General features: G+C 65.5%; 110 protein-coding genes and 5 tRNA genes. 29 read left to right on the top strand and 86 right to left on the bottom strand.

The features are described 5' to 3' along the window. The 14 genes from QF777_08660 to QF777_08725 all read right to left on the bottom strand — a co-directional run. The coding region (locus QF777_08660) for a 30S ribosomal protein S7 (GenBank protein ID MDP6911620.1) at window positions 1-251 on the bottom strand (251 nt) is incomplete at its 3' end. Between the two features lie 2 nt (window positions 252-253). Beyond that, window positions 254-625 (bottom strand): 30S ribosomal protein S12, encoded by a 372-nt coding sequence (rpsL, locus tag QF777_08665; GenBank protein ID MDP6911621.1) that lies wholly within the window; start codon window positions 623-625, stop codon window positions 254-256. Between the two features lie 226 nt (window positions 626-851). Continuing rightward, a complete protein-coding gene (locus QF777_08670; GenBank protein ID MDP6911622.1) occupies window positions 852-4,892 on the bottom strand; it encodes a DNA-directed RNA polymerase subunit beta' in 4,041 nt (1,346 codons plus the stop codon). A gap of 68 nt (window positions 4,893-4,960) precedes the next feature. Next, entirely contained in the window at window positions 4,961-8,584 is a 3,624-nt protein-coding gene (locus QF777_08675; protein MDP6911623.1) for a DNA-directed RNA polymerase subunit beta, read from the bottom strand. Between the two features lie 361 nt (window positions 8,585-8,945). Then, complete coding sequence (rplL, locus tag QF777_08680; GenBank protein MDP6911624.1) at window positions 8,946-9,326, bottom strand: 50S ribosomal protein L7/L12; 381 nt, start codon at window positions 9,324-9,326, stop codon at window positions 8,946-8,948. Between the two features lie 2 nt (window positions 9,327-9,328). After that, on the bottom strand, window positions 9,329-10,021 hold the full coding sequence (gene rplJ / locus QF777_08685; protein MDP6911625.1) for a 50S ribosomal protein L10: 693 nt from the start codon (window positions 10,019-10,021) through the stop codon (window positions 9,329-9,331). 336 nt (window positions 10,022-10,357) lie between these two features. Next, the gene (rplA, locus tag QF777_08690) at window positions 10,358-11,053 is read right to left on the bottom strand and encodes a 50S ribosomal protein L1 (GenBank protein ID MDP6911626.1); all 696 of its coding nucleotides are present in this window, start codon (window positions 11,051-11,053) and stop codon (window positions 10,358-10,360) included. Window positions 11,054-11,192: 139 nt separating this feature from the next. After that, the gene (gene rplK / locus QF777_08695) at window positions 11,193-11,618 is read right to left on the bottom strand and encodes a 50S ribosomal protein L11 (GenBank protein ID MDP6911627.1); all 426 of its coding nucleotides are present in this window, start codon (window positions 11,616-11,618) and stop codon (window positions 11,193-11,195) included. 199 nt (window positions 11,619-11,817) lie between these two features. Beyond that, window positions 11,818-12,657 carry a transcription termination/antitermination protein NusG gene (gene nusG / locus QF777_08700; GenBank protein MDP6911628.1) on the bottom strand — a complete coding sequence of 280 codons (840 nt, stop codon included), beginning with the start codon at window positions 12,655-12,657 and terminating at the stop codon, window positions 11,818-11,820. 23 nt (window positions 12,658-12,680) lie between these two features. Then, the gene (secE, locus tag QF777_08705; protein MDP6911629.1) at window positions 12,681-12,977 is read right to left on the bottom strand and encodes a preprotein translocase subunit SecE; all 297 of its coding nucleotides are present in this window, start codon (window positions 12,975-12,977) and stop codon (window positions 12,681-12,683) included. 64 nt (window positions 12,978-13,041) lie between these two features. Beyond that, window positions 13,042-13,114, bottom strand: a tRNA-Trp gene (locus QF777_08710). Between the two features lie 156 nt (window positions 13,115-13,270). After that, window positions 13,271-13,432: a 50S ribosomal protein L33 gene (gene rpmG, locus QF777_08715; GenBank protein MDP6911630.1), complete on the bottom strand. Its 162-nt coding sequence runs from the start codon at window positions 13,430-13,432 to the stop codon at window positions 13,271-13,273. Between the two features lie 75 nt (window positions 13,433-13,507). Beyond that, window positions 13,508-13,581: transfer RNA gene (locus QF777_08720), tRNA-Met, on the bottom strand. Window positions 13,582-13,585: 4 nt separating this feature from the next. Continuing rightward, window positions 13,586-13,658, bottom strand: a tRNA-Thr gene (locus QF777_08725). A gap of 88 nt (window positions 13,659-13,746) precedes the next feature. Between QF777_08725 and QF777_08730 the strand changes: the two genes are divergently transcribed. Beyond that, on the top strand, window positions 13,747-14,250 hold the full coding sequence (locus tag QF777_08730; protein MDP6911631.1) for an N-acetyltransferase family protein: 504 nt from the start codon (window positions 13,747-13,749) through the stop codon (window positions 14,248-14,250). Between the two features lie 121 nt (window positions 14,251-14,371). On the opposite strand, the gene QF777_08735 is transcribed toward QF777_08730, so the two are convergent. Then, window positions 14,372-14,456: transfer RNA gene (locus QF777_08735), tRNA-Tyr, on the bottom strand. 67 nt (window positions 14,457-14,523) lie between these two features. On the opposite strand from QF777_08735, the gene QF777_08740 reads away from it, so the two are divergent. After that, window positions 14,524-15,012, top strand: coding sequence for a YajQ family cyclic di-GMP-binding protein (locus QF777_08740; GenBank protein MDP6911632.1), 489 nt, complete (start codon window positions 14,524-14,526; stop codon window positions 15,010-15,012). Between the two features lie 37 nt (window positions 15,013-15,049). On the opposite strand, the gene QF777_08745 is transcribed toward QF777_08740, so the two are convergent. The 36 genes from QF777_08745 to QF777_08920 form a co-directional block, all read right to left on the bottom strand. Continuing rightward, a complete protein-coding gene (locus tag QF777_08745) occupies window positions 15,050-15,922 on the bottom strand; it encodes a zinc metalloprotease HtpX (GenBank protein ID MDP6911633.1) in 873 nt (290 codons plus the stop codon). A gap of 110 nt (window positions 15,923-16,032) precedes the next feature. Next, window positions 16,033-16,524, bottom strand: coding sequence for a hypothetical protein (locus tag QF777_08750; GenBank protein MDP6911634.1), 492 nt, complete (start codon window positions 16,522-16,524; stop codon window positions 16,033-16,035). Between the two features lie 60 nt (window positions 16,525-16,584). Continuing rightward, complete coding sequence (gene acs, locus QF777_08755) at window positions 16,585-18,579, bottom strand: acetate--CoA ligase (GenBank protein MDP6911635.1); 1,995 nt, start codon at window positions 18,577-18,579, stop codon at window positions 16,585-16,587. Between the two features lie 88 nt (window positions 18,580-18,667). Next, a complete protein-coding gene (locus tag QF777_08760) occupies window positions 18,668-19,768 on the bottom strand; it encodes an SAM-dependent methyltransferase (GenBank protein MDP6911636.1) in 1,101 nt (366 codons plus the stop codon). A 13-nt stretch (window positions 19,769-19,781) separates the two neighbouring features. Then, entirely contained in the window at window positions 19,782-21,290 is a 1,509-nt protein-coding gene (locus QF777_08765) for an NADH-quinone oxidoreductase subunit N (GenBank protein ID MDP6911637.1), read from the bottom strand. Between the two features lie 3 nt (window positions 21,291-21,293). Further along, window positions 21,294-22,985, bottom strand: coding sequence for an NADH-quinone oxidoreductase subunit M (locus QF777_08770; protein MDP6911638.1), 1,692 nt, complete (start codon window positions 22,983-22,985; stop codon window positions 21,294-21,296). Window positions 22,986-22,997: 12 nt separating this feature from the next. Beyond that, window positions 22,998-25,280, bottom strand: coding sequence for an NADH-quinone oxidoreductase subunit L (locus QF777_08775; protein ID MDP6911639.1), 2,283 nt, complete (start codon window positions 25,278-25,280; stop codon window positions 22,998-23,000). Between the two features lie 5 nt (window positions 25,281-25,285). After that, on the bottom strand, window positions 25,286-25,585 hold the full coding sequence (nuoK, locus tag QF777_08780) for an NADH-quinone oxidoreductase subunit NuoK (GenBank protein MDP6911640.1): 300 nt from the start codon (window positions 25,583-25,585) through the stop codon (window positions 25,286-25,288). A gap of 10 nt (window positions 25,586-25,595) precedes the next feature. Further along, the gene (locus QF777_08785; GenBank protein ID MDP6911641.1) at window positions 25,596-26,141 is read right to left on the bottom strand and encodes an NADH-quinone oxidoreductase subunit J; all 546 of its coding nucleotides are present in this window, start codon (window positions 26,139-26,141) and stop codon (window positions 25,596-25,598) included. Continuing rightward, entirely contained in the window at window positions 26,138-26,662 is a 525-nt protein-coding gene (locus QF777_08790) for a 4Fe-4S binding protein (GenBank protein ID MDP6911642.1), read from the bottom strand. The genes QF777_08785 and QF777_08790 overlap by 4 nt, the downstream gene beginning before the upstream one ends. After that, a complete protein-coding gene (locus QF777_08795) occupies window positions 26,662-27,702 on the bottom strand; it encodes an NADH-quinone oxidoreductase subunit H (protein ID MDP6911643.1) in 1,041 nt (346 codons plus the stop codon). The genes QF777_08790 and QF777_08795 overlap by 1 nt, the downstream gene beginning before the upstream one ends. Next, window positions 27,699-28,862 (bottom strand): NADH-quinone oxidoreductase subunit D 1, encoded by a 1,164-nt coding sequence (locus tag QF777_08800; protein MDP6911644.1) that lies wholly within the window; start codon window positions 28,860-28,862, stop codon window positions 27,699-27,701. The genes QF777_08795 and QF777_08800 overlap by 4 nt, the downstream gene beginning before the upstream one ends. A gap of 5 nt (window positions 28,863-28,867) precedes the next feature. Beyond that, window positions 28,868-29,587, bottom strand: coding sequence for an NADH-quinone oxidoreductase subunit C (locus tag QF777_08805; GenBank protein ID MDP6911645.1), 720 nt, complete (start codon window positions 29,585-29,587; stop codon window positions 28,868-28,870). Further along, entirely contained in the window at window positions 29,565-30,065 is a 501-nt protein-coding gene (locus tag QF777_08810; protein MDP6911646.1) for an NADH-quinone oxidoreductase subunit B family protein, read from the bottom strand. Before QF777_08810 ends, QF777_08805 begins: the two co-directional genes overlap by 23 nt. 28 nt (window positions 30,066-30,093) lie before the next feature. Next, a complete protein-coding gene (locus tag QF777_08815; GenBank protein ID MDP6911647.1) occupies window positions 30,094-30,459 on the bottom strand; it encodes an NADH-quinone oxidoreductase subunit A in 366 nt (121 codons plus the stop codon). Between the two features lie 163 nt (window positions 30,460-30,622). After that, complete coding sequence (locus tag QF777_08820; protein ID MDP6911648.1) at window positions 30,623-32,116, bottom strand: NADH-quinone oxidoreductase subunit N; 1,494 nt, start codon at window positions 32,114-32,116, stop codon at window positions 30,623-30,625. After that, window positions 32,116-33,738 carry an NADH-quinone oxidoreductase subunit M gene (locus QF777_08825; protein MDP6911649.1) on the bottom strand — a complete coding sequence of 541 codons (1,623 nt, stop codon included), beginning with the start codon at window positions 33,736-33,738 and terminating at the stop codon, window positions 32,116-32,118. The genes QF777_08820 and QF777_08825 overlap by 1 nt, the downstream gene beginning before the upstream one ends. Next, window positions 33,738-35,951 (bottom strand): NADH-quinone oxidoreductase subunit L, encoded by a 2,214-nt coding sequence (gene nuoL, locus QF777_08830; protein ID MDP6911650.1) that lies wholly within the window; start codon window positions 35,949-35,951, stop codon window positions 33,738-33,740. Before nuoL ends, QF777_08825 begins: the two co-directional genes overlap by 1 nt. A 3-nt stretch (window positions 35,952-35,954) precedes the next feature. Next, window positions 35,955-36,260, bottom strand: coding sequence for an NADH-quinone oxidoreductase subunit NuoK (nuoK, locus tag QF777_08835; GenBank protein MDP6911651.1), 306 nt, complete (start codon window positions 36,258-36,260; stop codon window positions 35,955-35,957). Beyond that, the gene (locus QF777_08840) at window positions 36,260-36,889 is read right to left on the bottom strand and encodes an NADH-quinone oxidoreductase subunit J (protein ID MDP6911652.1); all 630 of its coding nucleotides are present in this window, start codon (window positions 36,887-36,889) and stop codon (window positions 36,260-36,262) included. Before QF777_08840 ends, nuoK (QF777_08835) begins: the two co-directional genes overlap by 1 nt. Continuing rightward, complete coding sequence (gene nuoI, locus QF777_08845; protein ID MDP6911653.1) at window positions 36,889-37,539, bottom strand: NADH-quinone oxidoreductase subunit NuoI; 651 nt, start codon at window positions 37,537-37,539, stop codon at window positions 36,889-36,891. Before nuoI ends, QF777_08840 begins: the two co-directional genes overlap by 1 nt. Continuing rightward, window positions 37,539-38,768, bottom strand: a complete 1,230-nt coding sequence (gene nuoH, locus QF777_08850; GenBank protein ID MDP6911654.1) for an NADH-quinone oxidoreductase subunit NuoH — start codon at window positions 38,766-38,768, stop codon at window positions 37,539-37,541. Before nuoH ends, nuoI begins: the two co-directional genes overlap by 1 nt. Beyond that, window positions 38,765-41,263 carry an NADH-quinone oxidoreductase subunit NuoG gene (nuoG, locus tag QF777_08855; GenBank protein MDP6911655.1) on the bottom strand — a complete coding sequence of 833 codons (2,499 nt, stop codon included), beginning with the start codon at window positions 41,261-41,263 and terminating at the stop codon, window positions 38,765-38,767. Before nuoG ends, nuoH begins: the two co-directional genes overlap by 4 nt. Next, entirely contained in the window at window positions 41,260-42,675 is a 1,416-nt protein-coding gene (gene nuoF / locus QF777_08860; GenBank protein ID MDP6911656.1) for an NADH-quinone oxidoreductase subunit NuoF, read from the bottom strand. The genes nuoG and nuoF overlap by 4 nt, the downstream gene beginning before the upstream one ends. Next, complete coding sequence (locus tag QF777_08865) at window positions 42,672-43,319, bottom strand: NAD(P)H-dependent oxidoreductase subunit E (GenBank protein MDP6911657.1); 648 nt, start codon at window positions 43,317-43,319, stop codon at window positions 42,672-42,674. The genes nuoF and QF777_08865 overlap by 4 nt, the downstream gene beginning before the upstream one ends. Further along, on the bottom strand, window positions 43,316-44,710 hold the full coding sequence (locus QF777_08870; protein ID MDP6911658.1) for an NADH-quinone oxidoreductase subunit D: 1,395 nt from the start codon (window positions 44,708-44,710) through the stop codon (window positions 43,316-43,318). The genes QF777_08865 and QF777_08870 overlap by 4 nt, the downstream gene beginning before the upstream one ends. Before the next feature lie 5 nt (window positions 44,711-44,715). Further along, entirely contained in the window at window positions 44,716-45,219 is a 504-nt protein-coding gene (locus QF777_08875) for an NADH-quinone oxidoreductase subunit C (GenBank protein MDP6911659.1), read from the bottom strand. Next, a complete protein-coding gene (locus tag QF777_08880; GenBank protein ID MDP6911660.1) occupies window positions 45,216-45,785 on the bottom strand; it encodes an NADH-quinone oxidoreductase subunit B family protein in 570 nt (189 codons plus the stop codon). Before QF777_08880 ends, QF777_08875 begins: the two co-directional genes overlap by 4 nt. 38 nt (window positions 45,786-45,823) lie before the next feature. Beyond that, window positions 45,824-46,309 (bottom strand): NADH-quinone oxidoreductase subunit A, encoded by a 486-nt coding sequence (gene ndhC / locus QF777_08885; GenBank protein MDP6911661.1) that lies wholly within the window; start codon window positions 46,307-46,309, stop codon window positions 45,824-45,826. Window positions 46,310-46,335: 26 nt separating this feature from the next. Further along, complete coding sequence (locus QF777_08890) at window positions 46,336-47,346, bottom strand: hypothetical protein (protein ID MDP6911662.1); 1,011 nt, start codon at window positions 47,344-47,346, stop codon at window positions 46,336-46,338. Continuing rightward, window positions 47,346-48,542, bottom strand: a complete 1,197-nt coding sequence (locus QF777_08895; GenBank protein MDP6911663.1) for a c-type cytochrome — start codon at window positions 48,540-48,542, stop codon at window positions 47,346-47,348. Before QF777_08895 ends, QF777_08890 begins: the two co-directional genes overlap by 1 nt. 33 nt (window positions 48,543-48,575) lie before the next feature. Continuing rightward, entirely contained in the window at window positions 48,576-49,451 is an 876-nt protein-coding gene (locus QF777_08900) for a Rieske 2Fe-2S domain-containing protein (protein ID MDP6911664.1), read from the bottom strand. A 56-nt stretch (window positions 49,452-49,507) separates the two neighbouring features. Next, a complete protein-coding gene (locus QF777_08905) occupies window positions 49,508-50,227 on the bottom strand; it encodes a menaquinol-cytochrome c reductase cytochrome b subunit (GenBank protein MDP6911665.1) in 720 nt (239 codons plus the stop codon). Window positions 50,228-50,255: 28 nt separating this feature from the next. Beyond that, window positions 50,256-51,038, bottom strand: a complete 783-nt coding sequence (extP, locus tag QF777_08910; protein MDP6911666.1) for a selenite/tellurite reduction operon b-type cytochrome ExtP — start codon at window positions 51,036-51,038, stop codon at window positions 50,256-50,258. Window positions 51,039-51,084: 46 nt separating this feature from the next. Further along, window positions 51,085-51,501, bottom strand: coding sequence for a 4Fe-4S binding protein (locus QF777_08915; protein MDP6911667.1), 417 nt, complete (start codon window positions 51,499-51,501; stop codon window positions 51,085-51,087). Then, a complete protein-coding gene (locus tag QF777_08920; protein MDP6911668.1) occupies window positions 51,498-51,941 on the bottom strand; it encodes a hypothetical protein in 444 nt (147 codons plus the stop codon). The genes QF777_08915 and QF777_08920 overlap by 4 nt, the downstream gene beginning before the upstream one ends. Before the next feature lie 376 nt (window positions 51,942-52,317). Between QF777_08920 and QF777_08925 the strand changes: the two genes are divergently transcribed. The 3 genes from QF777_08925 (at window position 52,318) to pgi (ending at window position 56,105) form a co-directional block, all read left to right on the top strand. Continuing rightward, complete coding sequence (locus QF777_08925; protein ID MDP6911669.1) at window positions 52,318-53,079, top strand: cytochrome c; 762 nt, start codon at window positions 52,318-52,320, stop codon at window positions 53,077-53,079. 49 nt (window positions 53,080-53,128) lie between these two features. Then, a complete protein-coding gene (locus QF777_08930) occupies window positions 53,129-54,418 on the top strand; it encodes a geranylgeranyl reductase family protein (GenBank protein ID MDP6911670.1) in 1,290 nt (429 codons plus the stop codon). 103 nt (window positions 54,419-54,521) lie between these two features. Then, window positions 54,522-56,105, top strand: a complete 1,584-nt coding sequence (pgi, locus tag QF777_08935) for a glucose-6-phosphate isomerase (protein MDP6911671.1) — start codon at window positions 54,522-54,524, stop codon at window positions 56,103-56,105. A 24-nt stretch (window positions 56,106-56,129) separates the two neighbouring features. On the opposite strand, the gene QF777_08940 is transcribed toward pgi, so the two are convergent. The 6 genes from QF777_08940 to QF777_08965 all read right to left on the bottom strand — a co-directional run bounded on the left by QF777_08940 (window position 56,130) and on the right by QF777_08965 (window position 62,288). Beyond that, window positions 56,130-57,410: a glutamate-1-semialdehyde 2,1-aminomutase gene (locus QF777_08940; protein MDP6911672.1), complete on the bottom strand. Its 1,281-nt coding sequence runs from the start codon at window positions 57,408-57,410 to the stop codon at window positions 56,130-56,132. Window positions 57,411-57,421: 11 nt separating this feature from the next. Next, on the bottom strand, window positions 57,422-58,405 hold the full coding sequence (gene hemB / locus QF777_08945) for a porphobilinogen synthase (protein MDP6911673.1): 984 nt from the start codon (window positions 58,403-58,405) through the stop codon (window positions 57,422-57,424). Between the two features lie 61 nt (window positions 58,406-58,466). Then, window positions 58,467-59,237, bottom strand: a complete 771-nt coding sequence (locus tag QF777_08950) for a uroporphyrinogen-III synthase (protein ID MDP6911674.1) — start codon at window positions 59,235-59,237, stop codon at window positions 58,467-58,469. Beyond that, a complete protein-coding gene (gene hemC, locus QF777_08955) occupies window positions 59,234-60,160 on the bottom strand; it encodes a hydroxymethylbilane synthase (protein ID MDP6911675.1) in 927 nt (308 codons plus the stop codon). The genes QF777_08950 and hemC overlap by 4 nt, the downstream gene beginning before the upstream one ends. An 8-nt stretch (window positions 60,161-60,168) precedes the next feature. Beyond that, window positions 60,169-61,428 carry a glutamyl-tRNA reductase gene (locus QF777_08960; GenBank protein ID MDP6911676.1) on the bottom strand — a complete coding sequence of 420 codons (1,260 nt, stop codon included), beginning with the start codon at window positions 61,426-61,428 and terminating at the stop codon, window positions 60,169-60,171. Window positions 61,429-61,592: 164 nt separating this feature from the next. Beyond that, a complete protein-coding gene (locus tag QF777_08965; GenBank protein ID MDP6911677.1) occupies window positions 61,593-62,288 on the bottom strand; it encodes a redox-sensing transcriptional repressor Rex in 696 nt (231 codons plus the stop codon). Between the two features lie 92 nt (window positions 62,289-62,380). Between QF777_08965 and QF777_08970 the strand changes: the two genes are divergently transcribed. Then, complete coding sequence (locus QF777_08970; GenBank protein MDP6911678.1) at window positions 62,381-63,115, top strand: hypothetical protein; 735 nt, start codon at window positions 62,381-62,383, stop codon at window positions 63,113-63,115. 108 nt (window positions 63,116-63,223) lie between these two features. On the opposite strand, the gene QF777_08975 is transcribed toward QF777_08970, so the two are convergent. The 6 genes from QF777_08975 to QF777_09000 form a co-directional block, all read right to left on the bottom strand. After that, window positions 63,224-64,141: an SAM-dependent chlorinase/fluorinase gene (locus QF777_08975; protein MDP6911679.1), complete on the bottom strand. Its 918-nt coding sequence runs from the start codon at window positions 64,139-64,141 to the stop codon at window positions 63,224-63,226. Beyond that, on the bottom strand, window positions 64,134-64,952 hold the full coding sequence (gene proC, locus QF777_08980) for a pyrroline-5-carboxylate reductase (protein MDP6911680.1): 819 nt from the start codon (window positions 64,950-64,952) through the stop codon (window positions 64,134-64,136). The genes QF777_08975 and proC overlap by 8 nt, the downstream gene beginning before the upstream one ends. Before the next feature lie 9 nt (window positions 64,953-64,961). After that, complete coding sequence (locus QF777_08985; GenBank protein ID MDP6911681.1) at window positions 64,962-66,221, bottom strand: MFS transporter; 1,260 nt, start codon at window positions 66,219-66,221, stop codon at window positions 64,962-64,964. A gap of 119 nt (window positions 66,222-66,340) precedes the next feature. Beyond that, on the bottom strand, window positions 66,341-66,814 hold the full coding sequence (locus QF777_08990; GenBank protein ID MDP6911682.1) for a YbjN domain-containing protein: 474 nt from the start codon (window positions 66,812-66,814) through the stop codon (window positions 66,341-66,343). Between the two features lie 38 nt (window positions 66,815-66,852). Beyond that, the gene (locus tag QF777_08995; GenBank protein MDP6911683.1) at window positions 66,853-68,064 is read right to left on the bottom strand and encodes a glycosyltransferase; all 1,212 of its coding nucleotides are present in this window, start codon (window positions 68,062-68,064) and stop codon (window positions 66,853-66,855) included. Between the two features lie 3 nt (window positions 68,065-68,067). Then, a complete protein-coding gene (locus QF777_09000) occupies window positions 68,068-68,304 on the bottom strand; it encodes a MoaD/ThiS family protein (protein MDP6911684.1) in 237 nt (78 codons plus the stop codon). 71 nt (window positions 68,305-68,375) lie between these two features. On the opposite strand from QF777_09000, the gene QF777_09005 reads away from it, so the two are divergent. After that, window positions 68,376-68,981 (top strand): histidine phosphatase family protein, encoded by a 606-nt coding sequence (locus QF777_09005; GenBank protein MDP6911685.1) that lies wholly within the window; start codon window positions 68,376-68,378, stop codon window positions 68,979-68,981. A 43-nt stretch (window positions 68,982-69,024) separates the two neighbouring features. Here QF777_09005 and QF777_09010 read toward each other — a convergent pair whose 3' ends face one another. Further along, window positions 69,025-69,246, bottom strand: a complete 222-nt coding sequence (locus tag QF777_09010; GenBank protein MDP6911686.1) for a hypothetical protein — start codon at window positions 69,244-69,246, stop codon at window positions 69,025-69,027. 23 nt (window positions 69,247-69,269) lie between these two features. Between QF777_09010 and yaaA the strand changes: the two genes are divergently transcribed. Next, on the top strand, window positions 69,270-70,073 hold the full coding sequence (yaaA, locus tag QF777_09015; protein ID MDP6911687.1) for a peroxide stress protein YaaA: 804 nt from the start codon (window positions 69,270-69,272) through the stop codon (window positions 70,071-70,073). A 31-nt stretch (window positions 70,074-70,104) separates the two neighbouring features. Here the strand turns inward: yaaA and QF777_09020 are convergent, their stop codons facing one another. From QF777_09020 to QF777_09040, 5 genes are read right to left on the bottom strand one after another with little or no spacing between them, the layout of a single operon-like run. After that, on the bottom strand, window positions 70,105-71,460 hold the full coding sequence (locus tag QF777_09020) for a D-arabinono-1,4-lactone oxidase (protein ID MDP6911688.1): 1,356 nt from the start codon (window positions 71,458-71,460) through the stop codon (window positions 70,105-70,107). 4 nt (window positions 71,461-71,464) lie between these two features. Continuing rightward, complete coding sequence (locus QF777_09025; GenBank protein MDP6911689.1) at window positions 71,465-72,502, bottom strand: alanine racemase; 1,038 nt, start codon at window positions 72,500-72,502, stop codon at window positions 71,465-71,467. Between the two features lie 12 nt (window positions 72,503-72,514). Beyond that, window positions 72,515-73,735 (bottom strand): acyl-CoA dehydrogenase family protein, encoded by a 1,221-nt coding sequence (locus QF777_09030; protein MDP6911690.1) that lies wholly within the window; start codon window positions 73,733-73,735, stop codon window positions 72,515-72,517. A gap of 27 nt (window positions 73,736-73,762) precedes the next feature. After that, window positions 73,763-75,463, bottom strand: a complete 1,701-nt coding sequence (locus QF777_09035) for an SDR family NAD(P)-dependent oxidoreductase (protein MDP6911691.1) — start codon at window positions 75,461-75,463, stop codon at window positions 73,763-73,765. A gap of 9 nt (window positions 75,464-75,472) precedes the next feature. Next, window positions 75,473-76,033 (bottom strand): hypothetical protein, encoded by a 561-nt coding sequence (locus QF777_09040; GenBank protein MDP6911692.1) that lies wholly within the window; start codon window positions 76,031-76,033, stop codon window positions 75,473-75,475. A 225-nt stretch (window positions 76,034-76,258) separates the two neighbouring features. Here QF777_09040 and QF777_09045 point away from each other — a divergent pair, with 225 nt between their 5' ends. From QF777_09045 to QF777_09060, 4 genes are read left to right on the top strand one after another with little or no spacing between them, the layout of a single operon-like run. Further along, window positions 76,259-77,503, top strand: coding sequence for an MFS transporter (locus QF777_09045; GenBank protein ID MDP6911693.1), 1,245 nt, complete (start codon window positions 76,259-76,261; stop codon window positions 77,501-77,503). Window positions 77,504-77,513: 10 nt separating this feature from the next. Beyond that, the gene (locus tag QF777_09050) at window positions 77,514-78,566 is read left to right on the top strand and encodes a TauD/TfdA family dioxygenase (protein MDP6911694.1); all 1,053 of its coding nucleotides are present in this window, start codon (window positions 77,514-77,516) and stop codon (window positions 78,564-78,566) included. Continuing rightward, the gene (locus QF777_09055) at window positions 78,563-79,846 is read left to right on the top strand and encodes an MFS transporter (GenBank protein MDP6911695.1); all 1,284 of its coding nucleotides are present in this window, start codon (window positions 78,563-78,565) and stop codon (window positions 79,844-79,846) included. Before QF777_09050 ends, QF777_09055 begins: the two co-directional genes overlap by 4 nt. After that, window positions 79,843-80,289, top strand: coding sequence for a nuclear transport factor 2 family protein (locus QF777_09060; protein ID MDP6911696.1), 447 nt, complete (start codon window positions 79,843-79,845; stop codon window positions 80,287-80,289). Before QF777_09055 ends, QF777_09060 begins: the two co-directional genes overlap by 4 nt. 70 nt (window positions 80,290-80,359) lie before the next feature. Here the strand turns inward: QF777_09060 and QF777_09065 are convergent, their stop codons facing one another. Further along, window positions 80,360-81,166, bottom strand: a complete 807-nt coding sequence (locus QF777_09065; protein ID MDP6911697.1) for an alpha/beta fold hydrolase — start codon at window positions 81,164-81,166, stop codon at window positions 80,360-80,362. A gap of 77 nt (window positions 81,167-81,243) precedes the next feature. On the opposite strand from QF777_09065, the gene QF777_09070 reads away from it, so the two are divergent. From QF777_09070 to QF777_09085, 4 genes are all read left to right on the top strand, one after another. Beyond that, window positions 81,244-82,080: an LLM class F420-dependent oxidoreductase gene (locus QF777_09070; GenBank protein MDP6911698.1), complete on the top strand. Its 837-nt coding sequence runs from the start codon at window positions 81,244-81,246 to the stop codon at window positions 82,078-82,080. Window positions 82,081-82,132: 52 nt separating this feature from the next. Beyond that, a complete protein-coding gene (locus QF777_09075; protein MDP6911699.1) occupies window positions 82,133-82,351 on the top strand; it encodes a zinc ribbon domain-containing protein in 219 nt (72 codons plus the stop codon). A 114-nt stretch (window positions 82,352-82,465) separates the two neighbouring features. Further along, window positions 82,466-83,740 (top strand): phytanoyl-CoA dioxygenase family protein, encoded by a 1,275-nt coding sequence (locus QF777_09080; GenBank protein MDP6911700.1) that lies wholly within the window; start codon window positions 82,466-82,468, stop codon window positions 83,738-83,740. Between the two features lie 35 nt (window positions 83,741-83,775). Continuing rightward, window positions 83,776-84,513, top strand: a complete 738-nt coding sequence (locus tag QF777_09085; GenBank protein MDP6911701.1) for an SDR family NAD(P)-dependent oxidoreductase — start codon at window positions 83,776-83,778, stop codon at window positions 84,511-84,513. Between the two features lie 36 nt (window positions 84,514-84,549). Here the strand turns inward: QF777_09085 and QF777_09090 are convergent, their stop codons facing one another. The 9 genes from QF777_09090 to QF777_09130 all read right to left on the bottom strand — a co-directional run bounded on the left by QF777_09090 (window position 84,550) and on the right by QF777_09130 (window position 96,108). Beyond that, window positions 84,550-85,371, bottom strand: a complete 822-nt coding sequence (locus QF777_09090) for an enoyl-CoA hydratase-related protein (protein MDP6911702.1) — start codon at window positions 85,369-85,371, stop codon at window positions 84,550-84,552. Between the two features lie 6 nt (window positions 85,372-85,377). Continuing rightward, on the bottom strand, window positions 85,378-86,766 hold the full coding sequence (locus tag QF777_09095; GenBank protein MDP6911703.1) for an FAD-dependent oxidoreductase: 1,389 nt from the start codon (window positions 86,764-86,766) through the stop codon (window positions 85,378-85,380). A gap of 18 nt (window positions 86,767-86,784) precedes the next feature. Further along, entirely contained in the window at window positions 86,785-87,408 is a 624-nt protein-coding gene (locus QF777_09100; protein MDP6911704.1) for a hypothetical protein, read from the bottom strand. 626 nt (window positions 87,409-88,034) lie between these two features. Next, window positions 88,035-88,862, bottom strand: a complete 828-nt coding sequence (locus QF777_09105; GenBank protein MDP6911705.1) for a hypothetical protein — start codon at window positions 88,860-88,862, stop codon at window positions 88,035-88,037. Window positions 88,863-88,906: 44 nt separating this feature from the next. Beyond that, window positions 88,907-91,483 (bottom strand): sulfatase-like hydrolase/transferase, encoded by a 2,577-nt coding sequence (locus tag QF777_09110; GenBank protein ID MDP6911706.1) that lies wholly within the window; start codon window positions 91,481-91,483, stop codon window positions 88,907-88,909. After that, window positions 91,480-91,929, bottom strand: coding sequence for an SRPBCC family protein (locus tag QF777_09115; GenBank protein MDP6911707.1), 450 nt, complete (start codon window positions 91,927-91,929; stop codon window positions 91,480-91,482). Before QF777_09115 ends, QF777_09110 begins: the two co-directional genes overlap by 4 nt. Next, window positions 91,926-92,828 (bottom strand): haloalkane dehalogenase, encoded by a 903-nt coding sequence (locus QF777_09120; GenBank protein ID MDP6911708.1) that lies wholly within the window; start codon window positions 92,826-92,828, stop codon window positions 91,926-91,928. The genes QF777_09115 and QF777_09120 overlap by 4 nt, the downstream gene beginning before the upstream one ends. Window positions 92,829-92,856: 28 nt before the next feature. After that, complete coding sequence (locus QF777_09125; GenBank protein MDP6911709.1) at window positions 92,857-93,690, bottom strand: ribonuclease Z; 834 nt, start codon at window positions 93,688-93,690, stop codon at window positions 92,857-92,859. 138 nt (window positions 93,691-93,828) lie between these two features. Next, complete coding sequence (locus QF777_09130; protein ID MDP6911710.1) at window positions 93,829-96,108, bottom strand: arylsulfatase; 2,280 nt, start codon at window positions 96,106-96,108, stop codon at window positions 93,829-93,831. Between the two features lie 119 nt (window positions 96,109-96,227). Between QF777_09130 and QF777_09135 the strand changes: the two genes are divergently transcribed. The 4 genes from QF777_09135 to QF777_09150 all read left to right on the top strand — a co-directional run bounded on the left by QF777_09135 (window position 96,228) and on the right by QF777_09150 (window position 98,802). Beyond that, entirely contained in the window at window positions 96,228-96,881 is a 654-nt protein-coding gene (locus QF777_09135) for a TetR/AcrR family transcriptional regulator (GenBank protein MDP6911711.1), read from the top strand. A 163-nt stretch (window positions 96,882-97,044) separates the two neighbouring features. Further along, the gene (locus tag QF777_09140; GenBank protein ID MDP6911712.1) at window positions 97,045-97,488 is read left to right on the top strand and encodes a hypothetical protein; all 444 of its coding nucleotides are present in this window, start codon (window positions 97,045-97,047) and stop codon (window positions 97,486-97,488) included. Window positions 97,489-97,500: 12 nt separating this feature from the next. After that, window positions 97,501-98,664 (top strand): nitronate monooxygenase, encoded by a 1,164-nt coding sequence (locus QF777_09145; protein ID MDP6911713.1) that lies wholly within the window; start codon window positions 97,501-97,503, stop codon window positions 98,662-98,664. Between the two features lie 65 nt (window positions 98,665-98,729). Beyond that, window positions 98,730-98,802, top strand: a tRNA-Lys gene (locus QF777_09150). Between the two features lie 4 nt (window positions 98,803-98,806). Here QF777_09150 and QF777_09155 read toward each other — a convergent pair. Beyond that, window positions 98,807-100,045 (bottom strand): glycoside hydrolase family 3 N-terminal domain-containing protein, encoded by a 1,239-nt coding sequence (locus tag QF777_09155; protein ID MDP6911714.1) that lies wholly within the window; start codon window positions 100,043-100,045, stop codon window positions 98,807-98,809. A gap of 141 nt (window positions 100,046-100,186) precedes the next feature. Between QF777_09155 and QF777_09160 the strand changes: the two genes are divergently transcribed. Then, the gene (locus QF777_09160) at window positions 100,187-100,912 is read left to right on the top strand and encodes a hypothetical protein (GenBank protein MDP6911715.1); all 726 of its coding nucleotides are present in this window, start codon (window positions 100,187-100,189) and stop codon (window positions 100,910-100,912) included. Window positions 100,913-100,931: 19 nt separating this feature from the next. Here the strand turns inward: QF777_09160 and QF777_09165 are convergent, their stop codons facing one another. Both QF777_09165 and QF777_09170 read right to left on the bottom strand, forming a co-directional pair. Beyond that, window positions 100,932-101,435, bottom strand: coding sequence for a hypothetical protein (locus tag QF777_09165; GenBank protein ID MDP6911716.1), 504 nt, complete (start codon window positions 101,433-101,435; stop codon window positions 100,932-100,934). Continuing rightward, window positions 101,432-101,998: a DUF4031 domain-containing protein gene (locus QF777_09170; GenBank protein MDP6911717.1), complete on the bottom strand. Its 567-nt coding sequence runs from the start codon at window positions 101,996-101,998 to the stop codon at window positions 101,432-101,434. The genes QF777_09165 and QF777_09170 overlap by 4 nt, the downstream gene beginning before the upstream one ends. A gap of 96 nt (window positions 101,999-102,094) precedes the next feature. On the opposite strand from QF777_09170, the gene QF777_09175 reads away from it, so the two are divergent. Continuing rightward, window positions 102,095-102,382 carry a hypothetical protein gene (locus tag QF777_09175; GenBank protein MDP6911718.1) on the top strand — a complete coding sequence of 96 codons (288 nt, stop codon included), beginning with the start codon at window positions 102,095-102,097 and terminating at the stop codon, window positions 102,380-102,382. On the opposite strand, the gene QF777_09180 is transcribed toward QF777_09175, so the two are convergent. Continuing rightward, window positions 102,363-103,040 carry a methyltransferase domain-containing protein gene (locus QF777_09180; GenBank protein MDP6911719.1) on the bottom strand — a complete coding sequence of 226 codons (678 nt, stop codon included), beginning with the start codon at window positions 103,038-103,040 and terminating at the stop codon, window positions 102,363-102,365. The genes QF777_09175 and QF777_09180 overlap by 20 nt on opposite strands. A 17-nt stretch (window positions 103,041-103,057) precedes the next feature. After that, a complete protein-coding gene (gene dut / locus QF777_09185; protein MDP6911720.1) occupies window positions 103,058-103,495 on the bottom strand; it encodes a dUTP diphosphatase in 438 nt (145 codons plus the stop codon). 95 nt (window positions 103,496-103,590) lie between these two features. On the opposite strand from dut, the gene orn reads away from it, so the two are divergent. The 7 genes from orn (at window position 103,591) to QF777_09220 (ending at window position 108,603) form a co-directional block, all read left to right on the top strand. Next, a complete protein-coding gene (gene orn, locus QF777_09190) occupies window positions 103,591-104,136 on the top strand; it encodes an oligoribonuclease (GenBank protein MDP6911721.1) in 546 nt (181 codons plus the stop codon). A 71-nt stretch (window positions 104,137-104,207) separates the two neighbouring features. After that, window positions 104,208-105,311 carry an MBL fold metallo-hydrolase gene (locus tag QF777_09195; protein MDP6911722.1) on the top strand — a complete coding sequence of 368 codons (1,104 nt, stop codon included), beginning with the start codon at window positions 104,208-104,210 and terminating at the stop codon, window positions 105,309-105,311. A gap of 121 nt (window positions 105,312-105,432) precedes the next feature. Continuing rightward, window positions 105,433-105,624 carry a hypothetical protein gene (locus QF777_09200; GenBank protein ID MDP6911723.1) on the top strand — a complete coding sequence of 64 codons (192 nt, stop codon included), beginning with the start codon at window positions 105,433-105,435 and terminating at the stop codon, window positions 105,622-105,624. 121 nt (window positions 105,625-105,745) lie between these two features. Continuing rightward, on the top strand, window positions 105,746-106,084 hold the full coding sequence (locus QF777_09205; protein MDP6911724.1) for a WhiB family transcriptional regulator: 339 nt from the start codon (window positions 105,746-105,748) through the stop codon (window positions 106,082-106,084). Between the two features lie 180 nt (window positions 106,085-106,264). Continuing rightward, window positions 106,265-106,783 (top strand): TlpA disulfide reductase family protein, encoded by a 519-nt coding sequence (locus QF777_09210; GenBank protein MDP6911725.1) that lies wholly within the window; start codon window positions 106,265-106,267, stop codon window positions 106,781-106,783. Window positions 106,784-106,807: 24 nt separating this feature from the next. Beyond that, window positions 106,808-107,908, top strand: coding sequence for a cytochrome c biogenesis protein CcdA (locus QF777_09215; GenBank protein MDP6911726.1), 1,101 nt, complete (start codon window positions 106,808-106,810; stop codon window positions 107,906-107,908). Continuing rightward, window positions 107,905-108,603: a poly-gamma-glutamate hydrolase family protein gene (locus QF777_09220; protein MDP6911727.1), complete on the top strand. Its 699-nt coding sequence runs from the start codon at window positions 107,905-107,907 to the stop codon at window positions 108,601-108,603. Before QF777_09215 ends, QF777_09220 begins: the two co-directional genes overlap by 4 nt. 9 nt (window positions 108,604-108,612) lie before the next feature. Here the strand turns inward: QF777_09220 and pdxH are convergent, their stop codons facing one another. Together pdxH and QF777_09230 are read right to left on the bottom strand one after the other, a co-directional pair. Continuing rightward, window positions 108,613-109,248 (bottom strand): pyridoxamine 5'-phosphate oxidase, encoded by a 636-nt coding sequence (pdxH, locus tag QF777_09225; GenBank protein MDP6911728.1) that lies wholly within the window; start codon window positions 109,246-109,248, stop codon window positions 108,613-108,615. Window positions 109,249-109,459: 211 nt separating this feature from the next. Beyond that, window positions 109,460-109,867, bottom strand: a complete 408-nt coding sequence (locus QF777_09230; GenBank protein MDP6911729.1) for a hypothetical protein — start codon at window positions 109,865-109,867, stop codon at window positions 109,460-109,462. Window positions 109,868-110,060: the final 193 nt, after the last annotated feature.

The following is a 110,060-nucleotide window of genomic DNA, read 5'->3' on the forward strand; positions in this document are numbered from 1 at the left end:
GTGGCGCCACCGACCCGGCGGCTACGCACCTCAAGCTGGGGACGGACGTTGTCGATGGCCCGCTTCAGCGTGCCGACCGGCTCCGAGCCGGTCTTGGACTCGACGGTGGACAGGGCGCTGTAGACGATGCGCTCGGCGGTGGAGCGCTTACCGCGCTGCAGCACCTTGTTGACGAGCTGGGTGACAACGGTGGACCGGTAGACAGGGTCCGGGGTCAACTCACGACGAATGGCGGGGCCTTTACGCGGCACGGTCAGCCTTCCTTCTTGGCGCCGTAACGGCTACGGGCCTGACGGCGCTGGCTGACACCCGAGGTGTCGAGCGTTCCACGCACCACCTTGTAGCGGACACCGGGGAGATCCTTCACACGTCCACCACGCACCAGCACAATGGAGTGCTCCTGGAGGTTGTGGCCCTCGCCGGGGATGTAGGCCGTGATCTCGCTCCCACTGGTGAGACGAACACGAGCCACCTTGCGGAGGGCGGAGTTCGGCTTCTTCGGCGTCGTGGTGTACACCCGGGTGCACACGCCGCGTCGCTGGGGCGCGCCCTTCAGCGCCGGCGTGGGGTCCTTGCGGCGCTTGGATTGGCGGCCCTTGCGGACCAGCTGCTGGATGGTGGGCACTTGTGCTCCTCGTGTCGGCCCGAAAGGGGCCAATTCTGATGGAAATCTCGAACTCGAACTCGAACTCAGGTTGTCTCTGGGGTACACCGCACACCCAGAACCGGGTCGCGGCACCGGCCAACGGACGAGTCTACGGGCGGCCCCTGCCGGGTCCAAACGTCGACCACCGGCCAGACCGACGACACGAATCGACCCCGCCTCCCGGCAGGGTCGGTCCGGCGGCCGGTCAGTCGGCTACAGGAGTGGCCTCCCCACTGGAATCCGCACCGGCCGGCGCATCCATGGCGCCAGCCAGGTCGATCACGTCGGCCTCGTAGGCACCGGCGAAGGCATCCTCCCCAGGGCCGGCCTGTCCGGCCAACCACTCGGCGAGATCCTGCTCCTCGTCGGCTGACGAGTAGAAGTCCATGGGCTTGTAGTCCGGCGCGTGGGTGGCTACCCGTCGGTACTCCTCCATACCAGTACCCGCAGGCACCAACTTGCCGATGATGATGTTCTCCTTGAGGCCGATGAGCTTGTCGCTCCGGCACTCGATGGCCGCCTCGGTGAGCACCCGGGTGGTCTCCTGGAAGGAGGCCGCCGAGAGCCACGACTCGGTGGCGAGCGAGGCCTTGGTGATGCCCATGAGCTCCGGACGCCCTTCGGCGGGACGACGGCTCTCGGCCACCAAGAGGCGATTCGTCTCGGCAAACAACCGCTGGTCGACCTGCTCGCCGGGCAAGAAGTCCGACTCGCCGGGATCGTTGATCTTCACCCGACGGGTCATCTGACGCACGATGAGCTCGATGTGCTTGTCGTGGATCGACACGCCCTGGTCTCGGTACACCCGCTGGACCTCTTCCACGAGGTACTGCTGGGTCTCCCGGACACCCTTGATCTCGAGGAGTTCCTTGGGATCCCGGGGGCCCTCAACAATGGCGTCACCGGCCCGCACCTCGGCGCCGTCGGCGACCTCAAGACGAGCCAGGCCCTGGATCAGATGGACGTCCTCAGTGCCGTCATCGGCGACCACGGTGATCTCACGACCACGACCCTCGTCCTCGGCGATACGGACAACACCGGAGATGCGGGCCAGGGTGGCCTTACCCTTGGGCTCGCGAGCCTCGAAGAGCTCGACGACTCGGGGAAGACCGCCAGCGAGGTCCTTGCCGGCCACACCACCGGTGTGGAAGGTACGCATGGTCAGCTGGGTGCCGGGCTCCCCGATCGACTGGGCGGCGATCACACCAACCGCCTCACCGACCTCGATGGCCTTGTTGGTGGCCAACGACATGCCGTAGCTGGCCGCCGAGACGCCGGTGGGCGACTCGTCGGTGAGCGGTGACAGCACCCGCACCCGGTCAATGGTGGTGTCATCGCGCATGGCGATCATCTCCGGCTCACCCACGATCATCCCGGCGGCGAGAACGGTGCCGTCGCCCAGGGTGACGTCGTCAGCCAGGGTCCTGCTGAACAGACGGGTCTCGAGGTGGCTCCGTCGGTTGGGCTCATCGGGGCGGACCTCGTCGATCCAGATACCACGCACTCCCATCTCGGATGCGAACGGGTCAACGTCGTTGATGATGAGTTCCTGGGACACGTCGACCAGTCGACGGGTCAGGTAACCGGAGTCAGCGGTCCGCAGAGCGGTATCGACCAGACCCTTACGAGCACCCGGTGTGGCAATGAAGTACTCCAACATCGCCAGTCCCTCACGGAAGTTGGACTTGATGGGGCGGGGAATCATGTCGCCACGAGGGTTGGCCACTAGACCGCGCATGCCGGCGATCTGGCGAACCTGCATCATGTTTCCACGAGCACCCGACTTGACCATCATGTCAATCGAGTTGGCCTCGTCGGCCTCCAGGGCGTCGACCATCTTGTCGGTCACCTCGGCGGTCGCGGAGTTCCAGATCTCGACTTCCATCTGCCGACGCTCGCCATCGGTGATGATGCCCTTCCGGAACTGGGCCTCGACCTTCTCGGCACGCTTCTCGTGCGCGTCGAGGATGGCTGCCTTCTCTGGCGGAGTCTTGACGTCGTCAATGGACACCGTCAGACCTGAGCGGGTGGCGAAGTCAAAGCATGCGTCCTTCATGGCGTCGAGGGACTCGGCCACCACCTTCTTCGGGTAGCCACGGGCCAGGTCGTCCACGATCGTGCCCAGCTCGGACTTACCGACCTGCTGGTTAACGAACATGATCATCTTGGCTCGATGGCCGCCGACCTCGAGGGGCTCGATCTCGTGGCCCGGGAGGGCGGCGTTGAAAAACACGCGGCCCGGCGTGGTGGTGTGCCACGTGGCGGCCACGCCGTTGGCCGGCGTATCGATGAGCTCCGGGTACTCCGACGAGCGGTACTGGATGCGGGCGTGCAGGTGCACGGCCCCGGTCTCCCAAGCCCATCGGAGGTCGTTGATGTCCCGAAAGACCTTGCCCTCACCGGTCAGGCCCTCGCCCTCGGCGGTCAGGTAGTAGGCACCGATGACCATGTCCTGGGTCGGGGTGACCAGCGGACGACCGTGGGCCGGGCTGAGCACATTGTTGGCCGACAGCATCAACACTCGTGCCTCGGCCTGAGCCTCGGCCGACAACGGCAGGTGGACGGCCATCTGGTCACCGTCGAAGTCGGCGTTGAACGCCGCGCAGACCAACGGGTGGATACGTATGGCCTTGCCCTCCACCAGGACCGGCTCGAAGGCCTGGATGCCTAGACGGTGCAGGGTGGGGGCACGGTTCAGCATCACCGGGTGCTCGCGTATGACGTCCTCAAGGACAGTCCACACCTGAGGCTTGCGCCGTTCGACCATACGCTTGGCCGACTTGATGTTCTGGGCCAGTTCCTCCTCGACCAGCTTCTTCATGACGAACGGCTTGAACAGCTCTAGCGCCATGACCTTGGGCAGGCCGCACTGGTGGAACTTGAGGGTCGGGCCGGCCACGATGACCGAACGGCCTGAGTAGTCGACGCGCTTGCCGAGCAGGTTCTGACGGAACCGACCCTGCTTGCCCTTGAGCATGTCCGAGAGGGACTTCAGCGCGCGGTTACCCGGACCGGTCACCGGACGACCCCGACGGCCGTTATCGAACAGTGCGTCGACGGCCTCCTGGAGCATCCGCTTCTCGTTGTTGACGATAATCCCCGGGGCACCCAGGTCGAGCAGCCGCTTTAGGCGGTTGTTCCGGTTGATCACCCGGCGGTATAGGTCGTTGAGGTCCGAGGTGGCGAAGCGACCACCGTCGAGCTGGACCATGGGACGAAGCTCGGGCGGGATGACCGGCACGGCGTCGAGGATCATGGCGCGCGGCTCGTTGACCCGGCGGCCGTGCTCGTCACGACGGTTGAAGGCAGCCACGATCTTGAGGCGCTTGATGGCCTTCTGCTTGCGCTGAGCCGACAGGGGCTTCTGGCCCTCCGGCGGATCGATCAGCTCACGAAGTTTGACCTCTTCGTCGTCGAAATCGATCCGTTCGATGAGCTGGGCCAGGGCATCGGCGCCCATGCCACCCTCGAAGTACTCACCCCAGCGATCCTCGAGTTCACGCCACAGCATGTCCTCCTCGATGATCTGGCGGGCGAACAGGCTGGTGAACTCGTCCCATGCGCGGTTCAGAACGTCGAGTTCCTGCTCGTACTGGTCGCGAATGAACTGGAGGTCCTTGTCGGCGGCCTTAGCGCGAGCCTTGAGGTCCGACTCCTTGGAGCCCTCGGCCTCCATCTCGGCCAGCTCGGACTCGAGGTCCTCCTGGCGACGGTTCAGCTCGCGGTCACGCTCCTCCTCGATGGCGAGGCGCTCCTCGGCCAACTCGGACTCCAACTCCGGAAGGTCCTCGTGACGCTTATCCTCGTCCACCCACACAACCAGGTTGGCCGCAAAGTAGATGACCTTCTCCAACTGCTTGGCCTTGAGCTCCTCACGGGGCTCGGTTCCCATCAGCAGGTAGGCCAACCAGGAACGGGTGCCCCGCAGGTACCAGATGTGGACGGCCGGAGCAGCCAGCTCGATGTGGCCCATGCGCTCGCGCCGCACCTTGGACCGGGTCACCTCGACGCCGCAACGCTCGCAGATGATGCCCTTGAACCGGACCCGCTTGTACTTGCCGCAATAGCACTCCCAGTCCTTCGTCGGGCCGAAGATCTTCTCGCAGAAGAGCCCGTCCTTCTCCGGCTTGAGGGTGCGGTAATTGATGGTCTCCGGCTTCTTGACTTCGCCGTTGGACCACATGCGGATTCCGTCCGCAGTGGCCAGGCCGATTCGGAGCTGATCGAATTCGTTTACGTCAAGCACTGTGTCTTCCTGCGTCTCGTTGCGATGCGTGGCTGGTGTCTGGTTGGTGTCGGTCGCTCAGGGGCGGGTCAGCGGGCGAGAAGGCCGGCGGCACGCCGCTCGTCCTCCTCGTCGGACCCACGCTCCGGGCGGGACAGGTCGATGCCGAGTTCCTCGGCGGCGCGGTAGACATCCTCATCGAAGTCCCGCATTTCGATCTCGCGGCCGTCCTCGGCGAGGACCTCCACGTTGAGACACAGGGACTGCATCTCCTTGATGAGCACCTTGAAGCTCTCGGGGATGCCCGGCTCGGGAATGTTGTCTCCCTTGACGATGGCCTCGTAGACCTTGACCCGACCCAACACGTCATCGGACTTGATGGTCAGGAGCTCCTGGAGGCAGTAGGCGGCGCCGTAAGCCTCGAGCGCCCACACCTCCATCTCACCGAACCGCTGGCCGCCGAACTGGGCCTTACCGCCGAGAGGCTGCTGCGTGATCATCGAGTACGGGCCGGTCGACCGAGCGTGGATCTTGTCGTCCACTAGGTGGGCCAGCTTCAGGATGTAGACGTAGCCGACCATGACCTCGCTGTCGTACGCCTCGCCGGTCCGACCGTTGTAGAGAGTCGTCTTGCCGTCCAGCTGAACCATCCGGTCCCCGTCGACCGATTCGGGTCGCAGGTTGCCGAGAATCTTCTGGATGGTCGGGTGCTTACCGGCCAGATCCTCTTCGTCCCATTTGGCACCGTCGAAGACGGGCGTGGCCACGTGGACCGAGGGCTCGGTGGACGGACGGGTCTTCTTCTCGATACCCCGCACCGGTTCGGACCCCACGGCTTCGCCGTCGATCTCCCAACCCCACCGGGCGCAGTAGCCGAGATGGGCCTCCAGCACCTGGCCAACGTTCATCCGTGACGGTACGCCGAGCGGGTTAAGGATGATGTCCACCGGTGTGCCATCGGCCTGGTACGGCATGTCCTCGATGGGGAGGATCTTGGAGATCACACCCTTGTTGCCGTGGCGGCCGGCCAGCTTGTCGCCCACGCTGATCTTGCGCTTCTGGGCTACGTAGACCCGAACCAACTGGTTGATCCCGGGGGGCAGTTCGTCGCCGTCGTCGCGGCTCTGCACCCGGACGTCGATGACCTTGCCGGTCTCACCGTGCGGAACCTTCAGCGATGTGTCGCGCACCTCGCGGGACTTCTCCCCAAAGATGGCCCGCAGGAGACGCTCCTCCGGGGTGAGTTCGGTCTCCCCCTTCGGGGTGACCTTGCCGACCAGCACATCGCCGGGCGACACCTCGGCGCCCACGCGCACGATGCCCAACTCGTCGAGGTCGGCGAGGATCTCGTCGGACAGGTTGGGGATGTCGCCTGTGATCTCTTCGGCACCCAACTTGGTGTCGCGAGCGTCGATCGTGTGCTCGTGGATGTGGATCGACGTGAGGACGTCGTCCTTAACTAGGCGCTCCGAAAGGATGATGGCGTCCTCGAAGTTGTAGCCCTCCCATGACATGAAGGCCACCAGCAGGTTCTTGCCTAGCGCCAGCTCGCCACCATCGGTGGACGGACCGTCGGCCAGCAACTGACCAGCCTTGACCTTCTGGCCCGGCGTAACCCGAATCTTCTGGTTCACGCAGGTGTCCTGATTAGAACGGACGTACTTGAGTAACTGGTGGGTAACCGTGCCGGTCTTGGCGTAGTTCATGGTGACCGACACGCCGTCGATGGCCATCACGGTGCCGGCCTCATTGGCCAGCAGCATGTCGGCAGCATCGTGGGCCGCGCTGGCCTCAATCCCGGTGCCGATGTATGGAGCCTCGGCCCGGACCAGCGGAACCGCCTGACGCTGCATGTTGGCGCCCATGAGGGCCCGGTTGGCGTCGTCGTGCTCTAGGAACGGAATCAGGGCCGTGGCCACCGACACGATCTGCTTGGGCGAGACGTCCATTAGTTGGACCTCGGTGCCCGGCACGTAAGAGATCTCGGTGGTGGCACCGAAGAAGACATCCTGTTCGAGCTGCAGCTTGAGGTCGTTCAGCGAGGCGGCCTGCGGCGACCGGCGCACCAGCACGCGGTCGTTGCGGAAGGTGCCATCGTCGTTAAGCGGAGCGTTGGCCTGAGCGACGACGTACTCCTCCTCGTCATCGGCCGCCATGTAGACGATCTCGTCGGTGACGCGACCGTCGATCACCTTGCGGTACGGCGACTCAATGAAGCCGAACGGGTTCACCCGTCCGTAGGTGGCCAGACCACCGATCAGGCCGATGTTGGGGCCCTCGGGGGTCTCGATCGGACACATCCGTCCGTAATGCGAGAAGTGGACGTCGCGGACCTCGAAGCCTGCCCGCTCACGGGATAGGCCGCCGGGGCCGAGTGCTGAGAGACGGCGACGGTGGGTCAGACCCGACAACGGGTTGACCTGGTCCATGAACTGCGACAACTGGCTGGTGCCGAAGAACTCCTTGATTGCGGCAACCACCGGTCGGATGTTGACCAGGTTCTGCGGGGCGATGGCCTCCACGTCCATGGTCGTCATGCGCTCGCGCACGACCCGCTCCATACGAGACAGGCCGATACGAAGCTGGTTCTGGATCAACTCGCCCACCGAACGGATACGCCGGTTGGCGAAGTGGTCCTGATCGTCGAGGCGGTAGCCGGGCTCACCCTTGGCCAGGTGGAGCAGGTAGGTACAGGTGGCCAAGACCTCGGACCGGGTCAGGACCGGCGAGTCGGGGTCGGGGCGCTCGAGCTCGAGACCGAAGATCTCCTCGATCTTCTCGATCTCGGGGCCGAGTTTCCGGTTCAGCTTGTAGCGACCGACCCGGGACAGGTCGTAGCGACGCGACTCGAAGAAGGCGTTGCGAAGGTAGGCACGGGCGGCCTCGACGGACGGTGGCTCACCGGGACGGACCCGCTTGTAGATCTCGAGCAGCGCCTCTTCCTGTGGCGACTTGCGCTCACCAGCCTCGACGGCATCCTGCCACCCTTCGGGGAGCTGGTCCTTCTCCCACTGGCCCTCGAGGTAGTCGAAGTACCGGACGAAGCGGTCCAGGAATCCCGGCTCATTTTCCTCGTCGTAACCGAGGGCACGAAGCAGGGTGAACATCGAGATGCGGCGCTTACGGGCCACCCGGGTTCCGGCGGTGACGTGCTTGCCGGGCTTGTGCTCGACGTCAAACTCGATCCACTCTCCCCGGTAGGGGTGGATGGTGCCGGTGACCAGCTGGTGCTTGGACATATTTCGCAGCCGGTACCGGTCACCGGGCTGGAAAATGACGCCAGGGGAACGCACGAGCTGGGACACCACGACACGCTCGGTGCCGTTAATGACGAAGGTGCCCTTCTCGGTCATGCGGGGGAAGTCCCCCATGAAGACCGTCTGCTCCTTGATCTCACCGGTGTTCTCGTTCTTGAAAGCGGCGCGCACGAAGATGGGCGCGGAGAAGGTCATGTCCCTCTCCTTGCATTCCTCGATCGTGAACTTCGGCGGCGGGCACAGGTCCTCATCCGTCGGGTCGAACTCGAGTTCCAACGAGAGCGTCTCGCTGAAGTCGGTGATGGGGCTGAGGTCCCGAAACGTGTCAGCAACGCCTTCTGCGCTGAACCACTCGAACGACTTCCGCTGGATGTCGATGAGGTGGGGCAGCGGGAGGACTTCCTCCAGGTTGCCAAACGAGTAACGGTCCCGGACGAGGGGGCGAGCAGAGGACACCTAGAACTCCTGGCCAGGGGAAACGGACGTGGTGGTCACCGTGGACACGTCGACGAACGCCAAGAAAACAGCACGAATGGCGGGCGCGACCACGGCAACTGGGGATCCTAACGGTCGCGCGCAGGCAGGCACAACCCCTGCGGGGCAGCACCATCCAGCCCCATAGGGCTGATCTGACGCGCACGGTACGGGTTCAGCGCGTGCCGGTCAAGGACCGTCCCCGATCGAGAGGTGAACGGAACCGACGGGCAACCCGAAGCGACAGGTAACCCATGGAAAACAACGGAACCCCGGGCCTCGTCCAAAGACGGGGACCCGGGGTCCGTACGAACGCCCCAACAATGGGGCGCTTAACGAGTTGCTACTTAAGCTCGATGCTGGCCCCGGCGGCCTCGAGGGCCTCCTTGGCCTTCTCGGCGTCTTCCTTGGTAGCGCCTTCCAGCACAGTCCCCGGAGCGCCATCGACCAGGTCCTTGGCGTCCTTCAGACCAAGGTTGGTCAACGAACGCACCTCCTTGATGACCTGGATCTTCTTGTCGCCAGCGCCGGTCAGGACGACGTCGAAGGAGTCCTTCTCCTCCTCCTCGCCACCAGCGTCGCCACCGACCGGGGCCGCAGCAGCCGTGGCCACCGGGGCCGCAGCGGTCACGCCGAACTTCTCTTCGAAGTCCGACAGCAGCTCACTAAGTTCCAGCACGGTCATCCCGGCGATCGCGTCCAGGATCTCTTCCTTCGTCGCCATGATTACTCCTCTTCTTCGTTGTCGTCTTGGCTGACAGGTGCACCGACGGTGTCGGTGCCTTCGTCCGCTGCCTTCTCCTCCGTGGAGGAGTCAGTAGCATCGGTTTCCTCGGCGGCGGGTGCCGCATCGGTCTCGTCCACAGTGGGAGCGCCCGGGGCACCCCCCTGCTCTATAAGGGCCTGTAGTGCGTAGGCCATGTTCTGCGGCAGTGCCTTAAGCAGAGCGGCGAACTGCTGCATCGGGGCGGCCATGGCGCCGGCCAGCTGGGCCAGTAGCACCTCGCGCGGGGCGATTTCAGCCAGTGCTGAGATCTCCTCGGCGGTCAGCCGCTTCTCGTCCAGCAGGCCACCCTTGATGATCAGAGCCTCGTTCGCCTTGGCAAACTCCTTGAGTGCCTTGGCTACACCTACCGGATCGCCGGCGGAACCGTCGGCCTGCTCGCCCACGAAGGCAATAGCCGTCGGGCCGGTCAACAGGTCGTCAATCTCGAGGCCCAGCTCCTCGACGGCGAAGCGCACCAGGGTGTTCTTGTACACCTTGTATTCGCCGCCAGACTCGCGTAGGGCCCTACGCAGTTCGGCCATGGCCGGAACATCAAGGCCCCGGTACTCGGTCAGGACCGCGGCATCGCTGGCCGAGAACTTCTCTCGGACCTCGTCGACCACCGCGATCTTCTCGGATCGGGCTTCTCCCACGCTCACACCTCCTCGTCTGTTCTATTCGGTCGGGCCGGCGCTGCCGTACCCACCCGGTTTGCGGTTGTCCTGTCATGCCGACCCGATGGTCGGCCGCACACCGCAGACCGGGACCCGGGCAAACCCGGGTCCGATCAGGAGGTCTCCCCTGCTCGGGCGGTCGATCGGTGCGCCGGACGGATCCGGTGGGCATCGGGACTCGTTCTGCGCCGTGGCGCAACCCGGAGGTCTTCGGTGAGCGTGTCGATTGTGTCGGTCAGGGTACCGGCGACGGCCGGTGCCCCCACCGGGGAGTGATCCCGTTACCCAGAGATCCGGGTTGCCGGGAAAACCGGATCAGTCAGTGAGGCGACCCGGATCAATGCGGATCCCAGGGCCCATCGTCGACGAGATCGATACCTTCTTGAAGTACCGGCCCTTGGCCGACGACGGCTTCAGGCGCTCGATCTCGTCGAGGGCCGCCAACAGGTTGGCGCCCAGCGCGGCGGCGTCGAAGCTGACCTTGCCGATCGGCAGGTGGACGTTTCCGTACCTATCGGTGCGGAACTCCACCTTGCCGCCCTTGAACTCTCCGACCGCCTTGGCCACATCATCGGTGACCGTGCCGGACTTCGGGTTGGGCATAAGCCCGCGCGGTCCGAGGGCCCGACCGAGCTTTCCGACGGTGGGCATCATGTCCGGGGTAGCAATGGCCACATCGAAGTCGAGCATGCCGCCCTCAACCTCGGCGGCCAGATCGTCACCACCTACGTGGTCGGCGCCCGCCTCACGGGCTGCGTTGGCGGCTTCACCCTGCGCGAACACGGCGACACGGACGTCCTTGCCGGTTCCCGACGGGAGGGCGACGGTGCCACGCACCATCTCCTCGGCCTTGCGGGGGTCGACGCTAAGGCGGACCAGTAGGTCTACCCCCTCGTCGAACTTCGCCCCGGCCAATGACAATGCCAGGTCGAGAGCCTCGGTCGCCGAGTACATCTGATCGCGGTCGTATCTTGACGATGCGTCCGTGTACCGCTTGCCTTGCTTACCCATGTCGCCTTCTTCCTGTTCCAGCTCCCTCGGGCGGGTCGGTGTCTCCGGTGGGGCGAGGTCCTCCCCCATCCCGGAACCGCTGTTGCGGTGACCCTCGATCTCAGTTTTTAGATTCCCGGTCGAACCGGGAGCCGCCAGCTCAGCTGACAGCGATGCCCATACTGCGCGCAGTGCCGGCAACCTGGAGTTTGGCGCCTTCGATGTCGATGGCGTTCAGGTCGGGCAGTTTGGATTCGGCGATCTCGGTTACCTGGGCCCAGGTGATCGAACCGGCCTCTTCCCGCCCCGGGTTCTGTGACGCCTTGTCAAGGCCGGCGGCCTGACGGATCAGGAACGAGGTGGGCGGCGTCTTGGTGACAAAGGTGAACGACCGGTCCTCGTAGATGCTGATCTCGACGGGGACGATCTGGCCGCGCTTGTCCTCGGTCTTGGCGTTGTACTCCTTGCAGAAGTCCATGATCGCCACACCATGGGGGCCGAGCGCGGTACCCACTGGCGGGGCCGGCGATGCCTGACCGGCCGGAATCTGGATCTTGACGACCGCTACCATCTTCTTCTTCGCCATGTCTCGGATTCTCTGTTCGTGATCGGGGTTTCGTAGTGGTATTGCTCGCCGGAACGGAAGACTGAACGCCTCTAGTTCCGGTCATCGGCCGTCGGGGCCGATCGGGGTAACGGTCAAGTCTGGTGCCGGAGCGGTCGATCGGCAACCTGCACCCCGATGGGGGTCACGTTGTCGCCGGTCGTCCGGTACGGACGTCGGATCAGAGCTGGGCCACCTGGGCGAACTCCAACTCGACCGGGGTCTCCCGACCGAAGATGTTGACCAGCACCTTGACCTTGAGCTGGTCCTCGTTGATCTCCTGGATGGCGCCGGAGAAGTCGGCGAACGGCCCCTCCTTGACGCGGACGGTGTCGCCCACGCCGAAGCCGAACCGGGCCTTGGAGCGCTTGGGCACCACAGACTCGGACTCGTCGGCTACCGGCAGGAAGGTCTCGACCTCCTTGCGACTGAGGCGCGACGGCTTACCGCCAGCGCCCACAAAGTTCACGATTCCTGGCGTATCGCGGATGGCCGCCCATGCTTCGTCATCGAGATAGCAGCGCACCAACAGGTAGCCGGGGAAGACCTTCTTAGAGACGGTGACCTTCTTACCGTTGCGGAACTCGTCGACATCCTCCATCGGAATCTCGACTTCGAGGATGCGGTCCTCCAAATGCATCGAAGCGGTCCGGGCCTGGAGGTTCTGGCGGACCTTCTTCTCGTAGCCCGACTGCGTGTGAACGACGTACCAGTTGCCGCGCCGGTCATAGGCGCTCTCCACGGCGGGCGTCGGCTCCTCGTCGGAATCCTCATCGAGGAGCTCGTCCTCGTCGATAACCGGTTCATCCGGGATGGCTAATTCCTCGACTGCTGCCTCTTCTTCCTCAACTGCTGCCTCTTCGCCCGGCTGGTCGGCCGCCTGGGCCGCCTCGGATGCGGCCTCCGGGCCGGCGTCAGTCGGATCCAGGACCAGAGTCCCAGTGGGTAGCAAATCGATGGCTTCTGCAGGGGCGTCGACGCCGGCTGCGTCGGAGGCTGGGGCGTCCGGATCAACATTCACGATGGGGTCTCCGCTAGTGGACATCAGACGTCGAATAGTTCGAGAACGGACTGGGAGAACACCCAGTCGAGGCCGGCCACGATGGCCGTGATGGCCACGATGGTGATGATCACCACCGCGGTGTAGTTGCCGGTCTCGGCACGGGACGGCCAGGCGACCTTTCGCAGCTCGGCACGCACCTCGCGGGCGAACTGGCGAAGGCCGGCACGTTCCTCGGCCGAGCGGTTCTGCTGCTGACGTCGTTGGCGAATCGGCTCGCCGTCGGCGTCGACCTCGCCCTGACGCTGCATCATGCGCTTCTGTTCGCGGTTCATCGACATGGGGGATGTCCTCGTGAAATTCCGGTGGCTGTGTTCGGGAGCGGTCCGCGTCGGACCGGTCTTGCAGGGCAGGAGGGACTCGAACCCCCAACCGCCGGTTTTGGAGACCGGTGCTCTACCAATTGAGCCACTGCCCTGTGTCCCGACCTCCGACCCGAGGTCGGAATCGGGGGGCGGTACGCCCGGAGGTTACCAGCGGGGTTCCGACCTCCCGCAGGGGGGATCTGGCCTCCCATAGGGCGATCAGATGTCCCGCAGGAAGAACCTGATGGGTCTGCCGACGAAAAACGCTCTCAGCGCGTCTCCTTGTGATCCACGTGGTTGCGGCACCAGCGGCAGTACTTCTTGAGCTCAATGCGCTCGCGGGTGTTCACCTTGGACTTGGTGGTGTTGTAGTTGCGGCGCTTGCACTCCTGGCATTCCAGGGTGACCTGCACTCGTTTATCGGACGCCATCTCGGCCTCATTCCTTCATTGATCCGCCGGAGCGAACGTATCTCGTCATCGGCGGCTGACCCGAACCGATGCTTGTAGCGACGGACAGATTCGAACTGTCGACCTCTCGATTATGAGTCGAGCGCTCTCACCAGCTGAGCTACGTCGCCAGCGAGCTCCCTGACAGAATCGAACTGTCGACCTTCTCCTTACCATGGAGACGCTCTGCCGACTGAGCTAAGGGAGCCTGATCACCTCACGATGACCGGGCACAATGATGCCACGCGATCCGACCAATCCCACCGGTGTTCCGCCACCGGGTACCGTCAGCGCCCATGGAGATCCGGCTGGCCCGGTCCGGTGATGCCGAAGCGATCCGGGCCATCTACAACCACGAGGTACGTACCTCGACGGCCACGTTCGACATCGTGGAACGCAGCGTCTCTGCTCAGGAGATCTGGATGGCCGACCGGTCGGGAGCGTTCAGCGTGCTGGTGGCCGTCGAAGGCGGGCCCGACGACCAGGTCATCATGGGGTTCGCCTCGCTGTCCCCGTTCCGGGAGCGAGCCGCCTACCGAAGCACCGTCGAGAACTCCATCTACGTCGCCGACGGGTACCGGAACAGGGGTGTGGCCGACCGGCTGATGGGCGACCTCGTCGAGGTGGCACGGACCAGCGGTTTCCACTCGGTCATCGCCAGGATCGGGGGAGGTAACGAGGCGAGCACGACCCTCCATGCCAAGCACGGCTTCGTCGAGGTGGGTGTGGAACGTCAGGTGGGTCGCAAATTCAACCGATGGGTCGATGTGACCGTCATGCAGCTTGTCTTCGACGACTGAGCTTCCTGCCTTCCAGATACTGGCCCTCTGAATGCGGTAAACGGGTCTTACCGGAACGGGGAACGGGCCCGCCGGAGCGGACCCGTCAACCGTTCCCCGTACCGCCGCCTGAGACGACGGTTGGTGGGCCGGGGAGGATTTGAACCTCCGAAGGCAATGCCGACGGGTTTACAGCCCGTTCCCTTTGGCCACTCGGGCACCGACCCAGAAGATGTGGAGGATACCCACCACCGGGGCGGTCCACGACGACCGCCGCTGACTAGCCTGCGCGCCATGCCGAGTTTCGACGTCGTCTCCCAGGTTGACCTACAGGAGGTCCGTAACGCGGTGGACCAGGCCTCTCGCGAGGTACGCACCCGCTTCGACTTCAAGGGAACCGAGTCGGTGATCGAACTTCAGGAGGGCGCCATCAAGTTGGAGTCCTCGACCGAGGACCGCCTAGCCGCCCTGGTCGTAGTGCTCGAAGAGAAACTGGTGCGTCGGAACGTCTCGCTCAAGTCCCTGGACTGGGCCGAGGTCGAAGCAGCCAGCGGGGCCCGGTCCCGTCAGCTGGCCCGACTGCAGGCCGGCATCGATTCGGAGAAGGCCAAGGGCGTGAACAAGGCCATCAAGGACCTCAGTCTCAAGGGCGTGCAATCCCAAACCCAGGGAGACCAGGTCCGGGTGACGGCCAAGAAGCGTGACGCCCTCCAGGAAGTCATAGCGGCCCTAAAGGCCGCAGACCTCGGCATCCCCCTGCAGTTCGAGAACTTCCGGGACTGATCAGCCGAGGCGCTGCCGCGACCAGTCGGGAAACGGGTCAGGAAATGGGCCCGTTGGTCCAGTCGCCGCCACGCAGGCGGGCTATGCGATCAGCGGTCGGCGGATGGGTCGAGAACAACTTTGAACCACCACGTGCACCGCCACGAGCCTGGGCCTTGAGCGGGTCGATGATGTAGCTCGAGGCCTGGTTCGGATCGACGCCCGACGGGATCCGGCCGGCAGCCAGGTCCAACTTCTCGAGCGCCCGGGCCAGCGGCTCGCCGTCGCCGATCAAACGGGCCGCCGAGGCGTCAGCTTGGAATTCCCGGCTGCGGCTGATGGCCGCCTGGATCAGCATGGCGGCCACCGGGGCGAGAATGGCAAAGGCGATCTCCCCGATCGGGTTCCGATCCCGGTCACGCCCACCACCGAACATTGCGGCGAACATGGCCATGCGGGCGATCATCGTGATGGCCATGCCCACGGTGGCAGCCACCGAGCCAATCAGGATGTCGCGGTTGCGGACGTGCATCAGCTCGTGGGCCAGCACGCCGCGTACCTCGCTCCACTCCATGTGGGCCAGTAGGCCCTCGGTCACAGCGACGGCCGCGTGGTCGGGGTTGCGGCCGGTGGCGAAGGCGTTGGGCTGTGGATTGGGCGAGACGTAGAGCTTGGGCATGGGCATCTCCGCAGCCATCGAGAGCTCGCGCATGATGCGGTGGTACTCGGGATGGGAGGTCTCGTCGGCCGGCACCGCCTTTGCCGAGGCAATGGCGATCCGGTCGCTGAACCAGTAGGAACCACCGACCATGACCAGACCAAGGATGAGGCCGAAGGCCATGCCACCACTGCCGCCGATGGCGCCACCTACCACGATGAAAAGGCCGCCCAGCAGGGCCAGCAGGACGAAGGTCTTGGCGGTGTTCAGCAACGAAGGGCTCCGTATCCGATCGGGGAGATCCAGCGTAGAGGCGGGCGTGGAAGCGATCCACGCGCACCGGGCCGAAGATCCAGTGACCTCCGCGTGTCGCAGGTCCCGGACTATAGGTCGTAGTACCCCGAGTGGACGTAGACGACAGGCACACCTTCGGCCCGGTACATCTCGGCGTTACGCGGGTCGTCCTCAATCGCTAGAACGGGCTCGTAGCCGGTGGCTCTCAGATCGGCCACCGCCTCACGCTTGACGTCCGGCGAGCTGCGGTGGTCGTCGTCGGCCCGCATGACCAACAGGTCCCAGGCAATGCCGTGGCGTCCCATCCACGCCATGGTGGTATCAGCCAGCCGGGACGGGCGGGCGGTCAGCAACACAGTGGGGTGCCCAGCGACACCGACACCGACACCGACACCGACACCATCGATACTGGAACCATCGCCGGTATCAGCCAACGCCCGAACCAAGCCGATCCCCTCGACAATCGGCGGATCGTCCACGGAAGCCTCGAAGAACGCCGCCCACTGTCGCTCGCCGCCGCCCAGAAGGTGCTGGCGTCCCGAGGCGTCCGACAGCACGCCGTCCACGTCGACGACCAGCACCGGCCCGAGGGGCGGCCCTCCGGCCGAGCCGGGAGGGAGGAAGCGGACCGGCGCCGTGGCTCAGTCCTCCTGCGGGGCTTCAGCGGCCCGGGTTCGGATCTCGTCGACCACGCCGCTGTCGGCCAGGGTGGTGGTGTCGCCTAGGTCCCTCCCCTCGGCCACGTCTCGTAGCAGGCGCCGCATGATCTTGCCGCTACGAGTCTTGGGAAGGTCGGGCACCAGCACCACGGCGCGGGGGCGGGCAATGGGTCCCAGCTTGGTGGCCACGTGGCCCCGGACCTCCTCGGCGAGTTCCGGTGACGCGGCGTAGGTGCCTCGCAGGATGACGTAGCCGACGATGGCCTGGCCGGTGGTCTCATCGGTGGCGCCCACCACGGCCGCTTCGGCGACTGCGGGATGGTCGACGAGAGCCGACTCCACCTCGGTCGTCGAGATGCGGTGCCCGGACACGTTCATCACGTCGTCGACCCGGCCGAGCAACCACAGGTACCCATCTTCGTCCAGCTTGGCACCGTCGCCCGCGAAGTAGCGGCCCTCGAACCGGGACCAGTAGGTATCGGCGTAGCGCTCGGGATCACCCCAGATGCCCCGCAGCATCGATGGCCACGGGTGCGTGATGGTGAGGTAGCCCCCGCCCTGGGCCACCGTCTGGCCGGCATCGTCGACCAGTTCAGCGAACACCCCGGGAATGGTCTGGCACGCCGACCCTGGCTTGGTGGTGGTGACCCCGGGTAGCGGCGAGATCATGTGGCCGCCGGTCTCTGTCTGCCACCAGGTGTCGACAATCGGGCATGTCCCGCCCCCGATGTGTTCGTGGTACCACATCCACGCTTCGGGGTTTATGGGTTCACCGACCGTGCCAAGCACCCGCAGCGTCGAAAGGTCGTGATCGGACGGCTCGGCCGTCCCCCACTTCATGAACGTCCGGATGGCCGTTGGTGCCGTGTACAGCTGCGTCACGCCGTAACGCTCGATGATGTCCCAGAGGCGGTCCCGAGGCCACGAGGCCCGGTCGCCGGACCGGAACTCAGGTCGGGGCGTGTCCGGGGTGCCCTCGTACATGACCGACGTGCAACCGTTAGCCAGCGGTCCGTAAACGATGTAGCTGTGCCCGGTCACCCAACCGATGTCGGCCGCACACCAGTAGACGTCTGACTCGGGCCGCACGTCAAAGGTGTAGCGGTGGGTGTAGGCCACCTGAGTGAGATAACCCCCGGTGGTGTGCATGATGCCCTTGGGCTTGGCAGTGGTGCCCGACGTGTACAACAGGTACAGCAGTTGTTCGGCGTCCATCGGTTCGGCTGGGCAGTCTGACGAGGCATCGGCCACGAGCTCGTGCCACCAGAGGTCGCGACCGTCGACCATGGTGACCGCTGTGTCGCAGCGGTTCACCACCACGACGTGCTCGACCGACGGGGCTCCGGCGGTCAGCGCCGCGTCCACGTTCACCTTCAGGGCCGAGGGCTCGCCGCGGCGATAGCCGGCGTCGGCGGTGATGACGAGACGGGCCTCGGCGTCCTCGCAACGGTCCACGATCGAGTCCGGGGAGAAACCGCCGAAGATGACGCTGTGGGCCACCCCGATCCGGGCACATGCCAGCATGGCTACCGGCAACTCAGGGATCATCGGCATGTAGACGGCCACCCGGTCACCACGCTCGAGGCCGAGTCCCTTGAGCACATTGGCGAACCGGCAGACCTCGTCGAGCAGGTCCGCGTAGGTGATTTCCCTGGTGTCGCCCGGCTCGCCTTCCCAGAAGTAGGCAATGCGGTCGCCAAGCCCGGCATTGACGTGACGGTCCAGGCAGTTGGTGGTCAGGTTGAGGGTGCCACCCTCGAACCACTTGGCGAACGGGAGATCCCACTCCAGGGTGGTGTGGAAGTCCTGATCCCAGGTCAGCAGTTCACGGGCCTGGCGGGCCCAGAACGCCTCGTAGTCGGCAGCCGCCTCCTCGTGGTGGGAACGATCGCCGAGCAGGGCTGCGGCAGTGAATTCGACCGAGGGCGGGAAGGTGCGGTCCTCGACGTAGTAGTCCTCGATCGTGGGTTCGCTCATGGCCGGGGTCCCCGATGGTCGTCGAATGGCGTGCGGGACCGGACCCTAGCCAGCACCGTCGGTCCGGGCCGTGGCCCGGCCCCGGTTCCTATTGGGAACCAACCTTTGAGGAACGGACCCACTCCAGCACCGTAAAGCCACCGAGGCCCGATGGATCAAGCAGTGCCTCAGATTCGATCACCCGGCTCCGGCCACGCAGGGCCGTCAGGTCACCTAGGTGGGCGGCTGTTTTCCAGATTCGCCGACCCTCGTCGACCAGTTCGGCGATGCCGTGGGCGCCCAGGAACTCTGCCTGGGTGGCAACGACGGCACCGTCGGGAAGCTGGTCGACGGCCACCTCCACGGTCACGTCCTGTGTGCCAGGTTCGTTGGTCGCGACATCGCCCCGTTCATGGCCCCGGTATGTCCGCAGCCACTCGGCCGGTGGGCGGGCGGCCATGGCTGACGTCGTGGACGCGTAGTCGACGATCAAGACGGATCCGACCCCCAGCAGACCAAGGGCGGTGTCCACCCAGACAGCCGCCTCAGCCTGGACCGGAATCCGGGCGCCCGGGCTGCACGCCGCGGCATCAACGGGCGCCGGTAGGTCGACGGGATCTCCAAGCACTTCCCGGAACTCCCCTGTCGTACCCGTCGACTCCCTGTCAACGAGCACTTCATGCCACCGGCCGTCCGCTACCTCCAGAAGCCCGAAGGCCAGGTTGTCGAGCAACTCGTTGGCCAGCACCACCCCGTGGGAGATGCACCCCACGTCAGCCAGATGGGCCACCGATGACAGGCAGACCCCGGGGAACGTGGCGTCGGTCGGCTGGACGGAGCGGAGGGCAGCCGACCGCTCCACCATTATGTATCGGCCCTCCGTCAGACAGGCCGGTTCGGCCGCCACCACGGCTCGGGCCAGCGTGCCCGACCCCGCTGCGGCCTCGACCACCACGAACCCGTTGGGACGGCCCAAGGCCTCCCAGCGGGTATCCATCCAACGGGCCAGAACGGCGCCGAACAATGGGCCGACCTCCGGGGAGGTAAGGAAGTCGCCACGGCGACCGGCGCTCCCGCCGGCCGCGTAGAAGCCCCCGTCAGGGTCGTACAGGCAGGCTTCCACCCAGGCGCTGAACGCCATGGGGCCGTCATCCCGGATGGACTCGGCCAGCCGGTCACCCAGCGACTGGGCACCCAGCGAGATCTCCACGGCAGTGGGCGGGTCAGCCCCCGAGGGCCAGCAGGCTCACGTCGGTGAAGCGGGCCACCAACTGAGGGGCGACGCCAAAGGCCAATGTGACCGCCCCACAGAGGGTCAGCGCCGTAACCAGCGATGGGGTCACCAAGACCGGCGAATGGTCGCCATCCGGCACGTCGTCGGCCCACATCCGGCGGGCGATCGCTGCGTAGTAGTAGAGAGCGATCACCGAGTTCACGGCACCGACGGCGGCCAGCACGTAGCCCCACGGCTCGCCCGCGGTGGCCAGCACCCGGAAGACCTCGAACTTGGCGAACCAACCACCCAGCGGTGGGATCCCGGCCAGCGAGAAGAGGAAGATCGTCATGGCCACCGTCAGGCCCGGGGCATAGCTGAAGGCCCCCCCGAATGAGGAGACTTCGGCCGAGCCGGTCTTGCGAGATAGAGCGATGATGACGGCGAAGGCGCCGAGGTTCATGGCCGTGTAGATGGCCAGATATGTGACGACCGCTGAGAGCGCCTGGTCCCCGTTGGACAATCCGTGGCCAGCCACGGCCAGAGGAGCAATCATGAAACCTGTCTGGGCGATACCCGAGTACGCCATGAGGCGAACCACGTTGGTCTGGCGCAGTGCCACAAGGTTGCCGACGGTCATCGAGGTGGCGGCCAGGATCCACATCAGTGGCTCCCAGACCTCACTACGGGAGTAGAAGCCGACGAACACGAGAGCCAGCAGGGCCACGAATCCGGCGGCCTTGGACGCCACGGCGAGGAAGGCGGTCACCGGGGTGGGCGCCCCCTCGTAGACATCGGGTGCCCACGTGTGGAAGGGCACGGCCGAGACCTTGAAGGCGAAGCCGGCCACGATGAACACGATGCCCATAGTGACCACGGCGGTCGATGTGCCAGCGGCCGCCATCGACGTACCGATGTCGGACAACAATGTCGAGCCGCTCACGCCGTAGAGCAGCGACATCCCGTAGAGCATGACCGCTGAAGCGAACACGCCCATCAGGTAGTACTTCAGGCCCGCCTCGGTGGAGTGCAGGTCTCGCTTGCGCCACGCCGCCATCAGGTAGGCCGGGATGGAGAGCAACTCGAGTGCGACGAAGATCGACACCAGGTCGCGGGCCGAGGCCATCATCACCATGCCCATGACTGAGGCCAGCAGGAGGCCGTAGTACTCGTTCTCCCAGTAGTCACCCTCGGCCACGTAGTTGGTGGACAGCAGGACCACCACGTACCCGGCCAGCAGGAAGATGGCCTTTACGACGAGGGAGAACTCGTCGACCACGTAAGCACCATCGAACATCACCCGGTCGGTGCCGTCGACGGCCAACGTCAGCAGGGGTACAGCGGTAGCCAACAGACCCAGACCGGCCAAAGCCGCAGTGAACGGACGTGCCTTCTCCAGGAAGATGATGTCGGCCAGCGTGATCAGCGCGCCGGCGGCAAGCAGCACCAGTTCGGGCGCGATGCCGTGCCAGTCGATGGCGGGGCGCTGGAACGCCAGGAGAAAGAGAGCGTCGGTCACCGGCTAGTTCCCGGCCGCCGCATGCTCGTCGGCTTCCTCGGCGTGGCCGTCATCCTCGTGATCGTCGCCATGGTCATCGTCGTGACCAGCGGCCTCACCAAGTCGGTAGACGTACGAACAGCCGAGTGCCTCGACCTCCTCGTCGGTCAACTGGTGGGCATCGACGGTCAAGCAGTCGCTCAACGATGCGTCCACCGCACCGTCGGAGACCCGGAAGATCAGGTTCGGGTAGATACCAATAGCCACGATGAGGGCCAGGATCGGCGCCCACGCGATCCACTCGTGCCTAGTGGTGTCGGTAATGGCCGGGTCATCGGCAAACTCCTCGGGCGGGTTACCGAAGGCGGTCCGCTGGAGCAGCCACAACAGGTAGCCGGCCGCCAGCACCGTGCCGAGCGCGGCGATGACCATGTAGGTCCGGAAGGTCTCGATGGGAACGCCGTTGGCCGGGTTATAGGCCGAGAGGATGGCCGGGAACTCACCCCAGAAGCCGGCCAGGCCGGGCAAACCGAGCGATGCCATTACGCAGAAGCCGAAGATCCAGCCCATCCGGGGCGCCTGGACCAGCAGGCCTCCGAGCCGGCTGATCTTGAGCGTGTGGTAACGCTCCTTCATCGAACCGGCGAGGAAGAAGAGCATGCCGGTGATGAGGCCGTGGGCGACCATGCCCATGATCGCCGCGTTGATACCGAAGTCGGTCAGTGTGGCAATGCCCAGCATCACGAAGCCCATGTGGGCCACTGACGAGAAGGCGATGAGCCGTTTCACGTCGGTCTGGGCCAGACAGCCCAGCGCGCCATAGATGATCCCGACCACGGCCAACAGGCCGATCCACGGTGCCCACGTGACGGCGGCGTCGGGCAGGATCGGGATAGCGATCCGAATGAAGCCGTAGGTGCCGAGCTTCAACAGCACGGCGGCCAGGATGACTGAACCGACGGTTGGGGCCTGGGTGTGGGCATCGGGTAGCCACGTGTGGAACGGGAACATCGGGACCTTGATGCCGAAGCCAAGGAACATCCCGCCGAAGATCCACAGCTGCGCGGTGCGGGACACGCCACCGGCGGCCACTGCTTCGGACAGGCCGGCTATGGAGAACGTCTCGGCGCCGGTCAGGAAGAACAGGGCCAGGAAGCTGACCAGCATCAGGGCCGAGCCGAACAGCGTGTAGAGGAAGAACTTCAGCGAGGCATAGCGCCGGTCCTCGCCGCCCCAGACGGCGATCATGAAGAACATCGGCAGGAGCACGACCTCGAAGAACACGAAGAAGAGCACCAGGTCCTGGGCCACGAAGGTGCCGATCATCCCGGTCTCGAGGATCAGGATCAGGATCAGGAAGGCCTTGGGGTTGACCGGATCCGGGAAGTGGTTCCAGCTGTAGATGATGCACAGCGGCACGATCAGCATGGTCAACAGGATCAGCGGTAGCGACATGCCGTCGATACCCACCGAGAACCGGCTGGAGATCACGTCGATCCAGACCTTGTCGACCCCGAACTGGAGGCGGTCGGTGTGATCCAGGTCGAACTGGATCAGCAGCAGGACGCCCACGAACGCCACCCACAACGAGGTTACGAGCGCGATCAGCTTGTGCTGGTCCTCTCGCTCCCTCGGGATGAGCATCATGACCGCCGCACCGACAAGCGGTGAAAACGTGGCGAGGGTGATGCCCCAGCCGTCGAGCAAATTTTCCATGTCGGCGTCTCCCTAGACGAGGACGATGAGTATTCCGGCCAGGACCGTTGCTGCCGCGAACAGGATCGCCGCGTAGCTCTGGACCTTTCCGGAGTTGATCTTGCGAAGCTCTTCACCTGCACCGGATGCACCGCGTCCGGATGCGTCAACCGCCCCATCGACCACCAACTGGTCGATCTTTTCGTAGACGACGGTCCCGGCCTTTATGGCGGTCTCGCCGACCACGTCCACGGTGCGGTCGATGACGTCCTGGTTGATCCGATTGGCCATTCGGGCCAACGGGCCCTTGGTGCCATCGGCCACGACGCCGTTGTAGAAGTGATCGAGGTAGTACTTGTTGGACAGCAGGGTGTGGCCCATTCTGGCCAGCGGGTACTTGGTGGTCGGCCCATCGGGCAGTTCGGTGAGGCTGGTACCAGCGGCCTTGGACGCGGCCTCCACTTTGACGAAGTAGTACCACCCGGATGCGGCGATGCCACCGATGACCACCAGCGTCGAGACAATGGCCAGCGACCAGCTCGGGGTGGCGTGGCTGATGGCCGGGAAGTAGCCGGCTACCGGTTCCACGAAGTGGCCGAAGCGCTCCTGGAGCGACCCGGGAGCCAACTGGAAGCCCTTGGGCATGTTGAAGAAGCCGGCCACGACGGCCAGCCCGGCCAGGATCCACAACGGGCCGGTAATGCGCGGGCCCGACTCGTGGGGTTCGCCGTGACCACGGAACTCACCGAAGAAGGTGAGGTAGACGCAGCGGGTCATGTAGGCAGCGGTCAGTGCCGCGGTGAGCATGCCCATGCCCAGCATCAGGGTGTAGGCCCCGTTGCCCCCGGTGCCTCCCATCAGGCCCCAACCACCGGTCCCAACGAGGATCTCGTCCTTGGACCAGAAGCCGGCCAACGGCGGAAGGCCGGCCAGGGCCACAGTGCCGATCATGAACGTCCGATAGGTGTGCGGCATGTCCTTGCGGAGGCCACCCATGTCAGACTTCATGTCGAAGCTGTGCACGGCGTGGCTGACCGAACCGGAACCCAGGAACAGGCAGGCCTTGAAGAAGGCGTGGGTGAACAGGTGGAATACGGCCGCCGTCCAGGCACCCACGCCCAGGGCCAGGACCATGTAACCCAGCTGGGAAATCGTCGAGTACGCGAGCACCTTTTTGATGTCGCGCTGCACGAAGGCCAACAGTGCACCCACGATGGTGGTCAAGCCACCGATGAAGGCCATGAGGTTGATCGAACTGCCCCCGATCTGGAAGCCCTCGAAGAACACCCCGTACATGCGGGCAATCATGAAGACACCGGCCACCACCATGGTCGCCGCGTGGATGAGCGCCGAGACGGGCGTCGGGCCGGCCATGGCGTCGGGCAGCCACGTGTGCAGGAAGAACTGTCCGGACTTGGACATCACGGCAGCCATCAGGCAACTGGCGGCCACCACCAACGTGGTGTGCGACAGCGCCCCGCTGTTGGCCAGCGCGTTGGTCTCGGCGATGGAGAACGATCCGAAGCGGTCAGGCAGGGCTGAACCGGCGGCGAAGAATAGGACGGTCACGCCGACCAGGAGGCCCATGTCGCCCACCCGGTTGGTCAGGAAGGCCTTGAGTGCCGCATCGCTGTTGGGCTTCTCCTCCCACCAGTGACCGATAAGGGCGAACGAGCAGACGCCGACTAGCTCCCAGGCGCACAGCAGCTGCAGCGTGTTCTCCGACACGACCAGCAGGAGCATCGACGCGCTGAACAGGGACAGGAAGGCGAAGAAGTGGGTGTAGCGCCGGTCGCCGTGGACGTAGTCGGTGGAATAGACGTGAACCAGCAGCGACACCAGGGTCACCACGAGCAGCATCATCACGGCCAGCCCGTCGACCAGGGTACCGACGGTGAACTCCACCCCGTTGGTCTGGAACCAGGTGGCGGTGCGATGCACGGCCAACGACGGATGGCCTGGCTCGTGTCCAGCCCCGTGATCATCTCCGTGGGCCACCCCGTGGTCATCGAGCTGGACGACCGCCACGTGGACCTCGTCGCCGTGGAAGTTGTCCCGGTGGTCGACCCATGCGATGCCGGTCAGCAGGGCCAGCACGAAGGCGATGCCCACCGCGGCAATGCCCAGTTCCGAGCCGCCCCGGGGCATCTTCTTGCCGAAGAACAGGATCCCGATGAACGAGAGCGCGGGAAGCAACGGGATCAGCCAGACGTTGCGAAGCAGCCAACTACCACCCTCGGTGATACCGAGGGCCAGGCCGTCGCCGGTAGCCGAAGCGGTGGCGGCCGCCGATGCGATGGTGAGGAGTGCGTCCACGGTGATCAGCCCCTCAACTGGTCGATCAGGGTGAGATCGATGGATCGACGGTTGCGGTACAACAGCAGCACCATGGCCAGGCCCACCCCGACCTCAGCCGCGGCAACTGCGATGACGAACAGGGCAAACACCTCGCCGCCCACCGACGCCCGGAAGGCACCGAAGGCCACGAGGTTGATGTTCACTGCGTTCAAGATGAGCTCGATGGACATCAGCACCAGCACGCCGTTGCGACGGGCCAGCACGCCGTACACACCGATGGAGAACAGCACGGCAGACAGGATGAGGAACTGGTTCAGCAGCATCTCAGCCCCCTCAGTCCCGCCGTGCCACGACGATGGCGCCGATGAGGGCGGCGAGCAGCAGGACCGACACGGCCTCGAAGGGGACGATGTAGGCGCTGAAGATGCTGTCGGCGATCTCGGCCGTGGTGCTGGGGGCCGACCGGTCCAACTCGGCATCAGCGAACGAGTCGACCAGGGCGGCGGTCATGACGCCGAAGACCAGCAGTCCAACAAGTCCAGCCATGAGGCGCCGCTCACCCGACACGCCATCGTCGTCACCGAAGGAGCCCTTGGTGAGCATGATGCCGAACAGGAAGAGGACGACGATGGCGCCGATGTAGACCATCACCTGGGTGACGCCCACGAACTCAGCACCCAGCAGGATGAAGATGCCGGCCACCCCAGACAGCACGACCACCAGGTAGAGGGCAGCGTGGACAACATTGTGGGTGGTGACCATCCGAAGCGCCGAGACGATCATCGTGATGGCCATCACGGCGAACGCCACGTTCTGGGCCACCAGGGCCTCGCCGCTGGTCAGACGGTCCATGTCAGCGAGTGCGGCAAGCGTGCTCATCGGGGCACCTGGAGTTTCTTGGCCTCACTGCCAGCCTCGTAGTCCTGGAAGTCCGGGACGGTCTCCATCCACTGTCCGAGCTTGGACTTGTCGTGGAGCAGGTCAGCGATCCTCGGCTCGGAGTACTCGAACTCCGGCGACCAGAACAGGGCCTCGAACGGACAGACATCTACGCAGATCCCGCAGTACATGCAGAGGGCGAAGTCGATGTCGAAGCGGTCCAGGGCGTTCTTCTGGCGGGGCTTTCCGCCCGGCCGTCGCGGCGGCGCCTTGTACTTGTGGCCCTCGATGTAGATGCACCAGTCCGGGCATTCGCGGGCGCAGAGCATGCAGGCCGTGCAGTTGTCCTCGTGCAGCGTGATCACGCCGCGGGCCCGGGGCGTCGGAGCTTCCTTTACCCGTGGGTACTGCACGGTGTGGGAACCCTTGGTCAGGGTGCGCACCATGGTCTTCAGGGTGACACCGAGGCCCTTGACCAGGCCGGGAACCTTGGGGAGCGCCAGTTTCGGGAGAGCGGACATCAGAAGACCACCTTCAGGATGCCGGTCAGCACGATGTTGGCCAGCGACAGGGGAATGAGCACCTTCCAGGCCAACTGCTGGAGCTGGTCCTCACGGAAGCGGGGGTAGGTGAAGCGGAACCAGAAGATCAGGAAAGCCACCAGGATCACCTTGCCCAGCAGGATGGCCGGGCCGATGACGTTGAACAGATCGCTGGTCGGATCGATGCCCGGCACGTACCAGCCGCCCAAGAACAGTGTGGCGGCCAGAGCCGAGAAGATGCCGGCCGTGGCGAACTCGCCGATGAAGAACAGCAGGAAGCGAAGGCCGGTGTACTCGGTGAGGTAGCCGGTGACGATCTCGGACTCGGCCACCGGCATGTCGAACGGTGGCTGGGTGAGCTCGGCTTGAACGGCCACCAGAAAAATGGCGAAGCCTAGGAACTGGGTGATGATGAACGGATTGCCGATGCCGCCCCACCCGAAGATCTCTCCGGTTGCCTGGGCCATGACGATGCCCTGGACGTTGAGGGTGCCGGCCTGGATGACCACGCCCATGACGGCCAGGACCAGGGGCAGCTCGTAGGCCACCAGCTGCCCGGCGGCCCGCAGGCCTCCCAGCAGCGAGTACTTCGATGACGAAGCCCAACCGGCCATGAGGATCCCGATGACCGAGATGGACGACACGGCCAGCGCCAGGAAGATGCCGGTGTCGACGTCGATGAACCAGGCGTCCGGTCCGGCAGGAATGACCAGCACCAGCAGGAACGTGGAGATGAGCACCACGAACGGGGCCGCCTTGAAGACGACCCGGTCGGCCTTGGCCGGGATGATGTCCTCCTTCTGGAGGAACTTGCCGACCTCGGCCAGCAACTGCAGCGATCCGAACGGACCAGCCTCCATGGGCCCGAGCCGGCTCTGCATGAAGCTCATCATCTTAAAGAGGAACAGGTAGACGAGCGCGCCGGCAGGCAGCAGCACGGCCAGCAGACCGACCACGGCACGGATCCCGGTCTGCTGCCACCAGGCCAGCTCGACCGCGAAGGTCAAGGCGCCGCTCATCGATCGATGTCCCCGAGGATGAAGTAAAGGCTGGCCAGGATCGACACCACGTCAGGCACGTAGGTGCCCTCGAGGAGCCACGGCGTGATCGAGACATTGTTGAACGACGCTGAGCGGATCTTCACGCGGTACGGCACCAGGTCGCCCTTGGACACCACGTAGTAGCCCATGATTCCCAGCGGGTTCTCGGTCTCGACGTACGCCTCGCCAGCCGGCACCTTGATGATGCGCGGCACCTTGGCCATGACGGGACCCGACGGGATGCCATCGAGCAACTGGTCAACCATGCCACAGGCTTCACGGACCTCCTGGAGGCGCACCCAGTAGCGGGCGAACGAGTCGCCGTCAGGATGGGTCCAGACTTTCCAGTCCAACTGGTCGTGGACCAGGCCGATGCCGCCGTCGCGGCGGAGATCCCAGTCGACACCCGAGGCCCGGATGTTGGCGCCCGACAGTCCGTAGGACAGGCCCACGTCGGCCGGGATCACGCCGATGCCCCGAGTCCGGGACTGGAAGATCTCATTGCCGGTAACGAGGTCCTCCATCTCGTCGCAGAACGTGCGGATGCGGCCCAGCACGCCCTTCGTCTCATCGATCCAGCCCTTGGGAAGGTCGTCCTTCAGCCCACCGATGCGGTCGAAGTTGGGATGGAACCGACCACCGGTGACAGCCTCGATCTGGTTAAGGACGAACTCGCGGTCGCGGAAGGCGAAGAAGACCGGGGTGACGGCTCCCAACTGGACGCCCATGTCGCCGAGGAACAGCACAACGTTGGCGATCCGGGACAGTTCGAACAGGACAGTGCGGATCCACTGGGCGCGGGGCGGCGCCTCGACGTCCATGAGCCGCTCAGCAGCCAGGATGAACGGCACCTCGTTGGCAAAGCTGCCCAACCAGTCGATGCGGTTGATCAGCGTGGTGACCTGCGGGTACGTCCGGACCTCGGAGAGCTTCTCGTAGCCCCGGTGCATGTAGCCCATGACCGGTTCGGCGGCAACCACCCGTTCACCGTCCAACTTGACGATGATGCGCAGCGTGCCGTGGGTGGCCGGATGCTGAGGACCGATGTTGAGGGTCATGCCCTCGGTCTCGATCTCGACATTGACTCGGGCATCGCTGGCCTGGCCAGCGATGTAGGCCATTTGGCGGGGATCGCTCACCGGGGTCACGATGCGTCTCCCTCTTCCGCACTCGCGTCATCGTCATCTCCGCCGGGCATGAGCTCCACGTCGACGATGCCCGGCCAGGGCTTCACCCGGCGGGCCAGCAGCGGATAGTCCTTGCGCAGCGGGTTCCCCTCGAAGTGCGACGGCAGGTAGAGGTGCACCTGATTGGGATGGTTCCGGAACGAGATGCCGAACATCTCCCTGGCCTCACGCTCGTGCCAGTCCACACCGGGGTAGACGCCGATCCACGAGTCGACCTCGGGCCTGTCGCCCGCCAGGTCGGACTTGATGGTTATGCCCACATGGCCCACCGGGTCATGGACCCGGGCCAGCAGCTGGAAGCGGGTCTCGCCGCCGGCGACACCCGTCTCGAACGCGTCAGCCGGAGCATCCGACCCGTCGGATGCCTCATGGGGGAGGTCCACCTGGGCGTCCATGTCGCGTCCGTAGGGCGACGGCATCCAGTCGACGGCCGACAGGAAGTTGAAGTACGTCATGGCGCAGCGGTCCCGCAAGACGGTCGCTGTTTCGACCCACGCGTCGGCGGTCACCCGTACCCAGGCATCGACACCGGGCTCGACGTGGCTCTCGACCAGGCCGCTTCCCAGCGCATCGGCCAGCGTCGCGACCAGCGCGTCGCGCTGCTCGTCAGTCGGGTCCGCCTGTACCTCGTCGGTGTCCACCGTGGTGTCAGCGTCAGGTGACGACAATGGGATCACCCGTCCAACGTTCAGTCATGTCCTCGGTGGCAATGCGCTCCTGGAGCAGCACGATGCCCTCCAGCAGGGCTTCCGGGCGCGGCGGGCAGCCGGGCACGTAGACGTCAACAGGGATGATCTGGTCGACGCCCTTGGTCACCGAGTAGCTATCCCAGTAGGGGCCGCCGCAATTGGCGCACGAACCCATGGAAATCACGTACTTGGGATCGGGCATCTGCTCGTAAAGACGACGCACGGCCGGCGCCATCTTGTCGGTCACTGTGCCCGACACAACCACCAGATCGGCCTGACGGGGGCTGGCCGGAAACGGGATGACGCCCAGGCGCATCACGTCGTAGCGCGGCGAGGCGAACGCCGCGCCCATCTCGATGGCGCAGCACGCCAAGCCCCACTGGTACACCCAGAGGGAGTACTTGCGGCTGACGTTGAGCAACTTGGTCAGCGGCTTCGGCAGCTTGCCGCTCTCGACGAGTCCCATGATTCGTTACTCCCCTACCGTCGCCCGCTCAGATCCACCGGAGCAGACGCTTACGCCAGGCGTAGAACAGTCCGAGCGCCAGGATGAAGATGAAGATGGCCATCTCGACCAGCCCGAAGACGCCATAGACCTCGAGGCGGGTGGCCCACGGGAAGATGAACACGGCTTCCACGTCGAACAGCACGAACATCAGGGCGAACACGTAGTACCGGATGTTGGACTGGCTCCACATGTCGCCCTGCGGGTCGACACCGGACTCGTAGTTCATGACCTTCTGCGAGGTCTCACGCGACGGTCGAAGCAAGCTGCCCAAGCCCAGGAACGCCGACACCAACAGCACGGCGAGGCCGCCGAAGACGACCACCACGAGCCAGCTACGAAGGAAGTCGGACACGAAGGGAGAACCTAACGAATCGGGCGGATGGGCGACGGCGAACGAGACCACAGGCCCGTCGACCCGGGCAGGTTACCGGATGTGAACGGGTTCACGAAGACCCAACGACGCCGGCTGACGGGGCCCACGGTGGGGATCCTGAGGGTGTCAGCGGGGCCCACGATCAACTACCGACCAGCATGGGGACGGCGTCTCGGGCCAGGTCCATGAGGGGTCCGGGCACGATCCCGATGGCCAGCACGCCGGTACACGCCACGCCGATGACCACCCGGGCACCCAACGGGACACCGGCATCCTCGGCATCTCCGGCATCTCCGGCATCTCCGGCATCTTCCAAGTACATGGCGACGAGGATTCGGAGGTAGACGAAGGCGGCGATAGCGGCGGCCAGCATGGCCACGCCAGCCACCCAGTAGCCCCGGCCCTCAACCGCAGCGGCCAGCACGCCCAACTTGGCCACGAACCCACCGGTGAATGGCACACCCGCCTGACCCAGCAGCAGGACGGTAAACGCCCCGGCCAGTACCGGGCGGCGACGGACAAGGCCCCGGTAGTCGTCGAGCGAATGGGCCGAATCGCCCGGACCACCCATGACGGTGAGCACGGCGAAGCTCCCGGTAGCCAGCAGCGTGTAGACGACCAGATAGGCGTAGACCGCCGCGGCACCCCGGGCGTCAGCGGCCTGCACGCCTAGAAGCAGGAAGCCAGCGTGGGCAATCGAGGAGTAGGCGAGCATCCGTCGAACGTCGGTCTGCAGCACGGCGACCGAGGCGCCGACCACCACGCTGAGTCCAGCAAGCACGGACACGGCCGGCGACCAGTCCGAGGCGTGAGTCCCGAGGGTCACCACGAGGACCCGCACCATCGCCGCGAAGCCTGCCGCCTTCACCCCGGCGGCCATCCACGCCACGACCGGGCTGGGCGCCCCCTGGTAAACGTCGGGCGTCCAGGCGTGGAAAGGCACGGCGGCCACCTTGAAGGCCAGGCCGACCAGCAGCAGGGCGATGCCGGCCAGCAGCATCCCGTCCCTGAGCAGCACCACCGTCGATAGGTGTTCGGCGATCAGGGCCAGACGGGTCGAACCGGTGGCGCCGTATAGGAGCGCCATGCCGTAGAGCAGGAAGGCCGAGGCGAACGCCCCGAGCACAAAGTATTTGAGCGCCGCCTCCTGGGACTCAATGCGGCGCAGGTGTAGGGCGGCCAGCACGTACACGGCGATCGACAGGATCTCCAGGCCCAGGAACAGGACGATGAGGTCGTCGGCCGACGCCATGACCACGCCACCAGTCGCCGAGAGCATGAGCAGGACGTACAACTCGACGCCCGGCAGATCCTCACGGGCCAGGTAAGGACGGGCCAACAGGGCGGTGGCCACCACCGCGATGGCCAGTATCGCGGTGACCAGCACCGTGGACCCGTCGACAGCGACCATGCCGCCCAGATATGAGCGGGGTCCACCGTCACGCACCTCGTTCCACATGGGCACCGAGGCCACCAGCACGGCCAGGCCGGTGACGACCGTCCAGGCCTGGGGCAGGGCGTCGGGAAGGCGGCGGACGATCGAGGCCACAGTCAGCAGCAGCATCCCACCGGCCGAGAGCAGGATCACCGGAATCAGGGCCCACCACAGGACCTCGGGGGTGACGACGGTCGACATCAGTGATCGTCCCCCTCGTCGGCGTGGTCGGATCCGTGGTCGCCAGCGCCTTCGATGTCGACACCAAAGCGGGACGTTGGCTCGTGGAAGCCGTCCACGTGCTCCTCGATGTGGGCCACCAGGGCATCCACCGCAGGTTCCATCCGTTCGATCACCGGCTTCGGGTAGACGCCCATGAAGACGATGAGAGCCAGCAGCGGTGCCAGCACCAGACCCTCACGGAGTTTCAGGTCGGGCATCTCGGCGTTGTCGCCCTTGGCTGGGCCATGGAAGACCCGCTGGTAGGCCCACAGCAGATAGAGGGCGGCTAGGACCACGCCTCCGGCGGCCACCACGGCCCACCAACGGTGGGCGTTGAACGCTCCGACCAGCACCAGGAACTCGCCCACGAAGCCGTTCAGACCGGGCAGGCCGATCGACGACAGCATGACCAGGGTAAACACGGCGGCCATGACCGGCGCCGACTTCTGCAGGCCACCCAACTCGTCAATCTGACGGGTGTGGCGACGTTCGTAGATCATGCCGACCAGCAGGAACAGGGCGCTGGTCGACACGCCGTGGTTGACCATCTGGAGCAGGCCGCCCTCGATGCCCTCGGTGTTCAGGGCGAAGGTGCCCAACACGATGAAGCCCAGATGGGCCACCGAGGAATAGGCCACGAGGCGCTTCAGGTCCCGCTGCATGGTGGCCACCACCGCGCCGTAGATGATGCCGACCACGCCCAGAGTCAGGAACACCGGGGCGAAGAAGTGGGAGGCCTCGGGGAACAGGTAGAGGCCGAACCGCAGGAAACCGTAGGTGCCCAACTTGAGCAGCACGCCGGCCAAGATCACCGAGCCAGCCGTCGGCGCCTCGGTATGGGCATCGGGCAGCCAGGTGTGCAGTGGGAAGATCGGCACCTTCACCGCGAAGGCCAGCGCGAAGGCGGCAAAGATCCAGCGGGCCGCATTGGTGTCGATGGCCTGGGCCTCGGCAATGGCCACCAAGTCGAAGGTGACCGAGGTGCCGGTGGCGTCCGCGTGGAGGAAGGCCACGGCCAGGATCCCCACCAGCATGAGAGCCGATCCGGCCATCGTGTAGAGGAAGAACTTGGTCGCCGCGTATGCCCGGTTGCCGTGCCCCCACCGTCCGATGAGGAAGTACATGGGCACCAGGACGACCTCGAAGCAGAGGAAGAAGACCACCAGGTCCAGCGCGCAGAACACACCCATGACGCCGGCCTCCAGCACGAGCAGCCACGCGTAGTAGGCCCGGTCGTCGTGCCCGGGGTCGACGGCCAGCAGGGCGATCGGGAACAGCACGCCGGTCAGCACGATTAGGAACAACGAGATCCCGTCGATGCCCAGCAGCCACTGGATGCCCAGGTCGGAGATCCAGTCAGCTTGTGACGTGAACTGCATCTCGGCTCCGTGGGTGGCGTCGAAACCCTTCAACAGCCAAACCGACATACCACCCACGATCACCGAGGTGGCCACGGCCACCAACTTGAGCAGCTCTGGGCGACGACGGGGCAGGCAGACCACCAGCAGGGCGCCCACGGCGGGCACCACGATCAGCGCCGGCAGCACGGCGAACGGCACACCGGGAGAGGAGGCGACCACGAAGGTCAAGAGGGCACCCATCAGAAATTGCTCCTCGAGAGGAACCAGAGCACGAGGCCCACAGCCCCAAGGCCGATGCCCACTGCGTAGGTGCGAACCAGGCCGTTGTGGAAACGCCGGAGCAGGCCGGCCTCCCGGCGAACCAGGGTGGCCATCCCCTCGACCGCGCCGTCGACCACCTCGCGGTCGAAGGCTGCGGTGGCGTCGAAGCCGGTGCGGCCCGGACCGCCCATGAAGTCCGAGACCTTCCGATCGAATCGCCACGCCTCGGCGAGGATCGGACGCTCGAAGGCGGTGTGGTCGATGCGACGCTGTCCGTAGGCCGCTACGGCCACCGCGATGCCCACCGCGCCGCCGGCCACCGCAATGACGGCCAGCACCCACAGGGTCCCCGCGCCAATAGACAGGTGGACCTCGTTGTGGAACAGCGTGGGCTCCAGCCAGTGCTCGAGCCGCTTGGTGCTCGATGAGAAGGGAAGCTGCACGAGCCCACCCAGCACGCTCAGGCCGGCCAGGACGACGAGCGGGAAGGCCATGGTCCACGGGGATTCGTGCGGGTGATGAGCGGCGCGATCGGCCACCGCGTCGGGTAGCTCGTCAGCCACCGCACCAACGTCGGGGGCGCCAGCCAGGGCCAGGGCGGGAAGGTCGGGTCGCACGTCAGCCGCGGCACGGACATCCGCCACCGCGGCCTCGGCAACCGTTAAGGCGTCAACGGCAGCAGACAGCACACCTTCGGCCTCGGTCACCGCGGCCTCGTCGGCTGCGGTCGCCGCCCCACGGCGGACCTCCAACGCAGTCTCGGCATCGGCCACCGCAGCGCGTGCGGCCTCGACGCCCTCGTCGGCACCGGCCAGACGGGCAGCCCAGACGGCATCCACCTCGTCAGACCTCGGGTCGGCGAAGCGGTGACGACCGAAGAAGGTGAGCACCACTTGACGGGTCATGTAGAAGGCGGTCAGCACAGCGGTCACTAGGCCAACGGCCCACAGAAGGGGGCTCTCGTTCCAGGCGAAGGCCAGGATCTCGTCCTTGGACCAGAAGCCGGCGAAGGGCGGCACGCCGGCGATGGCCAACCAGCCGATGATGAACGTGCCCGCCGTGATCGGCATGAAACGACGCAGCCCGCCGTAGTGGGCCATGTCCTGGTCACCGTCCATTCCGTGGATAACCGAGCCAGAGCCCAGGAACAGCAACGCCTTGAAGAAGGCGTGGGTGACCATGTGGAACACCGCGGCCACGTAGGCGCCACAGCCCACCGCCAGGAACATGTAGCCGAGTTGGCTGACCGTGGAATAGGCCAGCACCTTCTTGATGTCACGCTGGGCCACAGCAATGGTCGCCGCGAACAGTGCCGTGCCGGCACCCGTCCAGGCGATCATGGTGGGCACCCAGTCAGCGGCGTCGGCGATGATCGGGTTGACCCTGGTCAATAGGTAGACGCCCGAGGTGACCATGGTCGCCGCGTGGATGAGCGCCGAGACAGGCGTGGGGCCGGCCATCGCGTCAGGCAACCAGAGGTAGAGCGGGAACTGGGCCGACTTGCCGATGGCCCCCACGAACAGCATCACGGCGATGAACGTGGCAGTGGACTGGGCCACCGTGCCGGCCGCCGTGGTGTCCAGCACATCGACGTAGGCCACGGACCCGAACGTGAAGAACGTCATGAAGATGGCGACCATGAAGCCCCAGTCACCGATCCGATTGGTCACGAAGGCCTTCTTGCCCGCTGTGGCGTTGGCCTCGTCGGTGAACCAGAACGAGATGAGCAGGTAAGAACAGGCACCGACGCCCTCCCAGCCCAGGAAGGTCAGCAACAGGTTGTCACCCAGGACCAGTATCAGCATGGAGAAGGCGAACAGGTTCAGGTAGGTGAAGAAGCGGGGGAACTCGCCGTCACCGTGCATGTAGCCGACGGAGTAGAGGTGGATGAGGGCGCCCACACCGGTGATGAATAGGCACATGGTGAGCGACAGCGGATCGGCCAGAAAGCCCACGTCGACCCGGAGATCTCCGGCCGGCATCCACTCGAACAACGTGGTCACCGCCCGCCGGTCCTGCACGTCGCGCCCCGCCAAGTCTAGGAATACGCCGACGGTGGCCAGAAAGGAGCCGGCCATGGCACCGGTGGCAAGCCATCCAGCCCACGGTTCGCCGAGCCGTTTCCCACCGAACGTCAGCACCAGGAAGCCGGCCAGAGGCAGCGCGGGGATCAACCAGACGAGATCGAGCACGCCTTAACCCCCCAGTACCGAGAGGTCGTCGGCCGTCGCACCCTGGCGGCGGCGCATGATGGCCACGATGATCCCGAGGCCGACCACGACCTCGGCCGCCGCGACGACAAGCACGAAGAACACCGAGAGTTGGCCGCCCAGATCGCCCAGTTCGGCGCCGAGGCTTACGAAGGTCAGGTTGACGGCGTTGAGCATCAGCTCGACGCACATGAACATAACCAGCGGGTTGCGGCGGGTCAGAAGGCCGACGGCGCCGAGCGAGAACAGCACGGCCCCCAACGCCAGATACCAGGAGGTGGTCACCACCATCAGGCGCCCCCCGCTTCTTCGGGCTCTTCGTCAGCCGCTGTATCAGGCCCGGCATCGGCGTCGGCGGGCTCGGTGGACGTAGCCACGACCACGACGGGAGGCGGTTGCAGCGGGCCCTTGACGGTCCGGGCCAGCACCACAGCGCCGACCACCGCGACGGTCAGCAGCAGGGCGGTCAACTCCACGGCGAAAACGTGCCCGGTGAACAGGGCCTCGCCGAGACGCCGGGTGTTGTCCCCGGCATCACCCAGCGGCGCGGTCCGACCGGGAGCACCCGTCGGACCATCGGTGGCCACCAGCAGGAGGGTGAGCAGCATCCCCATCAACGAGGCGCCGATCACCGCGGCCAGGGGACGCTGGCCGACAATGGGTTCCACCCCGAGGTTCTCGGCCCGGTCGACGCCCAGCAGCATGATCACGAACAGGAACAGGATGACCACGGCGCCCGCGTAGACGATGACCTGGACGGCAGCCAGGAAGGTGGCGTCCTGGAGGACGAACAGGACGGCGACCCCGAACAGGGTCTGGACCAGGAACAGGGCGGCGTGCACCGGGTTACGCGACGTGAGCACGCCCACGGCACCGGTCAACACGATCGCCGCACTGGCGAAGAAGACGAAGGCTTCCATCAGTGGGTATCCGACCCTTCGTCATCGGATCCAGGTTCGTCGGATTCAGCGCCGGCATCTCCGTCTGACTGCCCGACCTCCGGGGCCCTCACGCCATGACCCAGCTCGCCCGACCACGACACCTGTCCGCTGTACAAGGCGTCCCCACTGGGCGACGTGGCACGCATCCAACCCGAAGTCATGGCGTCGTCACCCGGTCGCCAGTCTTCCCACGGGAGGTGCTGAGGACGACCCGTGGTGGCATCGACCACCAACTCGTCCTTCGTGTAGATGGCGTCGGCCCGGTTGGTGAACGAAAACTCGAACAACTTCGACTCGGTGATGGCCTCGGTCGGGCAGGCCTCCACGCACAGGTCGCAGTGAATGCACCGCAGGTAGTTGATCTCGTAGATGAAGCCGTACCGCTCGCCGGGGGACACCGGTTCGTCGGGCGGGTTGTCGGCGCCGCGCACGTAGATGCACTTCGCTGGGCAGACCCCGGCGCACAGCTCACAACCGATGCACTTCTCCATGCCGTCCTCGTACCGGTTCAGCACGTGGCGGCCGTGCAAGCGGGCCGGCTTGGGACGCTTGTCCTTCGGGTACGAGGTGGTGACCCGCTTCTCGAACATCTTGCCGAAGGTGACGGCGAAGCCGCGGAAGTAACCCATCAGACCGACTCGCCTTCCCGCTCGCCATCCAGGTCTGCCAGACGCTCGGCCCGGGCCTTGGACACCGCACCAATGAGGAGCGCAGCACCGCCGGCCATCACGGCCATGCCGACCATCACCACCGGCACCAGCGGCCATCCCCGGTCACCGGCCACGTTCATGGCCCCGATCAGCAGGAACCATCCGAGAGCCACCGGGATCAGCACCTTCCACCCCAGGTCCATGAGCTGGTCGTAGCGCAGCCGGGGCAGCGTGGCCCGGAGCCACACGAAGCAGAACAGGAAGGCGAACACCTTGAGGCTGAACCAGAAGACTGGCCACACCCAGCCCAAGGTGTCGGTCAGGATCGGTCCGGCTGGGCCACCCAGAAACAAGGTGACGGCGATAGCCGACATGGTGATTACGTTCATGAACTCGGCCAGAAAGAAGAGAGCGAACCGCAGCGAGCTGTATTCGGTGTGGAACCCGCCGACCAGCTCCTGTTCGGCCTCCACCAGGTCGAATGGCGGGCGGTTCAACTCAGCGGTCCCGGCCATCAGGAACACGATGAACGGGACAACGCCGGTGGCCAGAACGTTCCAGCTGCCGTTGACCTGACTGGCCACGATGTCGTGCGTGGACAGCGAACCGGAGGTCAGGAAGACCGCTGCGATGGCCAGGCCGAGGGCCGCCTCATAACTGATCATCTGGGCCGACGCCCGCACCGAACCGAGCAGCGGGTACTTCGAACCCGACGACCAGCCGGCCAGCATCACGCCGTAGACGGCGATCGAAGAGAGGGCAAGGAAGAATAGGACGCCCACCGGCGGGTCGGCCACCTGCAGGTAGGTGCGCTCACCGAACCACGTGACGGTGCCGTCGCCCGACGAGAAGTCGCCCCCAATGGGGACAATGGCGAACACTAGGAAGGCCGGCACCAACGACAGATAGGGGGCCAACTTGAAGACCACCCGGTCGGCCCGGTCCGGGATGAGGTCCTCCTTGAAGAACAGCTTGATCCCGTCGGCCAGTGTCTGGAGGATGCCGAACGGGCCGGCCACGGCCGGGCCGATCCGGTTGTGCATGTCGGCCACCAGCTTGCGCTCGAACCAGATCATGAGCATGACCGAGACGAGCAGCAGGGTGAAGGCCACAACGACCTTCAGGACCACGATGCCCACGATGCCCAGGTCCAGATCGCCACTCAGCAGCGGATCCAGCGCCAGCACGGCGGTGTCCAGGGCGCTCACCGGCGACCCACCCGGACTTCGGTGACCGGCGCCAAGGCATCGATCAGGGCGTTGACGTCCATGTCGGGCTGGTTGGCCCTCAGGTGCACGGTCCCCCGGGCCACACCGGCATCGGCGGCCACCACCACCTGGATGGTGCCTTGGGCGCTGATGAGGTCCACGACCTCACCCTCGTCAATCCCGTTGCGGGCCAGGTCTGTCGGCTCAATGCCGGCACGCGTCCCCGGGGCCAGACCGGCCAATGACGGGCTGTGGGCCACCAGGACCCCGGCGTCGTACATGCACCGGTCGACCACCAGGCGGAGGCCGTAGCCGTCGCGTCCCGGAACGCCGGTCGGTTCGGGCCGGTCCAGACCCAGCGAACCCTCGATCAGGATCCCCTCGCGGGTCGCCTCGGCGAGGGCCTCGGGTGTGAGCGCGGAGTGAAGCGGCGACACGGTGACCAGTTCGGCCAGCACGTCGTCCACTGACTCGAAGCCCAGGTCACCACCCAGACGCTCGGCGAGATCCACGGCGATCGCCCAGTCAGGTCGGGACGTTCCAGGTGAGGTCACCTTGCGGGCCACCACGCTTACCCGGCCCTCCAGGTTGGTAAAGGTTCCGTCGAGTTCGGTGGAGGCCACGGCGGGGAGGACCACGTCGGCCCGGGCCACGGTCTCGGTGCCGAACAGGTCGATGGCCACCACGGTTCTCGCCCCGGCCAGGGCCTGCTCGACGAGTTGGCGGTCGGGCACATCGGCCAGCAGATCGGCCCCCAGCAAGACGAGGACGTCAATGTCTCCAGCGGCCGCCGCAGTGAGAATCCCCAGCGCGTCATGGCCGGCGGCCGTCGGTACGGTCGGCCACGCATCGGCGACCCGTCCGGCATCGGCCAGCGATGCGCGACCTGGAAGGAGCCCGGGAGCCAGACCCATGTCCATGGCGCCGTGGACGTTGCCGCGACGGAGAAGCGAGAGGAATGTGGCCTCAGGCAGATGGTCGTGGAGGGCCAGTGCACCGTCCACTACCGGGCCGGCTGACTCGGCCAGCGAGGGTCGGCCCAGCAGCACCGTGACCGGCGAACCGTCAGCCACCGCGGCGGCCAGGGTGGCTCCGGCAGCGGCCAACTGGTCGACCGGGATGCCGCCGACACCGACCGGTGATCTGGAGCCGAACATGGCGGCCACCACGCCAGCCGCATCACCTGGGGTAACTCGCAGCGAATGGGCGGCGTGAGGGCTCAGCCCGGTACGTCGCGGCGTGAGTTCAATCAGGGTGGCCCCGTCGTGGACCACGGCGTGTCGGAGTCGCAGAAACAGCGCCCCGAGTTCCTCCTTGGGGTCGGGACCCAGGAGCACGATCGTTCCGCCGGGCGTGCAGGCCCGGTCGATGGTGGCCCGCGGCAAGCCGAGGACGACCTCCGCGGGCAGACCATCGGCCAACTGGGCGTCCACGTGGTCGGTGCCCAGCACGCCCTTGGCCAGCTTGACCCACGCGTACTGCGACTCGTTGGTCATCCGGGCGCCGCCCAACACGGCGATCCGATCAGCCGGTGCGGCCGACAAGGCCGACGCAGCGACGCCGAGCGCCTCGCCCCACGGCGCAGCGACCAGCGAGTCGCCCTCGGCCGTCCGGTTGCCCAGGGCGTCGCCCCGCAGCATCGGTGAGGCCAGGCGGTCCTCGTGGTCGTAGGCCTCGAAGACGAACCGTTCCTTGTCCGAGAGCCAGCCCCAGTTGACGGCGTCGGCGTCGACACCCTGGAACCGGAGCACCCGGTCGCTCGAGGACTGCACGGTGATGCGACTGCCCACGCTGTCCAGCGTGCTGGTCGACTCGACCTCCTCGAGATCCCACGGGCGGGCCTTGAAACGGTACGGAGTAGCGGTCAACGCGCCCACCGGGCAGACCTGCACGGTGTTACCGCTGAAGTACGAGGAGAAGGGCTGTTCGGGGAAGGTGTTGATCTGGGTCTGGCCGCCCCGGTCCATGAAGTGGATGAGTTGATCGCCGGCCACCTCGCCGGCGAACCTGGTGCAGCGGTCGCACAGGATGCAGCGTTCCCGGTCCAGGTAGACGTTGGAGTTGACGGGGATCGGCTTCTCGAAGTGCCGCTTCTCCTCGACGAATCGGCTCTCGCCTGGTCCGAAAGCCATTGTCTGGTCCTGCAGGGGGCACTCGCCGCCCTTATCGCAGACGGGGCAGTCCAGTGGGTGGTTGACGAGCAGGAACTCCAGCACCCCGTCCTGGGCCTTTCGGGTGCGGTCCGACTCGGTCTCGACGGACATGCCGGGCGTGCACTCGAGCATGCACGACGGCTGCAGGGCAGGGCCCCGCCCGGTGTCGACCTCGACCAGGCACATGCGACACATCCCGACCGGCTTCATCCGGCTGTGGTGGCAGAACCGGGGAATGTACGTGCCGGTGCGCTCGCAGGCGTCGATCAGCAATTCACCCGGGTGGGCGGCCACCGTCTCACCATCGACCTGTATCTCGACGACGGGTGTTTCCCCACTCATGCGCCAACCTCCCCACCGGGGGCGGCGGCCGACACTGGGATGCCGTCGCTTCGGGTGATGCGGGCCTCAAACTCGTGGCGGAATCGCCGGATGGTCGAGGTGATGGGCGCCACCGACGACGGACCCAACGGACAGATGGTGGTCTGGCGGGGCGGGAACGGCACGGCTTCAAGCCCCTCGTCGGCATGGGCGGCCACCGGATACGGCCCGGGGCTGATGTTGTCGCCCACGTCGAGCAGCAGATCGATGTCGGACGGTCGGCCATGCCCGTCGAGGATGCGAGCCAGGATCTTCTCCTCCCAGTTGGTCCCCTCCCGACAGGGCGAGCACTTGCCACATGACTCGCGGGCGAAGAACCGCACCATCCGATGGCAGGCCTTCACGGCGTCGGTGGTCTCGTCCATGACGATGATGGCGCCCGATCCCAGCATTGATCCGGCGGCGCCCACCTCCTTGGCCTCCAGCGGCAGGTCGAGGTGCTCGGCAAAGAACCAGGGTGCGGATCCACCGCCCGGGATGAACATCTTCAACTCGTGGCCGTTCCGGATTCCCTGGCAGAACGCCTCGCCGTAGAACAGGTCGCGGAACGTGGTGACGCCCTGCTCGACCTCGTAGACACCGGGCCGGTTCACGTGTCCCGAAACGGTGAACAGGCGGGTACCGGGCGAGGTCTCCGACCCCATCTTCCGGTAGGCGACAGCGCCGTGGGACATGATCCACGGCACGTTGGCTAGCGTCTCCACGTTGTTGACGATGGTCGGCTGGCCGTAGAGCCCGATGGCCGCCGGAAAGTACGGCGGCTTGAGGCGGGGCATGCCCCGGTTGCCCTCGAGGCTCTCGATGAGCGCCGTTTCCTCGCCCACGATGTAGGCGCCGGCACCCCAGTGGAGGGTGATGTCTACCGACAGGTCGGTGCCCAGGACGTTTCGGCCCACGTAGCCCGCGGCATAGGCCTCGTTGAGTGCCGTGGCGATTCGCTCCTGGGCCAGGGCCATCTCGCCCCGGACGTACAGGAAGCACTGCGACAACCCGAGGGCGTAACAGGCGATCAGGCAGCCCTCGATGAGTTGATGCGGATCGCGCTCCATCAGCAGGCGGTCCTTGTAGGTGCCGGGCTCGCTCTCGTCGCCGTTCACGACCAGGTACCGGGGCCACACGCCCTCGGGGCAGAAGCCCCACTTGACGCCGGCCGGGAATCCGGCACCACCACGGCCCAGCAGGGTGGCCTCGCGGACCTGGGCGTGCACGACGTCGGGGGTCATGGTCAGCGCGGCCCGGAGGCCCTCGTAGCCCCCGGTGGCCAGGGAGCGTTCCAGGGTGAAGGAATCCTCGTGAGGGAAGCGGGAGGTCACGACCTTCGGCCCGTCGTTGTCGACGTAGCCAGCGGCATGGGGGACGTAGGCGCCGGTCACGATGCCTCCTCTTCTACCGCAGGCATCCATGCGGGTGACCCGGTGACGTCCTCGGGGGGTACCACGCCGGCCCGACGATCATCCGGCACGTGCTGTCGTACCCGACCGAGGGTTCCGTGGTCGGGGATGTCACCGCCGTCGCCCGCTGCGCCGCGGACCAGTGGGCTACGTCCGGCCCGGAGGTCGGCCACCACCTCATCGAAGGTTTCGGTGTCGGCCCGGTGGAAGTAGCGGTAGTTCACGGTGAAGCAGGGCGCCTCGGTGCAGGCTGCCACGCACTCCACGTCCTCGACGGTGAACAGGCCGTCGTCGGTGGTGCCACCGGCCCGGACCCCGAGCGTCGACTCGGCGTGCTCTAGGAGTTCCTCGCCACCCAGTAGTTGGCAGGACACGTTGGTGCATACGTTGACCACATACCGGCCCACCGGATGGAACTTGAACATTTCGTAGAAGCTGCCGGTGCCCAGCACCTCGGCGGCCGTGGTCCCGGTCATGGCGGCGATCTCGACCATGGCCTCGGGCATTACCCATCCCTCCTGCTCCTGGGCTAGATGGAGTAGTGGGATGACCGCCGACTTCGGCTTCGGGTACCGGGTCAGGATCTCGCGGGCGATCCGCTCGTTCGATGGGTCGAACCAGCTCACCGGTCGACCTCCCCCATGATGGGGTCCACCGACGACACGACAGCCACGCCGTCGGCGATCAGACCACCCTCCATGAGGTGCGGCAGGGTCTGTAGGTTCACGAAGCTGGGACCACGGATGTGCATCCGGTAGGGCTTCGGACCCCCGTCCGACACCAGGTAACAACCGAGTTCACCACGGGGCGACTCCACGGCGGCGTACGTCTCACCCTCTGGCACGTGGAAGCCCTCGGTGAAGATCTTGAAGTGGTGGATGAGGGCTTCCATCGACTCGTCAATGCGGGCACGCGGCGGCGGGGTGACCTTCTTGTCTTGGGTCCGGTAGTCGCCTTCGGGGATCAGGTCGATGATCTGCTCGACGATTCGCAGCGACTCCCGGATCTCGTTGAGGCGGATGGCGTAGCGGTCGAACGAGTCGCCGTGGGTACCCACGATTACGTCGAACTCCACCTCGTCGTAGGCCAGATAGGGCTGGTCGCGGCGCAGGTCCCAGGCGTAGCCGGTTGACCGCAGGATGGGACCGGTGGCCGACAGGGCGAGCGCTTCGGCAGGGGTCATGACGCCCACGCCCTGGAGCCGCTCGCGAAAGATGGGTTGCCCGGTGAGCAGGGTGTCGTACTCGTCGAGTCGGGGTGGGATCAGGTCGAGCAGCCGCCGAAGGTCGTCCTGCCACCCGTCGGGGAGGTCGGCGGCGACCCCTCCGGGCCGGATGTAGTTGTGGTTCATCCGCAGGCCGGTGACCTTTTCGAAGAAGCGGAGCACCTCTTCGCGCTCGCGCCAGCCATAGATCATCATCGACACGGCGCCTAGGTCCATGCCGTTGGTGGCCTGGAACAGGAGGTGTGAGGCGACCCGATTTAGCTCGCACATGAGCATCCGGATCCAGGTGGCCCGCGGCGGCACGTCGATGCCCAGGAGTTGCTCAACGGCCAGGGAGAAGGCCAGTTCGGAGAACAGTGGGGCGGCGTAGTCCATCCGGGTGACGTTGGTCGGGCCCTGGAGGTAGGTGAGGTCCTCGGCGGTCTTTTCCATACCGGTGTGGAGGTAGCCGATGATCGGCTTGGTCCGCAGGATCGTCTCTCCCTCCATCTCCAACATGAGACGGAGCACTCCGTGGGTGGACGGGTGCGACGGGCCCATGTTGAGGATCATCCGCTGGTCTGCAGCATCGCCGGTGGGCGGATCGTCGGGATCGCCAGCCAGGACGGCGGCCTCGGCCTCGCTCAGGCGAAGTACGGCACTCGTGTCGTCACGGCGCAAGACGCGCTCGTACGAGCCCAGGTCCAGATCGGAGCCCTCGACACCGGGGCCGTCAAGGGCGCCGTCGAGAGAACCGTCGACGGGCTCGTCGGTCGGAGGACCTGTCGGAGGACCTGTCGGAGGACTGATCATGTCCGTCATCGGGCGGCCGGGGCGTCCTTGAACTGGACCGGAATCCGGCCAATGGCCACGTCGCGACGGAGCGGGTGACCCTCCCAGTCCTCGGGCATCAGGATCCGGGTGTGGTCGGGGTGGCCGGCGAAGGCCACACCGACCAGATCCCAGGCCTCGCGCTCCATGGCCTCGGTCCCCGGGAAGATGTCGAACAGCGATGGCACCACGGGCTCGGCTTCGGGCACCTGGGCCCGCAAACGAACCCGTCGACCTCTGGTGTGGTCGATGAATGCGGCTACTACCTCGAAGCGCTCGGGTGTCACGCCCTCGGGCAGGTCGGTGCGACCTGGATGAGCGGAGTAGTCCACGGCGGTGACGTCGATGGCCATGCAGAAGCCGTCGGCTTTCAGGGCCGAAACAGTGTCCAGCCACTGGTCGACGGTCGGGTGCAACACGACCTGCCCGGTGGCCTCGACCACCTGCACGCCGTGGAGCAGGGACTCGTCGCTCACCTCGGGCTCGCTCATCGGGTGCCCAGTTCCACGGCCTGGACGGTCTCGACGGGAGCGGCACGCACGTCGACCTCGATGGCCGCGCCACCGTCATTGGCCTCGCGGCGGCGTGTCAGTTCGCCGCTCTGGATGTTGTCGTGCAGCGTCAGGATGGCGTGCATCAGGGTCTCGGGGCCGGGCGGGCAACCGGGGGCGTAGACATCGACCGGCACGACCTGATCGACGCCCTGGACAATGGCGTAGTTGTTGAACATTCCGCCGCTCGACGCGCACACGCCCATGGAAATGACCCACTTGGGCTCCATCATCTGGTCGTAGATCTGGCGCAGGATGGGAGCCATCTTCTGGGACACCCGGCCGGCCACGATCATCAGGTCGGCCTGACGTGGCGAGGCCCGGAAGACCTCCATGCCGTAGCGGGCCAGGTCGTAGTGAGCGGCACCGGTGGCCATCATCTCAATGGCGCAGCACGCCAGGCCGAACGTCGCCGGCCAGCAACTTCGGGCCCGCGACCACTTCACGAGATCCTCGACCTTGGCCGTGACGAAGTTGTGCTCGAGGCCCTCGAGGCCGTGGGACATCACGTCTGAGGTCTCGCCGAGTCCGGGAAGGTGCACCATCAGGCGTCCCGATCCCGTCCCTCGAGCCCCACTTCGCGAACCCCGGCCCGCCGAACGGTGGACGACGAGGTGCGGTGCGGTGACACGGCGTGCCGGACCCGACGTACCGGACCCCACTCAAGGGCCCCGTTGCCGATCAGGTACACGAACGACTCGAATACCGCCGCCGAGAAGATGAGGACGGCCACCAGACCGAACAGGCCGAGACCGTCATGGGCAATGGCCCACGGGTAGAAGAAGATGATCTCGATATCAAAGACGATGAAGATCATCGCCACGAGGAAGAACCGGACGGGGAACCGCTCGGGCGTCTCACGTCCCGGGATGATCCCGCACTCGTAGGGCGCGGCCTTGCGGTCATTCGGGCTTCGGGGGGCGAGCAGGCGCGAGGCGACGAAGCTGAGGGCGGCGAACAGGAACGCCAGGATCAGGAGGACGATGATGGGGAGGTACTGGCCGAGCACGTCACTCGTCCCCAGTTCCACCCACGACCACGGGATTGATCACGAGGTCAGGCGCTGCTGGTCTCGAACTCCCTGCGCCGCTCCATGAGCTCCTTGTCACGCACGTGGAGCCAGTAGCAGAGGGCCAGGAAGACCAGCAACGAACCGATGGTGACCAGTGCAGGTCGCAGGCGAACCCATCCGAGATCACGGATCATCACCACCGACACGACGGGCTCACCGGGGTCGACAACCGGACGGGGCGGGGCCACGCCGGCAGGGACCTCTTGGAATAGCACCCCCTGTAACTGCACCACCGTGTAGCGGGTCGGGTGGGTGAGTCGGGCCGAGTTGGTGATCCAATGGCTGATCCGGTCCCAACGGTTTGGATCATCGGTCAACGAGGGCTTGCCACCCATGGTGTAGGCATCGAGCAACTTGTAGTCGGCCGAACTAGCAAACCCGAGATCGGGATGGGCGAGCACGTCAGCGGCCGCCTGAGCCTGCGCGTCGCCGGCCTCGGTGGTGGCCAAGAGGCGCCATGGACCAACGGCGCGGAGACCCGCGGCATCGGTCACGTTGCGGGCCACGGCAGCAAGCTCCGACCGAGTGATGGTCTCGTTTCGCAACTGGCGGTCGGCTCGAAGGGCATTGAGTGCCTCGGCCTCCAGGTCCGGGTTGTCGGTCGCGTTGGGGAGCGTGTCGAACTCCGCAATCGCCACGGCGTCGCCAGAGGCCACGACCAGTTCGTAGGCCGACGGGATCTCGTCCGGATTGGGCAACTCACGGGCGTACGACAGGCCACTGGCCCGAAGGTCCCCGACGTTGATGTCCACGGTCTTCCAGCTCGGGGCGTCACCCTTCCAGCCAGAGCCGTACATCCACCAGGCGCTGCCCAGGATGACCATCCAGCCCATGAGTGCGGCGGCGGCCATCAGGGTGGCCAGCCGGACACCCGAATTGGTGGCGATGACCAGCCAGACCGATCCCATGAGGACAACGAAGCCGGTGGCGACGACCAGGATGCCTCGGATCTCGGGGTCCCATGCCAGGCCGGCCAGCGTGACGAGGCTGTCCATCAGAGGCTCCTCTCATACGCCACGATGGCGGCGATCTGCTCCGGGGTGAGGATGCGGGACCGCACGACCGTGCCGATCACGTCGAGGTCGTCGGTGCGGCCACCGAAGCCGGGCATGGCGCCGGTGCCGGGACGGGCGTTTCCGTAGCCGGCGCCAACTTCCGAACCGGTGCGGACAAAGTCCTCGTGCCCACCGGTCGTCGGGAAGTGGGTTTCGATGCCCACGAGAGCCGGCCCAACGTGGCCTGCTCCCGGTCGGTAGCCGGTGAGCACGCCGGCCTCGGCCAGACGGGGCCACTCGGCCATGAGCTCAGCGGTGGCCTCCTCGCTCGAGGCTCCGTAGGAGAAACCGGGCGTGTGGCAGCGGGCGCAACTGTTGGCGCCCTGGGCTGCCGGGTTGTTGAAGAGCAACTCGCCGTAGGCGGCGTAGTCGCTGCTGGACGGATCGGCGGCCTGGGCGAGCCAGGCCTCGATCGCCGCGTCGGTGTCGTCGGCATTGGTCAGACCCGGGTCACGAGCAGTAACGATGCCCCTTGCGCCGACCTGCAGACCGCTTGTCACCTCGGCGGCCGCCTCCTCGGGCGTCAGCTGGATAGAGCGCAGGTAGACGACGAGTTGATGGACCTGCTGGGAGGTCAGCGGACCGCCGCCGGGTAGGCCCCATGCGGGCATCGGCGTCCCGGGTCGGCCGTAGTCGAGGATGCGCTTGACCTCGGATTCGTCGAAGCGACTCAGGACCGTGGTGAGCGCCGGGGCCTTCCACTCGACCTGGGCCACGAAGCCACCGTCGGCGTCGGCAATGGTGAACTGGGCCACGCCACCCACGCCTCCGGGGCCGTGGCAACTCACGCACGCCTCTTCGAAGGTCCGTGCTCCACGTCCCTCGAACCGCTTGACCCAGCCGTAGGCCGCGTTGTCCTGGCGGGCCGGCTCCATGAGCCAGTAGATGGGGAGGATCAGGGAGACCACGGTGAGCAGGACCAGCGACCAGGCCAGATTGCGGTCCAGGAACCGGGTCTCGAGCTCATCGTCGTCGGCGTGGCGCACCCGGTTGGGAGCCAAGTCGATCTCGGACCCGACCTCCCGCTTGCCGATGCGAAAACTGAACAACAGGTAGACGAACATGCCCACCAAGACGACAGACGCGAGGACCCAGCCGATGGTCCTTTGTGTGCTTGCGAGGAGAAGTGTGCTCATCGGTGTCTCTGCGATCTCGTGCGTCTCGACGGACTAGTGGCCGCCGGCCTGGCCGATGCAGTTCGGACCCTCGGCCTCCTGGCCGGTGGTGTTCGTACCAATCGGGGGGCCCTGGACAATGGTGCCGGTGTCTACGGTGAGAACACCGTCAGTCACCGACATGGCAAAACGGTCCATGCCCCGGGGAGCCGGACCGCCTCGCTTCTCGCCTACCTGGTTGTACTGCGAACCGTGGCACGGGCACTCGAACCACTGCGAGGACACACAGTTCGGCACCCGGCAGCCCAGATGGGGGCACTTCTGGTAGAGGGCGATGACGCCGGCGTCAAAGCCGCCGTCCACGCCGGCCGTCATGCCGGCCAGTTCCGGCGCCGAATAATTGGCACGGGCCTTCTCGACTGCGCCGTTCGGGTAGGCGGTGATCCACATCCGGCCCTCCGGCTTGTACAGAAAGCCGTTGTTGGCGGTGATGTCGGCTAGCAACTCCACGACGTTGCCCACCTTGATCTTGGAACCAAAACCACTCACGCCCTGGGGCCACAAGAAGGCGATGCTGGCGCCACCGAAGCCCGAGAGGCCGAAGCCCATCATGCCGACGAGGCTCCGGTTGAAGAACTGTCGGCGGCTCACGCCAACGGCTACCGGGTCGGGGGCCACGAACGGCTCGGCGGGCGCCGACTCCACGGCCACCACGCCGGACCCGGATCGGGCTGCGACCGCGGCGGCCTCGACCTCGCGACCGGACGGGGCCGCCTCAGCTTCGGACCCACCCAACAGGGGGTTGGTCACGTCTCGCCGGCGTGTCTCACGGGATAGGCCGACCGCGCTGCGGTCGCGTCGCCGGGAGGCCCCGGCCAGAACGGCCACGGCAAGGACGAGGAGAAGGATGACTGCAACGGCGACGCCCACGGGTCAACTCCTGTGCTTCATCAGAATGGTGGACGGGATGAAGGGTTCCATGGCGATCACAGTTCGAAGAAGAGGCCGGAGTTCCACGGGAAGACGAAGTTGAAGCCGGGGCCCCGGAAGAAGGACCCGATCATCACCAGCACCGACCAGAACATGAGGTGCACGGTCATCAACGAGATGGCGAACTTGCGATCCTCGGGACGTTTGGACGGGTTCTTATCGATGTAGGGCGCCATGACCAGCACGAAGAGGCCGATACCGGGAATGGTCACACCGGCCACCATCGGGTGGAACATGGTGAGCAGCTCCTGCAGGCCCAAGAAGTACCAGGGCGCCTTGGAGGGGTTCGGCGTCTTGTTGAAGTCAGCCAACTCGAGAAGCGGTGCGTTTACGAAGATCGAGAACAGCAACGAGAACAAGGTGATGGCCAGCGCCGCGAGGAACTCGGCGAGCAGGAGGTGCGGCCAGACGTGCACCTTGTCCTGCGGGGTCGCCTTGGTGTCCTGGATGGAACCCGACTTGACGACGGTCAGTAGTCGCTGGTTGTGACCGTCTGGGCCGCTGCTCCCGGCAGGGGCGGCGGGTCCACCGGCGACGGTTCCGGGCTGGTCGGCGGCAGCGGTACCACGGTCCAGCAGGTGGCTGGGAATCTTCTCGTCGGCAGCAGGCGCGCCGCCCCCGGGCGCGGCTTCGCCAGATGGAGCGTCAGTCGTTCCCTGGGCCTTGGCCTTGGCGGCCTCCGCCCGCTTTCTGAGATGTTCGGGGATCTCGGTCATCTGTCGTCCTGTCGCCTACGGGCCTGACCTACAGCGGACCCGAGATGCCGCCGTCCTTGCGGACTCGCCAGAAGTGGATGGCCATGAATATGACCACCACGAACGGGAGCATCAGGACGTGCAGGGTGTACCAGCGGAGCAGGGTGTCGGTTCCGATCTCGACGCCGCCGAGCAGCACAAATCGGACCTGTTCACCGAAGACGGGTGTGAAGCCCATCATGTTCGTTCCCACCGTCACTGCCCAGAGGGCTAACTGGTCCCATGGGAGGAGGTAGCCGGTGAACGAGAGCAGCAGGGTGAACTGCAAGAGCATCACGCCGATAACCCAGTTGAACTCCCGGGGTGGCTTGTAGGCACCGTGGTAGAAGACACGGGCCATGTGCAGGAACACGGTCAGCACCATGAGGTGGGCAGTCCACCGGTGCATGTTTCGTACCAGCAGACCGAAGCCCACAGCGGTCTGCAGGGTCTGGATGTCGTCCCACGCCTGAGCGGCGGTCGGTCGATAGAAGAACATCAGGAAGATGCCGGTGACCGTCAACAGAATGAACAGAAAGAACGACAGCCCACCAAGACAAAGGGTGTAGCTGACCTTCACTGCGTGACGCTTCACCTTCACCGGGTGGAGGTGGTACAGCACACTGTTCATGATCACGTAAGACCGGTTCCGGGGGCTGTCGTTGTAGCCCTTACGGAAGATCGAGCCCGGTCGGAAGATCGAACTCCAAGCCTGTGAACCCTGGACCTGGTCGGTCAGTTGGCCGAGCTGCTCCTGCAGCGCCTGACCAGCCGGCTTCTTATCGTCAGCCACGGTGTCCGCTCTCCTGTGAAACCTTCATACGTGCGTTCATTTCCACTCAGCCCAGCCGCATTCCGTAGCCGTACCCGTGGGTGTTGGTCCGCTGGTGGGTGTCACCGTCAGCCGGTGCATCGCTGCACTTGCCCATGATGATCACGCCGGTCGGACACCGATCGACGCAGAGGGCACAGCGAGTGCACACGTCGTCGTCGATGGTGAAGATCACATGATCGCTGGGGTCAACTCCCGGCTGTTCGGTCCCTACCGACTCGGCCACCGCCTCAGGCGAGACCATGTGGATGCACTTCCATGGGCAGATGTCGACACAGCCCTCGCACATGATGCACTCGGCTTGGTCGATATGGATGAACTGCTTGACCCGGTTGTTGGTCGTCATCCAGTCCGCGTCAACCTCGCGGAGAACGTAGTCGTCGACGAATTTCGGGTGCGGAGGGTTGGCGTCGGTGACACTCATGTGCCGGCCCCCTCCCGGATCAGCGGACGGCCGTATTCCGACGTGGGCTTCGGTGCATCGTCGGCTTTGCCTCGCTCCTGCCACTGGCGCCACATCACGACGTTGCCTCCGAGGGCGATGCCGTAGATGACGACGGCTACCAGGTCACGGATGACTTGGTAGGTCATGGTGAACGGGAGGCCCCACTCGACGATGCCCTTGTTGCCCGTCCACGGGAGTTCAGGGCCGATCAAATAACGGTCGGGGCGCCAGTTCAGCTCGCTGTCCGCCCAGGTCAGCCACTGGTGAGGTACCACGCCGTAGACCCACCAGAGAATGAAGAAGACGTAGGTGGCGAAAAGCATCGCCTCGCCCCACGTGAAGTCCTTGTCGGCCGGGGTGCGTTTCCGATACCAGTCGACGCCACCCAGAAGGACGAGCAGCACGACGATGGATGTCACGAACGCGACCATCGATCCAGGCCCTCCCTCGGTGGCTCAAGCGGACTTCGTGAAATAATGCACAAGCGGTGTGCGCACCATGCTAACGGTTAGACGCCGGCCACGACGACCGAAGTCCGAAGGGTTGACCAGTGGTCGAACCGGTCCGGGCAGCAGTCGAAACGTGGCGGTGATCCGGTGGGTGTTTCTATCACGCGACCACCTGAACCAGCCACCTCCGCACGACATATGAAGTGCCCGTGGCCCGGAGCGCCCGCCCCCAACGGCCGCCCGCTAACCTGCCCCTGTTCCAGACCGGCAAGCCGATCCGGGTCGGCTTCACCGCTATCCGGAACACCGAGAACCGCCGTACCGTCAGACTCCTCCGGAGCCCACGTTGACCGATATCCCCGAACATCTTCTGAAGCGGGCCCAGGCCGCCAAAGCCAAGGCCACCGGCTCCGAGGCTCCGGCAGCCGACACCCCGGCTGAGGCCGCTGCGGCCGCACCGGCCACCAAGGCACCCGCTGCCGCACCGGCCGCACCGGCGGTCGAGACGCCACTGGCCCCCGTCGCTCCGTACGTGGCCGCGGCCAACGCCCGCAAGAAGATTCCCTGGTGGGCCACCAGCGGACTACTGCTGCTCCCGATCTGGGCCATCTCGTATGTGGGCACCCTCGAGCGACCCCCTCAGGAGGCCACCGGAGTTCTAGCCGAGGGTTCACATGTCTACGAGGTCCGCTGCGCCAGTTGCCACGGTGCGACCGGCGCCGGCGGAAGCGGTTATGCCCTGGACAACGGCGAGGTGCTGGTGACCTTCCCGACCGCGGCGGCCCACATCGAATGGGTGGCCAAGGGTTCGGACGGCTTCGGACTCGGCAACACGTATGGCGACGCCACCCGTGGACGGATCGTCGAGGGCGGCATGCCCGGCTGGGCCGACGTGCTCACCACCGAGGAACTGATCGGTGTGGTGCTCCACGAGAGGGCCCGCATGTCGGGTTCGGCTGATGACGCGGCGCTGGCCGAGGCCATCGACCACGCCGTCGACAACGGTGATCTGGACCTACACGGCCACCTTGATCCGTCGACGGTGACTAGCGATGAAATCCAGGCCATCTTGGACTCCGTCGCCCACGAGGACGACGGCGGGCACTAGCCCCCCGGACCGGGCCCCGGGCCCAAACCCACCAACCGTCGAGAACGTTGTGACCGACCACTTTCCTGACGCCCCGGTTGACCTGTTGGTCATCGGTGGTGGACCCGCTGGGGCTGCCACCGCCTACTGGGCTGCATCCCACGGTCTCGACGTGGCGGTCGTCGAACGCAAGACGTTTCCCAGGGATAAGACCTGTGGTGACGGTCTCACACCGAGAGCCGTCCACCAACTCGAGGAGATGGGCCTTGGGCCTATCCTCGAGCGGCACCATCGGTTCGACGGCCTCCGGGCCATCGCCCATGGCCGGACCATCGAAATGCCGTGGCCCGACCACACCGTCTACCCGACCTACGGCTATGTCGTTCGACGCTGTGATCTGGACGCCTTTGTGGCCGAGCACGCGGTGACAGCCGGGGCGACCCTCCTCCAGGGCCACGAGGCCGTCCGCCCTATCGACCCACCTGACGGTTCGACGCCGGGCGCCATCGGTGGCGCGATCGTCCTGGATAAGACCACTGACACGGAACGGGCCATCCGGGCCCGCCACGTCGTGGTGGCCGATGGTGCCAACTCGCGCTTCGGCCGGGCACTGGGCACCGTGCGCGATCGGACCTACCCAATGGGAATGGCCATCCGCGGCTACTTCGAGAGCCCGCTTCACGACGACCCGTGGATCGAATCCTCTCTGGACGTCCGTGACCGCGAAGGTAGCGCCATGCCCGGGTACGGCTGGATCTTCCCAGTGGGCAACGGCACCATCAACGTAGGCATCGGCCTACTGTCGACCTTCCGGGATTACAAGCAGGTCAACACCAGCCACCTGTTCGAGGAGTTCGCCTGCACGCTCCCCGAGCACTGGCAGATCGATCCGACGCGACCCATCGCCCCACCCACCGGCGGCCGCCTTCCGATGGCCGGTTCAGTCGGTCCCAAGGCGGGGCCCAACTGGCTAGTGGTCGGGGACGCTGCCGGCTCAGTCAACCCGTTCAACGGTGAGGGCATCGACTACGCCTACGAGACCGGGCGGATGGCCGCTGGCCTGATCGCCGAAGCCGCCGCTCGGGGCGACGATGCCATCTTGGCCCGCTATCCCGACCTACTCGACGAGGAGTATGGCCTGTACTTCAAGGTGTCCCGGCTGTTCGCCAGGGTGATCGGCAACCCGACGCTCATCCGAGAGCTGACCCGGGTTGGGATGCGATCACAGCCGCTCATGGAGTGGGCGTTGCGGATCATGGCCAACCTGATGCGCGACGAGGACCGGGGGGCCGCTGAAGCCGCCTACTCGGCTATCGCCGGCGTCGTCCGTCTGGTCCCCGACCGTCTGGTCGACGCCTGACCCCTCGCTGGATGCCGGTCCCTAAGCGGATTCGAATCCGGGTTGGGACCCGCCTAGCGGCCATGACCGCGGTCCGACGTCAGACCGGGCGAGAATGGTCGACGTGAACGCAGCTCCGAAGGAATCCCCGACCACGTTCCCCTGCTGGCGTGCACTCGCCGACCTCCGAGACGCCGGTCGGCCGACACTCCGGGATCTATTCGCCAGTGACCCGGACCGTGGCGACCGGCTGGGAACGGTGTGCGCTGATCTCTGGATCGACCGGTCGCGCCAACACCTTGACGAAGCCGTCCTCGACGCCCTGGGCCATCTGGCCGACCAACGCGACGTCGTTGGCTTCCTGCGCCGAACGGCCGACGGCGAGGTGGTCAACGGTTCCGAAAAGCGTCCGGCCAGCCATCAAACCCTCCGCCTAGGTCGGGACGCGGCTCCGGCTGACGTCGTGGCCACCCGCGACCGGATGGCCACGTTGGCCACAGCGATCCGGGCCGGTGAGGAGACGGGGGCCACCGGATCCACGATCACCGCCCTGGTCCAACTCGGGATCGGCGGCAGTCACCTGGGGCCAGCACTGGCCGTTGACGCCCTCGCACCGTTCGCCCATCCCGACATCGAGATCCGCTTCTCGTCGAGTGTCGATGCCGACGACCTCGCCGAGGCCCTCGACGGCCTCGATCCGGCATCGACCCTGGTGATCGCCTGCTCGAAGTCGTTCACGACCATTGAGACGTTGACCACATTGGACGGCGCCCTGGCCTGGCTGGCCGGCGGGCTCGGCGACGCGGCCATCAACCATGTGCTCGCGGTGACCGCTGCACCCGAGCGGGCGAAGGCCCTCGGAGTGGACGTCAACCGGATCTATGAAATACCGGTGGCGGTGGGTGGCCGATTCTCACTGGGTTCGGCGGTCGGCCTGCCGGTGATGGTGGCCATCGGCCCCGAAGCCTTCGACGAGATGTTGGACGGCATGCGGGTGGTGGACAATCTGTCGGCCACCGAACCGCCCGATGAAAACGCGGCGATCCAACTGGCCCTCATCGACGTGTGGAACCGGTGTCACCTCGGTAGAAGTTCGCTGGCCGTCGTCCCGTACGCACACCGGCTCCGCCTGTTCGCCCCCTGGCTCCAGCAACTCTCCATGGAGAGCCTCGGCAAGGGCACGTGCGAAAACGAGAGCGATCCGGAGACGCCAACCGGCCCGACGGTGTGGGGTGCAACCGGTACCGATGCCCAGCACGCCTTCTTCCAGCTGCTCCACCAGGGGACCGACGTCATCCCGGTGGACCTCATCGGTGTGATCCAACCGACCGTCGACGATGCCCGGTCCAGCAAGGGTGCTGAGGTTCTGATGACCAACCTGGCGGCCCAGGCCGATGCTCTGGCCTTCGGACGGACGGCTGACGAGGTGCGGGCCGACGGGGTCGACGAGGCGCTGGTGGCCCACCGGACGTTCCCCGGCAACCGACCATCGACAGCCATCCTCCTCTCCGAGCTCACGCCTTCGACGCTCGGCCAGTTGATCGCTCTCTACGAGAACCGCACGGTGGCCATGGCCGCCGTGCTGGGCATCAACCCCTTTGACCAGTGGGGTGTCGAGCTGGGCAAGAAGATGGCGCTCGACCTGGCTAATGGATCAGCCCCCGAATCGGCCCTGCTGCGACGAGCCCGGGCGCTTCGCGACTCCTAACCGGGCGCCGGTCGGAAACTCGCCTCAGACAAGGGAGGCGACGGCAGCGGACGCGGCATCAGCCGCGATCTCGATGGTCTCATCAACCACCGCGTCGTCATGGGAGAGGCTCGGAAACAACGCCTCGTATGCCCCGGGAGCCAGGGCTACGCCCCGCTCCAGCAGGGCGTGGAATACCTTCGAGTACCGGCCGTTGTCGGCCAGCACCTTCGCCTCATCGAAGTCGGTCGGTGGGGCGACCGGGCCGTCACCGAAATACAGGCCGAGGAGGGACCCCACCCGGGGCAGGGTCGAGGCCAGACCAGCCGAGGCGAACGCTCCGGCCAGCCCGTCAGCCAGTCGTGTCGCCGTGGCGGTCAGCCGATCGAAGGCGCCGTCGTCGAGCAGTTCCAGGGTGGTTCGTCCGGCCGCCATGGCCAACGGGTTCCCCGAGAGCGTGCCGCCCTGGTAGACGCCGCCCAGAGGTGCGAGGTGCTCCATGACGCCCCAACGGCCACCGAAGGCGCCGACCGGAAGGCCACCGCCGATGACCTTGCCGAAGCACCACAGGTCCGGGGTCACCCCGAACCGCTCGGCTGCCCCACCGCGAGCCAAGCGGAAGCCGGTGATGACCTCATCGAAGATAAGTAACGCACCGGCTGTATCGCAGGCGGCCCGAAGACCCTCGAGGAATCCGTCTGCCGGAGCGACGAGGCCCATGTTGGCGGCCACCGGTTCCACGATGACCGCGGCGACGGTGTCGTCAAGGGTGGGAACCACGTTGTAGGGGGCCACGATCGTGTCGGCCACTGCACCATCGGTGACGCCGTCACACCCGGACAGGCCCTGGTTGGCCACACCGCTGCCCCCGGCCGCCAATAGCGCATCGGCATGGCCGTGGTAGCAACCGGCGAACTTCACGATGCCCGGTCGACCTGTCGCTCCCCGGGCCAGACGAATGGCCGACATGGTGGCCTCGGTGCCCGATGAGACGAACCGCACGGACTCCAGCCCGGCGATCCGATCGACCACCATCTCGGCTAGTACCACCTCGGCTTCAGTCGGCGCTCCGTAGGAGGTCCCCGCCGATGCCGCCCTGGTGACGGCCTCCAGCACCGCCGGGTGGGCGTGACCGAGGATCCCTGGACCGTAGGACTGCACGTAGTCGATGTACCGACGACCCTCAGCGTCCCAAAGGTACGGCCCCTGGGCCCGATCCACGAAGTACGGGGTGCCGCCAACCGATCCGAAGGCCCGGACTGGCGAGTTGACCCCACCGGGAATCACCCGCCGCGCTCGGTCGAAGAGGTCGAGGTTGGCGCCCATCGGTCCGATCCTCAGCTGCCGAGGAGTTCGGCGGCCCGTCGAGCGAGGTAGGTGAGGACGAAGTCGGCACCGGCCCGACGGATGGACAGGAGGTGCTCCATGCCCACTGCGTCGCCGTCCAGCCAGCCGTTGGCTGCCGCGGCCTCCACCATCGCGTACTCACCGCTGACGTGGTATGCGGCTAGAGGCACGTCGACGACGGCGCGGGCCTCGGCTATCACGTCGAGGTAAGCCAACGCCGGCTTGACCATGACCATGTCGGCGCCCTGTTCGATGTCGCCGAGGATCTCGACCATGGCCTCACGGGCGTTGGGCGGATCCTGCTGATAACCCTTCCGGTCACCGCCGTCGACGATCTCGACGTCGACGGCATCACGGAACGGCCCGTAGAGCGCCGAGGCGTACTTGGCGGCGTAGGCCAGGATCGCCGTCTGCTGATGACCGGCATCGTCAAGCGCGCCGCGAATGGCCGACACCTGGCCATCCATCATTCCTGAGGGGGCAGTGACGGAAGCTCCGGCGTCGGCCTGGGCGACGGCGACCCGGGCGTAGAGCTCGAGAGTGGCGTCGTTGTCGACCGACCCGTGCCCGTCCAGCACGCCACAGTGCCCGTGGTCGGTGTACTCGTCCACGCACAGGTCGGCCATGAGCACCACGTCGTCGCCCACCTCGTCACGGAGGTCCCGCAAGGCCACCTGGACAATGCCGTCCGGGTTCCAGGCCTCGGAACCGACGGCGTCCTTCTTGTCAGGCACCCCAAAGAGGATCACAGCCGGAACGCCGAGGTCACGGAGCGCGGCCACCTCGGAACAGAGGCTGGCCCGTGTGTGCTGGACTACGCCAGGCAACGAGGCCACGGGCTGTGGGTCGTCGATGCCCTCGCGGACGAACAGCGGGGCAACGAGGTCATCAACCGACAGACGGGTCTCGGCCACGAGGCGCCGTAGGGCCGCCGTGCGGCGCAGGCGGCGGGGCCGCGAGACGGGGTACTCCACGTACATGAGCCTACGGAGAGCGGTGGCTTCGCCGGTCAGTCGGCCCGATCAGCCAACCCGGTCAGTAGACGCGGGTTATAGCCCACGCTTCGACAGCGGCCACTAGGCCATCGACCGAGTGCGGGTCGGCCTGGACCACCTCGTGCCCGGCGTGACGAGCCGCTGCGGCGCTAATCGGACCGATGCACACCGCTTCGACCGGCAAGACCGTCCCGGGAAACAGATCGTGGTACCGGCGAACCGTAGATTCGGACGTGAAGGTCACCAGGTCGGCCAGTGCGGCGGCAGCCAGCACTCCGAGGTCGACGTCGGGCGCCACGTTCCGGTAGGCGACCACCACCTCGACCTCCCAGCCGGCGGCTCGCAGACCGTCGGGCAGCACCGCCCGGGCCGTCTCCGCCCGGGCCAACAAAACCCGACCAAGGCCAGTCGGGTCACCGGGCACTGGGAACTCGGCCAACAGACCTTCGGCGACCGCCCTCGTTGGCACGAGGTCCACGGCATAACCGGCAGCGACCAGCGGTGCGGCGGTCTTCGGTCCGACCGCGGCGATCCGCCCCGGGAAGGTGCGCCCGGCGAACCTTTCGGCCACCCGATGAGCACCATTCGGGGAGGTCACCACGATCCAGTCGTACCGGCCAGCTACCGCTCGATCCACGGCCTCGGTCAAGGCCGCTCCCCCGGCGGTCGGCTCGGCGATGACGATCACTGGCAACTCGACCACCTCGGCACCTCGTTCCCGCAAAGCCTCGGCCAGTGAGCCGGCCTGATCGGTGGCCCGGGTAACCACCACGTTGCAGCCGGCCAGTGGGCCGGGCCGGTCGGTGGTCACCGGCCGAGCAGGGCGGATCCGCCCTGCTCGTCGAGGAGGAAACGAGCGATGGCCCGCCCCATCCCCGGTCCGTCGGATCCGGTTCGCTCATCAATGAGCAGGACGGTGCCATCCGTGGACGACACCGACCCGGTCAGGCGGAGATCACCATCAGGCCCGCCTCCCAGCACGGACCCGTCCATCAAGACGGCGTGAGCGGCCACCGGCAGGTCACATCCGGCACCTAGTTCGGCGAGAAACGCCCGCTCGGCCGCCACCGTCCGGTGGGCTGTCGGATCGTCCACAGCGGCGAGCAGTTCGAGGAACGAACCGTCATCGCTTCGGCACTCCACGGCCAGTGCCCCCTGACCTACCTGGGGAAGCAGTACCGACTGGTCCAATGGATCGACCACCGCCGGGGTCAGGCCCAGTCGATCGAGCGCGGCAACCGCCACCACGATCGCTGCGAAACCGTCAGGACCGTCCAGTTTCGCCAACCGGGTACCAATGTTTCCCCTCAAGCTGGCGAACTCCAGGTCAGGACGCCAATGGGCCAACTGGGCTCGGCGACGGATCGATCCGGTGGCCACCACGGCCCCCGCCGCCAGGTCGTCAAACCGGCAACCGACGAGGGCGTCGCGTGGATCAGCCCGTTCAGGTACGGCGGCCAACACGAGGGCGTCGGGAGTCAGGGCCGGCAGGTCCTTCGCCGAGTGGACGGCCACGTCGGCCCGGCCTTCAAGCACCGCGGCCTGAACCTCCTTGACGAACACGCCCTGGCCGCCCATCTCCTCCAGCGGAGTGGTCCGATCCAGATCCCCGGTGGTCTCGACGACCACGATCTCGACGGTAGTGCCCGGTCGAGCCGCCACGATCAGGGCAGACAGGCGATCGGCCTGCCAGCGCGCCAGTGCGCTGCCCCGGGTCGCCGCACGGACGTGCATACCGGCCGCTACAGGTCGAAGAGGTCGCGCAGGGCCTCGGCTAGGCGCTCGCCCCGAGCGGTGCCCGCGGCGTCCTTCATCCGAATGGTCGGCTCATGCAGGAGCTTGCCGACTATGCCGGCAGCCAGTGCCTCGACGGCCTCGCGTTGGCGTTCGTCCAGGTCGCCCAGACGAGCGGCCAGACGCTCCAACTCACCCTTCTGGACGTCCTCGCCGCGACCACGCAGGCTGGTCACCAGCGGGGCGACCGAGCGGGCAGTCGACTCGTCGACGTAACGATCCAGTTCGGCATCCACGATGGCCTGAACCGCTGTGACCTCCCTCTGGCGTTCCCGGATTCCCGCATCGGCGAAGGCCCGCAAGTCGTCCATGTCCAACAGGGTCAGTCCGTCGATCTCCCCGGCGGCCGGATCGACGTCACGGGGCACCGCGATATCGACGACCAGCAGCTCACGACCCTCGCGTTCACCAACCACCGAAGCCAGATCACCATGTTCGAGGATCACCGACGACGCACCGGTGGACGTCAACAGCACGTCGACCTCGGGCAGAAGGCGGGGCAGGTCATCGAGACGGACCGCGGTCCCACCGAGACGCTTGGCGACGTCGACAGCCCGTTCCCAAGTGCGGTTCGCCACCAGGATGGAGGCGACGCCGCCACCGTGCAGGGCACGGGCCAGGCCCTCGCCCATCTCACCAGCGCCGACCACCATGACCTGGCGGCCCTCCAAAGTGCCTAGGCGATCGGTGGCCATGGCAACCGCGGCCTGTGAGACCGAGGTGATGTTCCTAGAGATAGCCGTCTCGGTTCGCACCCGCTTGCCAACTTCGAGTGCATGACGGAACAGCGGGTTGAGCACCGGGCCGACGGCGCCCTCGGCGGCCGCCGTCTCCCACGATGTACGGACCTGCCCGAGGATCTCGTGCTCTCCCAGGACCGCTGAATCAAGACCGGACGCCACCGAGAAGAGGTGACGGGCCGCGTCACCGTCGAACAGCCCGACGAGGTGGTCGGAGAATTCCTCGGGGGCCACGTGTGAGGTCTCGGCGAAGAAGTTACGGATGTCCTGATACGCGCCGTGGAATTTCTCCGCAAAGGCGTACACCTCGATGCGGTTACAGGTCGAGAGCACCACGGCTTCAGTGACGTTCTCACGCGACGTGAGATCCGCCAACGCCTTGGGTAGACGGGAAGCGGGCACCGTCATCCGCTCGAGCAGGTCGAGAGGAACGGTCCGGTGGTTCAAGCCGACGGCGACAACCGACAAGGCTCGCTACTCCTGATTCTCCGGAACCACCGGAAGCCCGGGGTGCCAGTTTCGAGGTGAATGGATTGACTGGACTGAGACGACATCCGGCGCCGTCAGGGACACCAGCATTCCCGATGGAGGGGTTGCCTTCCAACCCCCGGGCCGCACCACTCCAATACCGATCACCCGACAGCCCCGGCGTTGGCTCCGCTGGCCATCCGACGATGCTGGTGGTAGCCGAGGATCTGCAGTTCGGTAGCCAGGTCGACCTGCCGGAGGTCGACGTCTTCGGGCACGTGGACGACTGCTGGAGCGAAGTTGAGGATCGAGGGGACACCGGCGGCCACTAGATGGTCGGCCGCTTCCTGGGCGGAAGTTGACGGTGTGGCGATGATGCCCACCGTGCATCCTGATTCGGCGACGACGTCCGCCAGTTCCTCGACCGGGCGCACCACACGACCGCCGATGTGCCTGCCCACCACGGCTGGGTCGGCATCGACGAGGCCGGCCACCGGGAACCCACCAGCCACAAACCCGTCGTACTGGCTCAGAGCCCGACCCAGGTTGCCGATCCCGACGATGACCACCGGACTGGGCTCGCCGCCCCCCAGTGCCAGGCTGATCTCACCGATGAGGTGATCGACCTGGTAGCCGACGCCCCGGGTGCCGTGGGCGTGAAGGTAGGAGAGGTCCTTCCGTACGTTGGCGGCGTTGACTCCAGCCAGATCAGCCAACTCGACTGAGGACACGGTGGCCATGCCGGAATCAGCCAACTCGACCAGGCCGCGCAAGTAGACGGGTAGACGGGCAACCGTGGCCTCGGGAATGACCTCGCGCCGATCTGACCCGCCGTTCATCGACCCGTCGTTTCTGGACACGGGCCAAAACTACGCGCTTGTGCACCGATTCACATGACACCGGCATCTTGCGGGAACCGGGCCGGGACGACGGACCAATACCGTTGACCACTGTGAACATGCAGTCTCCGGTCGCCGCGGCGTCCATGCTCGTCTCGTTGGCCTTCGCCGTCACGGTCCTCGAGCGCTGGATCGACCGACGCCGGCCTCAAGACCTTGCCTGGGCAACCTCCCTCGGACTGTTCGCCGCTGGCGCCGCCGCCCTCTGGTGGGGCGCGTCGATCGGCTGGTCGGAAGGTTCGTTCCGTGCGTTCTACGCCTTCGGAGCCGTCCTGAACGTACCGATCCTGGCCCTGGGGACCGTGTACCTGCTGGCGTCCCGGCGAACCGCCAACCGGATCGCCCTGGCGACCGTGCTGGCCTGTGCGTTCGCCGCCGGGATCGTGATGGCCGCACCCCTCGCCGACTCACCCCACGGTGTCGCGGAAGTGTTCGCAACTGACGAACTCCCGCAGGGATCGGAGGTGTTCGGTGCCGGGCCCCGGGTAGCCGCCGCCCTGGCCTCATCGGTGGGAGCGTTGGTCGTGATCGTCGGGTCCCTCTGGTCAATGATGCGTCTTGGCCGGATCGGGGGGCCGGCGGCCCGGCGGGGAGCGACCGGCAACGGCCTGATCGTGGCCGGGGCCCTCGTGCTTAGCTGGGGTGGCCTGCTCAACTCGGTCCTCGATGAGATGACCGGCTTTGCTGTGTCACTGCTCGTGGGCATCTCGCTGATCTTCGCCGGGGCACTCACCGCCACAGAATCAAGGTCCCCCGCCGGCTCAAGGCCTGTGACCCCGCCCACCTGATCGGCACGCCGGTCCCGGGTCAGTCGACCAGCAGGACGAACTGGACGACGGCGGCCCCGAGGATGACCAACAAAAGCAGTGCGGTGACGATCGTGGTTCCCAGACGCATCAGGACTCACCTCGCGGTGTGGATTCGGGTCGCACACCGAGACTGACCGCGGTGGTCACACCGCTGGCCGGCCCATCCGCCACCTCGACCACCACCGGGTCGGACGGTCCTAGCCCGAGGTCGGCAGCGGCCGACATGCGGCACATCACCAGCGACACCAAGCCGGTCGAGTCGACCAGCAGTCCGAGACCCCCCGGAGCCACCTCATCAAATGCGCTGACCCGCCGGGCGGGCAGCACCCGGTCAGCGATCCGGACCCGAAATCGGTCGACTGACGGGTCGCCAGCCAATTCGTCGAGATCCTCGGGGCCGGCGTTGAGCTGGACATTGCCGAACCGGTCGATCCACCAAACCTCGGCGTGCAGGCCATCGGTCTCGACCGCGGCGGCCGAGACCACGGCGGGGAGTAGGCCGTTGGGATCAATCGATTCACCCAACTCGTCGAGATCGACCCCGCAGGCCAGATGGGCGGCCACTGGTGCGAACACGTCTCGACCATCGAACGTCGTGCCCTGGGACGGAAGGTGCCAGGCGGGATCGGTCAGCGAGACCGCCCGGTCGGCTCCACCCACCATGGCGACCGCTGGAGCCAGTAGTCCGTTGTCGGGCCCGACGAGGACCGACTGTCCACCACCCACCTCGACGGCTATGCCTCGGCGGGTCGTACCCACACCGGGATCGACCACGGCCAGGACCACGCCGGGGCACAAGTACTGCGCACTGCGAGCCAGAGCTAGGCCACCGGCCCGCACGTCGTGGGGGGCGATTCCGTGGGTGACGTCCACGATCCGCACGTGGGGAGCCACCGAGGCCACCACCGAATGGACTACGCCGACGAACTCGTCGTCGGTGCCGTAGTCCGAGAGGAAGGAAACGGTGTCGAGTCGCTGGCCCATGGTCCCCGCCCGGTCAGGCACCCAGTTCTCGCGACCGGGCGGCCGCCGCGGCGACTACATCGGCCACTAGGTCCCGGAATCCGGCCGCCTCGAAGACGGCCAGGCCGGCAGCCGTGGTGCCCCCCTTGGAGGTGACGTTCTCCCGCAGGATGGCCGGCGGATCGTCAGAGGCCTTGAGCAGTGTGGCCGCCCCCAGCAGGGTCTGTTCGGTGAGGGTGACGGCCACGTCGGCGGGCAGGCCCTCGGCGATGCCGGCGGCCATGAGAGCCTCGGCCAGCAGGAAAACGTAGGCCGGACCCGAGCCCGACAGCCCGGTGACAGCGTCGATCAGGACCTCCTCGACCATCACCACCTCACCGACCGCGCCGAGGATTCCGGCCGCCCAGTCCAGGTCCGCGGGGGTCGCCGCGTTACCCCCGGCCACCGCGGCCGCGCCCTGGCCGACGAGGGACGGGGTATTGGGCATGACCCGTATGACGGGCACCCCACTGCCCAACGCCGCCTCCATGGCAGCCGTGGTGACACCGGCCGCAATGGACAGCACGCGGGGCACGCCCAATGCGGCTAGGCCAGCGCACACATCGGCTACCACATGAGGCTTGACGGCCACCAGGGTGTCGACCCCGGCAACGGCCGAATCACCGACCGAGACGCCGGGCAGAACATCGGCCAGTACAACCCGGCGGTCACCGTCGGGCTCGACGACGTGGAGTTGGTCAGCTGCCGCCCAACCGTCGGCCATCAGGCCACCCAGCAGGGCCTCGCCCATTTTCCCTCCGCCGATCACCTGAAGTCTCATGATTCGGGGTTCACCAGCCAGTCCGTCAGCCACGGAGCGAACCTATCCGTTTCCGTCATACGAGGACCTAGGTCCGCCGGACAACATCGGGCGGCCCGACGGCAGGATCCGGGATGAGGCGACGGCCACGGCAAGGCACCCGACGGTGATACCAGCCACCGTGAGGACGGTCTCAGTGGACCACAACCCAAGAGTCACCCCGACCAACAGTGGCCCGGTGGTCTGACCCACCCGGAGGCCCCCGACCCACAACGCCATCAGCACACCGCGGAGGTGCTCGGGTGCCTGCTCGGCCACGTGGTCCTGAAGGGTGGGGATGGTGAAGCCCTCGGCCAGCCCATACACGGCGGCCGCGGCGACCAGCAACCACAATGAGCCGAGGCCCATGGCCACGAAAGCGGCACCGAAGACCCCGAGGCCGGTGACCACTATGGCGCCCACCGAGAGGCGGGCCCCGAACCAGGTCACGGTGAGTGCGGTGATCGTCGAGGTTACGGCGGGGACGGCGGCCACCAGCCCCCGCTGGGTGGGGCCGAGGCCGAACGCCTCGTCGAGGTGGATGGGGATGAGAGTCAGGAAGACGCCGAACATGATGAAGAAGATGAGGGACCCCAGCGCCATGGTGAGTGCGTTCACCGGGATGGAAACCTCGGCTAACGCCATGCGAAGTTGACGACCCACCGGAACGCGTTGACCCACCCACGGATCCTCGAGGTGGCGGGCCACCAGGGCGCCGACCAGCAACGCCATGGCGTAGTAGCCGAAGTTCCACCGCCAACCGAACAGGTCGGTGGTGGCCCCGCCGAGGAACGGAAAGATGGCCAGAAAAGCGGTGATGACCGCCGAGTTCTGGCCCAGCAACTTGGCCCGGTCGCGCCCCGACCAGTGGTCGCTGATGAGGACGACGACCAGGTTGATGAGCCCGGCCGACCCGAGCCCCTGAGTGATCCGGATGGCCAGGAGCCATTCAAACGACGGGGCGAACCCTCCGAGGCTCCCGACGGTGCCAAACACGAGGAGGCACGGCACGAGGACGCGCTTTCGTCCGTACCGATCGGCCAGGAATCCGATAGCTGGTGCGGCCACGATGCCGGTGACGGTGCCAGCTGCGATGAGCATTCCCGCACGGGAGACTGGTTCGCCGAACGACTCGAGGATCTCCGGTGTAGAGCTCATGAGGACGGAGTTGTTGAGCAACGCCATCGCGGTGACCGAGAAGACAAGCAGCCGGGAGGGCCGCCGGCCAGCCGTTCCGGTGGGCCCATCGGCACCTGCACGCGTTGACGCCGGCGGTCGTGGCATCGGAGAACTCACTTTCCCGATCGAGCCCCGACGTACTGGGCGCCGGCTTCAGCGGGCACGGTATATCCAAAGAAATGGAAAGTTAACAACAGTCACTACCGTTTGTTCCGCTTGGCGGCTCAGGCATCGAATCGGCTGGCGAAGCCGATCCGAAGGGCCGGCCGAAAACACCGCTCCACCGCCATCCACACGGTGCCGAGGATGCGGTCCAGATTGGTGTCGTCGACCGTGGCTGCCGGGATGGCTCCGACCAGGAATACTGCTTCCTCCTCGCCGATGCAGAACGTGGCTCCCACCAGGTTGCGGTTGCGTTTCAGCAGGTGGGCGTGGAAGTCGGCATGGTTCTCCTCGGGCCCGGGCATCAAGTACGTCTCGTGGTGGAGCATCCGCTGGCGCAGTGACAGGCGGATGGTCGAGACGTCCTTCTCCTCGCCCTTGATGCGGACGAACCAGCGGTGCTCGTGGGCGTCGACATCCAGATCACGCTCGACGCCGGCCAGCACCGGATTCTCGGCTAGGGCACGGGCCAGCCACCGGTCGATCACGAACTCCACGGCGGCGAGGTCGTCGGGCCCCAGCGGCTGATCAGACATGTTCAGGGCCGAGTTCAGATATCGGAAGCGCCGACCGGTCAGGCGCAGTCCACGAGCGAACGGGACGAGACGTCGTCACAGATGCGTCGCAGACGGGCCGCGGTGGCCGACCAGGTGTAGGACCACGATCGTTCGGCGGCTGCGGAGGCCATCGAGGCTGCCAACGCCGGATCATTCAGGATCGACGCCACCCATGCCGCGTAATCAGCTGGATCGCGACCCTCGACCAGGTAGCCGGTCCGGCCGTGGTCAACCAACGTTCGCAGCCCACCCACGTCAGCGGCGACTACGGGCACTCCGCAGGCCGCCGCCTCCAACGCCACCAGGCCGAACGACTCGGACCGGCTGGGCATGACGACTACGTCAGCAGCCCGGTACCAGTAGGCGAGGCAGTGGTGGGGCTGCGGCGGGACGAACTGGACCCGGCCGACCAGACCGTGCATGTCGGCCAGTTCGTGCAGGCGCCGCTCCTCAGCCTCACCCTTGGCACCACTGGCACCGCCCACCACCACGAGGCGAGCATCTGAGCGGCCGAGCATGTCCAGAGCGCCGACGGCGACGTCAACACCCTTGAGTGGTTGGATACGGCCCGCGAACAGCATCACCGGACCATCACCGAGACCGGTGGCTCGACGGGCCACCGACTGGGACCCGGGCGTGAAGAAGGCGTGATCGACACCGGGGGGGACGACCTCGATGCGGGTCGGATCCGCTCCGTACAGGTCGACCAGTTGGCGACGTTCCTCGGGGCTGTTGGCCAACATCAGATCGGAACAGCCGACCACCGCCATCTCGGCCTCGATCCGGCGTCGGGGTTCCGGGTCACCGGTCTCAGCCTTCACCTGGGCCAGCGTGTGGAAGATGGTCAGGAGGGGCAGGCCCAACTCGTGCTTGAGTCGATGGCCCGACACCCCACTCAACCAGTAGTTGGCCAGCACACCGTCGTGCCCCGGGTGAGATGTCAGGTAGGACGCCACCCCATCGGTGAACTCGTCGACGACGCCCGGAAGGTCCTCTTTGGGGAGGTCGTGTGGACCGGCATCGATGTGAACGACCCGGAAGCCCGGCTCGACGTCAACCACCGTTGGGGTGTGGTCGTCGGTTCGGCGGGTAAACACCGTGGACCCACCGCCGGCCTGGGACAGCGCGGAGGCCAGCTCGCGGACATAGACGTTCATGCCGCCACCGTCACCCGATCCGGGCTGGACGAGCGGCGAGGTGTGCATGGAGAGGACGGCCAAGCGACGCATGATTCAGCCCCCCGAAACGGGTGGCAGTAGGGCCACCTCGTCGTCGTCGTCCACCGGATCGGTAGCCATAGCGGCCTCGCCGTTCAACCACACCCGGCAGGTGGTGGCCACACCGGCGAACGCCTCACCGAACTTCTCGTCGGCCGCGGCGAGGACCTCGCCCACGGTGGATCCGGGGACGTGGACCTTCCCGGTGTCGGCAGCGACCCGGACCGAGGCAAAGAGGCGCAACACGGCCATCCGTCAAGTGTATGGATGACCTCCCCGGCCTCCCCATTCGGAGGACGGGGAGGCCGGTACGGTCGGTGGCCATGCCCGCTGACCGGACGCCCGTCACCAGGCTGCTGGTGGTTCGCCACGGGCAGTCGGAATGGAACGCGGCGGGTCAATGGCAGGGCCGTGCCGACCCGCCACTGACCATGGAGGGCCAGCGCCAGGCAGCAGCCGCCGCCCGTGCGCTGGGGGCCTTCGATGCCGTGGTGTCCTCACCGTTGCTGCGGGCCGCTGAGACGGCGACCATCATTTCCGAGCACCTGGGCATAGGCCCGGTACTGGTCGAAACCGACCTCATGGAACGCGACGCCGGCGAGTGGCAGGGCCTGACCCGCGGGCAGATAGAGACGGACTGGCCCAGCTACCTCGAACAGGGAAAACGGCCACCGGGCTACGAACCCGACCAGGTAATGCTGGACCGGGTCATGGCCGCGCTGGATCGGGTGGTACAACAAGCCAGTGGCGGCGAGGTGCTAGTGGTGGCCCACGGCGGGGTCGTCTACTCGCTCGAAGAGGCCTGCGGGGAGCCCTGGCGGCGCATCCCGAACCTCGGTGCCCGATGGTTCGAGATTGCGGACGGACGCCTGAGCGTAGGACCACGAGTGGAACTCATCCCTGACGGAACCCTGCCCGACGTGCTCTGACCCGGCACCGGTACCAGCGCCGGTACCGGTGGAGGCGCTAGCCCTACTCGGATTCGTCGGTGTTTTCGGCGTGGCCTTCTTCAAGCTGGCCATCGGACAGCCTGGCCATCATGGCCTCGGCGCCCTCAAGGTCGCCGAAGTCGACCCGATCCATGACCGCCTCGATGGTGGCCAGATCGGACTCCAACACCTCAAGTTCGGCGTCATCAGTTTCGGGTGCCGGGCCGGCCGGAGGCACAACAGGAGCTATGTCGGGGTCGGTCACGCGGGTGAGAGTACCGTCGACCGGTGCCTGCCTCGCTGATCCTCCTCCCACCTTCCGAGGGCAAGGCCGCTGGTGGTGAGGGGCCCTCGTGGGACTCCGTCGACCAGTCGTTCTCCGATCTTGCCGGCCCCCGCCGTGAGGTGATCGCCGCCCTCGACAAGGCAATGCGCGGATCAGCCGAGGCTCGCTCAAAGCTTCTGGGGGTGAAGGCCGCGCGGGCCGACGAGGCCACCGCGGCCAATTTGGCGGTGGCTTCGTCGCCAACTATGGCAGCCATCGACCGCTACACCGGCGTGCTCTACGACGCGCTGGAGTATCCGTCGCTCCCAGCCAAGGTACGCCGGGGCGTGGACCGCCAAGTAGTGATCTTCAGTGGGCTCTGGGGGGTGGTACGTCCCACAGACCCGATTCCCAACTACAAGTTGAAGATGGGTGCATCGCTCCCCGGCCTCGGGAAGCCGGCCCGATTCTGGAAGCCGCTGATCAGCGACGCGATGGCCGATGCGATGGCCGCATCGCGAACGGACACGGTCTGGGACCTGCTGCCCAACGAGCACGCCGCGGCCTGGGATCCATCAGTCGCCGGTCGGCGTATTCGGGTGCGCTTCCTGGACGACGTGATGAAGAACGGTAAGCGGACACTGGTGACGGTGTCGCACTGGAACAAGTTGCTGAAAGGAGCTCTGGTGTGCCACGTGGTCGAGCACGGGTTGGATGACCCAGCCGGCCTGATCGACTTCGACCACCCCGAGGGCTACCGCTACGACCCGTCACTCACCACGACCACCGGTACCACCACCGACGTCGCCCTCGTCACCAAACGCTGACTGTCAGACGCTGGCTGTCAGACACTGAAAGTCAGCGGCCGAGGACGGTGGCGAGGTGGTCGTTGGTGAAGCGGCGTGTGGGGTCGAGGCGGTCCCGGGCCTCCTGGAATCGATCCCACTGCGGGTAGCGGCGAACCAACGTGGCTGCCGTCTGGAAGTGAAGCTTTCCCCAGTGGGGGCGCCCGGCATAGTCGTCCATGATCGCCTCGACGCCCCGGAAGTACTGCTCGAACGGCGTCCCCCGGAACACGTGCACGGCAATGAAACAGGTGTCGCGCCCCTCGGCCGTCGACAGCGGCACATCGTCGCCGCCCAGGATGCGGAACTCGATCGGGAAGCTGATCGGCCGATCCAGCGTGTCAATCAGCGACCGCACCCGGCTGAACGCCTCGAGGCCGTGCTCGCGGGGCACCGCGTACTCCATTTCCAGGAACCGGACCCGCCGCTCGCTGGCGAACACCTCGTACGAGGTGGTCAGGTACTCGGCTCGCCCAACCTCGTCGAACACCAGGTTGTTGAGCCGTGGGATTGACGACGGGCGGAGCCGCCCCATGTGATTCAACGCTCCGAAGGCCACGTTCTCCAGCAACTCCTTGTTCTTGAAGCGCTTCCATCGGCGCCGAGCCGCATGGCCGATATTGCGGGCTGGTCGCGGCGCCTCAATGGTGCGTGTGTTGCGTTTCACCTGGGCCATCCCGGTGTGTGGCATCCAGAAGAACTCAGCGTGGTCGGTCTCCTCGGCCCAGCTGTCGAAGGCAGCCACCACGTCATCGACAGCCATGATCTCGTCGATGGCGTGCAGGTTGAAGGCCGGGACGCACTGCAGGGTGACTTCAGTGACCACCCCGAGCGCTCCGAGGCCTACCCGTGCCACATCACGCAGGTCGGGGTCGTGGTCATCATCAAGTACCACGACCGTGCCGTCGCCAGTGACCAGTCGTAGGCCGACCACCCCGGCGGCGATCGACTGGAATCCCAGCCCGGTTCCGTGAGTCGAGGTGGAGATGGCTCCGGCCACCGACTGGTAGGCGATGTCGCCCAGGTTGGGCATGGCCAGGCCACGGGCATCCAACTCCGGGTTGAGATCGCACAGGCGCATCCCGGCCCGCACGGTCACCCGTCCGGTGTCGTCGTCGACGGCCGCCACCCCGGTCAATTCGTCGAGGCTGACCAGCACGTCGTCGGTGCGGGCCACCGCAGTGAACGAATGGCCGGCCCCCACCACCCGGACCCGCAGGTCGTCGGCGACGGCCCGCCGCACCAGGTCGACCACCTCGGCCTCGGTGGTGGGCCGCTCGATCCGGGCTGGGTAGCTGCGCTGGTTGCCGGCCCAGTTGCGCCAAGAACCGTCGGGCCGAATACCCCCGCCAGCCTTCGAAGTGTTCACCGGCTCACCAGTCCCGCAGGTCGACCGGCCACGACTCCAGCACCTCGGCGTCACCGCCCGCCGTGACGTCATGCACCAGGTGAAGCGTGGCGTGCTTGGCGATGGTTGGATCGATGTGAGCTGGTCGTAGCCCCACCCGATCGCCAACGGTCCACGATCCACCAGCCACCGTGGTGTGTTCGTCGGAGCAGAACAGGACCTCAGCAGCGCCACCCTGGTCATCGACTAGTTGGGGTCCACCGCTGTCCATGGCTAGCGCCTTGAGGCCACCGTCGAGTGCCACATGCCGACCGGGTCGCACCGAGACAGCTGTGGTGAGCACGACCAGGCCCTCGGCAAATGGAAGGCCAAGCTGGGCGTAGTCGCCGTCCATCAGGACGAACGAACCGGCCTGCAACTCGGTCACCACCTCGTTGCAGTCCCACGTGCCGGTGCCCCCACCGGACACCACGTCGCCGCCCACCTCGGCATGGGCGGCGGTCAGAACGTCCATAGCCCGGGCCGTCCGGGACCGGCGCTCGTCAGCGTTGACCACGTGCTGGAGATGACCTTCGTAGCCCATGACGCCACGCACGGTCAGGCCGGCGTTCCGGGCCTCGTCGGCCAGTCGACCGGCATCGGCCGGGTCGCAACCGCATCGGGGCATCCCCACGTCGACGTCAACCAGTACTTCACGGATTCCCGCGGTGGCCGCCACATCGATCGTCTCGGACGAATCCACGGCCACCGTCACCCGGGTTCCAGCGACGACCAACGCACCGAGACGACCCGCGAGCTGGGGATCGACGATCTCGTTGGCCAACAGCAGGTCCTCGCCCAGGTCAGCGTCGGCCATGCCTTCCATCTCGCGGACCGTGGCGCAGCAGAAGCTCACATGGTCGGCGGCGGCTAGTCGGGCGGCCAACGCCGTGCACTTGAACGCCTTGACGTGGGGGCGCAGTGCGAGCCCCGGTCGAGCCACCGACATGGTGGCCGTGTTTGCCTCCAGCACGCCAGCGTCGGCCAGCAACGCCGGAGTCGTCAGGTCACCGGCACGCGTCATCGCAGCACCACCTCAGCTGCGGCGGGTCTCGGACCACGACAACCCGCGCTCCAGGTCGATTTCCCGGGGCAGTCCGAGCACACGCTCGGCGATGATGTTGCGCTGCACGGCGAACGTTCCCCCTCCCAAGGTGAGCGCCGGGGCGAATACGTACCCGTAGTGCCAGATCGACGACACGTCCGGAAACTGTCGGGTATCCAAGCGATTCTCTGTCGTTCCCCCGGCCTTCGCCGCGTCGAGGCGGCCCGGCGGCCCGGATCCCACCAGCATTCCCGCTGTGCCGGCCATCTCTTTGGCCAGCTCCATGACGTGCTGCCCGTGCTCATCAGCCATGGCTTTCTGGATGGACGCCTCGGCGCCCGGTTCCTTCCCGGCGATCTGGGCCGTCAACGTCCGCAGGCGGTTAAGGCGCAGCACCTCGGCTTCACACCACAGCCCGGCCAGACGCTGCCGCTCCACCGGGTCGGCCACCCCGCCGTTCCCGCGGACCAGGTTGAGTAGGTCATCGGCCGACGGGCCCTCGCCCCACAGCGAACCGGCTGACGACAACGACACCCGCTCGTTGGCCAGGGTCACCCGGGCCAGACGCCAGCCGTCGCCCTCAGCCCCAACCAGATTCTCGGCCGGGATACGCACGTCATCGAAGAACACTTGGTTGAACGAATGGGCCGTGGTGGCGTCGATGATCGGCGTCATGGTCAGGCCGGGTAGATCGGTTGGACAGACGAAGTATGAGATCCCCTTGTGCTTGGGCTGACCAGGATCAGTCCGAGCGATCAGGATCCCGAAGGCCGCCTTGTGGCCACCGCTCGTCCAGATCTTCGACCCGTTGACCACGTACTCGTCGCCGTCGCGTACCGCCCGTGTTCCGATGTTGGCCAGATCCGACCCAGCATCGGGCTCAGAGAACATCTGGCACCAGAACTCCTCCCCGGTAAAAATCGGGTCCAGGTACCGCTCCTTCTGCTCGTCGGTCCCGGCCATGGAAATGGTGGGAGCCGCCCAACCGATTCCGATCGGATTGACCGGGCGCCGCACCCCGGCCCGTCGGAGCTCGTCATCGATGAGGATCTGGTGCATTGGTTCAGCGCCGATCCCGTGGGGAGCCGGCCAGTGGGGTACCACGTAGCCGGCATCGTGAAGCTGTCGGGCCGTTGGCTCGGGATGGGCGGCCAGCCACTCCCGGACGGCCAGTCGGCGGGGGTCGTCGTCCGGAGGAAAATCGAAGTCCATCTCGACGATTCTGACCCCCTGACGGAGTCAGCCCAGCATGCGGGCCACGATGCGCCGCTGGATCCCGAAAGGCACTACGCCCCGGGCCGCCCATCTCAGCCAGGCCCCACGCCCCACCGGGCGCCGGGTCCACGGTCGGCCGCCGACCAGACCTCCAGAGAAGCAGCTGGCCACCGCCCGGGCCACCACCATCGGGTCGCCCCCAAGCTCTGCAGCCCTGCGATCCGCATTGGCCATTGCTTCGGTCAGCGCGGCGTATGGGCCGCCCGGGTAGCCGTGCCATGAATCGTCCCGCCAGATCCCGGTGGGGAAAGCCCCCGGTTCGACGAGGGCCACATCGATGCCGTGAGGACCGACCTCCAAGGCCAACGACTCGGCGAACCCCTCGACCCCCCACTTGGAGGCCGCATAGGCCGACCATGTCGGTAGCCCGCCGAAGCCACTGGAGCTAGACATGCACACGATGCGACCACCGTGCGGACGCATGCGGGGCAGGGCGGCATGGGTCACGGCCAGGGTGCCCACAAGGTTCGTCTCGATGACCCGGCCAGCCTCGGCTGGGGGCAGTTCCTCGAAGGGCCCGACCGACACCACGCCGGCGTTGTTGACGAGACCTACGATCCGGCCCACGTCGCCGGCCAACTCGACCCACCGGTCTGCCCGGGCGAACGCCTCGTCGATCGACGCCGGGTCGGTGACGTCCATGCGGAGTACCTCGACGCGGTCGGCCACGCCGGCTTCGGCCAGCGCTGCGTCCAACGGGCCGCGCCGGGCCAGGTCACGCATGGTGGCCGCCACCCGGCGACCCCTCCGAGCCAGTTCCACGGTGATGTCCAGGCCGAAACCCGACGAGCAGCCGGTGACGATGATGACGCCGTCGGGGTTTCGGGGCGACGCCATCGACGGTGCCTGGTGGGTGAGACGGCTGATGATCCTCCGCTGAACACCCGCCGGAACAATTCCCCGGGCCGCGAACCGTGCCCGGGCCGTCAGACCGATCGGATGGCGTAGGCCCCTTCGTCCCTCGGTGACGGCCACCATGGTCGCCGACACCGACGCCGGGTCCAGCGCTCGGGCCCACGCCCGATCGTCGCCGACCTCCATGCTCTCCACGAGCGGGGCGTACGGCCCGTCCGGGTCACCGTAAACGGCGCCCAAGTCCCACAGGCCGGTACGTACCGATGCCGGCTCGACAATGGCCACCCCCACCCCCAACGGATGGAGTTCATGGGCCAGCGACTCGGCCCAACCCTCGACGGCCCACTTGGATCCGCAGTAGGCGGCCAGCCCCGGCAAGGCCGACAACCCCCCTACCGACGATACGACCACGACCCGGGAACCCTCAGTGGCCCTCAGCGCAGGTAGCGCGGCCCGGGTCACGTGCATGGCCCCACCGAGGTTCACCTCGAACAGCCGTCGGATCTGAGCGAAAGGCGTCTCCTCGAAGACACCGGCCACCCGGATCCCAGCATTGGCCACCACGGCGTCCAACGTCCCGCCGGTGGTGGCCAGAACGGCGGCCACCGCTGCCTCCACGGCTGCCCGGTCGGTCACATCCACACGGATCGGTTCGACCGAACCACCGAAGCCGGCCAAGTCCGACGGTAGAAGTGTCGACTCTCCGGCCCGCAGGTCGAATCCGAACACTCGCCAGCCCCATCGGGCGAGGTCCTGTGCGGTGGCCTCGCCGATCCCGCCGGCCGCTCCGGTGACGATTGCCGTGCGCATGTGTCGAGGTTAGGAGGTGGGCCGCTCCACGGTGATCCGGTCTCCCGTTCGGATGGTGCCCGGCACCACCACCCGGGCGTTGATGCCCCGCAGGTTCATGGCTCGACCCGACTCCGAGTTGACAAACCGGTGGGCGTCCAGTCCGAAGCGCTGGGTGAACTTGGAGCACCCTGTATGGGGCTGATCGGTGACCTCAATCACTGCCTCACTGATTCGCAGACGTGACCACACAGGTAGGTCGTCGGGGGCCAACGACAAATCGACCACCAACTGGTCGCCGGCTAGAGGGCGGCGGGTGGGGTCAGGGCAGACAAGTGCCAATAGCCGGCTGTTGATGAGGGTGAGCTGCATATCAGGATGAGGAGCACCCATACTGGTCGGCTTCTGGTTCCAGTTGTCGCCTACCAGACCATCGGTAATATCCAACTCGCCCTCGACCAAGACCTCGCGTACGTCCACACCAGGACGCCGCACGATCAACTCCAGGGTGCCGTCGTCCACCGGCGCGGCCAGCACGTCAGCGAGTCCGGCGTTCAACTCGTCGGTAGTCAGATGTTCAATGGTGCTCATGTAACCCGGTACCTCCCGGTCTGGATGTCGTCCTCGGCATACCTGTGCCCATCCTCGCTGCCACAACTCACACCCGCTTCACCTCCCAGGTCACGGCCGACACGAACGACCGCATCCTCTCCGCCACAAGACCCCGGTTAGGCGGGCACGAGGAACAACCGGAGACCGACGCCACCTACCCTGCCGGATCAAGATCCGTCGAACCGACTGGACCAGACTACGTCCATGCCAAGGGAAGGGTTACCGGCGGGGCGAGAACGAACCCAGTGGGGGGTGGTGGCCTTCCTCGCCTTCATCGGGATGTCGGCGGCCTTCGGGATCGACGCCTCGCTACCCGCCTTCGACGAGATGCGACCCGACGTGGGCTTGCCGCCGGGATCGAATCGGATCACCCTGGCCATCACCGTCTACTTCCTGGGAACGGCCGGCGGACAGATCGTCTACGGACCTATCTCTGACCGGTTCGGGCGGATGGCCACGCTTCGAGTCGGCATGGCCATCTATGCCGTCGGAGCGGCCGGTTCGATGCTGGCCACCGACTTCGATTTCCTGCTGGGGAGTCGACTGGTCTGGGGACTCGGAGCATCCGCGGCTTCGCTAATGAATCTGGCCATCCTCCGAGACCTCTACTCGGGAACCCGGATGGCCCGGATGATGTCGTTGGTGACGGCCGTATTCCTGGTCGGACCGGTGGTGACCCCGCTAGTCGCCGAGGGAATTCTCCGCGCGGCGTCGTGGCGCTGGATCTACGCGTGTGGCCTGGTGCTCGCCGTCACCATTGTGGTGTGGAGCTTCCGGTTCGGCGAGACGCTGCACCCCGACAACCGGCGTCCACTCCGAGTCGGACCGACAGTGGATGCCTTCCGGCAGGTCGTGGCCTGTCGTCGAACGGTCCTGTACGCGGCGACGCTGCTGTTCGTCGACGGGGCCTTCTTCATTTTCCTCGGGAGCACCCAGCAGGTGTTCGACATCATCTACGGCAGGGCCGACCAATTCGCCTTCCTGTTCGCGGCCTCGGCCATCCCCTTCGCCATCGGGTTCCTCCTCGTGAGCCCGACCATCGGCAGGTGGGGGGCCCACCGGGTCGGACTGGCGGTTCTCTCCGCAGCGCTGGCCATGGCCGTCGCCCTGCTCGGGCTCACTCTGGCAGCCGACGGCGTGCCCGAGTTCTGGACGTGGTTCTCGTTCATGGTGGTCGGCAACACACTGCTCGCCCTCGTCACACCGGTCGCCATGTCCATGGCATTGGAACCAATGGGCGACCTAGCTGGGACCGCCGCGGGAATCCTCGGCCTAGGGGGCATCACGGCGGCCTCCTTGCTGGCTGCCTTCGTTGGCATGCACATCCATGACTCGACCACCCCGTGGACCGTGGGCTACGTGGTCTACGGCGCCATCGGCCTCGTGCTGTTGGTGGCCGCCGGACGGACCCCAGAGCCGGCGGCACATCAGCCAGCGGTAGCGGCATAGGTTGCGCGCCTTGAACCTCCTGAAAATCCCCGTTCCGAGGGCCAACCTTTGGCGCGGCGCCAACCTCGGAGGTACCGATGCGATCGCCATCGAGCTACCCAACAGCGACCTTGCCGACCTCGAGGCGGCAGCCATTGACCTCGCTGCCCAGGGGATAGACCCCGTTGATGCCCACCCTGACGACCTGCCGCTCGGAACACTTGAACCGTTGGTAGCCGAACTGCGCCACGAGGTCCTCCACGGACGGGGCCTTGCCCTGTTACGGGGATTCCCGGTGGAGCGTCGATCGGTGGACGAGTTGGGCCTGATGTTCTGGGGCATCGGGTTGCGCCTCGGGAGGGCCGTCTCCCAGAGCGTCATGGGCGAACGCCTGGGTCATGTCGTGAACGTGACCGACGTGGATCCACATGCCCGTGCCTACCGAAACCGCTCCGAGCTGGCCCCCCACAGCGACCCGGGAGACATGCTGTCCTTGCTCTGCATCCGCCCGGCACTGGACGGCGGAGTAAGTCGGTTCGTGAGCTCGCTGGCCGTGTTCGACGAGATCCGACGCTCCCGGCCCGACCTGTTGGATCGGCTGGCCCGGGGTTACCGCTATCACCGCTTCGGCGAACAGGGCCCGGACGACGCGCCCATTACCCCGCACCGCGTGCCGGTGTTCAGCGCGTGCGACGGGCTGGTGAGTGGCCGGTACGTGCCCGAATACGTGCAGATCGCCGCTGACGAGGACCCGTCGATCCAGTTGGACGATGTCGACCACGAAGCCCTCGACCTGCTGCACACCACTACCAACCAGGCCGACCTGGTACTGGATTTCACCATGGCGGCCGGTGAGGCCGTGGTGGCCAACAACTACACGGTCTTCCATGCCCGCACGGCGTTTACCGATTCGCCGGAGTACCGCCGCCACCTGCTGCGACTGTGGCTGGCCGCTGAACCACCCCGCCCGGTGGCGCCCGAGACCGAGCAGTACCCCGACGGGCCGGGTATCTCGCCGCAGCCGGGACAGACCCCGTCGTTCGCCAGCCGGTACGACGAGCCCAACCAGCCAGGCCGACAGTGACCGACCTAACCGACACCGTTCGGGTGCCGTTCGCCGTTAAGGCGTTGATCTTCACGTTCTTCCTCAGCGCCTTCGCAACGGTCGGCCAGATCACCATCATCGGCAAGCAGGTCTATGACCTGACGGGCAGTGAACTCCACCTCGGCCTGCTGGGCTTGGCCGAGTTCCTGCCGGTGGCTGTACTGGCACCGTTCGCCGGTGCGGCAGCTGACCGGTTCGATCGTCGGATCGTGTTCGGCGTCGCCATCGCTGGCGAAGTAGTGGCGTCGCTGCTGCTGTTCCTCTACGCACGAACCGATCCGACCTCCGTCACGCCGATCTTCGCCATCGTCCTGTTCTTCGGACTTTGTCGGACCTTCGCCTCACCGACCGGCCGGGCGCTGGCCATTGACCTGAGTCCACCGGAGGTGGTGGCCCGCGTGGTGGCCCTCAAGACCGTCGGCTATCAGGGAGGTCTGATCGTCGGACCGATCGCCTTCGGCTTCGCCTTTGTTGCTGACGAATCACTCCCCTACCTGTTGTCGACCATCGCCTTGATCGCCGTCGTCGGCATCGTCGTCTTCGTCCCGTCGTCGGGGGTACGACGTCTGGCCAGCACCGGGTCCCGGCAGGCCATCCACGACGCCTTCGAGGGCCTGCGGTTCATCCGGCGCAGCCCCATCTTGCTGGGGGCAATGGGTCTGGACCTGTTCGCCGTGCTGTTCGGTGGGGCGGTCGCACTACTCCCAGCGATCGCCGAAGAGCGCCTCGGGGTGGGTGCCGTGGGACTGGGTTGGCTGCGAGCCGGCGTGGGCATCGGGGCCGGCGTGGTGGCCGTGACTCTCTCGGTACGACCGCTACAACACCGGCTTGGTCGAATTCTGCTGTTCGTAGTTGCCCTGTTCGGCCTGGGCACCATTGGGCTGGGCCTGACCCGCAGCTTCGCCCTGGCATTCACCGCCATCGTGCTGCTATCGGCGGCCGACGCTGTGTCGATGTTTATCCGGCTGACGTTGGTGCCCCTCGCCACCCCGGAGGACATGCGGGGCCGTGTGCTGGCCGTCGAGAACGTGTTCATCGGGGCGTCAAACGAACTGGGTGCCGCCGAGTCGGGGTTGACCGCAGCGTTCATGGGCCTGGTCGGCGCCGTGATCTTCGGTGGTGCGGCCACCCTGGTCGTGGTGGCCCTGTGGTGGCGCCTGTTCCCGGCGTTGCGCGACATGGACACCTTCGACGAGATTCGACCCGACCCGATACCTGTACCCCAGTCACCTGAACAGAAAGCGAGCCCATCCCCGTGATCGAAACCGCCATCGAACGTTGGCACGCCGTCCTGCGCGGCGAGGCCGACCTGGATGATCTGCTGCATGAGAACTGCGTGTTCTGGTCGCCCGTCCTGTTCCGTGCACAGCAAGGCCGAGAGCTGACCAAGATGTACCTCCAGGCTGCAGCCCAAGTCTTCCCCGGCGACTCCCCCGCCGAGAAACCCGACCAGGAGCCCGGTGGCGACCCGACTGGTGGCGACTCCGCCTTCCGGTATACCCGCCGAGTCCTTGACGGGCATCTCGCCGTCTTGGAGTTCGAGACGAATATGGGTGGTATCGCCGTGAACGGCGTGGACATCATCACCTGTGACGACAACGGGATGATCACCGAGTTCAAGGTGATGCTCCGGCCCATAAAGGCCGTCGAGGCGGTCCGGGACCGTATGGCCGCCATGCTCGAAACCCTCGGCGGAGGCTGAACCGCCCGCGGTCGGTTACGACCGAGAGTCGCCCGTAACGTCCAACGGCCCTCGACGAAAACCCGCCCGGTCAGCCAATCTGGTCAACCAGCCCGTCCAGCCAGTCGCCGACGATCTGGTTGAAGGCATCTGGACGTTCCTGATTTGGGAGATGACCGGTTTCGGGCACCTCGGCGTAGACCGCCCCGGGAATCCCTTCAACGAGACGGCGCGAGTCCGAAGGCGGACAGACCCGATCGTGCTCGCCCACCACCACGAGCGTCGGGGCGTCAACCCGGCCCAGGTCGGGCATGTGGTCGGTCTCCGCCAGAGAGGCTGCCGCGTGCCCGTAGCCGGGCATCCGACAGGCCGTGGCCATGATGGACACCACCCGGGCCACCACTTCGGCTGAAGTGGTGTCAGCCACCAGGAGGGGGGCCCGATCGCGCACGAACCCTTCAGGGTCGGCCGCGTACTGCTGAGCCCGGTCCCGCATCATCTCAGCCGTTTCCGGCGAGTGGCCCGACCCACGGCTGGTATCGGCCAGCACGAGGGCCCGCAGCCGTTCAGGATGGCGCAGTGCGAACCGGGTGGCGATCACCCCGCCCCACGAGACGCCGAGCACCACCGCCTGGTCGATCTCAGCGTCGTCCAGCAACCTGGCCACCACGTCAGCGAACCCGTCAATGCCGGGCGCCTCGGCAGAGTCGGCGGATTCGCCATACCCGGGGGCATCAGGAGCCAGCATCCGCCACCGGTCGGACAAAGCAGGCATCTGATCGGCGAATGCATCACCCGACGAGCCGATGCCGTGGAGCAGAACCAGGGTGGGAGCCGACAGGTCACCAGCCTCCACGACCGCCAATGGGCCTCGTCGGGTTCTCGTCATCTTGGGCATGGCACCTGCCTAATCGTCGGCTGTCCGATCAGCGATCGTCTCGTCATCGATCGGCTGACTGGGACATAATGCCCCGTATGAGCTCCCCAAAACTGAAGGTCGGCGTCCAACTCCACCCTCAGGCCACCACGGTCGATGCTCTGCGCGACGCCTGGCGGCGAGCCGACGCCATGGGCGCCGACTCGATCTGGATCTGGGACCACTTCTACCCCCTGTACGGGGACCCGGATGCCGAGCACTTCGAGGGCTGGACCCTGCTCTCGGCCATGGCCGCCGATACGTCCCACGCCATGCTCGGCACCATGGTGACCGGGAACTCGTATCGGAACCCCGAGCTGCTGGCCGATATGGCTCGCACGCTTGACCATCTGACGGATGGCCGCATGTACCTGGCGGTGGGTGCCGGGTGGTTCGAGCGGGACTACGACGAGTACGGCTACGAGTTCGGCACGGTGGGCAGCCGCCTCCGCCAGCTGGAAGCTGACCTGCCCCGGATGCGCAGCCGGCTCGGGAAGTTGAACCCCCCACCCGTGGGTTCGATGCCGTTGCTCATCGGGGGTTCGGGCCGCAAGGTCACCCTGCGGCTGGTAGCCGAATACGCGGATGCCTGGAACTGCTTCGGCCCACCGGACAACGTGGCCGAACTGTCGGCAATCCTGGACGACTGGTGCGCCAAGGTTGGTCGGAACCCGGCCGAGATCGAGCACACGGTGGCCATCTCATGGGACGACGTCCACGACGTAGGCCGGTACATGGACGTAGGAGTCGACCACGTGGTGGTCATGATTGGCCAGCAGCGCGGTGCGGTCGGAGACCTCGACAAGGCCGGCGACGCGCAGCAGGTACGCACCGGCGACCCGTTCGACCTCAGCCCGTTGGAGTCGCTGATAGCCCAGCGGGACGCCTTGGGTTGATCTGGTTGTTCACCTACGATCGTGGGACAACACCCGATGTCAGGAGCGGCCCATGACCGATGCGACCACCACTTTTTCCTGCACCAAGTGCGGGGGCACCAACTATGAAAAGGGCGAGATCCGCACCACCGGATCGGGCATAAGCCGGTTCCTGAACCTCCAGAACCAGAAGTTCGGCTTCATGGCCTGCGAAGCCTGCGGCTACGCCGAGTTCTACCGGATGGACGGCAAGGGAGGCTTCGGCACGGTGTTCGACATCCTCACCAACTGACCGGGTCCCAACACCGGTAGTCGTGGTCGTTGGTCGTGTCGGTAAGAATCAAAACGACCATGCCAATCTAGATAGCCATGGCACTCAGTGGGCCTGATTAACTACCGTCAGGTCATGACCCAGCAAACCACTGATCCTGGAGTCCTGAGCTCCGACGCCGAGTCGTTCCAACGTTTCCACACCGAGGTACTACCTGGTCGGATTGCCGCTGGGACCGGTGCTCTGGCCCATGACTACCTGTCTGGCAAGGGGACCTTGGCCGTCCGCACACCAGCTGGTTCTTGGTCCTACGTCCCGGTCGATGGATCCGTCCGGTTGGTCAAGGGCGAGGACAACGCTGACGTGGTGGTGTCAATCGGCCTTGAGGCTTGGCTGGGCCTGGCCTCTGATCTCGACACTGCTCCAGGCCTGCTCTACACAGACCGAGCCACGGTGCCAGTCGGCGATCCCCTCCGGTTCATGGGTTGGGAACCGGGCCTCCGTGCCCTGTTCCATGGTCTCCCGATCTTCGATCCCGAAGCCTCCGACCTGCGCAACGCCGATGGTTCAGTACTCGACCCGACCCGGACCTTTCCATTTGCCCAACTGAAGGCCACCGCTGCTGACGCTGCGAACTTTCTTCGAACAGCCGGTTATCTGTGTGTCTCTGACGTCTTCAGCACCGACGAGGTTGACGTCATGCTGGACGACGCGGAGATCCTCGCCAACGAAGCTCAACCAGGTGACATGACCTCCTGGTGGGGTCGAGATGGAAACGGAACCGAGGTCTTGACTCGCGTTCTACGAGCAGCCAGCCGACCCAGCCTGAACGCTCTTATCGACGACCAGCGGGTACGACAAATAGTCGGGATCGCCGACGAGGACCTGGTCCCCAGCGTGGAGAATGACCCGGAATCAGTCGACAGGGTGACCGTGTTGTGGAAGCGACCAGGCATGACCGATGGTCTCGGGGATCTGCCTTGGCACCGGGACTGCGGTATGGGTGGACACGCCAACCGCTGCCCTTCGACGGTCTTGACCATCTGTCTCACTGATGGTTCTGCCGAAGCCGGAGAACTCCGGTTCCTACCCGGGTCACACCGTGGAGCCTTTCCGTTCGTTGATGGCAAGGCGATCGAGGCCCCGGACGGCGTCGGTCTCCCAATCGGCCCCGGTGACGTGACCCTCCACTACTCAGACCTGATGCACGCCTCGCTGCCGCCCACGTCCACTACTGGTCCGCACCGGATCTCAGTGCTCATGGGATTTGCCCCGACCGGTCCCAGTCACCACCTCGGTGGCCGCCACTACAACGACGCGCTGTTGACCAACCAAGACGGACAAGTCGAACACCTCGGTCAACGCCTCTTGGCGGAGCGGGCAGTATCACGCCAAAGCAAAGACGGTTGAGAAAGAAGACCGTTGGGAAACTCTGAGGAAACGTCGTGTTCGATCTAACTGGGCGCATTGCACTCGTGACAGGTGGAGGCCAGAACATCGGCGCCGGGATCGCCCAGATGTTGGCTACCGCAGGGGCCCTCGTACTCGTCAACGACCTACGGGCCGACCGGGCCGAGAAGATCGTCGCCGACATCGTCGAAAGCGGTGGCCAGGCCACCGCAGCGCCGTTTGACGTAACCGACCGGGATGCCGTGCTGGCCGCAGTTGCCGACCTCGGACCGGTTGACGTGCTTGTCAACAACGCCGGCAACGGTGGTGCCGAGGCCATGCTCCCGAAGAAGTTCACCGACACCGATCCCGACGACTGGCGGGGACCGATGGAGGTCAACCTGGATGGCGTACTGCACTGCTGCCACGCTGTACTACCCGGCATGGTCGACGGGGGACACGGTCGGATCATCACCATCTCGTCGGCTGCCGGAACCCACGGGGTGGGCATCGGCTTCGCGACCTACTCGGTAGGCAAAGGCGGCTCTCTCAGCCTCATGCGGAGCTTGGCACTCGAGCACGGCCGCGACGGCATCACCGCCAACTCGGTGGCTCTCGGGGTCATGGACTCGGTTCGGCCCGAGACAGCTGCCGCGCTTACGAAGTCGATACCCGTCGGGCGCCTCGGGTCACCTGGCGACGTCGGTGCGACGTGCCTGTGGCTGGCGTCCGATGAGGCTGGCTGGGTGACCGGGCAGACCATCGGACTCAATGGCGGCGCCTTCACCTCATAGACAACCGGGTGTACGCGAATCACCTGTGAATAGTCGTCACTCCGTGTGGGTCCACTCCGGCTTGCGCTTCGCAACGAACGCTCGGGGCCATTCGGCTCCGTCGCCGGTGGCCGCGGCACGAGACATCACGTCGACAGCCAAATCGTACGCATCGTCGGTGGTCATCTCGAGTTGGGCGTAAAGGGTCTGCTTACCGAGCCCCTTCGCGTAGCGGCTGCCCCTGGTGGCATAGCGGAGGAACTCGAGGGTCTCCGACTCGAGGTCGTCGTGGGCCACGACCCGGTTCACCAGACCCCAGTCGAGTGCCGTGGCGGCTGGGATCTTGCCTCCCGTCAGGGCTAACTCAACCGCCCGCTTGCGACCAATCTGACGTGCTACGGCCACCATCGGCGTGTGGCAGAACAATCCGCCCTTGCCGCCCGGCGTGGAGAAGGAGGCGTCCTCGCTGGCCACGATGAGATCAGCACTGGCCGCCAACTGGGCGCCGGCCGCGGTGGCCACGCCCTGTACCTGGGCGACCACCACCTGGGGGACCTCAGCCATCGACCTCATCGCCACGGTGCATACTTCGAACAGTTGGCGTAACTCCTCCTCTGTCATCTCGACCATCTCGGCCAGGTCGTGGCCTGCGGAAAAGACAGACCCGGTGGAGGCCAACACGATTCCCGAGACATCGGACATCTCACCAGTCGCGCTGAAGACGTGGTGGAGTTCGGTCAGGACGCCCGTGGACAGACAATTCCGTCGCTCCGGACGGGCCAGTGTGATGGTGACGAACCCACCGTCCCGCTCACATCGGAGGTGTTCGTAGTCCATCGGCTCGCCTTCCTCGTAGACCGTGGCTACCACGAGCAGCATGCTCGTTCACCAGCGGAGACGACCTAGAACGTCCAAGGAGGCGGTCAAGATCCGTTCGTCACTCCAGGACTCAACCTCTGCTGCCGGTCGGCCGGCGTTGAACCCGACCAGGATCGGGTGGCCGGTCCACGGAACTGCGTTGTACCACTCGATGAACCGACCAGGTTCGGATGAGGCGTAGGCGATCAGGTCTACGTCGGGATTCCAGAACGGCTCGTCGAAGTGGAGCACCACCTTGTCCATGGTTCCCATACCGAGGGTTTGGATGGCTGTCGACTTAACCGCTGGGAGGGCGGGGTCAAACCGGATGGACCCGGTCTGGAGAACTCCCAGTGGGACCGTTATGACGACGGCCCCTCCGTGGAACTCGGTCTCCTCCGTGGCAATCCGGATTCCGTTTTCGGTCCGAATGACTTCAGAAACCGGATGGCCTAGGCGAATGTCGAGGCCGGTCGCCAGGTGCTCAATGATCGGCCGGTAGGAGGTAGCGGGAACGGCGTCACCGCCTCGTGACCACCCACCTTCGTGAACTCCGGAGAAGGCGAGGTCCTCGGGTCCCGCCGCGAACCAGTGGTCGATCTCGGAGGCCAGCACGTACTCCAGATACCTTCGGTCTTCGCCCTCAACCTGACTGCGTAACTCGTCCACGGCTGTCTCCATCGATTTCGTGGACCGACTAGATGACAGCATGTCTTCAACCAGGTCGTACAGGTGGTTCAGGTCGGACCAGTTCACCAACTTGCCGTCGGCATCGAACAGCACTGCGTCTTCGTAGTCGGTGTGGACCAGGTCGATGCCCAGCGAGGCCGCTAGATCGGTCAGCGGGTTGTCTCGCAAGCCATGTAGCCATGAGCCGCCTAGGTCCACTGGGGCACCGCCCACGGTGTCCGACCAGACACGACCACCGATGCGTTGGCGTGACTCGACCACTACCACCTCGCGGCCAGCGGCGGTCAAATCACGTGCTGCTCCCAATCCGGCGACACCCGCACCGATCACCACGATGAGACCTGGCTTACTGGCTTCTTGGATTTCGATAGCCGCCCGCTGTCCTGAGGCGAGAGCACCGTGGACGGTTGCCGGGTGCTCGGTGTCGGTTGCCTCTCCAGCGAAGAACAGACGGTGGTCGATTGGTCGGGCGAGCATCCGACGGGTAGCTGACGACGCTCCCGGGCCCAGGTACGAATACGAACCTCGCGACCAGGGGTCCTGACCCCAGCGAGTGATCCGATGGTCGAATAACGCTGGGAGATTTGAGGTTGTGGTGAGAGGTGAAGTCGTGGTGCGGTCACCGCGTCCACAGCTCAGCGTGGTTGCCAGAGCCAACGACGACAGCCCGGCTAGCACCTCGCGACGACTACGTAGCAGGGAGTAGGGGACGTTGGTGTTCGACATCTCGGTGGGCCTCCGTGCTCAGGTCCCAGGCTCGCTGCCGGCGATGGGTTGTTCGATCGTGACAGTGACGGAGACGATCGAAGCTCGCCTCGGTGGGTTGGAGAATCCGACGTTCATGGGTCGGGTGACCTCAACCAGTTCCCCAAGGTCCTCGTTTCCGTGTCGGGCAGTGGCGGTCTTTACCCACCGCCACCCGCGAGCTTGATACCACTCGCGGGCACCGGTCGGGCTCAACCCGTAGGTTTCAACACCCATTAGCCATCTTGCGATGGGTGCTTCGATGTAGCGGGTCACGGTGAGTGGGCGCCGGGGCGGAAGGGGGCGTAGCCAGCCTCCGTTCATCTGTATCGCAAGTTTGTCTGTCCAAGCCGTCGTGGTTGCACCCTCGCTCTCGACATGAAGCGACGCGACCATGACGTGATCAAAGTGATAAATACTCGTGATGAAGTTGGCTGCATCTCGTGAGGAGGCGATCAAGGTTCTGGTGTCGTTTGCGTCGAGCCACATGATGTCGTGAAAGGGTCCAAGCGGAGACTGTGGCCAGTAACCGATGACGAACTGGTCTCCGCTAGCAAATGCCGCTGACGAGATGGTCCCCTTGACAACGGAACGCCCGTCGCTACCGCCGGATACGTTGGTCATCATTGAACTTTTGGAATGTTGGGCACGTATTCCTCGTTCGGTTCGGCATGCCACACGTTGAACTCCAGTTTTGACTCCATTTCGACACCATTGTGCGGATGTCTTGTGGAGGGCCTTGCCTACTGTCAGGTGGTGGCCTGACGAGTCGGGTCCGGTGCCAAGGCATGATGTCTAGGTGGAGGACTGTGACGACGTCGTTGATGTTGTCGTCGAACGAAGTCGTGGGGTGACTGCCACGTTCGCTGACGGGTACGTTGCGGAACTCGATTTAATGCGACTTCGCCTGCTTTGCCCTTGTGCGGCCTGTCGTTCACTAAGGGAACGTGGAGAGGCAGCCTGGCCCCGTCATGGCAACCCAGCTCGGCTACAGATTAAGGATGCTGCACTCCATGGCGCATGGGGATTGAACATCACGTGGAACGATGATCACAGCACGGGTATCTACACCTTCGAGTTGTTACGAGAGATGAGTGGCTGGAGCAACGACTAGGCGGACATCCCGAACCGGTTGGGCCAAACCAGTTGAGGCGACTGGGTGTAAGGCTCGCCGCGTAGCGCCCAGGGCGAGTTCTGCACCGAATACGTCACTGCTGTGTGGTTGTGAGAGCCCTTCGCGCATTGCGACCTCAATCCTGAATCGACTCTCTTAGCTGGTCGACTTTCGGTTGAACGACCATCGTGTAGGTATCAGCAATCGCTGTCTCGCGATGGTCATGTTGAGCTTTTAGACGGGTTGGATCAGCAACCACTGCCTTGAACGCTGCCTTGCTTGGGAATTGGTTGAAGCGCACCTGGTGCCACTCGCGCCCGTCACCGATGATTGTTCCTTCAACTGTGAACCAACCGGAGACTCTCACGCCGTGCTTTGAGGCGACTCCTGCTGCGACCGACTGATAAGCCTCCATATATGCGGGGGTCTGGACCCCGGATTCCATGTCTTCGAACCGGAGCACGTGCAGCACAACTATCGGTCCATCACCTTTGGTCGAGGGGTGCGGGACATCGGACCGATTCGCGGATCCCATGTCGGATGCTCTCGGAATGGTCAGGGGTTGGCATCCCATGACGATGGTCTTATCCATCCCAGCGTCCTTGTGCTTGTGCGACTCCTGGAACTCTGGGCGTGACTGCATCTCGATAAAGGACCTGCGGGTTGGGTATTTCACAACAGCGATGCGATCCCAGACGGTGTTGTCGCCGAGGAGTTGCTGGTCGACGTCTCCTAAGAAGACGATCTCGGCTCCGACCGCCGTTAGCGAGTCGATTGGGGAGTAGAGGTTGTCTGCCTCTTGACCAGAGATGGCCGTCTTTCGGCCGTCTACGTAGTCGGCCACTTCACGGTATTTCATCAGGTTGACCATCCATACCGGGCCATCGTCAGATGGTGAGGTGGCGGCCAACCGGATGCCGTATTCCCGGTCAACGAGACCGTAGCGAGGTCCATCGCTGCTCATCTGGCGCTTCCTTCAGTTAGGAGTCGTGGTCATCTTGGATGGGGCTACAGATCCTGGGCAGCGAGGAGTTCCATCATTTCCCTTGCAACCATTGGGCCGGCATTCTGGTTCTGACCGGTGACGAGGTTGCCGTCGACCACCCAGTGGTTGGCGAACGGGTCACGGAACCTGGTGATGCTCTCGAAGACCGCACCGGCTCTACGTAGTTCTCTCTCCGGGTGGTGCGGGGTGGATTGGATGCCGAGTTCTCTCACCTGCTTGTCGGTGACTGCGGAAATCCGACGGCCCTTGACCAGCGGTTCCCCGGCGACATCCTTTGCGTTGAGGAGTCCGAGCGGGCCGTGGCATACACCCCCGATGATCTTCCCCTGCGCGTTCGCCTCGGTGATCTTGGCTGCTAGGCCGTCTGAGAATCCGAAGTCGAACGCTGCGCCCCAACCGCCGGAGAGGAACACCACGTCGTACTCGGACATGTCCAATAGCCCGATCGCCAACGAGTTGGTGACCTGGTTCCGGAAGTCGTCGTCGGCGAGGAAACGGTCGTCGTCACCGCTTCGCATGACCGGCTTGAGCGACTGTGGGTCGACTGGAATCACACCTCCTAGAGGGCTTGCCACGTCGACCTTCATGCCCGCGTCGAGGAACGCGTAGTAGGGAACGGTCATCTCACTGGCGAAGACGCCGGTGGGCTTGCCAATGTCCATTACTGCAGTGTTCGTTGCGACCATGAGGGCACGCTTTCCAGCGAGCCCGAACTCGACTGCGTTCAGATCTTCGGGGTGCATGCCAATCTTCTGTACAAGCTTTCGAAGCATTCTCGCTGGTGGGGGTGGGCGCTTCTTCACCGGTCCCCCGGTTGGCTGACGTGATGCATAGGGCCACGGGTTGTTTCGCTCGGGCACGGCTCGGAAGCGCTCCTCTTTCAGGAGGGCGCGGATGTGGATGAACACGTCCCGGGCCGAATCATCGTTCCATCGGTTGACGGCTTCGGTCGGGTCGGCGTCGAGGTCGTAGAGCTCCCACTGGTCTGGGAGTGGGATGGTCCGGGTCGTCTCGCCAGCCAGGCCGCTTGAGGCGAGGTGGCGGACTCCCGGATTGGTCCACGTAGCCGGGTCGTCAAAGGTACGAACCACCTTCCACAGATGGCCTTCAGCACGATTAATCGAATCGTCAACCCGTGCAACGATCCCTTCAAAGTTTGAACCCACATGTTCCGGAACTCGGATTCGTAGCATCCCAGGCGGTTTTGCAGCACGACCGGTAGCGCGGGCCACGCCGGAGGCACCGGAGTCACCCTCGAGCATGTTGTCGCGCGTCATCAGGTAGACGGTGCGATTGGGATTTGGAGTTGCGGCGCCATCAACGACCGGCATGAGGTTCGTACCGGGCAGCGGATGGACCTCGGTGAATGATTCTTGGAGCACGCTGGTCGTCATCGCTTCGTCGATACCTGCCGCTGACAACAGGGTGGGCACGATGTCGATGTGGGAGGTCGGGGCGTCGTGGATCAATGTCCCGGTGGTGGCGTTGGTGCCGATCCGGGCAATTGAAAATGGGACGCGGGTAGCTTCGTCGTAGAGGTTGAACCATTTCTGGTGAAGGCCGCCATGGGCGCCCAGCAACTCGCCGTGGTCAGAAGTACGCACGATCACGGCGTGTTCAGATCCTCCATCAGTTACGGCTCGACGCACCCGATCAATTGGGGCATCGACCTCTGCGTGTAGCCGGTAGTAGAGGTCGCGGTATTTCTGGGCGTTCTTGTCGTAGGCCCGCGCAATAGCTGCTGCCGGCCCATATCCCGTCGGATAAGTCGCCCGATACGCGACCTGGGCTGCTGGCTTGGTGGACAGGTCTTCGTCGTCAGTGGGCGATGCGGGTATCGAGGGTGGATCTAGTTCTGGTTGGTTCTTGATCGGGATTCCGCGTCGAACCCAGGCTGGGAACAAGACGATGTCGTGGGGGTTGACGAAACTCGCGACGAGCAGGAAGGGACGCAGGGCGTTTGCGTCTCCTTCCTCTCGCCGGCGGTAACGGTCCTGCAACCAGGCGACTACTCGGTCTGCGATGAGCGGATCACGCCGGAAGCCGCTATTGGCGAGTGCGCCGCCATGGGGTTCGGGACCTACCCAACCAGAAAAGCCGAAGGGCTTGAGCGGATCGGCTGCACGGTATGCATCGACGGCTTCCTGATCGACCTCCCCGGCGGCGTTGTTGGTTGCAAGAACCTGGCCGGTGTTCTCGTCGATCAGGTCGGCGTGGGAGATGTGCCACTTCCCGTCGTAATGAGTGTCGTAACCGCCGGCCCTGAACCAGTGACCGAGCGTGGGGACCTCGCCGGCACGCAGCCAACGCAGGCGCGAGTCGTCAGCCATCTTTCCCAGGCCGTCGGTCTGGGTCACACCATGAACGTCGGGGTAGTGCCCGGTGAAGATCGTCGGCCTACTGGGAACGCAGGCCAGCGAGCCCGTGTAGTGGCGTCCAAAGTTGAGTGCGTGTTCGTCGAACCAGGCCCGACCGGTCAGCGTTTCTGCACGCCACCGGGCGATGTCTGAGTTTTCGTACGGTGGGGCGGCGCGTTCCTCGTCGGTCATGATGACGATGACGTCGGGTCGAACGGTCATGGCCGCTGCCCTCTCCGACCCAAATGGGCTACGAGCCCTGAGAGCATCTCGTCGGATGCCGCCCCGAGCCTGCGTCCGACAATGCGTGCGATCAACTTCTGTGGGGGTCGCGGGCCGGCATCAATGTCGGTGGTCAGCCTCACCTTCGTTCCGTCTTCGGTTGGTTCGAGCCGCCAGGTGTTGGTAGCCGAGCGGATCACTGGTGGGATTCCTTTGAGGGAGTACGACAAGGTGTGTGGCTCCTCCCACTCAACGACCGTCTCTATGAGAGCTGATCGACCAACCTGCACACGACGAGTTGTACCGACATCGGATGCTCCCTCGGTGAGGAAGCATGAGTGTTCGACGTTGGGCGCCCACGAACTTATGGCCTCGAACTCGGACAGCACCTTCCAGACCTCGGTCGGTGCGGCATCGACGAGACGGGACCGCTGGATAGTGGTCATGAGGCCATGAAGTCGACGAGCAGTGCAGCCAGCAGCGGTCCCTGGTCTTCTTGGAGGAAGTGACCTGCGCCCTCGATTGTCGTGTGCGGTTGGCCTTGGGCTCCAGGAACTCTGGCCAGGAAGGGAGTTTCGCCGCCCTTGGTCACCGGATCGAGGTCACTGAACGCAACCAGGAACGGCCTTTCGAACTGTTCGAGCACCTTCCACGCCGCCTTGTTGGCGGATGCTTCCGGGTCGTCGGAGTTGGTGGGCACAAGAGACGGAAAGATCCGGGCTCCGGCCTTGTAGGAATCGTCGGGGAAAGGGGCGTCGTAGGCAGCGATGACTTCATCTGACAGGTCGCTGATACATGCGCCGTTGACGAGTTTCCCAATGGGGAACACCGGTGATTCCTGGGAGAACTTCTGCCAGGCCATGAAGGCTTCCGACCCGCCTTCACCGGTTGGTAGACCCGTGTTGCCAATGGCCACGCGTTCGTATCGGTCGGGTTGGTCGGCCACCAGCCGTAGGCCAATGAGGCCGCCCCAGTCCTGGCCGAAGAAGGTGATGTCCTGCAGATCGAGATGGTCGAAGATGAGCGACGAGGCCCAGACGACGTGACGGGCGTAGCTGTAGTCGGTCATCTCCGTCGGCTTGTCACTACGGCCGAAGCCGACGAGGTCGGGAGCGATTACCCGGTAACCGGCGGAGACCAGCGGCGGGATCATGCCGCGATAGAGGTAGCTCCACGATGGCTCTCCGTGCATCAGCAACACGACGGGACCGTTGGACAGGCCTTCGTCTAGGTAGTGGACCCTCAACGTTCCACCGTCGCCATCAGGTATTTCGGCGTAGTGCGGTTCAAACGGGTAACCGGGTAGATCGGTAAATCGGTGATCGGGCGTTCGAACAGTGTCCATGTCTCTGTTTCCTTCGGGTCTGGTCGACTCAGCTCGGGTGGACTTCGACCCTGTGCAGGTCATCGCCCAACTCGATGGTGCCGGTGAAGTGGGTAGCGGCGAGTTTGCGCCAGTCCTCGCCACCGCCGGATGGGAATGTTGGTACGTAGTGCGTGAGCACCAGGGTCTCCATGTCGGCTCGCGCCGCTGTTCTCGCAGCCTCTTCGGGAGAGGAGTGGTAGTCGAGCGTGTCTTGCAGTCTCTGCATCGGGACGTTCTCGATGACGTCCTTGCGGATGACCGTGTGGACCAGAGCCTGCGCACCAATGCACAGCCTGTCGAGGCCTTCGCATGGCACGGTGTCGCCGGCGACGACAACCGAAGCGCCGTCATAGTCGAAGCGGAATCCGATGCTGGGTTCGACCGGCTTGTGGTCTGTGGGCGCGCAGGAGACTCCTACCTGGCCGCCCAGGTCGATCTTGCCTTCGGTCACTTCGATGACCTCGACAGGGGGCCGATAGTCGAGGTCGTCGTGGTGGGCGATGCGGTAGCCAATGTCGGGTTCCAGCGAGGCGAGGATGTGGTCTACAACCGTTCGGGTCCCGATTGGACCGACGATGGTGAGCGGAGATGGTTCGAAGGTCGTGACCCATCTGGTGGTGATCACGTCGTTCAGGTCGGTGATGTGGTCACTGTGTAGATGGGTCAGTAGTACAGCACTGAGTTGACCTGCGCTGCTGGCTGCGCCCCCCAGGCGCATGAGCACGCCTCGGCCGGCGTCGACGAGGAACTGTTCGGTACCACACGTAATGAGCGTGGCTGGTCCGGCCCGGTCCGGGTCGGGCATGGGGCTGCCGGTCCCGAGGAGTGTGATGGCAAGCATGCGGTTGATTCCTTCTCTGGCTGAACGGTGGGGCTCAACGATGGGCCGGAGCCATGTAGAACCAGAACAGAAACTCTGTGAGTCTCCTCGGTTCGGTGGAAGCGTTCGACATAGTGCCACTCGTCGTCTGGGTGGAGGTCATTGCCGGGCCATCTCTGCCCTGGCAAGAGCATTTTCGGCTTCCACCGATGCCCGTGACAGCAGCTGGATCTCGACCTCGTGGAGTGTCCCGGAGAACGGAAAGGGTGCTTGGTAGCGATCGGACACTGCTGAGCCGTGGTCGTAGCCGATGCTCGGCCCGACGGAGGAGATCATCCGCATGTAGAAGGGCAGGTCGGCCCGGCCTGCTTCGTTGCCGTCGACGGCAAGTATCACGATTCCGGATTGGCCACCAGTTCGTCGGAATCGTGCTGTCAGAACCGAGTCGCCGACGGGTAGGTCGACGTCAGATTCCAACAGGGTGTGTTTGTCGAACGCGTTGTAGTCGACGATCAGGCGTTCGTTTTGCACGAAGACCGAGATTCCGGAGTTCTCGGTGCCGGTTGCCCACAAGACGCCGTCTTCTCCACTAGCTCTCGTGACCTGGGCAGTCAGGTCGAAGCTCCGTCCGCCCGTTGCTGCGCTCGCGCCACCTGGGATTGGCGACATTGGTGGCCGGTACACGTAGCGCCTGTCGGGTGGGTGGGGAGAGTGATCCCGGAACCGGGCGCCAAAGAGACCGCCCATGCCACGATCATCGAGTGGGAGGACTCCGTGGCGTTCGGCTTCGGACCACCACAACGCAACGAGTTCTGCCAACTTGTTTGGATCCGAGCCGGAGAGGTCGTTGCACTCCGATGCATCGACGCTGAGGTTGTAGAGCTCCCAAGGTTCTGTTTCGTAGTCCGCTCCCTCCTGGTGTTTGCAGACAGCCTTCCACTGGCCTGCCACCAGGGCCCGGCTGCCGGCCATCTCGAAGTACTGAAGGGTGTTGGGTGCCGGCGCCCCTGCATCACTGAAGACCCCGGCAAACGAGTGGCCTGTGATGGGCAACTGACTCCGGCCTCTGAACACGTCTGGGGGAGTGATCTGGAGGAGGTCGTAGATGGTGGGCACGATGTCAGCAACGTTGGTGAACTGCCCGCGCATCGTCCCCCGTTGACTTTCTTCGATACCGGCTGGCCAGGACACGATCATCGGGACATGGACGCCGCCCTCGTGGGTGTTCTGCTTGTACCACTTGAACGGGCTGTTGCCGCACTGGGCCCATCCCCACGGATAGTTGGTGTGGCTATGTGGTCCACCGATCTCGTCGATCCTTTCGACGGCCTCGTCTGGTGTTTCGAGGATCCCGTTGAAGAACTTCATCTCGTGCATGACGCCGAAGGGACCACCTTCCTGGGAGGCGCCGTTGTCGGCTAGGACGACGAGGAGCGTGTTGTCCAGTTCTCCAATAGCGCGGAGACCGGCGACGAGGCGACCGATCTGGTCGTCGGTGTGGTCGAGAAAGGCGGCGAAGGCTTCCTGTAGCCGAACAGCCAGGCGTTGCTGGTTGACGGGCAGCGTGTCCCACGGTTCCACGCCAGGATTCAGGGGCGCCAACTCCGTTCCCTCAGGGATGACCCCTATGTCGATTTGACGCTGGAACCATCGCTGTCGAACAACGTCCCAACCCTCGTCGAACGAGCCCCGGTACTTCGCCAGGTACTCGGGTGGAGCCTGGTGGGGAGCGTGGGTGGCACCGAAGGGCAGGTATGCGAAGAATGGGCGATCGGGTCGGACTCCCTTGCTGTCAGACACCATTCGCAGCAACTGGTCGACCAGGTCCTCACTGAGGTGATAGCCGTCCTCAGCCTTGCCCGGTGGCTCGATCGGGTGGTTGTCACAGACCAGTTGGGGATGGAACTGATCGGTTTCACCCTCGAGAAATCCGTAGAACCGGTCAAATCCGCGCCCCAGCGGCCACTGCTCGAACGGCCCGGCTGCCGAACACTGTTCCATGGGGGCTAGGTGCCACTTCCCGGTGCAGAAGGTCGCGTAACCCTCAGCCTGGAGTACCTCGGCGACCGTGGCAGCGTGGTTCGAGATGTGGCCCAACTGGTGGGGAAATCCGGTCTGGAAGTTGGACACTGCGCGCATACCGACCGCATGCTGCGACCGGCCGGTGAGCAGCGAGGCCCGGGTCGGCGAACAGAGCGGAGTTACGTGGAAGTTCGTGAACTGAAGACCGTTAGCCGCCAACTCGTCAATGTGTGGAGTATCGATTTCTGACCCGTAGCAACCGAGTTGGGCGAACCCTGTGTCGTCCAGCAGCACAACGACCACGTTGGGTGAGTCATCTGCAGGGTGTACCGGTTCCTCAAACCAGGGTTCTGATTCGGCAAACGTTCGACCGATGTGGCCATGGAAGGTTCCTGTTGGCAGATCCGGCTTTGACACAGTGTCCTCCCTCAAGATGCAATCTATCTTATGAGAGTCTAACTATCAATATCTGATTGGAGTGCTAGACTCAGTGTCTGCAAGGAGGAGACGGGGCGAAAATGCCACCGCAATCGCTGATGACCCAGACCGCTTTGAGCAACGAGACCATCGACGGCCGCCGGGCCCGGCGGGAACGCGGCCGCCTTGCCGTGTCCGACGCAGTGATCGACCTTGTGGGCGAAGGGAATACGGACCCGACATCCGAACAGGTAGCGGAGCGAGCAGGAGTCTCGGTCGCCTCCCTGTTCCGCTATTTCGAAACGCTCGAAGAGCTCAGGCAGGAGACGCTTCGTCGATACTTCAAGCGCTACGACCACCTTTTGCGGCTACCGGACATCGCCGAAAGCACTCTCGAACATCGCACTCAGGTTCTAGTTAACCGCCGGGCAAAGTTGTATGAAACGACCGGACCGATGTGCCACCAGGCCCGGAGAAGAGCTCCAGAGTTTCCAGATGTTGACGAAGGGTTGCGTTCCGTCCGGTCGATGCAGGCGGACCAGATTCGCCAATGCTTCGCCCACGAACTGGAGGCCTTGAATCCCTCTGCCCGTGACGACCTCGTAGCAACCATCAGCACCTTGACCTCTTTTGAGTCTTGGGACCAGATCGTGCACGACCACAACCGCACACCTCAACAGGTCCGGCGGACATGGACGACCGCCCTGCACCGACTCCTCCAACCACTCGGATCTTCCAACACCGGAAGCGCAACCGAGATGGTGCATCAGTGAAGGGCGGTGAACGGTGAAGGCGAAGAATCTGATCGGAGTCATCCCGAGACTCCTCATTGCCCCACTCCTAATCCGCCGGCGTCCAGACGAACCTCCAGCAGGGCGTGAGCACTTCGAACCAACACCCCTTTCGGCGTCCCCGGCTGAAACGACCATCAGGGCGGTGGACATTCCCGTCGCGCATACTCCTTCTGGTGGGTACCGGGACTTCCCACAACCGGTTCTCGCAGGGTGCGACGAGCCGATCACACCAGGAGCGCCTGATCTTCGAGGTGTCTGGCAGGTCTACAGAGGCCCGCTAAAGGGACACATCGAACGCGTCGAACAGGCTGGAAACCGGGTCGTCATCACCGCTGGCGGAATCATCCATGACATGTACGCGGACGGCACCCTCGAAGGTGGGGTCAACGACGTACACGCGAACAAAACCAGCCGCATCTCCGTTGCGGCTCGATTCGAAGACGGCCGCCTGAACCTGTACCCCGGAAACCGCAGAGTCGCGCTCGTCACGCGTTACCGAAATGGGGACGAAATGGTGTGGCGCTATGGGCCTTGGAAGAATCGACTCCGGCGCCTCGAGACCATTGAAGAGACCGACCAGTGCTAACAACTGCATCTCTTGGAGGAATCGGAGGGCGTCTCTCAGCCCGACCTAAGCCATTGGGAAAAGAAGTTGAGTAGATCATTGCGAACTCCACTGTGCGAAAGGTTGGGGATCGACTTTCCAATCTTCTCGGCCGGAATGGGACCGATCGCCGGACCCGAACTCGTGGCGGCGGTATCCAACGCAGGTGGGCTTGGAGTGCTTGGTTGCACCTCGATGGCCCCGGAACAGGTACGGACCGTCATCCGCCGCACCCGAGAACTGACCGATCGACCGTTCGGCGTCGACCTCATCTTGCCGGCCCGTATCGAACAGGACGGAACGAAGATCTCAGATGTTGCTGAGCGGATTCCCATTGAGCACCGCGAGACGGCGGCCCGTATTGCCACCGAACTGGGTGTCGAGCAGCCAGGTGGAAGTGCCAATCGTGGAACCGGTAGAAACGCGTTGGGGACCGATGCCGAGGCCCAAGTCCAGGTCATCTTGGAGGAAGGGGTCCCGGTATTCGTCGGTGCCCTCGGCTCACCAGGTTTTGTAGTGGACCGCTTCCACGAAGCCGGAGCAGTGGTGATGTCGGTGGTCGGCAACACGAAACAGGCTGTCAGCGTCGTAAAGGACGGTGCCGACGTCGTCATCGCACAAGGCACGGAAGGTGGTGGCCATACCGGACACGTCGGCACTCTCGCCCTTCTTCCCCAGGTGCTCGATGCTGTCGAAGTTCCCGTCGTTGCCGCTGGCGGGATCGGTGATGGTCGCGGCCTGGCGGCTGCCCTTGTCATGGGTTGTGAAGCCGTGTGGGTAGGAACTCGCTTCCTAGCTACCGAAGAGGCAGGCATCGCTGGTTGGCAGAAGGACGGCCTGGTGGACGCCGCCGACCAGTCGCCAGTTATCAGTCGCGCCTACACGGGCAAGCGATTCCGTCTTCTCCCAAACCAGTGGACCAAAGCCTGGGAGGCTGCCGACCTTGACCCACTTCCCATGCCGTTGCAACCGGTCCTCACCGAGTTGACCCTCGGGCCTTGGGCAACTGACCGCGGTGGCAAGGAAGGAATCTCTATGAACGGTGCCGGCAACATCGTTGGCCTCGTCAGGGACGTGGTGCCAGCAGCTGAGGTCGTACACCAGATGATCGCCGATGCCACTGCCCGCCTTGATGGTTTTAGGCCACCCGCCGCCTGAACACCCACCTGTACCCTGACAACCGGTGGTCGACCGCGTTTCACACCGGGTTTCGCACCGCCGCCGGGTCGCTAGCTCATCGGGTAGAGCAGGGGACTTTTAATCCCAAGGTGCCGGGTTCGAGCCCCGGGCGACCCACTAGTCAACCCCCATCATGGACGCTGCCTGCCAACGTGCACGGGTTGACGTTCCGCAGGGCAAGCACCCGTTCGACGGCCTCGTCCAACCAGCGTTCGTCCAACGAACCGTCGTCAAGGGCGGACAACAGACCCCACGCGACGGGCACCACGTTGGCCAGGCCACCGATAATCAGTAGGTCTGCGCCAGCAATGAGGGCGAGGCGGGCCGCGGTGGCCACGTCGACCAGGTCGGCGACAGCTCCCATGGCCAGATCGTCAGTAACCACCACCCCATCGAAGGCCAGATCGCCCCGCAGCACGCCGGTGATGGCGGACGGTGAGAGGGTGGCCGGCACCCCGTCAGTCAGGCCGGGCACCACCAGATGGCCGACCATGACCGCCGCACCGTCTGGAACCAGGGCAAACGGGAGCAGGTCGACCTCCCACAGGTCCTCGAGTGCTGGCGTGGTGGTCAACTCGTCGTGACTGTCGGCGTTGGCCCGACCGTGGCCTGGGAAGTGCTTAACCACCGGCACGAGGCCGCCGGCCAGCACCCCTTCGGCAAAGGCAATGCCGTGGGTGGATACCACCTCAGGGTCGTCAGAGAACGACCGGTCGCCAATGCCTGGTGCGGCGCCCACGTCGAGCACCGGGGCGAGGTTCACCGTGACTCCCAAGGCACGCAGTGCCTCTGCCCGGTCCCTTGCCAACGCACGCACCTCGTCAACGGGAAGAGCCCCCATGGCGGCAGCCGAGGGCATCGACCCGAGCACGGACTCGAACCGCTGAACCCGACCACCTTCCTCGTCAACGGCCACCACTACTGGCCCGGTAGCCGATGCAGCCTGCACAGCGGCCACCGCAGCCGAGAAGCCGTCTCCCACCGGACCTGCCATCACCACTCCGGCCACCAGACCTCGCCCAGCGAGATCGACCACCACCGGGAGTTCAGCCTGGGAAGCGATGGGCAGGAGCACCTGACCGATCCGGAGTCCGACGGGCAGACCGCCCACGCACTCGGCTGCGGTGGGGCCCGCCGGAAGAGTCGTCGACGTGGTCGTCGCGATAGTCGACGGCGGCGTGGTCGGAGGGGTAACGACGGTGGTCGTGGGGACGGTGACCGACACGACCAACGTGGTTGTCACCGACACCGAGGTAGTCGAGGGCGGAGCCACCTCCGGCGCGGTGGTCGAGGGCGGAGCCACCTCCGACGAGGTACCACAGCCTCCCGCTATCAACGCCAACATCAGGGCCAGCGACACCAGCGGCATCCTCGGCAGGCAATCAACTCCCAAGCCGTGTCGCATCCGGCCAGTGGACCATAGATCCGACCCGGCCGGGCCGCGGGTGTGAGCTGACGGGTCCGACCGTCCAATGGCCGGCCTCCCGCCTAGCGTGGGGTCATGCGCACTCTGGTGGTGATGCTGCTCGCTGGAATCACCGTCATGGCTGTCCTCTTCTTCGGCCTCGGCGGAAACCCGACCGACGAGATCGTCATCCTGCCGGTTGCCTCGACCACGCTGGCCCCGGCGACAACCCCAACAACTGACGCCGCCAACATGTCCGACAGCGACACCCTGATCGCCGTTACCACCACCGTCGGAATGGTCGAGGCGACCCTGCCCACCGAGCCGATGGGCACGCTGGCTCCGGTCGAGGGTCTGGGCGTGCCCACTCTGAACGCCGCCTCGTCGGTGAGCACCGTGGGCATCGACCGGGTCATGTTCGGCATGACACTCCACGACGCTCAGGTGGCAGCCGGTAGCCAGTTCACCCCCATCACCCCGGTGGGCCACTGCTTTCTCGTCGTTCCAGAAGCCGGCCAGGCCGGACTCACGTTCTGGGTGGTGGCCGGCACCGTCGAGCGGGTCGACGTCGACACCCGCACCATCACCACCCGCTCAGGCGCCGGCATCGGCGATACCGAGGAACGCATCCGGGAACTGTTCGGTGAACGCATCCACACCACCGCCCTCCCCGACGGTTCGGGGAACCTGCTGGCCTACGTCCCCAAGGACGTGGCCGACGCCACCTACCGGGTGATGTTCTTGTCCAACGGCCTCCAGATCACGCGGGTCTGGGCCGGCCGTCTCCCGTGGGCCGAAGAAATCGGCGGCTGCCCCGGCTGAGCCCCCCTTTCGCTGCCGGTCAGTACCCCTCGGGTAGGTCATGGATGTACTCCCCACAACTCACGAACACCGCGCCGTACCCGAGTCGTTCCCCTACCCCGGATTCCAGGTCAAGGCCGCGGATCCATTCGATGGCCCCTGCGCTGATGGTTCCGTCATGGACGAACACCTCGAGCGGCCCATCCAATGACGCTTCGTAGCGCACCGAACCACCGATGGTGAGGCCCACGTACGGCTGACCGAGGAACCCTTGGATTAGGGCCTCTACCGGTTGGCCGCTATCCGGGTGTTGGCCCACCCCGATGGCTACCACGTCACCAGCCCCCGGCGAGTAACAGGAGAACTCGAGGTCCAGCGTCAGGTCACCGACCTGGATCCAACCGTTGGTCGCTACATCGGACGCCGTTGTCGTTGTCGACGCCGACGCCGTTGTGGACCCCGGGGGACCTTCACCCAGACCATCACCGCCACACGCGGCACAAGCCAGAAACACGACCAACACCATCGACGAAACCCGCCTCATCGCGTCTCCCTCCGACGTGGGGTCAACAACTCGACCAAACGGTCGTCATGGCACCGGACCTCCACACCTGCGGGCACGTCGCCCACCAGCACCACGCCCTCGTCGTCGTCCACCACCAGAGCGACTTCCGCCCATCGCTGAGAAACCAGTCGATGAAACGCCACCACGTCGACAGACGTCCAACGCGCGTCTACCCCTTGAAATGCCTCGGCTAGATCACCCGGCACTACCAGATCCATCGAACCGAGGTCAGGTCGGCTCCCCGGAGCCGACCACCGGCCAACCTCCTCCCACGAACCCGGTCGATCTGGAGCGGCAAGACGGAGCCCGGCAGCCCGCAAGCGCCGAACCAGGTCCCGCCCACGGACCGCCTCGGCGCCCAAGGCAAGGGCCCGCTCACGCACGTCTGTGGGGATGTCGTAGTGGTCTCCTTGGAAAGCCATACGCCGCAGGCCCAGACGACGGGCGAACGCGTGTAGCTCGGCGACGCTCTCGTCGCTCACCAGGTGCGCCCATCGGGCGCCCCGCCAGGGCCACACGGCCTCATCGACCAGCACGGTCATACCGACGATGTTGCCCGACCTGCAGCCCTCGCCGCCACCTTCGCCGTCGATCAGACCGACACCGCGCCCGCGCCAATGAGATGGGAGACTCGCCCCATGGCGCGCAGTTCTCAGCGGGACGATCTCGAGGCAGTGACCCTTCGCCTTCCCGCGTCTCGACCGGTCGGTGATCTGCCGCGGGTTGGCTTGGCCTCCCTGTTGCGGATCCACCGGATCGAACCGTCCGAGATCGGCGACCTGGCCTCGTCGCTCCAGGAAATGGCCGCCGAGATGACCGGCGCGGGCTCCGACGTAGTGATCGACTACCGGGTGTCAGCCTCCGAGGTAGCCATCGATCTCACTGGCGACGGCCGCACCCTTCGAATCAGCGCGCCGCGTTCCTAGATTCTCGACGCACCACAGCCCACGTGGCTTCACCTACGGTCGAGGTGACGGCCCGCCACGACGATCCGGTGGCCGATTCGAGCGACGCCACCACTGCCTCACATGACAGGTGGATCGGCGTCTCCGGTCCCCGGCTATTCACCCAGACCACGAAACCGTCGTCAGCTAGGCACCGGTCGACCTCAGCGGCGAACAGGAACATGTTCTGCAGGATCAGGACGTCGACGATGCTGTCGGCCAAAGGCAGAGCTGAACCATCGGCGCACATCAGCGGTGGCGCTCCGTCCACCGCGTGGCTGAGCATCCCCCACGAAAGGTCAGCCGCCACGTAGCAATCGAACCGATCCCGCAGGTCACGTGCCGATATGCACGTCCCGGCACCCAGCTCGAGCACCGTCCGCCCGGCCACCGCTCCCCGGTCCAGGGCATCCAGTAACGGCGCGTTGCGACTCGGATGGTCACGGGTCGCCGTCCAGTCCGGGGCCAGTGAGTCAAACAACGTCCGGACCTCACCGACCAGCGAGCCGTCCCATGTGCCCGCTTCAACACCGGCTCCGGCCACCAGTTCGGTGACCTCGCGCATCCGGTGGTTGACCACTGTTCCCCGGGTGCCCTCGTCGACCCCGTCAAGGCCAGGCAGTTCCTCGATCGTGCCCACGTACCGGACCGTTGGAGTCAGCGGCCGGTCGACCCGAAGCCGCCCTCGCCCCGTTCAGATGGAGGGAGCTCGTCGACCTCGGCGAATCGGCATTCCTCGACCCGCTGGATCACCAGTTGGGCGATGCGTTCGCCGCGAACCACTTCAAAGGGATCGGCGGGATCGGTGTTGACGAGCAGGACCTTCAGCTCCCCCCGGTAGCCCGAGTCGATGAGGCCCGGCGTGTTCAGACAGGTCACGCCGTGTTTCAGCGCCAGACCGCTGCGGGGCTGAACGAACCCGGCGTACCCCCAAGGGATGGCGATGGCCGCGCCGGTGGACACCAGGGCGCGACCCCCGCCGGGCGCCAACGTGACGTCCTCGGCGGCCACCAGATCCGCTCCAGCGTCACCCTCGCGGGCATAGGTCGGAAGGGGCAGGTCATCAACCAGTCGAAGCAGGGGAATCTTGAGCACGGCGGCGACCCTAGCCCCCGACCCCAGCCCACTCACCGGCTGGTCCCGGGCTGGCGCCGGACTGAGGCAAGGCATGACGCCCTAGGATCGGCGCCGTGCTGGCATGGATGGACCTCGAGATGACCGGACTGGATCTCGAGTCCGACGTAATCGTCGAGATCGCGACCCTGGTCACCGACGACGACCTCACCATCGTGGCCGAGGGCCCGGACCTGGTGGTCCACCAGCCACCCGAGGTTCTGGACCGCATGGGCGACTTCGTGAGGACCATGCACACCAAGAGCGGCCTGCTGGACGCCATTACCGCCTCGTCAACCACGTTGGCCGAAGCTGGCGATGCCACGATGGCCTTCCTCAAGCAACATATTCCCGAAGCCCAAACCGTGCCGCTGTGCGGCAACTCGATCGGTACCGACCGACGCTTCCTACTCCGTTGGCTTCCCGAGATCGAGGAGTTCCTGCACTACCGGTCGGTCGACGTGTCGACTGTCAAGGAACTAGCCCGGCGCTGGCACCCGGAGGCCGTCAAGTCGGCACCCGAGAAGGCCGGCGGCCACCGGGCCATGGACGACATCCGGGAATCGGTGGCCGAACTGCGCCACTACCGAGCGGCGCTCTTTCCCTCCTCGCCCGACGCCTGAACTCGTCCGGCGCCCATTGCTGGCCCAGCGCCGCTTGGGCCCGTTCAGAGGCCCCCTCCTATGGTGACGCCGTGACCGACCCCTCCTGTTCCCATACCGATCAGCCACAAGATCGGCCGGTCCGGCAGGAGCAGGAACCAGCCTCGACCGAGGTCACCGAACTGGCCTCCGGGCTATACCGGCTTCAGCTCCCTATCTCGATGCCCGGCCTCGGCCACGTCAACTGTTACGCGCTTGAGGACACCGACGGATTCACCCTGGTGGACCCCGGCCTGCCCAGCCTCGAGTCGTGGAACGCCCTCGGCCACCTTCTGGCTCAGCTGGGCACCGACCACAGTCGGGTCCACACCGCGGTGGTCACCCACAGTCACCCCGATCACTTCGGCGGTGTACACCGTCTCCGCGATGACCACGGCACCCGGGTCCTTACCCACGCCGACTTCCGATCGGTGTGGATGGACATGGCGATCGACGAGGAGATGGACTCCGGCGACCTGGATCTGGCCGACGACGAGGACCTCGAACGGGTCCGATCCATGATGAGCCGCCCCACCCCATGGGGCGCTACCCGATCCGCACCACCGGCCACTGAACTTCGCAAGTGGTCGGAGATGGACGTGACCGGTGGATCGAAGTCATGGCGTGTCCCCGAGCCGTCCGACACGGTGGTCGACGGCGAGGAGGTCTTGCTCGGCGGGCGAACCTGGCTGGCCGTCCACACCCCGGGCCACACGCACGACCACCTCTGCCTCTACGACCCGGCCGACGGGATCCTGCTCTCGGGAGACCACGTACTACCTACCATCACCCCCCACATCAACGGCATCGGCCCAATGGACGATCCGTTGGCCACCTTCTTCCGCTCGTTGGAACGGATGAAGGAGCTCCCCGGGCTGGAGCACGTCCTACCGGCGCACGGTCACCCGTTCACCAACGTGGCCGAGAGGGTGGACCACATCATCGACCACCACGGGGAACGTCTCGACGTCATCCGTGAGGCCGGCGAAGACATGGGATCAGGCACCGTGGAAGCCTTCATGCAACGACTCTTCAAGGAGCGTTCGTGGGGCGACATGGCGGCTAGCGAGACCTACGCCCACCTCGAGCACCTGCGAATCCTGGGCCAGGCGACCCGGGACGAAGTCGCAGGTCAGACAATGTATTCGACCAGCTGATTTAATCATTTGACCGAGGTAACCCCGGTCGACTCGGATGGAGACCGGTCAGACGCCTCTATCGTGGATGTCTGACCGGGTGGCAACCGCCGCCCATCTACCCAGCCACAGGACAGTTTCCATGTACGAGCTTCACTGCCATCGCCACGGCCTTTCGGCCGGCGTGCACGTGTCCTCGTCGCGCCTGCATACGGCTCATCACTCGGTGAAGCCGAGTATTTCGTGGCATGTCGATTCCTCGACGTTCATGAACACCTATCGGACCACCGGTTTCACCAAGACCGGCCAGCGGCCCCGGGGAGCGAACAGCTGATCAGCTGAACGCAGATCCACCCCCCGAGGCCGCCGGAGAAATCCGGCGGCCTTCTTCGTTTTTCAAACCGGTTTTCAAATCCAACTCCCCCAAGACCAGCGACCCAGAGAGCAGCGAGACCATGCAAGAAACACTGATCTACGAACGAGAGACCTGGCGCCAACAGGCCGCCTGTGAACGCCTCGGCGTCCCCACCGCGGTCTTCTTCAGCGACGACATCGGGGACATCGTGCAGGCCAAGAACATCTGCGCCGAATGCCCGGTGCTCGAGTCGTGCCTCGAAGGCGCCATCCGCCGCCGAGAGCCATGGGGCGTGTGGGGCGGACAGCTGTTTCGTAACGGCCACATCCTGGCCACCAAGCGTCGCCGGGGTCGCCCCTCCAATGTGCCGCGCCCCGAGGAGCAGCTGCCCGTCGTGCCCATCCCGTTGCGCATCCAGCAGGAGCTGCTCTCGGCTTGACGCGGCCACCACAAAACAGGTCCCGCACCCGGCCGGTTCCCCCTCCTCCGGCCGGGTGCCGGCCCACCAGAACGCCAGACCACGGACCGGGGTGACGCTTCGGCGAGCCCCGGTCCGTGTGGCAACCATGATTCCGCCACAGCATGTTCGCTCCACGGTGGGCCGGTACCGTCGACGTTCGTGCCTCGTATCCCTGTCGGTCTGCTCCTCATGGGGCTGTTCCTCGTGGGGCTGTCGGCGTCCACCGTCGGCTGTGCCGAGGACCCTGAGACCGTCGTCGACGTGACCTCGATGCCCTTCGAACTCTGGACCGGGAAGACCACCACGCTGGACGACCTGACCGACAGCGACGATCGACCCGTCGTGGTGAACCTTTGGGCCACGTGGTGTACACCGTGCCTCAAGGAGATGCCCGTCCTGCAGACCGCCCACGAGAGGGGTTCTGGGCAGGTCCGGTTCGTAGGCATCAACGTCAGCGACTCACCCACCCGGGCGGCCCAGCGGGCCGACGAACTCGAGATCACCTACCTTCAGGGTCGTGATCCCGATGGAGAGTTCTCCGCAGCCCTCAGCACCGTCGGCCTGCCGGTGACCGCCTTCGTAGACCGAGGGGGCGATCTGGTCTATGTCCACCATGGGTCGCTTGATGCCGACGAACTGGCCGAAGCCATCAGGGAGTATCTGGAGCCGACCCGATGATCCCCGTCCGGTAATCCCCCTCCCATGATCGACGTCTCCCTTGCCCTGCCGTTCACTCTGGGCATCGTCACGGCCATCAACCCGTGCGGCTTCGCCATGCTCCCCACCTGGCTCGGCTACTTCCTGGGCCGCGACACGGCGGACGGTGAGGCCCGCCCTGAACAGGTCCTACGGGGATTGTCGGTCAGCCTCATCTTGACGGCGGCTTTCGTGCTGGTGTTCGGCGCCCTCGGCCTGGCCGTCAACACGATGGTCTCCGAGGAGGCCATTGCCACCAAGACCCCGTGGGTCACGGTGATCCTCGGCGCGGCGTTTGTCCCCTACGGCCTGTTCATGCTGACCGGCCGGCAACTCCGGATCCCCTTCTTCAAACCCGGCCGCGGCCCGTCGACCACCGAACTGTGGTCAGTCCTTGGGTTCGGCGTGTCGTACGCCGTGGTTTCTATCGGCTGCTCGGCCCCCATCTTCCTATTGCACGTGGCCGGGAGCTTCGGACGGGACGGCATCGTCGACGGGATCGCCGTCTACCTGGCGTTCGCCGCCGGCATGGCCGCCGTGGTCACCTCGCTCACCCTCTCGTTGGCCGTGGCCCGAGGCGGTCTGGCCCGTCACCTCCGGCGTCTGCTCCCCCACTTCGATCGGATCGGTGCCGTGGCCCTCATGCTGGGCGGCGCCTACCTGGTCGTCTACGGCGTCTACGAGATCCGCATCCTGCGGGACGCGCGGGCCCCGTCCAATCCGATCGTGGACTCGGTGACCGACCTCCAGTCGCACCTCACCAACTGGGCGGCCAATGTCGGTGGCCCGCGCCTGGGCCTCGCTCTCTGGTTGGTGGTGGCCACGCTGGTGGTGTGGGGCCTCGGGCCGGCACTGTCGACCCGACCCCGCCGGTGGCTCTGGATGGTGGCCGGTGGCGCCTGGGGTGTGGCCGAGGGACTGGTCCACCGGGGCGATCTGCTGGTCATCCCGGTCGGCCGCCTGATCGGTGACTGGCCGGCACGCATCGGCAACTGGATCGACGACCCGGTGCGATGGGCCACCCCACTCGAGGCACTGCTTACCATTACCGTCCTGCTGGTCGTGTGGGCGTCGGCTCACGGGGCAATGAGTGACCGGCGTCGGTGAACCGACCTATCCGGTCGGCGGTGGTCGACGACCGAACGCCGGGACGGGTTGAACCCATCGAGCACCTGACCGACCTTCTGGCCCTGCCCGGGGTGGTCGAGGAGTTCCACCTCCGGTCGACAACCGGCGTGTGCGCCCTCCACGGTGGGGGCCTGGAACGGGCCACCGAAGTGGTGGCCCGAGAGGTGGCGAACCGGATCGACGGTTCGCTTTACGCAGTGGTCCAGCCCGATGGCTGTCGACGCCACCTCCCGTCCACCCGCTTCGTGCCCGGGGTGTCGTCGAGCCTGGACGCGTTCCTTGGTCGGGTGGACACCGTGTTGTCGATTCACGGTTACGGCCGACACGACGACTTCTGGGCCGTACTGGTCGGTGGAGCCGACCGTACGGCGGCCCATCATGTGGCTGGCCATCTCCGGGGGGTTCTGCCCGAGGAGTACCGGGTGGTCGACGACGTGGAGGCCATGCCTCGGTCGCTCCGCGGCCTGCACCCCGACAACCCCGTGAACCGGGTGGACGGTGGCGGCGTCCAGGTCGAGTTGCCACCCAGCATCCGGTGGAACCGCGACCACCGGGACTGGTCGGATCGGGACGGTACGCCCCGGGCCGAACATCTCGACCTCCTCATCGACGGCCTGGTGGCCGCCCTGGAGGATCCCGACCGACCCGATCGGACCATCGGACAGGCCCGCTAACTCTTGGCCCTAGGGCGCTCGGCGTTCCACCACCCAGGACGCACCGTCGAGGCGGTACCGCAGGCGATCATGGAGCCGGTCTGGTCGGCCCTGCCAGAACTCGATCGAGTGGGGCCTGACTCGGTAGCCACCCCAGTGGTCGGGCCGTTCGACGGGCTGGTCGGCCCAGCGCTGCTCGGCCTCGACGAAGGCGCGTTCGAGTGTGGCTCGGTCGGGCACCACGACGCTCTGGTCCGACGCCCACGCCCCGAGCTGACTCCCTCGTGGTCGGGAGATCCAGTAGCCGTCGGACTCCTCGTCGTTGAGGCGCTCGGCGGTGCCCATTACCCGGACCTGACGGCGCAACTCAGTCCAACTGAAGGTAAGGGCGGCCCGACCTGACCTGTCCATCTCGGCGGCCTTGTCGCTGGTGTAGTTGGTGAACAATACGAAGCCCTCGGCGTCGATTCGCTTGAGGAGCACGTTGCGGGCCGATGGCCACCCATCGGCGGTCACCGTGGAGAGCACCATGGCGTTGGGTTCCCAGTAGCCGGCTGCCTCGACTTCGCCGAACCATCGTTGGAACTGGATGAAAGGATCGCCTGCCAGGTCGGCCAGGTCGAAGCCCGCCGACTCGTAGGCCTCCCGTACCCCACTCAAGTCCATCCCGCCAGTCAACCAGCCGACGCCTCGTACCAGCACACCCGCTGCACCCCAGCTGCGAGAGTGGCGCGAAACCCCCACGCCCTCCAAATAATGGGTCCTGGCTTCACCGAGGTGAGACTCCGAACGCGATCCAGACAAATCGGGAACGCGCCCCGTGCTCTAGGTCCCCACCAGAGATGTGGGTGAAAAGTGTCCGTGCTCGGACAACGACCTAGTAGTCACCAGGTTCGTAAAGGACCACCTCTACTCCACCCGGTAGCACCATCACGATGACGAGTCCCCACCCCTTATCGACTGGAGCGCCCCGGAACTCGACTCCCTTCGCCCGCAATTCCTCCACCGTTGTGTTGAGGTCGTCGCACATGAACGAAACCTCGTGGGTAGGTCGATCACCGGGGTGGATATCTAACTCAGGCGGACCAGCGTGGGGCTCCATCGTGGTTGGTGGAAGACTGAAGGTCACAAAGTCGCCATCCTCGCCAACTATTGGGAGTTCAAGTACATCGCGCATTACAGCTCGGAAAGCATCAATCTCGGAGGTATAGAACAGTGTGTGGGCTCCGGTGATGGCCATAATCAACTCAACTTTCTCGCGGTGACCCAATGGAATACGGGTCATTGGTGATTGTAGGGGTACTCTATTTATATTAGTATTACTTTAGTTCCTGTACTTACCAATCATTGGCTTATTCCATGAATCCAAACTCCCTCGACAGGAGCCTGTAGGAACTAGGCGTTCAGCCCAGTACTTCGCGGGTGTAACGGACGACAGCCTCAGTCTCACTATCACTGAGTTTTCCAGCAAACGCCGG

The sequence above is a fragment of the Acidimicrobiales bacterium genome (genome assembly GCA_030747595.1).
In the GTDB taxonomy this organism is placed as follows: Bacteria; Actinomycetota; Acidimicrobiia; order Acidimicrobiales; family MedAcidi-G1; genus UBA9410.

What these genes read in the sequence shown, in the direction of transcription:
- QF777_09120 (MDP6911708.1), bottom strand. Translation starts at nt 92,828, where the DNA reads ATGGACACTGTTCGAACGCCCGATCACCGATTTACCGATCTACCCGGT.
- rpmG (MDP6911630.1), bottom strand. Translation starts at nt 13,432, where the DNA reads ATGGCGTCCGATAAACGAGTGCAGGTCACCCTGGAATGCCAGGAGTGC.
- nuoI (MDP6911653.1), bottom strand. Translation starts at nt 37,539, where the DNA reads ATGGGTTACTTCCGCGGCTTCGCCGTCACCTTCGGCAAGATGTTCGAG.
- nuoK (MDP6911640.1), bottom strand. Translation starts at nt 25,585, where the DNA reads ATGCTGCTGAACCAGTTCCTCATCCTGTCTGCCGTGCTGTTCTCCATC.
- QF777_09135 (MDP6911711.1), top strand. Translation starts at nt 96,228, where the DNA reads ATGACCCAGACCGCTTTGAGCAACGAGACCATCGACGGCCGCCGGGCC.
- QF777_09025 (MDP6911689.1), bottom strand. Translation starts at nt 72,502, where the DNA reads ATGACGCGTGCCGGTGACCTGACGACTCCGGCGTTGCTGGCCGACGCT.
- QF777_08905 (MDP6911665.1), bottom strand. Translation starts at nt 50,227, where the DNA reads ATGACCGAGATCCCCGAACATCTCAGAAAGCGGGCGGAGGCCGCCAAG.
- QF777_08840 (MDP6911652.1), bottom strand. Translation starts at nt 36,889, where the DNA reads ATGGAAGCCTTCGTCTTCTTCGCCAGTGCGGCGATCGTGTTGACCGGT.
- QF777_09070 (MDP6911698.1), top strand. Translation starts at nt 81,244, where the DNA reads ATGAGCTCCCCAAAACTGAAGGTCGGCGTCCAACTCCACCCTCAGGCC.
- rplK (MDP6911627.1), bottom strand. Translation starts at nt 11,618, where the DNA reads ATGGCGAAGAAGAAGATGGTAGCGGTCGTCAAGATCCAGATTCCGGCC.
- QF777_09215 (MDP6911726.1), top strand. Translation starts at nt 106,808, where the DNA reads ATGATCGACGTCTCCCTTGCCCTGCCGTTCACTCTGGGCATCGTCACG.
- QF777_09115 (MDP6911707.1), bottom strand. Translation starts at nt 91,929, where the DNA reads ATGACCACTATCCAGCGGTCCCGTCTCGTCGATGCCGCACCGACCGAG.
- QF777_09170 (MDP6911717.1), bottom strand. Translation starts at nt 101,998, where the DNA reads ATGACCGTGCTGGTCGATGAGGCCGTGTGGCCCTGGCGGGGCGCCCGA.
- QF777_08880 (MDP6911660.1), bottom strand. Translation starts at nt 45,785, where the DNA reads ATGTCCCACGGCCTCGAGGGCCTCGAGCACAACTTCGTCACGGCCAAG.
- QF777_08890 (MDP6911662.1), bottom strand. Translation starts at nt 47,346, where the DNA reads ATGGACAGCCTCGTCACGCTGGCCGGCCTGGCATGGGACCCCGAGATC.
- QF777_09090 (MDP6911702.1), bottom strand. Translation starts at nt 85,371, where the DNA reads ATGCTGCTCGTGGTAGCCACGGTCTACGAGGAAGGCGAGCCGATGGAC.
- QF777_09205 (MDP6911724.1), top strand. Translation starts at nt 105,746, where the DNA reads ATGCAAGAAACACTGATCTACGAACGAGAGACCTGGCGCCAACAGGCC.
- QF777_08825 (MDP6911649.1), bottom strand. Translation starts at nt 33,738, where the DNA reads ATGGGTGCCCTCTTGACCTTCGTGGTCGCCTCCTCTCCCGGTGTGCCG.
- QF777_08915 (MDP6911667.1), bottom strand. Translation starts at nt 51,501, where the DNA reads ATGAGTGTCACCGACGCCAACCCTCCGCACCCGAAATTCGTCGACGAC.
- QF777_08795 (MDP6911643.1), bottom strand. Translation starts at nt 27,702, where the DNA reads ATGAGCGGCGCCTTGACCTTCGCGGTCGAGCTGGCCTGGTGGCAGCAG.
- QF777_08770 (MDP6911638.1), bottom strand. Translation starts at nt 22,985, where the DNA reads ATGGAAAATTTGCTCGACGGCTGGGGCATCACCCTCGCCACGTTTTCA.
- QF777_09065 (MDP6911697.1), bottom strand. Translation starts at nt 81,166, where the DNA reads ATGCCCAAGATGACGAGAACCCGACGAGGCCCATTGGCGGTCGTGGAG.
- QF777_09095 (MDP6911703.1), bottom strand. Translation starts at nt 86,766, where the DNA reads ATGTCGAACACCAACGTCCCCTACTCCCTGCTACGTAGTCGTCGCGAG.
- QF777_09110 (MDP6911706.1), bottom strand. Translation starts at nt 91,483, where the DNA reads ATGACCGTTCGACCCGACGTCATCGTCATCATGACCGACGAGGAACGC.
- acs (MDP6911635.1), bottom strand. Translation starts at nt 18,579, where the DNA reads ATGAGCGAACCCACGATCGAGGACTACTACGTCGAGGACCGCACCTTC.
- nuoG (MDP6911655.1), bottom strand. Translation starts at nt 41,263, where the DNA reads ATGAGTGGGGAAACACCCGTCGTCGAGATACAGGTCGATGGTGAGACG.
- QF777_09125 (MDP6911709.1), bottom strand. Translation starts at nt 93,690, where the DNA reads ATGCTTGCCATCACACTCCTCGGGACCGGCAGCCCCATGCCCGACCCG.
- QF777_08995 (MDP6911683.1), bottom strand. Translation starts at nt 68,064, where the DNA reads ATGCGTCGCTTGGCCGTCCTCTCCATGCACACCTCGCCGCTCGTCCAG.
- rplL (MDP6911624.1), bottom strand. Translation starts at nt 9,326, where the DNA reads ATGGCGACGAAGGAAGAGATCCTGGACGCGATCGCCGGGATGACCGTG.
- QF777_08985 (MDP6911681.1), bottom strand. Translation starts at nt 66,221, where the DNA reads ATGCCACGACCGCCGGCGTCAACGCGTGCAGGTGCCGATGGGCCCACC.
- QF777_08990 (MDP6911682.1), bottom strand. Translation starts at nt 66,814, where the DNA reads ATGTCTGATCAGCCGCTGGGGCCCGACGACCTCGCCGCCGTGGAGTTC.
- QF777_08740 (MDP6911632.1), top strand. Translation starts at nt 14,524, where the DNA reads ATGCCGAGTTTCGACGTCGTCTCCCAGGTTGACCTACAGGAGGTCCGT.
- hemC (MDP6911675.1), bottom strand. Translation starts at nt 60,160, where the DNA reads ATGCACGTCCGTGCGGCGACCCGGGGCAGCGCACTGGCGCGCTGGCAG.
- QF777_09160 (MDP6911715.1), top strand. Translation starts at nt 100,187, where the DNA reads ATGCGCACTCTGGTGGTGATGCTGCTCGCTGGAATCACCGTCATGGCT.
- QF777_09200 (MDP6911723.1), top strand. Translation starts at nt 105,433, where the DNA reads ATGTACGAGCTTCACTGCCATCGCCACGGCCTTTCGGCCGGCGTGCAC.
- QF777_09000 (MDP6911684.1), bottom strand. Translation starts at nt 68,304, where the DNA reads ATGGCCGTGTTGCGCCTCTTTGCCTCGGTCCGGGTCGCTGCCGACACC.
- QF777_09045 (MDP6911693.1), top strand. Translation starts at nt 76,259, where the DNA reads ATGCCAAGGGAAGGGTTACCGGCGGGGCGAGAACGAACCCAGTGGGGG.
- QF777_08875 (MDP6911659.1), bottom strand. Translation starts at nt 45,219, where the DNA reads ATGAGCGAGCCCGAGGTGAGCGACGAGTCCCTGCTCCACGGCGTGCAG.
- QF777_09030 (MDP6911690.1), bottom strand. Translation starts at nt 73,735, where the DNA reads ATGGACTTCGATTTTCCTCCGGACGACGACCCCCGCCGACTGGCCGTC.
- QF777_09100 (MDP6911704.1), bottom strand. Translation starts at nt 87,408, where the DNA reads ATGACCAACGTATCCGGCGGTAGCGACGGGCGTTCCGTTGTCAAGGGG.
- QF777_09165 (MDP6911716.1), bottom strand. Translation starts at nt 101,435, where the DNA reads ATGAGGCGGGTTTCGTCGATGGTGTTGGTCGTGTTTCTGGCTTGTGCC.
- QF777_08870 (MDP6911658.1), bottom strand. Translation starts at nt 44,710, where the DNA reads ATGATCAGTCCTCCGACAGGTCCTCCGACAGGTCCTCCGACCGACGAG.
- secE (MDP6911629.1), bottom strand. Translation starts at nt 12,977, where the DNA reads ATGTCGATGAACCGCGAACAGAAGCGCATGATGCAGCGTCAGGGCGAG.
- pdxH (MDP6911728.1), bottom strand. Translation starts at nt 109,248, where the DNA reads ATGGACTTGAGTGGGGTACGGGAGGCCTACGAGTCGGCGGGCTTCGAC.
- QF777_09005 (MDP6911685.1), top strand. Translation starts at nt 68,376, where the DNA reads ATGCCCGCTGACCGGACGCCCGTCACCAGGCTGCTGGTGGTTCGCCAC.
- nuoK (MDP6911651.1), bottom strand. Translation starts at nt 36,260, where the DNA reads ATGGTGGTGACCACCTCCTGGTATCTGGCGTTGGGGGCCGTGCTGTTC.
- rplA (MDP6911626.1), bottom strand. Translation starts at nt 11,053, where the DNA reads ATGGGTAAGCAAGGCAAGCGGTACACGGACGCATCGTCAAGATACGAC.
- QF777_09080 (MDP6911700.1), top strand. Translation starts at nt 82,466, where the DNA reads ATGACCCAGCAAACCACTGATCCTGGAGTCCTGAGCTCCGACGCCGAG.
- QF777_09040 (MDP6911692.1), bottom strand. Translation starts at nt 76,033, where the DNA reads ATGAGCACCATTGAACATCTGACTACCGACGAGTTGAACGCCGGACTC.
- QF777_09230 (MDP6911729.1), bottom strand. Translation starts at nt 109,867, where the DNA reads ATGACCCGTATTCCATTGGGTCACCGCGAGAAAGTTGAGTTGATTATG.
- QF777_09105 (MDP6911705.1), bottom strand. Translation starts at nt 88,862, where the DNA reads ATGAGCAGCGATGGACCTCGCTACGGTCTCGTTGACCGGGAATACGGC.
- QF777_08790 (MDP6911642.1), bottom strand. Translation starts at nt 26,662, where the DNA reads ATGTCCGCTCTCCCGAAACTGGCGCTCCCCAAGGTTCCCGGCCTGGTC.
- QF777_09175 (MDP6911718.1), top strand. Translation starts at nt 102,095, where the DNA reads ATGGCGCGCAGTTCTCAGCGGGACGATCTCGAGGCAGTGACCCTTCGC.
- QF777_08785 (MDP6911641.1), bottom strand. Translation starts at nt 26,141, where the DNA reads ATGAGCACGCTTGCCGCACTCGCTGACATGGACCGTCTGACCAGCGGC.
- QF777_08730 (MDP6911631.1), top strand. Translation starts at nt 13,747, where the DNA reads ATGGAGATCCGGCTGGCCCGGTCCGGTGATGCCGAAGCGATCCGGGCC.
- QF777_08820 (MDP6911648.1), bottom strand. Translation starts at nt 32,116, where the DNA reads ATGTCGACCGTCGTCACCCCCGAGGTCCTGTGGTGGGCCCTGATTCCG.
- QF777_08940 (MDP6911672.1), bottom strand. Translation starts at nt 57,410, where the DNA reads ATGGGCGCCAACCTCGACCTCTTCGACCGAGCGCGGCGGGTGATTCCC.
- QF777_09075 (MDP6911699.1), top strand. Translation starts at nt 82,133, where the DNA reads ATGACCGATGCGACCACCACTTTTTCCTGCACCAAGTGCGGGGGCACC.
- QF777_09035 (MDP6911691.1), bottom strand. Translation starts at nt 75,463, where the DNA reads ATGCGCACGGCAATCGTCACCGGAGCGGCCGGCGGGATCGGCGAGGCC.
- QF777_08810 (MDP6911646.1), bottom strand. Translation starts at nt 30,065, where the DNA reads ATGGGACTCGTCGAGAGCGGCAAGCTGCCGAAGCCGCTGACCAAGTTG.
- QF777_08895 (MDP6911663.1), bottom strand. Translation starts at nt 48,542, where the DNA reads ATGAGCACACTTCTCCTCGCAAGCACACAAAGGACCATCGGCTGGGTC.